This is a genomic window from Rhodococcus sp. IEGM 1406, from assembly GCF_030056745.1.
Lineage (GTDB): Bacteria > Actinomycetota > Actinomycetes > Mycobacteriales > Mycobacteriaceae > Rhodococcus_F > Rhodococcus_F erythropolis.
Genome location: NZ_JASHKO010000003.1, coordinates 401,445 through 516,787 on the forward strand (window position 1 = coordinate 401,445; position 115,343 = coordinate 516,787).

The 115,343-nt window shown below is 61.5% G+C and carries 108 protein-coding genes (2 of these 108 cut by a window edge); 51 read left to right on the forward strand and 57 right to left on the reverse strand.

The genetic code is table 11. The annotated features are described in order from the left end of the window. Positions 1–1,008, reverse strand: partial view of a threonine--tRNA ligase gene (gene thrS, locus QM596_RS17530; protein WP_060938435.1) — the 5' portion only. The gene continues 213 nt to the left of window position 1, outside the view; the window shows 1,008 of its 1,221 coding nt (coding positions 1–1,008); it begins with the start codon at positions 1,006–1,008; its stop codon lies off the left edge, out of view. Positions 1,009–1,338: 330 nt separating this feature from the next. On the opposite strand from thrS, the gene QM596_RS17535 reads away from it, so the two are divergent. Beyond that, positions 1,339–2,613, forward strand: coding sequence for a DUF445 domain-containing protein (locus QM596_RS17535; RefSeq protein WP_019746908.1), 1,275 nt, complete (start codon positions 1,339–1,341; stop codon positions 2,611–2,613). A gap of 14 nt (positions 2,614–2,627) precedes the next feature. Then, positions 2,628–3,452, forward strand: coding sequence for an Abi-alpha family protein (locus tag QM596_RS17540; protein WP_019746907.1), 825 nt, complete (start codon positions 2,628–2,630; stop codon positions 3,450–3,452). A 63-nt stretch (positions 3,453–3,515) separates the two neighbouring features. Here QM596_RS17540 and hsaB read toward each other — a convergent pair whose 3' ends face one another. From hsaB to hsaA, 4 genes are read right to left on the reverse strand one after another with little or no spacing between them, the layout of a single operon-like run. Beyond that, positions 3,516–4,100, reverse strand: coding sequence for a 3-hydroxy-9,10-secoandrosta-1,3,5(10)-triene-9,17-dione monooxygenase reductase subunit (gene hsaB / locus QM596_RS17545; protein ID WP_003945677.1), 585 nt, complete (start codon positions 4,098–4,100; stop codon positions 3,516–3,518). Beyond that, positions 4,097–4,999: an iron-dependent extradiol dioxygenase HsaC gene (gene hsaC, locus QM596_RS17550; RefSeq protein ID WP_003945585.1), complete on the reverse strand. Its 903-nt coding sequence runs from the start codon at positions 4,997–4,999 to the stop codon at positions 4,097–4,099. The genes hsaB and hsaC overlap by 4 nt, the downstream gene beginning before the upstream one ends. After that, positions 4,999–5,877, reverse strand: a complete 879-nt coding sequence (gene hsaD / locus QM596_RS17555; protein ID WP_019746906.1) for a 4,5:9,10-diseco-3-hydroxy-5,9,17-trioxoandrosta-1(10),2-diene-4-oate hydrolase — start codon at positions 5,875–5,877, stop codon at positions 4,999–5,001. The genes hsaC and hsaD overlap by 1 nt, the downstream gene beginning before the upstream one ends. A 10-nt stretch (positions 5,878–5,887) precedes the next feature. Then, on the reverse strand, positions 5,888–7,063 hold the full coding sequence (gene hsaA / locus QM596_RS17560) for a 3-hydroxy-9,10-secoandrosta-1,3,5(10)-triene-9,17-dione monooxygenase oxygenase subunit (RefSeq protein ID WP_031332838.1): 1,176 nt from the start codon (positions 7,061–7,063) through the stop codon (positions 5,888–5,890). Between the two features lie 195 nt (positions 7,064–7,258). On the opposite strand from hsaA, the gene QM596_RS17565 reads away from it, so the two are divergent. Together QM596_RS17565 and QM596_RS17570 are read left to right on the forward strand one after the other, a co-directional pair. After that, positions 7,259–8,419, forward strand: a complete 1,161-nt coding sequence (locus QM596_RS17565) for a 3-ketosteroid-9-alpha-monooxygenase, oxygenase component (RefSeq protein ID WP_003945847.1) — start codon at positions 7,259–7,261, stop codon at positions 8,417–8,419. Positions 8,420–8,421: 2 nt separating this feature from the next. Then, entirely contained in the window at positions 8,422–8,793 is a 372-nt protein-coding gene (locus QM596_RS17570) for a hypothetical protein (RefSeq protein ID WP_003945499.1), read from the forward strand. Between the two features lie 70 nt (positions 8,794–8,863). Here QM596_RS17570 and QM596_RS17575 read toward each other — a convergent pair whose 3' ends face one another. The 7 genes from QM596_RS17575 to QM596_RS17605 all read right to left on the reverse strand — a co-directional run bounded on the left by QM596_RS17575 (position 8,864) and on the right by QM596_RS17605 (position 14,127). Further along, positions 8,864–9,697 (reverse strand): hypothetical protein, encoded by an 834-nt coding sequence (locus QM596_RS17575; RefSeq protein WP_003945441.1) that lies wholly within the window; start codon positions 9,695–9,697, stop codon positions 8,864–8,866. 198 nt (positions 9,698–9,895) lie between these two features. Then, entirely contained in the window at positions 9,896–10,522 is a 627-nt protein-coding gene (locus QM596_RS17580; protein WP_162113961.1) for a TetR/AcrR family transcriptional regulator, read from the reverse strand. Between the two features lie 74 nt (positions 10,523–10,596). Beyond that, positions 10,597–11,853, reverse strand: a complete 1,257-nt coding sequence (locus QM596_RS17585; RefSeq protein WP_283309565.1) for an NAD(P)/FAD-dependent oxidoreductase — start codon at positions 11,851–11,853, stop codon at positions 10,597–10,599. Next, on the reverse strand, positions 11,853–12,044 hold the full coding sequence (locus QM596_RS17590; RefSeq protein WP_007734094.1) for a rubredoxin: 192 nt from the start codon (positions 12,042–12,044) through the stop codon (positions 11,853–11,855). Before QM596_RS17590 ends, QM596_RS17585 begins: the two co-directional genes overlap by 1 nt. A 30-nt stretch (positions 12,045–12,074) precedes the next feature. Next, positions 12,075–12,245, reverse strand: coding sequence for a rubredoxin (locus QM596_RS17595; protein ID WP_153213507.1), 171 nt, complete (start codon positions 12,243–12,245; stop codon positions 12,075–12,077). Next, positions 12,242–13,417, reverse strand: coding sequence for an alkane 1-monooxygenase (locus QM596_RS17600; protein ID WP_003945652.1), 1,176 nt, complete (start codon positions 13,415–13,417; stop codon positions 12,242–12,244). The genes QM596_RS17595 and QM596_RS17600 overlap by 4 nt, the downstream gene beginning before the upstream one ends. Before the next feature lie 587 nt (positions 13,418–14,004). After that, the gene (locus QM596_RS17605) at positions 14,005–14,127 is read right to left on the reverse strand and encodes a hypothetical protein (protein WP_283309566.1); all 123 of its coding nucleotides are present in this window, start codon (positions 14,125–14,127) and stop codon (positions 14,005–14,007) included. Positions 14,128–14,230: 103 nt separating this feature from the next. On the opposite strand from QM596_RS17605, the gene QM596_RS17610 reads away from it, so the two are divergent. Next, the gene (locus QM596_RS17610; RefSeq protein ID WP_283309653.1) at positions 14,231–15,838 is read left to right on the forward strand and encodes an FAD-dependent monooxygenase; all 1,608 of its coding nucleotides are present in this window, start codon (positions 14,231–14,233) and stop codon (positions 15,836–15,838) included. Here the strand turns inward: QM596_RS17610 and QM596_RS17615 are convergent. The 6 genes from QM596_RS17615 to QM596_RS17640 are packed head-to-tail and all read right to left on the reverse strand — an operon-like array spanning position 15,825 to position 21,404. After that, entirely contained in the window at positions 15,825–16,313 is a 489-nt protein-coding gene (locus QM596_RS17615; protein ID WP_283309567.1) for a VOC family protein, read from the reverse strand. The genes QM596_RS17610 and QM596_RS17615 overlap by 14 nt on opposite strands. Beyond that, positions 16,310–17,062: an SDR family NAD(P)-dependent oxidoreductase gene (locus tag QM596_RS17620; protein ID WP_283309568.1), complete on the reverse strand. Its 753-nt coding sequence runs from the start codon at positions 17,060–17,062 to the stop codon at positions 16,310–16,312. The genes QM596_RS17615 and QM596_RS17620 overlap by 4 nt, the downstream gene beginning before the upstream one ends. 3 nt (positions 17,063–17,065) lie before the next feature. Next, positions 17,066–18,109, reverse strand: coding sequence for a 4-hydroxy-2-oxovalerate aldolase (gene dmpG / locus QM596_RS17625; RefSeq protein ID WP_020906144.1), 1,044 nt, complete (start codon positions 18,107–18,109; stop codon positions 17,066–17,068). After that, on the reverse strand, positions 18,106–19,008 hold the full coding sequence (locus tag QM596_RS17630) for an acetaldehyde dehydrogenase (acetylating) (RefSeq protein WP_019746894.1): 903 nt from the start codon (positions 19,006–19,008) through the stop codon (positions 18,106–18,108). The genes dmpG and QM596_RS17630 overlap by 4 nt, the downstream gene beginning before the upstream one ends. Before the next feature lie 8 nt (positions 19,009–19,016). Then, a complete protein-coding gene (locus QM596_RS17635) occupies positions 19,017–19,802 on the reverse strand; it encodes a 2-keto-4-pentenoate hydratase (protein ID WP_283309569.1) in 786 nt (261 codons plus the stop codon). 3 nt (positions 19,803–19,805) lie between these two features. Beyond that, positions 19,806–21,404 (reverse strand): FAD-binding protein, encoded by a 1,599-nt coding sequence (locus QM596_RS17640; RefSeq protein WP_070385814.1) that lies wholly within the window; start codon positions 21,402–21,404, stop codon positions 19,806–19,808. A gap of 115 nt (positions 21,405–21,519) precedes the next feature. Between QM596_RS17640 and kstD the strand changes: the two genes are divergently transcribed. From kstD to QM596_RS17655, 3 genes are all read left to right on the forward strand, one after another. After that, positions 21,520–23,244 (forward strand): 3-oxosteroid 1-dehydrogenase, encoded by a 1,725-nt coding sequence (gene kstD, locus QM596_RS17645; protein ID WP_172932259.1) that lies wholly within the window; start codon positions 21,520–21,522, stop codon positions 23,242–23,244. Further along, positions 23,234–24,091 carry an enoyl-CoA hydratase ChsH3 gene (gene chsH3 / locus QM596_RS17650; RefSeq protein ID WP_003945880.1) on the forward strand — a complete coding sequence of 286 codons (858 nt, stop codon included), beginning with the start codon at positions 23,234–23,236 and terminating at the stop codon, positions 24,089–24,091. The genes kstD and chsH3 overlap by 11 nt, the downstream gene beginning before the upstream one ends. Positions 24,092–24,160: 69 nt before the next feature. Next, positions 24,161–25,924: a cholesterol oxidase substrate-binding domain-containing protein gene (locus tag QM596_RS17655; protein WP_283309570.1), complete on the forward strand. Its 1,764-nt coding sequence runs from the start codon at positions 24,161–24,163 to the stop codon at positions 25,922–25,924. 135 nt (positions 25,925–26,059) lie between these two features. Here QM596_RS17655 and QM596_RS17660 read toward each other — a convergent pair whose 3' ends face one another. Beyond that, positions 26,060–26,296 (reverse strand): hypothetical protein, encoded by a 237-nt coding sequence (locus QM596_RS17660; RefSeq protein WP_125461407.1) that lies wholly within the window; start codon positions 26,294–26,296, stop codon positions 26,060–26,062. Positions 26,297–26,780: 484 nt separating this feature from the next. Here QM596_RS17660 and QM596_RS17665 point away from each other — a divergent pair, with 484 nt between their 5' ends. The 3 genes from QM596_RS17665 (at position 26,781) to QM596_RS17675 (ending at position 29,398) form a co-directional block, all read left to right on the forward strand. Continuing rightward, positions 26,781–27,068 (forward strand): MerR family transcriptional regulator, encoded by a 288-nt coding sequence (locus tag QM596_RS17665; RefSeq protein WP_020906139.1) that lies wholly within the window; start codon positions 26,781–26,783, stop codon positions 27,066–27,068. A gap of 144 nt (positions 27,069–27,212) precedes the next feature. Beyond that, the gene (locus QM596_RS17670) at positions 27,213–28,400 is read left to right on the forward strand and encodes a serine hydrolase domain-containing protein (protein ID WP_283309571.1); all 1,188 of its coding nucleotides are present in this window, start codon (positions 27,213–27,215) and stop codon (positions 28,398–28,400) included. Between the two features lie 188 nt (positions 28,401–28,588). Then, on the forward strand, positions 28,589–29,398 hold the full coding sequence (locus QM596_RS17675; RefSeq protein WP_020968420.1) for a PE-PPE domain-containing protein: 810 nt from the start codon (positions 28,589–28,591) through the stop codon (positions 29,396–29,398). A gap of 230 nt (positions 29,399–29,628) precedes the next feature. Here the strand turns inward: QM596_RS17675 and QM596_RS17680 are convergent, their stop codons facing one another. The 5 genes from QM596_RS17680 to QM596_RS17705 all read right to left on the reverse strand — a co-directional run bounded on the left by QM596_RS17680 (position 29,629) and on the right by QM596_RS17705 (position 36,643). Then, the gene (locus tag QM596_RS17680; protein WP_080572269.1) at positions 29,629–31,263 is read right to left on the reverse strand and encodes an MFS transporter; all 1,635 of its coding nucleotides are present in this window, start codon (positions 31,261–31,263) and stop codon (positions 29,629–29,631) included. A gap of 117 nt (positions 31,264–31,380) precedes the next feature. Continuing rightward, the gene (locus tag QM596_RS17685) at positions 31,381–32,370 is read right to left on the reverse strand and encodes a linear amide C-N hydrolase (protein WP_021332382.1); all 990 of its coding nucleotides are present in this window, start codon (positions 32,368–32,370) and stop codon (positions 31,381–31,383) included. 159 nt (positions 32,371–32,529) lie between these two features. After that, complete coding sequence (locus QM596_RS17690) at positions 32,530–34,296, reverse strand: oleate hydratase (protein WP_283309572.1); 1,767 nt, start codon at positions 34,294–34,296, stop codon at positions 32,530–32,532. Positions 34,297–34,736: 440 nt separating this feature from the next. Continuing rightward, a complete protein-coding gene (locus QM596_RS17700) occupies positions 34,737–34,889 on the reverse strand; it encodes a DUF1049 domain-containing protein (RefSeq protein WP_225989417.1) in 153 nt (50 codons plus the stop codon). Positions 34,890–36,001: 1,112 nt separating this feature from the next. Next, complete coding sequence (locus QM596_RS17705) at positions 36,002–36,643, reverse strand: hypothetical protein (RefSeq protein ID WP_019746880.1); 642 nt, start codon at positions 36,641–36,643, stop codon at positions 36,002–36,004. Between the two features lie 170 nt (positions 36,644–36,813). Between QM596_RS17705 and QM596_RS17710 the strand changes: the two genes are divergently transcribed. The 5 genes from QM596_RS17710 to QM596_RS17730 all read left to right on the forward strand — a co-directional run bounded on the left by QM596_RS17710 (position 36,814) and on the right by QM596_RS17730 (position 43,534). Next, entirely contained in the window at positions 36,814–38,094 is a 1,281-nt protein-coding gene (locus tag QM596_RS17710; protein ID WP_019746879.1) for a metal-dependent hydrolase family protein, read from the forward strand. Positions 38,095–38,298: 204 nt separating this feature from the next. Further along, entirely contained in the window at positions 38,299–38,934 is a 636-nt protein-coding gene (locus QM596_RS17715) for a P-loop NTPase family protein (RefSeq protein WP_024488313.1), read from the forward strand. 3 nt (positions 38,935–38,937) lie between these two features. After that, a complete protein-coding gene (locus QM596_RS17720; protein ID WP_141487785.1) occupies positions 38,938–40,923 on the forward strand; it encodes a YhgE/Pip domain-containing protein in 1,986 nt (661 codons plus the stop codon). A gap of 90 nt (positions 40,924–41,013) precedes the next feature. Next, positions 41,014–42,393: a glutamate decarboxylase gene (gene gad / locus QM596_RS17725; RefSeq protein WP_019746876.1), complete on the forward strand. Its 1,380-nt coding sequence runs from the start codon at positions 41,014–41,016 to the stop codon at positions 42,391–42,393. Between the two features lie 292 nt (positions 42,394–42,685). Then, positions 42,686–43,534, forward strand: coding sequence for a sterol desaturase family protein (locus tag QM596_RS17730; protein ID WP_019746874.1), 849 nt, complete (start codon positions 42,686–42,688; stop codon positions 43,532–43,534). 18 nt (positions 43,535–43,552) lie between these two features. Here QM596_RS17730 and QM596_RS17735 read toward each other — a convergent pair whose 3' ends face one another. Both QM596_RS17735 and QM596_RS17740 read right to left on the reverse strand, forming a co-directional pair. Next, a complete protein-coding gene (locus QM596_RS17735; RefSeq protein WP_019746873.1) occupies positions 43,553–44,860 on the reverse strand; it encodes an FtsX-like permease family protein in 1,308 nt (435 codons plus the stop codon). After that, complete coding sequence (locus QM596_RS17740) at positions 44,857–45,702, reverse strand: ABC transporter ATP-binding protein (RefSeq protein WP_133727713.1); 846 nt, start codon at positions 45,700–45,702, stop codon at positions 44,857–44,859. The genes QM596_RS17735 and QM596_RS17740 overlap by 4 nt, the downstream gene beginning before the upstream one ends. On the opposite strand from QM596_RS17740, the gene QM596_RS17745 reads away from it, so the two are divergent. After that, complete coding sequence (locus QM596_RS17745; RefSeq protein WP_283309573.1) at positions 45,677–46,426, forward strand: helix-turn-helix domain-containing protein; 750 nt, start codon at positions 45,677–45,679, stop codon at positions 46,424–46,426. The two genes, QM596_RS17740 and QM596_RS17745, sit on opposite strands and share 26 nt — an antisense overlap. A gap of 9 nt (positions 46,427–46,435) precedes the next feature. On the opposite strand, the gene zapE is transcribed toward QM596_RS17745, so the two are convergent. Further along, a complete protein-coding gene (zapE, locus tag QM596_RS17750; RefSeq protein WP_283309574.1) occupies positions 46,436–47,383 on the reverse strand; it encodes a cell division protein ZapE in 948 nt (315 codons plus the stop codon). A 127-nt stretch (positions 47,384–47,510) separates the two neighbouring features. Here zapE and QM596_RS17755 point away from each other — a divergent pair, with 127 nt between their 5' ends. After that, positions 47,511–48,077 (forward strand): TetR/AcrR family transcriptional regulator, encoded by a 567-nt coding sequence (locus QM596_RS17755; protein ID WP_042950808.1) that lies wholly within the window; start codon positions 47,511–47,513, stop codon positions 48,075–48,077. A 10-nt stretch (positions 48,078–48,087) separates the two neighbouring features. On the opposite strand, the gene QM596_RS17760 is transcribed toward QM596_RS17755, so the two are convergent. After that, positions 48,088–49,248, reverse strand: a complete 1,161-nt coding sequence (locus QM596_RS17760; RefSeq protein WP_283309575.1) for a lipase family protein — start codon at positions 49,246–49,248, stop codon at positions 48,088–48,090. A gap of 207 nt (positions 49,249–49,455) precedes the next feature. On the opposite strand from QM596_RS17760, the gene QM596_RS17765 reads away from it, so the two are divergent. Beyond that, on the forward strand, positions 49,456–50,250 hold the full coding sequence (locus tag QM596_RS17765) for a putative protein N(5)-glutamine methyltransferase (protein WP_020906129.1): 795 nt from the start codon (positions 49,456–49,458) through the stop codon (positions 50,248–50,250). Here the strand turns inward: QM596_RS17765 and QM596_RS17770 are convergent. The 3 genes from QM596_RS17770 to QM596_RS17780 are packed head-to-tail and all read right to left on the reverse strand — an operon-like array spanning position 50,241 to position 52,654. Further along, positions 50,241–50,870, reverse strand: a complete 630-nt coding sequence (locus QM596_RS17770; RefSeq protein WP_019746866.1) for a TetR/AcrR family transcriptional regulator — start codon at positions 50,868–50,870, stop codon at positions 50,241–50,243. The two genes, QM596_RS17765 and QM596_RS17770, sit on opposite strands and share 10 nt — an antisense overlap. A 30-nt stretch (positions 50,871–50,900) precedes the next feature. Then, the gene (locus tag QM596_RS17775) at positions 50,901–51,701 is read right to left on the reverse strand and encodes an ABC transporter permease (RefSeq protein WP_003945537.1); all 801 of its coding nucleotides are present in this window, start codon (positions 51,699–51,701) and stop codon (positions 50,901–50,903) included. After that, positions 51,698–52,654, reverse strand: coding sequence for a daunorubicin resistance protein DrrA family ABC transporter ATP-binding protein (locus QM596_RS17780; RefSeq protein ID WP_003945489.1), 957 nt, complete (start codon positions 52,652–52,654; stop codon positions 51,698–51,700). Before QM596_RS17780 ends, QM596_RS17775 begins: the two co-directional genes overlap by 4 nt. A 440-nt stretch (positions 52,655–53,094) precedes the next feature. Here QM596_RS17780 and QM596_RS17785 point away from each other — a divergent pair, with 440 nt between their 5' ends. Beyond that, positions 53,095–54,657: a glycoside hydrolase family 71 protein gene (locus QM596_RS17785; RefSeq protein WP_021332377.1), complete on the forward strand. Its 1,563-nt coding sequence runs from the start codon at positions 53,095–53,097 to the stop codon at positions 54,655–54,657. A 33-nt stretch (positions 54,658–54,690) separates the two neighbouring features. On the opposite strand, the gene QM596_RS17790 is transcribed toward QM596_RS17785, so the two are convergent. The 6 genes from QM596_RS17790 to QM596_RS17815 all read right to left on the reverse strand — a co-directional run bounded on the left by QM596_RS17790 (position 54,691) and on the right by QM596_RS17815 (position 60,564). After that, positions 54,691–56,151 carry an MFS transporter gene (locus tag QM596_RS17790; RefSeq protein WP_070385802.1) on the reverse strand — a complete coding sequence of 487 codons (1,461 nt, stop codon included), beginning with the start codon at positions 56,149–56,151 and terminating at the stop codon, positions 54,691–54,693. Next, positions 56,148–56,996, reverse strand: coding sequence for a mycofactocin-coupled SDR family oxidoreductase (locus QM596_RS17795; RefSeq protein ID WP_019746862.1), 849 nt, complete (start codon positions 56,994–56,996; stop codon positions 56,148–56,150). Before QM596_RS17795 ends, QM596_RS17790 begins: the two co-directional genes overlap by 4 nt. Before the next feature lie 103 nt (positions 56,997–57,099). Next, complete coding sequence (gene acmB / locus QM596_RS17800; protein ID WP_372588530.1) at positions 57,100–58,293, reverse strand: methyl acetate hydrolase AcmB; 1,194 nt, start codon at positions 58,291–58,293, stop codon at positions 57,100–57,102. A gap of 126 nt (positions 58,294–58,419) precedes the next feature. Continuing rightward, complete coding sequence (locus QM596_RS17805) at positions 58,420–58,830, reverse strand: VOC family protein (protein ID WP_003945857.1); 411 nt, start codon at positions 58,828–58,830, stop codon at positions 58,420–58,422. Positions 58,831–58,965: 135 nt separating this feature from the next. Next, entirely contained in the window at positions 58,966–59,967 is a 1,002-nt protein-coding gene (locus QM596_RS17810) for an AraC family transcriptional regulator (protein WP_019746859.1), read from the reverse strand. Positions 59,968–60,021: 54 nt separating this feature from the next. Beyond that, positions 60,022–60,564, reverse strand: coding sequence for a GNAT family N-acetyltransferase (locus QM596_RS17815; protein WP_133727719.1), 543 nt, complete (start codon positions 60,562–60,564; stop codon positions 60,022–60,024). 85 nt (positions 60,565–60,649) lie between these two features. Between QM596_RS17815 and QM596_RS17820 the strand changes: the two genes are divergently transcribed. Continuing rightward, positions 60,650–61,954: an HNH endonuclease signature motif containing protein gene (locus QM596_RS17820; protein ID WP_283309576.1), complete on the forward strand. Its 1,305-nt coding sequence runs from the start codon at positions 60,650–60,652 to the stop codon at positions 61,952–61,954. A 107-nt stretch (positions 61,955–62,061) separates the two neighbouring features. Here QM596_RS17820 and QM596_RS17825 read toward each other — a convergent pair whose 3' ends face one another. The 6 genes from QM596_RS17825 to QM596_RS17850 form a co-directional block, all read right to left on the reverse strand. Next, complete coding sequence (locus tag QM596_RS17825) at positions 62,062–63,231, reverse strand: lipid-transfer protein (RefSeq protein WP_019746856.1); 1,170 nt, start codon at positions 63,229–63,231, stop codon at positions 62,062–62,064. Beyond that, the gene (locus QM596_RS17830; RefSeq protein WP_283309577.1) at positions 63,228–63,668 is read right to left on the reverse strand and encodes a MaoC family dehydratase; all 441 of its coding nucleotides are present in this window, start codon (positions 63,666–63,668) and stop codon (positions 63,228–63,230) included. The genes QM596_RS17825 and QM596_RS17830 overlap by 4 nt, the downstream gene beginning before the upstream one ends. A 2-nt stretch (positions 63,669–63,670) precedes the next feature. Continuing rightward, entirely contained in the window at positions 63,671–64,678 is a 1,008-nt protein-coding gene (locus QM596_RS17835) for a bifunctional MaoC family dehydratase N-terminal/OB-fold nucleic acid binding domain-containing protein (protein ID WP_021342830.1), read from the reverse strand. A 10-nt stretch (positions 64,679–64,688) separates the two neighbouring features. After that, on the reverse strand, positions 64,689–65,840 hold the full coding sequence (locus QM596_RS17840) for an acyl-CoA dehydrogenase family protein (RefSeq protein ID WP_020968402.1): 1,152 nt from the start codon (positions 65,838–65,840) through the stop codon (positions 64,689–64,691). Then, the gene (locus QM596_RS17845; RefSeq protein ID WP_283309578.1) at positions 65,825–66,865 is read right to left on the reverse strand and encodes an acyl-CoA dehydrogenase family protein; all 1,041 of its coding nucleotides are present in this window, start codon (positions 66,863–66,865) and stop codon (positions 65,825–65,827) included. Before QM596_RS17845 ends, QM596_RS17840 begins: the two co-directional genes overlap by 16 nt. 83 nt (positions 66,866–66,948) lie before the next feature. Next, positions 66,949–69,111, reverse strand: coding sequence for an acyl-CoA dehydrogenase family protein (locus QM596_RS17850; protein WP_283309579.1), 2,163 nt, complete (start codon positions 69,109–69,111; stop codon positions 66,949–66,951). 94 nt (positions 69,112–69,205) lie between these two features. Between QM596_RS17850 and kstR the strand changes: the two genes are divergently transcribed. Continuing rightward, positions 69,206–69,844, forward strand: a complete 639-nt coding sequence (kstR, locus tag QM596_RS17855; protein ID WP_003945752.1) for a cholesterol catabolism transcriptional regulator KstR — start codon at positions 69,206–69,208, stop codon at positions 69,842–69,844. A gap of 87 nt (positions 69,845–69,931) precedes the next feature. Next, positions 69,932–72,472 carry a trehalose-phosphatase gene (otsB, locus tag QM596_RS17860; RefSeq protein WP_060939422.1) on the forward strand — a complete coding sequence of 847 codons (2,541 nt, stop codon included), beginning with the start codon at positions 69,932–69,934 and terminating at the stop codon, positions 72,470–72,472. Between the two features lie 3 nt (positions 72,473–72,475). Here the strand turns inward: otsB and QM596_RS17865 are convergent, their stop codons facing one another. Beyond that, entirely contained in the window at positions 72,476–73,564 is a 1,089-nt protein-coding gene (locus QM596_RS17865; RefSeq protein WP_007733995.1) for a LacI family DNA-binding transcriptional regulator, read from the reverse strand. Between the two features lie 139 nt (positions 73,565–73,703). Between QM596_RS17865 and QM596_RS17870 the strand changes: the two genes are divergently transcribed. The 7 genes from QM596_RS17870 to QM596_RS17900 all read left to right on the forward strand — a co-directional run bounded on the left by QM596_RS17870 (position 73,704) and on the right by QM596_RS17900 (position 79,584). Continuing rightward, positions 73,704–74,654 (forward strand): metal ABC transporter solute-binding protein, Zn/Mn family, encoded by a 951-nt coding sequence (locus tag QM596_RS17870; protein WP_019746850.1) that lies wholly within the window; start codon positions 73,704–73,706, stop codon positions 74,652–74,654. A 102-nt stretch (positions 74,655–74,756) separates the two neighbouring features. After that, entirely contained in the window at positions 74,757–75,599 is an 843-nt protein-coding gene (locus QM596_RS17875; protein ID WP_020723636.1) for a metal ABC transporter ATP-binding protein, read from the forward strand. After that, entirely contained in the window at positions 75,596–76,477 is an 882-nt protein-coding gene (locus tag QM596_RS17880) for a metal ABC transporter permease (RefSeq protein ID WP_003945811.1), read from the forward strand. The genes QM596_RS17875 and QM596_RS17880 overlap by 4 nt, the downstream gene beginning before the upstream one ends. A 34-nt stretch (positions 76,478–76,511) precedes the next feature. After that, on the forward strand, positions 76,512–77,273 hold the full coding sequence (locus QM596_RS17885) for a LamB/YcsF family protein (RefSeq protein WP_020906114.1): 762 nt from the start codon (positions 76,512–76,514) through the stop codon (positions 77,271–77,273). Further along, complete coding sequence (locus tag QM596_RS17890) at positions 77,270–77,884, forward strand: 5-oxoprolinase subunit B family protein (RefSeq protein WP_283309580.1); 615 nt, start codon at positions 77,270–77,272, stop codon at positions 77,882–77,884. The genes QM596_RS17885 and QM596_RS17890 overlap by 4 nt, the downstream gene beginning before the upstream one ends. 57 nt (positions 77,885–77,941) lie before the next feature. Continuing rightward, positions 77,942–78,814, forward strand: a complete 873-nt coding sequence (locus QM596_RS17895) for a 5-oxoprolinase subunit C family protein (protein WP_069146949.1) — start codon at positions 77,942–77,944, stop codon at positions 78,812–78,814. 77 nt (positions 78,815–78,891) lie between these two features. Continuing rightward, positions 78,892–79,584 (forward strand): LpqN/LpqT family lipoprotein, encoded by a 693-nt coding sequence (locus QM596_RS17900; protein ID WP_020968394.1) that lies wholly within the window; start codon positions 78,892–78,894, stop codon positions 79,582–79,584. Positions 79,585–79,672: 88 nt separating this feature from the next. Here QM596_RS17900 and QM596_RS17905 read toward each other — a convergent pair whose 3' ends face one another. Then, the gene (locus QM596_RS17905) at positions 79,673–80,332 is read right to left on the reverse strand and encodes a hypothetical protein (RefSeq protein ID WP_283309581.1); all 660 of its coding nucleotides are present in this window, start codon (positions 80,330–80,332) and stop codon (positions 79,673–79,675) included. Between the two features lie 366 nt (positions 80,333–80,698). On the opposite strand from QM596_RS17905, the gene QM596_RS17910 reads away from it, so the two are divergent. Further along, positions 80,699–81,418 carry a hypothetical protein gene (locus tag QM596_RS17910; protein WP_283309582.1) on the forward strand — a complete coding sequence of 240 codons (720 nt, stop codon included), beginning with the start codon at positions 80,699–80,701 and terminating at the stop codon, positions 81,416–81,418. A 172-nt stretch (positions 81,419–81,590) separates the two neighbouring features. Next, positions 81,591–82,388 carry a helix-turn-helix domain-containing protein gene (locus QM596_RS17915; RefSeq protein ID WP_019746842.1) on the forward strand — a complete coding sequence of 266 codons (798 nt, stop codon included), beginning with the start codon at positions 81,591–81,593 and terminating at the stop codon, positions 82,386–82,388. A 4-nt stretch (positions 82,389–82,392) separates the two neighbouring features. Here QM596_RS17915 and QM596_RS17920 read toward each other — a convergent pair whose 3' ends face one another. Beyond that, entirely contained in the window at positions 82,393–83,382 is a 990-nt protein-coding gene (locus QM596_RS17920) for an iron-siderophore ABC transporter substrate-binding protein (RefSeq protein WP_029537512.1), read from the reverse strand. 199 nt (positions 83,383–83,581) lie between these two features. Here QM596_RS17920 and QM596_RS17925 point away from each other — a divergent pair, with 199 nt between their 5' ends. Then, positions 83,582–85,210 (forward strand): ABC transporter transmembrane domain-containing protein, encoded by a 1,629-nt coding sequence (locus QM596_RS17925; RefSeq protein WP_031330913.1) that lies wholly within the window; start codon positions 83,582–83,584, stop codon positions 85,208–85,210. Beyond that, entirely contained in the window at positions 85,207–86,988 is a 1,782-nt protein-coding gene (locus QM596_RS17930) for an ABC transporter ATP-binding protein (RefSeq protein ID WP_060939427.1), read from the forward strand. Before QM596_RS17925 ends, QM596_RS17930 begins: the two co-directional genes overlap by 4 nt. Before the next feature lie 34 nt (positions 86,989–87,022). On the opposite strand, the gene rlmB is transcribed toward QM596_RS17930, so the two are convergent. Genes rlmB through carD form a run of 5 tightly spaced genes read right to left on the reverse strand, consistent with a single transcriptional unit; the run spans position 87,023 to position 91,095 of the window. Further along, on the reverse strand, positions 87,023–88,000 hold the full coding sequence (gene rlmB / locus QM596_RS17935; RefSeq protein WP_020906105.1) for a 23S rRNA (guanosine(2251)-2'-O)-methyltransferase RlmB: 978 nt from the start codon (positions 87,998–88,000) through the stop codon (positions 87,023–87,025). A 2-nt stretch (positions 88,001–88,002) separates the two neighbouring features. After that, positions 88,003–89,397: a cysteine--tRNA ligase gene (cysS, locus tag QM596_RS17940; RefSeq protein WP_003945830.1), complete on the reverse strand. Its 1,395-nt coding sequence runs from the start codon at positions 89,395–89,397 to the stop codon at positions 88,003–88,005. An 11-nt stretch (positions 89,398–89,408) separates the two neighbouring features. Continuing rightward, positions 89,409–89,885 carry a 2-C-methyl-D-erythritol 2,4-cyclodiphosphate synthase gene (ispF, locus tag QM596_RS17945; RefSeq protein WP_020968387.1) on the reverse strand — a complete coding sequence of 159 codons (477 nt, stop codon included), beginning with the start codon at positions 89,883–89,885 and terminating at the stop codon, positions 89,409–89,411. Further along, positions 89,886–90,584 carry a 2-C-methyl-D-erythritol 4-phosphate cytidylyltransferase gene (ispD, locus tag QM596_RS17950; RefSeq protein WP_283309583.1) on the reverse strand — a complete coding sequence of 233 codons (699 nt, stop codon included), beginning with the start codon at positions 90,582–90,584 and terminating at the stop codon, positions 89,886–89,888. It lies immediately after the preceding gene. A 22-nt stretch (positions 90,585–90,606) separates the two neighbouring features. Continuing rightward, a complete protein-coding gene (gene carD / locus QM596_RS17955; protein WP_003945666.1) occupies positions 90,607–91,095 on the reverse strand; it encodes an RNA polymerase-binding transcription factor CarD in 489 nt (162 codons plus the stop codon). A 265-nt stretch (positions 91,096–91,360) separates the two neighbouring features. Between carD and QM596_RS17960 the strand changes: the two genes are divergently transcribed. Both QM596_RS17960 and radA read left to right on the forward strand, forming a co-directional pair. Beyond that, a complete protein-coding gene (locus QM596_RS17960; protein WP_021342814.1) occupies positions 91,361–91,996 on the forward strand; it encodes a copper chaperone PCu(A)C domain-containing protein in 636 nt (211 codons plus the stop codon). 98 nt (positions 91,997–92,094) lie between these two features. Beyond that, entirely contained in the window at positions 92,095–93,528 is a 1,434-nt protein-coding gene (gene radA / locus QM596_RS17965) for a DNA repair protein RadA (RefSeq protein WP_003945739.1), read from the forward strand. A 23-nt stretch (positions 93,529–93,551) separates the two neighbouring features. Here the strand turns inward: radA and QM596_RS17970 are convergent, their stop codons facing one another. Continuing rightward, the gene (locus QM596_RS17970; RefSeq protein ID WP_019746834.1) at positions 93,552–94,112 is read right to left on the reverse strand and encodes a PaaI family thioesterase; all 561 of its coding nucleotides are present in this window, start codon (positions 94,110–94,112) and stop codon (positions 93,552–93,554) included. A gap of 96 nt (positions 94,113–94,208) precedes the next feature. On the opposite strand from QM596_RS17970, the gene disA reads away from it, so the two are divergent. Next, complete coding sequence (disA, locus tag QM596_RS17975; protein ID WP_024487741.1) at positions 94,209–95,294, forward strand: DNA integrity scanning diadenylate cyclase DisA; 1,086 nt, start codon at positions 94,209–94,211, stop codon at positions 95,292–95,294. Positions 95,295–95,319: 25 nt separating this feature from the next. Here the strand turns inward: disA and QM596_RS17980 are convergent, their stop codons facing one another. Next, positions 95,320–96,063: a DUF4232 domain-containing protein gene (locus QM596_RS17980; protein WP_019746833.1), complete on the reverse strand. Its 744-nt coding sequence runs from the start codon at positions 96,061–96,063 to the stop codon at positions 95,320–95,322. Between the two features lie 97 nt (positions 96,064–96,160). Further along, positions 96,161–96,799, reverse strand: coding sequence for a carbonic anhydrase (locus QM596_RS17985; protein ID WP_019746832.1), 639 nt, complete (start codon positions 96,797–96,799; stop codon positions 96,161–96,163). Between the two features lie 228 nt (positions 96,800–97,027). On the opposite strand from QM596_RS17985, the gene QM596_RS17990 reads away from it, so the two are divergent. The 10 genes from QM596_RS17990 to QM596_RS18035 are packed head-to-tail and all read left to right on the forward strand — an operon-like array spanning position 97,028 to position 106,524. Beyond that, positions 97,028–97,867 (forward strand): MlaE family ABC transporter permease, encoded by an 840-nt coding sequence (locus QM596_RS17990; RefSeq protein WP_020968384.1) that lies wholly within the window; start codon positions 97,028–97,030, stop codon positions 97,865–97,867. Continuing rightward, positions 97,867–98,712, forward strand: coding sequence for an MlaE family ABC transporter permease (locus tag QM596_RS17995; RefSeq protein ID WP_019746829.1), 846 nt, complete (start codon positions 97,867–97,869; stop codon positions 98,710–98,712). Before QM596_RS17990 ends, QM596_RS17995 begins: the two co-directional genes overlap by 1 nt. Continuing rightward, the gene (locus QM596_RS18000; protein ID WP_283309584.1) at positions 98,709–99,893 is read left to right on the forward strand and encodes an MCE family protein; all 1,185 of its coding nucleotides are present in this window, start codon (positions 98,709–98,711) and stop codon (positions 99,891–99,893) included. Before QM596_RS17995 ends, QM596_RS18000 begins: the two co-directional genes overlap by 4 nt. Then, positions 99,890–100,897: an MCE family protein gene (locus QM596_RS18005; protein WP_283309585.1), complete on the forward strand. Its 1,008-nt coding sequence runs from the start codon at positions 99,890–99,892 to the stop codon at positions 100,895–100,897. The genes QM596_RS18000 and QM596_RS18005 overlap by 4 nt, the downstream gene beginning before the upstream one ends. Then, positions 100,897–101,889: an MCE family protein gene (locus tag QM596_RS18010; RefSeq protein WP_283309586.1), complete on the forward strand. Its 993-nt coding sequence runs from the start codon at positions 100,897–100,899 to the stop codon at positions 101,887–101,889. Before QM596_RS18005 ends, QM596_RS18010 begins: the two co-directional genes overlap by 1 nt. Beyond that, positions 101,886–102,965 (forward strand): MCE family protein, encoded by a 1,080-nt coding sequence (locus QM596_RS18015; RefSeq protein ID WP_283309587.1) that lies wholly within the window; start codon positions 101,886–101,888, stop codon positions 102,963–102,965. Before QM596_RS18010 ends, QM596_RS18015 begins: the two co-directional genes overlap by 4 nt. Next, complete coding sequence (locus QM596_RS18020; protein ID WP_283309588.1) at positions 102,965–104,038, forward strand: MCE family protein; 1,074 nt, start codon at positions 102,965–102,967, stop codon at positions 104,036–104,038. Before QM596_RS18015 ends, QM596_RS18020 begins: the two co-directional genes overlap by 1 nt. Further along, positions 104,035–105,273, forward strand: a complete 1,239-nt coding sequence (locus tag QM596_RS18025) for an MlaD family protein (protein WP_283309589.1) — start codon at positions 104,035–104,037, stop codon at positions 105,271–105,273. The genes QM596_RS18020 and QM596_RS18025 overlap by 4 nt, the downstream gene beginning before the upstream one ends. Then, entirely contained in the window at positions 105,270–105,824 is a 555-nt protein-coding gene (locus QM596_RS18030) for an Rv1363c family protein (RefSeq protein WP_142006430.1), read from the forward strand. Before QM596_RS18025 ends, QM596_RS18030 begins: the two co-directional genes overlap by 4 nt. A 58-nt stretch (positions 105,825–105,882) precedes the next feature. Continuing rightward, positions 105,883–106,524: a TetR/AcrR family transcriptional regulator gene (locus QM596_RS18035; protein ID WP_069146941.1), complete on the forward strand. Its 642-nt coding sequence runs from the start codon at positions 105,883–105,885 to the stop codon at positions 106,522–106,524. 3 nt (positions 106,525–106,527) lie between these two features. Here QM596_RS18035 and QM596_RS18040 read toward each other — a convergent pair whose 3' ends face one another. The 3 genes from QM596_RS18040 to QM596_RS18050 all read right to left on the reverse strand — a co-directional run bounded on the left by QM596_RS18040 (position 106,528) and on the right by QM596_RS18050 (position 110,650). Further along, positions 106,528–108,066, reverse strand: a complete 1,539-nt coding sequence (locus QM596_RS18040) for a long-chain-fatty-acid--CoA ligase (protein WP_195791532.1) — start codon at positions 108,064–108,066, stop codon at positions 106,528–106,530. A gap of 92 nt (positions 108,067–108,158) precedes the next feature. Continuing rightward, positions 108,159–108,938 carry an SDR family NAD(P)-dependent oxidoreductase gene (locus QM596_RS18045; RefSeq protein ID WP_047888203.1) on the reverse strand — a complete coding sequence of 260 codons (780 nt, stop codon included), beginning with the start codon at positions 108,936–108,938 and terminating at the stop codon, positions 108,159–108,161. Continuing rightward, the gene (locus QM596_RS18050; RefSeq protein ID WP_047888204.1) at positions 108,938–110,650 is read right to left on the reverse strand and encodes a thiamine pyrophosphate-binding protein; all 1,713 of its coding nucleotides are present in this window, start codon (positions 110,648–110,650) and stop codon (positions 108,938–108,940) included. Before QM596_RS18050 ends, QM596_RS18045 begins: the two co-directional genes overlap by 1 nt. 99 nt (positions 110,651–110,749) lie before the next feature. On the opposite strand from QM596_RS18050, the gene QM596_RS18055 reads away from it, so the two are divergent. The 4 genes from QM596_RS18055 to QM596_RS18070 form a co-directional block, all read left to right on the forward strand. Then, entirely contained in the window at positions 110,750–111,685 is a 936-nt protein-coding gene (locus tag QM596_RS18055) for a helix-turn-helix domain-containing protein (protein ID WP_283309590.1), read from the forward strand. A 113-nt stretch (positions 111,686–111,798) separates the two neighbouring features. Then, entirely contained in the window at positions 111,799–113,238 is a 1,440-nt protein-coding gene (locus QM596_RS18060) for an aldehyde dehydrogenase (RefSeq protein WP_283309591.1), read from the forward strand. A 121-nt stretch (positions 113,239–113,359) separates the two neighbouring features. Continuing rightward, positions 113,360–114,766, forward strand: a complete 1,407-nt coding sequence (locus QM596_RS18065; RefSeq protein ID WP_069146936.1) for a 4-hydroxyphenylacetate 3-hydroxylase N-terminal domain-containing protein — start codon at positions 113,360–113,362, stop codon at positions 114,764–114,766. Positions 114,767–114,798: 32 nt separating this feature from the next. Continuing rightward, positions 114,799–115,343: the 5' portion of an NAD(P)H-dependent flavin oxidoreductase gene (locus QM596_RS18070; protein ID WP_069146935.1), read on the forward strand. The gene runs 439 nt beyond the window's last position; the window shows 545 of its 984 coding nt (coding positions 1–545); it begins with the start codon at positions 114,799–114,801; its stop codon lies off the right edge, out of view.

Here is a 115,343-nt window from a genome sequence, read left to right on the forward strand (position 1 = left end):
GATCGCCACTCGAACATCGCGAGCCTCGAGATCGGCCCGCAAACGCTCGGCCTCAACCTGGTGCCGGTCGCCGACGGGCAGAATCGAGACTTGGTTGGGTGCCAGCCACGGCGGCATCCGCCCTTCGAACCTTTCGATCAAAAGCGCAGTCATGCGTTCCATCGACCCGAGCAAGCCCCGATGGATCATGACGGGGCGAGCCTTGGATCCGTCCTCAGCGGTGTACTCGAGGTCGAACCGCGCCGGTTGATTGAAGTCGAGTTGCACGGTCGAAAGTGTTTCCTCGCGGCCGTGCGCATCTCGCACCTGGACGTCGATCTTGGGACCGTAGAACGCTGCCTCCCCCTTCGCTTCCACGTACTCGATCGAGCGTGCATTCAGCGCCCCGCGAAGGTGATCCTCGGCGTCCGCCCACTGCTCGTCGGTGCCGAGGTACTGCCCCTCTCCCCCTCTGATCGAGAGTCGGTACCCCCGTTCGGCAATCCCCAGAGTCGAGTAGCAGCGCTCGATCGCGTCGAGCGCGACGATCACTTCCGCTTGCACTTGTTCACGACTACAGAAGACATGTGCGTCGTCGAGATTGATCTGTCGGACTCGACTCAATCCGCTGAGAACTCCGGAGAGTTCGCTACGGAACATCGAGCCGAGTTCACGAACACGGAAAGGTAGCTCGCGATAACTACGACCGCGAGCGGCGAATACCTGAGCGTGATGAGGACAGTTAGCCGGACGAAGGAGAAATGACTCTCCGCCTATCTTCATTTCGGGGAACATGTCTTCCGAGAACTTGGACCAATGACCAGATCTCTCGTACAACTCTTTCTTCGCCATAACCGGGGTATAGACACCCCGACAACCGGAGCGCGCTGCTTGTTCGGCGGCGAACTTTTCGAGTTCGTTCCTGATGACGGCGCCGTCCGGTAACCAGAGCGGAAGGCCGGCTCCGACTATGGGGGTGGTGGCGAAAAACTCCAGGTCGCGCCCGAGTTCGCGGTGGTCAACGCTCATGAGAGCTCTCCAAATCGTTCAAGGGGAGACGCACGCGGAGCGACGAAACAGGAAAGCCCCGGGGCGATAACTCCCGGGGCTGAAAGGGTTCGGTCAGCAGTTGCTAAACGATGCGCCGGAAGAGAACCGGCGTCGTCGTGTTGTGCGCAATACTGACCATGTACGTGAGGTTACATCAACTTCCTACCCACCTACAGCCCGAATTGTCGGGCCTCTATGCTGACGCAACTGGGAAGGCGCAGCAGTAGCCAACGAAACACCCACGAAGAGCGAAGTTTCGGCAATCATGTCCGAACGTGAGGTTCTCGGATATGAGGAGGATGTGCGACGGTGCCGGACCACTTGCTCGAACAGTTGATCACCATTCCTTTGTTCACCGGAATCATCGGGTACATCACCAATTGGTCGGGCGTCCTGATGCTGTTTGCGCCGATCAACTTCCACGGGATCAAAGTGCCCGGCCTCAAACTGCTCTTCCCGTTCCTCCCCCGACGCGTCCAGGTGATCCCCGCGATCACCAGCGACGGCAGATTCGGTTGGCAAGGCATCGTCCCCTCGCGGGCGGAGAAGATGGCGTCGATCGCCGTCGACAAATCCCTCGCGAAAGTCGGCAGCATCGCCGATTTCTATCGCGTCCTGGACCCGGACAGCATCGCCGAGCACTTGGTGAACATCTCCCGCAGTGAAGTGCGCGGCGTGGTCACCAGAATCATGACGGCCGAGAATCCTCAGCTGTGGCACAACCTTCCGACGTCGGTGAAGGAAGCCGTCTTCCGCAAGGTGGAGGACGATCTGCCGGCCAGCGTGCGCATGATCACCGACCGCATCGAAGAGGACATCGACGAGTTCATCGACGCGAAGCTGATGGTGATCCGCTACCTCTCCTCGCATCCCAAACTGCTCAACGACATCTTCCGCACGATGGGCAACAAAGAGCTCAGGTTCATGCAGAACTTCGGCTTCTACTTCGGGTTCCCGATGGGCTTCGTGCTCGTCGGAATCCTCCATCTGGTTCCGCAGTGGTGGGTGCTTCCCATCGGTGGCGTGATCATCGGGTACATCGTGAACTACCTCGGAATCACGATGATCTTCGAACCGATCACCCCCAGCCGTTGGGTGCCGTGGCGGCAGGGACTTTTCCTGAAACGTCGCACCGAGATCATCGCCGGGTACGCAAAAACCCTGGCCGATCACGTCGTGACGCTCGAGAACATCGGCACCGAACTCCTCGAAGGTCCCCGCTCGGACCGAACGCGGCGGATGCTCGATCAGGTACTGCGCGAATCCGTCGACGACGCCGCCGGCTGGGCAAAGTCGGTGGTCAAGATGACCGTCGGTTCGCAGAGCTACAAGCGTCTGCCCGGCCTGGCCACCACCGAAGTGCTCGATCTGTACCCAAGGGTCTTCGAGGACGCGGAGTTCGCCGAGAGCCAGTCGGAGAAGATTCGTGTCTTCGTCACCGAACGCATGAGCATCCTTTCACCGGAAGATTTCAGTGAACTACTACGCTCAGCCGTCAAACAGGACGAGTGGCTGTTGTTCGTACACGGGGCCGTGCTGGGCTCGTTTGCCGGTTTCCTGCACCTCGCAATATTCGGAGTATGAGTCGGAGTATGAGTATGAGTGAGCACGACCATCGCCTGATCGTCGAAGCGGAATCGTACGACTGGGCTGCGGACATCGCGCCGGTCGAATCAGTCGAAAAGCGTCTGATCCGCAGCCTTGTCGGGCTGACTGCCACGACGACGCTCACGTCGATCAAGCTGACGGGTTGGGCTTTCGGAACGGCGAAGGAGGCGACGCGGCAGATCGTTCAGGCTGCCGCCGAAGCCGCGGCAGAGGCCGCTGAATCGGCCAATGTTCAATCCGAACGTCGGGCCGAGAACTCCAACGGAGACGGCTCGCGGACCGAGAACCTACGGGCAGCAATGGCAACTCGAACCAATCGCAAACAGAGTGTCGAAGCCACTCTCGCGGCGCTGCGGGCACGCGGCGACAGGTTGCTGGACCGTTCCGCGGACGTGACCGATCGCGACGATCTGCACCCGGCCTACGACCGGATCCTCGACGAAATCGCGCCGGACGAAGCTCGAATTCTTCGGTTGCTGGCCACTTCAGGTGCGCAACCGAGCGTGGACGTACGTACGGCGCGGCCGTTCGGCGTCGGCTCGGAGATGATCGACGAGGGTCTGTCGATGATCGGAGAACTGGCGGGATGTCGCCATCTGGACCGCATCAGCGCGTACCTGAACAACCTGCATCGGCTCGGTTTGGTGGCGTTCTCACGCGAGCCCGTCGAGGCCGACCGGTACCAGGTGGTCGAGGTACAGCCGTCGGTGATCGAGGCGGTCAAGCGAGCCGGACGATCCAATAAGATAGTGCGTCGTAGCATCCTGCTGACGCCGTTCGGTGACGACTTCTGTCATACCTGTTTTTCTCTGTAGGGCCTCCGGCCCCGTGAGTGGTTAAGGAGCCCCTGGACTCCTTAACCACTCACGGGGTTGCCACTACAGCCAGGTATCTTCTGTCGTGGTCGTCAGGAACGCTTCCAGATCGTCACGCCAGGTAGCCGGAACAGTCTTGTCCGGCTCGATGCCCGTGTACTGCCCGCGATAGAAGAGCAGCGGGCGTTCGGTCTTGATCTCACTCATCGACGACACACGTCCGAAGACGACGTAGTGATCACCGCCGTCGTGGACTGTTTCCACTGTGCAGTCGATGTGGGCAAGCGACTTGTCGATGATCGGCGAGCCCAACGGTGATGGCGTCCAATCGATACCCGCGAACTTGTCCGGCTCACGTGACCCGAAACGAGCACACACCGCCTGCTGTTCCTCCGCCAACACGTTGACGGCGAACTTCCCGGTCCGCTCGATTGCCGCCCACGACCGAGAACCCTTGGTGGGGCAGAACAACACCAAAGGCGGGTCGAGTGACAGGGCGGCAAAAGACTGACACGCGAACCCGACCGGCTCACCGTCGTCGACTGTCGTGATGATGGTGATACCCGTGCAGAATTGCCCGAGAACCGTGCGGAACTGGCGTGGATCGATGGCCTGTTCCGCACTCACCGACGCGTCGGGCGAACTCACGGCTTCATTCCCACCGTGAAGTCGTGACCCCACAGGCTCACGGCCGTGCTTTCCCTCGCGATCCAGTTTTCGTCCTCGACCTCTAGCCCCTCACAACCGAATTCGATGTCGAACCCGCCCGGAGTCTTCATGTAGAACGAGAGCATCTCGTCGTTGACGTGGCGACCGAGAGTCGCCGACATCTTGACCTTCTTGCGCAGTGCCCGGTCGAGGCACAGTCCGACGTCGTCGGAGTTCTCCACCTCGAGCATCAGGTGCACGATGCCCGTCGGGTTGGGCAACGGCAGGAACGCCAAGCTGTGGTGACGCGGGTTGCAGCCGAGGAACCTCAGCCACGCCGGGTCGCCGTCCGCGGGCCGGCCGACCATCTGCGGAGGCAGACGCATCGAGTCGCGAAGCTTGAATCCGAGTACGTCGCGGTAGAACCGCAGCGAAGCATCGTCGTCGTCGGTGGTGAGCACGACGTGGCCGAGGCCCTGCTCGCCCGTCACGAACCTGTGCCCGTACGGGCTCACGATCCGGCGGTGTTCGAGAGCAGCTCCGTGGAACACCTCGAGGGAGTTGCCCGAGGTGTCCTCGAACGCGATCATCTCGACGACGCGACGGTCCTTGAGCTGCTCCGCCGTGCCTTCCTTGAACGGAACACCGGCTGCCGACAACCTGTCACGGATATCCTGCAGCTCAGCCGCATTCGCGGTTTCCCAACCCGAGACGAGCAGACGATCCGTGTCGTTCGGAACGATGACAAGACGCGCCGGGAAGTCGTCCATACGCAGATACAGCGATTCCGCGTCGACGCCCTTGCCCTCGATCATTCCGAGGATCTTGAGTCCGTATTCGCGCCACGCGGCCATATCGGTGGCCCCGATGCGCATGTACGCCAGAGATCGAATACCCATCATTTACCTCCGTCGAGCAGGAAGTCGGTTGCGAGCCGGTTGAATTCGTCGAACTTCTCGAGCTGCGCCCAGTGACCGCAACCGCCGAAGACGTGGAGTTGCGCGCGCGGGATCATCTTGAGCGCAACCAGTGCGCCGTCGAGGGGGTTGACCCGATCCTCACGGCCCCAGATCAGCAACACACGCTGTCGAAGCTTGTACGCCTCGCGCCAGAGCATGCCGAGCTCGAAGTCACCGCTGGAGAAGGACTTACCCATCGCCTTGGCCGCAGCCAGCGACTCGGGAGTGCTGGCGGCAGCAAAGCGTTCGTCGACGAGTTCCGGCGTGATCAGCTTCTGATCGAAGACCATGATCCGCAGGAACGCTTCGAGGTTCTCCCGTGTGGGCTGGTAGCTGAACTTCCCGAGGTTCTTGACGCCCTCGGTGGGGTCCGGCGCAAACAGGTTGACACTGAGACCGCCGGGGCCCATCAGAACGAGGCGACCCGCACGGTCCGGGTAGTCGAGCGCAAAGCGAACAGCAGCGCCACCACCGAGCGAATTACCCAGCAGGTCAACGCGACCGGTGATCTCGAGCGTATCCAGAAGATCATTGAGCGCCGACGCACTGTGCACGAAGTACTGCGGATGCTCCGTCGGCTTGTCGGACTGCCCGTAACCGGGCTGATCGACGGCGATGACGTGAAAGTTCTTCGCCAACACCGGAATGTTGCGGGCGAAGTTCGACCACGATGACGCGCCTGGGCCACCGCCGTGCAGCAGCACGATGGTCTTGTCGTTTCCGACGCCCGCCTCGTGGAAGTGCAGTTTCAGATCGGGGCGCACTTGCGCGAACCGCGAAGTGGACTCGTAGGTGAGAGCTTCTTCGGTGGTTGTCACTGAGCCTCCTCTAGACCATCGTGTCGGTGATCGGCAGACCGAATTCGCCGGTTCCGAACATGACGTATGCGCGTTCGGGATCGTTCGCGGCGTGGACGCGACCAGCGTGAGCGTCACGCCAGAAACGCTGAATCGGCGTGCCGTTCTGCAGCGCCGTGGCACCGGAGTTCTCGAAAAGCTTGTCGATCGAGGCGATCGCGCGGCCCGTGGCGCGCACCTGGTCGCGTCGAGCGCGCAGCCGCAGTTCCATCGGAACCTCTTCGCCTGCAAGGATCAACGCGTACTCGTCGGCGACGTTGCCGGAGAGCTGACGCCACGCGGCGTCGATGTCACTGGACGCCTCGGCGATGCGCACCTTGGCAAACGGATCGTCCTTCGACTTCTCGCCGGCGAACGCAGCGCGCACACGCTTGCCCTGGTGCTCGACGTGCGCTTCGTAGGCGCCGTAAGCCATTCCGACGATCGGTGCCGAGATCGTGGTGGGGTGAATGGTTCCCCACGGCATCTTGTAGACCGGCGCGGTGTTCTTCTCGAGGCCCGGGGCGGTCAATTCGCTCATCGCCCGGAAGCTCAGAACGCGATGCTTGGGAACAAAAACATCCTTGACCACAACGGTATTGGAGCCGGTTCCACGCAGGCCGACCACATTCCACACGTCGTCGATCTGGTAGTCCTCGCGAGGAATCAGGTAGCTCACGAAATCGACTGCGCGGCCGTCCTTGAACACCGGACCACCGAGAACGGCCCAGCTGGCATGGTCACAACCCGAGGACCACGCCCACGCACCGTTGACCTTGTATCCGCCCTCGACTACTTCACCCATACCCATCGGAGCGTAAGAGGACGAGATGCGCACGTCAGTGTCGTTGCCCCACACGTCTTCCTGTGCCTGCTGAGAGAAGAGGGCGAGGTGCCAGTTGTGTACCCCGATGATCGAGGAGACCCACCCTGTGGAACCACACGCGCTGGCGATCTTCTTGACCGCGGAGTAGAACAGCACCGGATCGGCTTCGTACCCGCCCCACTGCTTCGGCTGCAGCAAGCGGAAGAAGCCCGTTTCCTGGAGCCCCTTGATGGACTCGTCGGGGATACGACGCAGATCCTCGGTCTCCTGTGCGCGCTCGCGCAGTGCCGGCAGTAGTGCGTCGAGCCTCTGCATCACCTCGTGGCTGTCATGGTTACCCACTTCGACGCTCCCGTCTTCCTCGATCGGTTGGTTCACTTACACTTGAGACTAGAACACGTTCTCTTTTCTGTCGAGACGCTGACAAAGGTCCCGTTTGTGGCCGCAATGCTGTAACAAGTGCCCCCAAAATCTGGCGGAACCGGATCGAGTTCTATAACGTGTTCTACTAACAGCTAGAAGGGATGTGAGGTCACAATGGCGCAGATTCGCGAGATCGACGTCGGAACGGTGCAAACGCGTTTCGCCCGCGGTTGGCACTGCCTGGGTCTACTGAAGACCTTCAAGGACGGCAAACCGCACGCGATCGAGGCTTTCGGTACGAAGCTCGTGGTGTTCGCCGACAGCAAGGGCGACATCAAAGTTCTCGACGGATACTGCCGTCACATGGGTGGTGACCTCACACAAGGCGAGGTCAAGGGTGATTCCATCGCCTGCCCCTTCCACGACTGGCGCTGGGGCGGCAACGGAAAGTGCACCGGCATTCCTTATGCCCGCCGCGTGCCCCCGCTCGCACGTACCCGCGCGTGGACGACCCTCGAGCAGAACGGTCAGCTCTTCGTCTGGAACGACCCCGAGGGCAATCCGCCGCCCGAGGAGATCGTGATTCCTCGTATCGAGGGTGCGTACAGCGACGAATGGACCGACTGGACCTGGAACTCCATGGTCATCGAGGGGTCCAACTGCCGCGAGATCATCGACAACGTGGTCGACATGGCGCACTTCTACTACATCCACTACGCCTTCCCGACGTACTTCAAGAACGTCTTCGAAGGTGAGATCGCCACTCAGTACCTCAACACCACGGGCCGTCCCGACATCGGAATGGCCTCCCAGTACGGCGGCGACACGCTTCTTCGCTCCGAAGCTGCGTATTACGGACCGTCGTACATGGTCAATCCCCTGTGGAACAGCTACAGCGGATACGAGGTCGAGAGTGTTCTGATCAACTGCCACTACCCGATCAGCCCGGACTCGTTCGTGCTGCAGTGGGGCGTGACGGTGAAGAAGCCGACGGGTGTCTCCGACGAGATGGCCGACAAGTTGGCCGGCAAGTTCACCGAGGGCATCAGCGAGGGATTCCTGCAGGACGTCGCGATCTGGAAGAACAAGACCAAGATCGAGAATCCCCTTCTCTGCGAAGAAGACGGCCCCGTCTACCAGCTACGACGCTGGTACGAGCAGTTCTACGTGGACAAGGCCGACGTCACCGAGAAGATGACGCAGCGCTTCGAGTTCGAGGTGGACACCACCAAGGCAAACGAAGCCTGGCACGCCGAGGTCGAGGAAAACCTCGCACGCCAGAAGGCCGAGAAGGAAGCTGCAGCAGAAGCGGCAAAGAAGGAAGCAGAGGTCTAGTCGTGAGCGCCTCGATCGGAACCGACGCACGGTGGGCTCGTTGGGCCAAGGCACCGGACTTTGCCGGGCAAACGGAACGGCTCGAGGCGATCGCGGCCCAGACGATCGAGGACAAGCACGAATACCTCGACTCGGGTCTGCAGGAAGTCGACTGCAAGGCATGCGGCGCGTGCGTACTGGTTCGCAAGAACACGTACAAACACACCAGCGTTCAGTGGACTTCCGACCCGGCGCTGCGTTGCCACACCTTCAAAGAGGCAATTGCTTCCGGGCAGTCGTCGGCATTGAAAGACGGATGCCCGAAACTGCACGACAGCATCGCCGACGCGGTTAGGGACGGCACCATCACGGTGCGTGATCCCGAGGTCAGCTGACCTGATTGTGTAGAACGAGGGCCGACCCACGGGTCGGCCCTCGTTTTACGTTCCAGCGCCCGCGCGTCCGTCAGGCAGGCGGTCGCACCTTTCGTGCAGCCACCGCGTAGACGTCGCTCGACGTGGTGAGAGAGTTCTTTCCGCTGGCCGCCGGCACTCCCCCGCGCAGATTCACGGCCCAGTTGAGCGCACCCAGCGGTCCACACCCGCTGGCTCCCGGCGCCGCAAACACCGCATCCGAATGTGGGACTGCCGGGAACACTGCACCGGGGAACTCACCGATAGGTTCCGACGGAGGGTTTCCGGTTGTGGTCAGGTGAAGGTTGATCGGATTCGAAACCGAACCGATGTAGCAATCGTCACCGAGCAAGGGATTAGACAGTTTCAATCGAACAGGCATGGTGAGTTCCTGCTCGAGAACCTTCAGATCCGGGACTCCCACCGATTCCACCGTCGCGCTGATCTGAGTCAGTCCCAGCGGAGTATCGATCCCGAGAGCACCTCCGGGTACCGAAATCGGATTGGAATAGACCCCGTTGGACCCGTCCTGCTTGGCGACGAACGTCTCGATGAAACTGTTGTCCGGCTGGGTCGCGTATTTCACTCCGCCCGCAACCTTGAGGCTTCCGTCCGGGATCGGCACCGAAAGTGCGCCCAATTTCATGGTCCCTCCGCGAACTACGACGCTGGCGCACGTCGTCACCTCGAGATCCTCGATCGGGCACGTGCCCCAACCGTCGAAGGTCAACGGATCAACCGCTGCCGCACCGGAGGAACCGAGCGATCCGCTGCCGGAAGACCCTGACGATGATTCGTCGGCAATTGCCACACCTGCACCGGCCATGACAAATGTTGCAACTAGCGCGACTGTCGACATCACTCGAGATTTGTTGCGGCTCTTCATCTTCGAATTCCTCCACCGTTGACGGAAATTCACGAGAGCCACCCCCTGTGGATCGCACCTCGATCTACGCCCGGCACGCTACCGAGAAGTGAGACGCGGATTCACACATAACGACGATATTTCCCACCAAAGAACTACGGCGATCACGCTCGATCGAACTTCCGTCCTAGCCCGGAAACCGTATCGATCCCCGTCGCCTCAGTTCTTTTCGGCTGCACCCGAACCGATGACCTGATCGAGGAACGGCCCGAACATCTCCCCCAGGTTCTCGGCGATCTGATCGGGGGTACCGAAAGACAACGTCACGTGACTGATCGCCAGACGCACTATCGTGCTGCCGAACATCTCGGCATGGATGCGGTCGACGTTCGCCCAACTGGTCATGAAGATCTCGGCCAACCTCGCGCTCGCATGTTCGAGCAGCGGAGTCCCGTCGGTGGTGACCAAGCTCAGCAGGTCGTGCTGCGGGCGTGGACCGACAATGCTCACCACCATCGGATCCCGGGCACCGGCGTCGAAGAAGGCACGAAATGCAGCGGAAACCGCGCCGCGGGGATCCGAATGATGCAGCGTTACTTCGCGTTCCACCTCTTCGAGGAACTCGTCAACGAAACGGATGAGGTATCCGGACGCCAATCCCTGGCGGGACGTGAACTCCTTGTACAACGTCTGCCGGCTCATGCCCGCAGCTTCCGCGATATGCGCCATCGTGATGTCGTTCCACGATTTCTCGGTCAAGAGTTCGCGTGTGGCGTCGAGCGCTGACGCACGGAGGAGTTGACGAGCTGCCTCGTGGTACGGGACACGGGCACGAGCGGTGGACATATCGGGAAGATTTCCATCGCCCGTGCTCGGTGTCAAAACGGTGGACACGCAAGCCACAGAAGTCACGAGTGCACTCAGAGCACCGGTGAGGCGACAAGACCCGCCGCAAGTTCGGTCAGATCCCTATTTGTATCGGCGAGTACGTCGACGCTGATGTCCGGGGAGCGTTCGATAAGGGTTCGCACGGCACGAATGTCCTTCGGCCGGCCTACGCTCACAGCACCGACGATATTTCCGTCGCGCATGCAGATCGCAGTGAAGTCATAGGAGTCCAAGTCTCCTCGAACTATTACGGTGTCGTCCGCGCCTGGCCAACCAGCTACTTGAATGTTGCGGCCGAATTGGTTCGACCAACTCCAAGGGACGGATTCGAAGGGTTCTTCCTTCCCGACGATGGTCTTGGCAACTGCAACTGCGTGGTCCTGCGCGGTGTTCCAGTGCTCACCACGGTGCATGCCGCCGAGAAAACCGTTGGGCACGTTGGCCACATCGCCGATCGCGTACACATCAACGACGGAGGTCCGGAGGTATCGGTCTACCGAAATCCCGTTGTCCACCGCAATACCCGCAGCAGCAGCCACATCGGTATCGGGCAAGGATCCGATTGCGACGACGGCCAAGTCCGCTGTCCACTCGCGTCCGTCACGCGCACGTGCGGTGACGCCGTCGGCACCCGGCGTGAGCGTCTCGAGGTCGACTCCCGTCTGCAAGGCGACGCCCGCCGAGGCGTGCAGCGCGGCGATCTTCTCCGCTATCGACGGTGGAAGCAGCCTGGACAGGGGCAGCGGTTGCGCTTCGAGAACCTGCACACTGCAACCCAAGTCGCGTGCCGTTGACGCCACCTCCGATCCGATCAAGCCACCGCCGACCACCAGTAGCGAGGATCCTTCGATCAGCTGGGATTGCAAGCGTCGCATGTCTGCGATATCCCGAAGATAGTGAACGCGCTCAGAATCTTCCGCGGTCAACCGTCGGGACCGTCCACCCGTGGCAAGAATCAGAACGTCGTAGTCGATGCTGTCACCGTCGGCTAAAAGTACTGTGCGGGAATCTGTGTCGATACTCGTGACAGTTGCGCCGATCCGAAGATCGATACTCTGCTCGGTCCAGAAAGTCGACGGCCGCAACCGAGCCCGATCGATCGACGCTTTCCCGGACAGTAGCTCCTTCGACAGCGCCGGGCGGCGGTACGGCTCCTCAGGTTCGCTGCCGATCAGGATGATGCTGCCGCCGAACCCTTCCTTGCGCAAAGCCTGCGCCGCACCGGAACCGGCGATACCCGTGCCCACGATCACGACGGTCCGGGTGTCGGGCTCGCTGACCGCTGTCATCAGCGGTCCACCTCCACCATTTCGAAATCGACTTTGGCAGCACCACAATCGGGGCAGGACCAGTCTTCGGGAATCTCGTCCCAGCGAGTACCCGGCTCGATACCGTCGTCGGGCCAGCCGATCGCTTCGTCGTACTCGAACCCGCACTGGAGGCAGCGGAACAATTTGTATGCAGTGGCAGTCTCGGACATCGGTTTTCCTTTCGCCGGAAAGTATTTCGATCAGGATTGCGTGACGAGGGTGAAGTCGACCTTCTCGCGGACGCCGCAGTCGGGGCAGCACCAGTCGTCCGGAATGCTCGACCACGCAGTACCTGGCGGAAAGCCCTCTCGCGCAGCGCCTGTCGATTCGGTGTACGTGTAGTCGCAGATCGGGCAGATGTAGGCGTTCATGCGTTCACCCCGTAGGCCGCGAGGATCTTGGCCCGCTTCTTCGGCGCGATGTTGACCTGAGTGATGTCACCTCGGTAGTGCTCGAGAACGCGGTGGTCCATCACCTTGCGCCACAAGGGCGGAACTGTGGCGAGCATGATCATGCTGGCGTAGCCGCTCGGGAGCTGAGGTGCCTCTTCCATGCTGCGAAGCGCCTGGTAACGACGTGTCGGATTCGCATGATGATCGCTGTGCCGCTGCAGGTGGTAGAGAAAGACGTTGGTGCAGATGCGATCACTGTTCCAGCTGTGAGCCGGCGTGCATCGCTCGTACCGTCCGCTCGCGGTCTTCTGCCGCAGGAGTCCGTAGTGCTCGAGGTAATTGATCGCTTCGAGCAGCGAAAACCCGATGAACGCCTGGATCACGAGGTACGGCGCGATGCCGATCCCGAATACTGCAAGCGCGACACCGAACAGAACAACCGACATGAGCCAGGCGTTGAGCACGTCGTTCTTGATGCTCCAGTGCGTGGTGCCCAAACGCTCGAAGCGGGTCTTCTCGAGATGCCACGCCGACTTCAATCCCCCGCCGACGCTGCGCGGCCAGAAACCGTAGAGGGTCTCACCGAAGCGCGAGGTCGCCGGATCTTCCGGAGTCGACACTCGCACATGGTGGCCACGGTTGTGCTCGAGGTAGAAGTGACCGTAAGCACTCTGAGCGAGAACGATTTTGGACAACCAGCGCTCGACGCTCTCCTTCTTGTGCCCGAGTTCGTGGGCTGTGTTGATGCCGATTCCGGCCGTCACACCGATCGTCACTGCGAGTCCGATATTGGAGAGAACGCTCAAATCCCAACGCGCCCAGATGTAGCAGGACAGGAAGAAGGCCGTGTACTGCAGCGGCAGATAGGCGTAGGTGCACCACCGGTAGAAGCGGTCGTTCTCGAGTTCGTCGATCACCTCGTCGGGCGGATTCTTCCCGTCCTCACCCGCCAGGATGTCGATGACGGGAATGAGAGCAAACGCGATCAGTGGGCCGGTCCACCAGAAGACATTCCATCCGGTGGCGGTAACAAGCCCCACGGCGATGAAAGTTGCCGATGACGGAATCAGCGCCAACAGCCACAAGTAGCGTTTCCGGTCTCTCCAAGTTGCGAGCCGACCATCTGGCTCGGTGTACACCAACGCCGCCATCGAATTCTCCAGTTCTCGTTCGGATCAGTGAGTGCGTCCCGCGCGGTAATCCGCGACACGAACAACATCTATGTATAGAGAGTGGACAAATTGCAGTGCTTTGTCAACGATTTTGGAGATAAAAGTTTTACAAACATGCTGATTTGTACACTTTGGTAAACCCTCCGGTCGGGCTGATCGCAAATCTTCCGCCACCGCGCCACGCTCGGTACAAAAGTGAAGTGGGGACGTCAACGTGCGCAATATGCGCCAAACACCGAGGAACAGGCCCGCTCGTCAGCCCTCGAATATTCGAGGACGACTTCGTCGTTGTCTCCCATCGGCCCCCTCCACCACACGGACGTTCGGTTCCTGGATATGTGTTCGTCGAGACCCGTCGACACGTGTCCGGGTTGCCTTCACTATCCGAACCTGAAGCACTCGCCATCGCACACGCGGTCTGGTGCGTCTCACGTGCCCTCGACTCGGAATTGACTCCGGAATTCGTGTTCTCCGCGATCGCTGGGCTAAGCGTCCCCCACTTTCATCAGCACGTTTTCGTCAGGCCTTTCGGCGCTCCGAGTTCAGTGAGTTGGAACGACGTCGATTCATGGGACGACGCGCCACGCGTCGACGAGGTCGAGCTCACGCTTCTGTGCAGGAGAATCGCGCTCGGCTTCGAAGACGAGCAATAGCGCAAAACAGTCGGTGCGCGGACGGACAGTCGGCACGAGACGCAACCTCTCGATGTCCGATTTGCGCGAATTTCCCCAAAACAAAAGTTCGCGTACCCATACTGAAATGACCGACTGTCCCCGACGTGAGTGGGTCCTCATGGATACCGACGTATTGGTAGCGGGCGCCGGCCCGATCGGATTGACCACCGCAATCGAGCTGCGCAGACGCGGTATCTCCTGTCGAATAGTCGACCCCCTCGACGAACCGCGGCAATACGCGAAAGCCGTCGGGATTCAGCCACGCACTCTCGAACTCTTCGAGAACATGGGGGTGCTCCGCCAGGCACTCGACGCCTCGACATTGATGCGCGGTCAGATCATGTACACGAACGGCGTCGAGGTCGGCCGCGTCGACCTCACCCTCCCCGACGACGTTCCTTACTGGTTTCTCTGCCTGCCTCAGTACTCGACGGAGCGCATCCTCACCGAGCGCCTCACCGAGTTGGGAACAACCGTCGAACGCGGAGTCGGCCTCACTGCATTCGAACAGTCCGACGACGCCGTCACCTGCACCCTCAGCGACGGCAGTACCGTGACGGCTCAGTACCTGGTGGGTTCCGACGGCGCGCACAGCGTGGTCCGCAAAGGGCTGGGCCTGAGCTTCGAGGGCGGCGCATTTGCCGAGAGCTACATGCTCGGTGACGTCGAAGTCGACTGGTCGATCCCCAGCGGCTACTCCGTCCGCGCCAACCACACCAGCGACGACGGAACCACCGACGATCTACTCGTCTGCATCCCACTTCCCGGACACAAGCGGTACCGCATGTCGATGCTCGTTCCGGACGATTTGATGCCGGACGAATCGTCGAACAAAGCCGCTGTACAACACGGTTTTTCAACCGGCAAGACACCGGAACTCCATCACATCCAGGCCGTGCTCGACAGACTGTCCCCAGAGCCGACAACCGCCTCGATGCTGCGATGGTCCTCGGTCTTCCGCATCAGCCACCGCATCGTCGACGCTTACGGTCGCGGACGGGTTTTTGTCGCCGGCGACGCCGCGCACATCCATCCCCCGACTGGCGCGCAGGGCATGAACACCGGGATCCAGGACGCCCACAATCTTGCGTGGAAGATAGCGCTCGCCGTCAAAGGCGTTGCAACAGCAGATCTTCTCGAGACCTACGATGCCGAAAGACGGCCGGTCGGTGAAGAAGTCGTCGGGATGACCGTCCGAAATGCTCGAGAAGGAATCGGTTCGGGAGAGTCTTCCATCGACACGGCAATGCGGCGCCAGGCTCAATTGTTGATCGACTACTCGGAGAGTCCGCTGAACACCGGGCGTAATTCTTCGAGTCCACACGTTCAACCGGGCGAGCGTGCACCCGATGCACGCGGAATGCGCCGAGACGGTGTGCAGTATCCAATTCGGTTGTTCGACTTGCTGTCAGGAGTCGACCACACGTTACTGCTGACTTCGGACGGATCCGCGGAGAGCATCAACAGCTTGGAGAAGGTCGCCGACGCCGCAATTCGATCAGCGCACGGCTTGCTGGACGTCTACGCGATAGTGCCACCGGGAACCGTGACCGTCGACTCGCTGGTGCCGATCATCGAGGACAACGCCTCGCAACTGTGCGCCGCGTATGGGGTCGAAGGTACGGCGGCGCTGGTCATTCGCCCCGACGGCTACCTCGGATTCCGTGGTCACCCGGAGAACGTTTCCGATTACTTCACGAAAGTGTTTGCCGTCAATCAGGAATGAGCGAAGCGAACATCAACCGAATCTCGGGCGAGAGCTTCATCAACTCGACGTATCCACCCAACGGCCCGGCATCGAGGTAGGAGAACTCCATGCCGGCGCCCTCTACCCGACCTTGTTGCACCACCGACATTCCGCGACGCTCGGCCTCGAGCAACGTCGCCTCGTAATCGTCGGGAACCCAAGCCATGTGATGAACTCCGACGCCGTGAGTCTCCAGGAACTCCGTGTACAGGTTGCGTCCGGACACTGGTTGGATCAACTCGAGCTGTTGGCTGCCCGCATATCCGATCGACACGTGAACGACATAGTCCGCGGGCTCACCTCGATACGTTGTGGTCTCGGGACCAAAGGCGATGTCTGGCATACGTAGCCATCGCTCCACTCCCCACTGCCGAGTGAACTCCTGTTCGGCGGCCTCGATCTCCTCGATCACCCAGCAGATCTGGAAGATCGGTCCCGAGACCAACGGGGTCATGCCATTTTTCCGTTGTCCACCGAGTAGACGGCCCCGTGTATCGCCGAGGCGTCGTCGGAGGCGACGAAAGCCACCATCTTCGCAACGTCCTCGGCTTCCATCAAGCCACGCGGCGAGGCAACCTTCATGACGAGATCGAAGTCGACTCCGTCGGGGAAGGTGAATCCGGTGACTTGAGGAGTCATCATGCCGCCGGGGCAGATTGCGTTGACACGCAGAGATTTTCCGGTGAACTCCATCGCCATCGCTCGGGTCAGTCCGATGAGTCCGTGCTTGGCAGCGCAGTATCCAGCCGAGTACGCCTGCCCTTCCAGCCCCGCGATCGAGGAGACGTTGACGATGTTGCCGCCCCGTTCCAGCAAGTGCGGCAGTGCTGCTCGGGAAAGGAAGAACGGTCCGTTCAGATTGACCGCAAGGTCATGTGCCCATTCGGAATCCGCAATATCCGCCGTATGACGAAGCGAGTGCGATCCCGCCACGTTGACGAGGATGTCGATACCACCGAGCGCGTCGACACAGGCTTGCACGGCCGCATCACACTGAGCAGAATCCGAGACGTCCGTCGCTGCGTAACGACGCTCACCGTCCGTGCCGACCACCTCGACCATCGACTGCCGCAGCTTTTCCTTGTCACGGGCGATACCGAAAACCTGTGCGCCCCTGCGGTGGAGGAGCTCGGTGACGGCGCGCCCCAACCCTGAGGACGCGCCGGTCACCAAGGCCACTTTTCCGGCCAGTACGTCTGCCATGGCCTAGGAAGCCGCTGCTTCGCGCTGGAGTTCCAGCGCGATGTCGATCAACTGATCTTCCTGGCCGCCGACCAACTTGCGCTTGCCTGCGCGCACCAACAGCTCCGCGGACGACACTCCGTACCGCTCGGCCTGACGCTCGGCATGCTTGAGGAAGCTCGAGTACACGCCGGCGTAGCCCATCATCAGTGCTTGACGATCGAGCAGGCATTCCTGCGGCATTGCCGGGCGCACAACATCTTCGGCTGCATCGGCGATGGCGAAGAAGTCGATACCGGTCTTGACGCCGATCTTGTCGCAAACACCGACGAAGGCCTCGACCGGGGCGTTGCCGGCGCCGGCACCGAACCGACGGGTACTACCGTCGATCTGCTTGGCTCCCGCACGAACTGCCGCAATGGAATTGGCGACGCCCAGGCCCAGGTTCTCGTGGCCGTGGAAGCCGACCTGAGCGTCGTTGCCGAGTTCCTGAACCAGCGCCTCGACGCGATCGGATACCTGCTCGAGTACCAGCGCGCCGGCCGAGTCGACCACGTACACACACTGGCAACCCGCGTCGGCCATGATGCGAGCCTGCTTGGCCAGCTTCTCCGGCGGAATCGAGTGAGCCATCATGAGGAATCCGACTGTTTCGAGTCCACGCTCACGCGCGAGGCCGAAGTGCTGGATGGATACGTCTGCCTCGGTGCAGTGAGTTGCAATGCGGCAGATGGACGCACCGTTGTCCTGTGCGATGACGATGTCGTCCTTGATGCCCAACCCGGGCAGCATCAGGAAGGCGATCTTCGCGTTGGTCGCCGTCTCGACTGCAGCTTTGATCAGTTCCTGCTCGGGAGTCTTCGAGAAGCCGTAGTTGAAGGAGGACCCGCCGAGGCCGTCGCCGTGAGTGACCTCGATGACCGGCACTCCGGCTCCGTCGAGCGCACCGACGATGGCTCGTACTTCTTCGACGGTGAACTGATGACGCTTGTGGTGGGAGCCGTCGCGCAGTGACGTGTCGGTGACGCGGATGTCCCAGCTCGAATCGAAATGAATCATGTCGCTCATGCCTTCACACTCAGAAGCTTCTGGGCGATTTCCTCGCCCACCTTGGTGGCTGCTGCCGTCATGATGTCGAGGTTGCCCGCGTACGGCGGCAGGAAATCGCCTGCACCTTCGACCTCGACGAACGTGGTGACCGTTGCATAGCCACCGGAAACGACGCTCGGTTTGTCGAACTGCGGTTCGTTGAGCAACCGGTAGCCGGGCACGTACTGCTGGATGTCCTTGACGACACGGTGAATGGAGTCGGTGATCGCGGCCTGATCGGCGTCTTCGGGGATAGCGCAGAAGATGGTGTCGCGCATGATCATCGGCGGGTCCGCGGGGTTGAGGATGATGATCGCCTTGCCGCGCTGTGCGCCGCCGATGGTCTCGATACCGCGGCTGGTGGTCTTGGTGAACTCGTCGATGTTCGCGCGAGTTCCCGGACCGGCGGACAACGATGCAACGGAGGCGACGATCTCGGCGTACGCCACATCGACGACTCGCGATACCGCGTAGACGATCGGAATGGTTGCCTGCCCACCGCAGGTGATCATGTTGACGTTGGGTGCGTCCAGGTGCTCACGCAGGTTCGCCGGCGGAACCACAGCCGGGCCGACCGCGGCCGGAGTCAGGTCGATGGCACGGATACCGGCGGCCTCGTAGCGTGGTGCTGCCTCGCGGTGCACGTATGCCGACGTCGCCTCGAAGACCAGGTCCGGTTTCTCCGCCTGGTTCAGCAACCAGTCGACACCCTCGGCGGAGGTCTCGAGTCCCATCTTGCGGGCGCGCGCCAATCCTTCACTCTCGGGATCGATTCCGATCATCCATCGCGGTTCGAGCCACTCGGAACGCTGCAGTTTGTACAACAGATCGGTACTGATGTTTCCCGATCCGACGATCGCCACACTTGCCTTGGTCATGACTACTCCTACGTGAACTGAAGAGAGACGGAACCGAGGCCGCTGAACTCGGCTCGGAAGTTGTCGCCTGGATGAGCGTCGATCGCTCGCGTGCACGAACCCGGCAGAACGATGTCGCCGGCCTTGAGCCGAACTCCGAACGTGTCGACCTTCTGCGCCAACCATGCGACAGCGGTGACCGGGTTCCCGAGAACCGCATCGCTGCGCCCCTCCGCAATCCGCTCGCCGTTGCAGGTCAGAACCGCATCGATCGCCTTGATGTCGATGTCCGACAGGCGAACTCGTTCCTTGCCGAGAATGAACCCGGCGGATGAGGCGTTGTCCGCGATGGTGTCCGAGAGGCCGATCTTCCAGTCCTTGATCCGGCTGTCGATCAACTCGATGGACGGCGCATAGGCGACAGTGGCGTCGATGACGTCTTGTTCGGTGCACCCGGCGCCCGGCAGATCTGCTCCCAGAATGAAGGCGACCTCCACCTCGACGCGTGGGAAGCAGAAGCGCGACGTGTCGACCGGACGGTCCTCGAACTCTTCCATCTCGGCGAGCAGGTGACCGTAATCTGGCTCGTCGACGCCCATCATCTGCTGCATCGCCAGTGACGAGAGCCCGACCTTGTGCCCGACCACCTTTGCGCCACCGGCAACACGACGCCTGATGTTGATGAGCTGGATCTCGTAGGCGTCGACGACGTCGATGTCCGGATACGTGGCGATCAGCGGGCTGATCGGAGCGCGATCCCGTTCCGCCGAATCAAGATGGTCGGCAAGTTCGCCGCGGATCTGCGTCGAGAGCATCGTTCAGGCCTTTCCGACAGTGGAGAATGCGGCTGCATGCTGACCGGCTCGTCGTCCGGAGAACACGCAGTCGGCGAGCGACAAGCCGCTCACATACGAGTTGGAACAGATACCGACGGCGGTACGGCCGGCGGCATACAGGCCAGGGATACCCTCCCCGGCCTCGTTTTTCACCATGCCGGACGATTCGTCGACCACCAATCCACCGAGCGTGAGCATCGGGCACGGATTCATCATGTTGGGCTTGATCGAGACGTCGTACATCGTGAACGGCGCAGACAGTATCGGCCTGACGAAGTCCGACGGTTTGCCCATCGGATCAGGTTGTCCGGCAGCGGCAGCGGAGTTGTGCGCGTCGACGGTGGCTTGAAGGCCGGCGACGTCTATGCCCGCTCTACGGGCGACCTCGGCAATGGTGTTGCCACGCACTGCGGTACGCATCATGCCGGTGGTCTGTACCCGCTGGAACCACATCGACTGGTCACTGATCTGCGATTTCGCTTCGCGAACGAGTTCGGAATCTGCCAGCAGCCAACCGATTCCGTTGCTCTTCTCTGCCATCGCCTGACCGAGAGCGGCACCGTAACGTGACTCGTCGACGATTCGCGCACCGGATTCACCCACCAAAATGGAGCCGAGAAAAGCACTCGGCGGGACGATGAATCGCCAGGCGGAAACATTGCCGAGCTTGTCGGTGGCTCCCCCGGCTTCGATACCGAGGTTGATGCCTTTGCCGTCGTCCCCGGAGGTGCCGAGCGGGATACCGCCCTTGTAGGCGGGGGCATGGGTGCGCATCATCTCGCGATTGGACACGAAGCCGCCGGCGCTGAGGATCACGCCGCCGCGCGCCTGGATGCGAATCCGCTTGGCGTGCTTCTTCTCGATCTTCGCGATGAGTGCGTCGAGAATCGTGCGCAACTGCGGTGCGTAGACGCCGGGCTTGGAGGACAGGGACCCGAGCGTCGCGTGACGCCGACGAACTCCGGCAGGTGCGTCACGAAGAGTCAGTACTTCGACGCCGATCACCCGGCCGTCCTCGATGATCAGCCGGTCCGCTCTCGTCTGGCCGAGCAACTGGACGCCCTTGGCCTCCGCGGACTTCGCGAGCGGGCCGTAGAGCATCTTTCCCGACGTGCCACGCCCCTTGGCGCGATGGCCGCGAGGAGCAGGTTTTGCGATGTCACGGAACCCGCCGGCAGATTCGCTACCCGAGAAGTAGAGGTAGTGCTTGTTGCTCGGGTACGACGTCTTGTACGGACAGAGTGAGGCTTCGAACGGCACGCCGTGACTGCGCAGCCAGTCGATCGACGCCGGGCTCTCGTCGACGAACCGGCGCAGGGTCTGCGGCGTCACCGCGTCACCGACCTCGCGGTTCAGGTAGGCGAGCATGGCTTCGGGACTGTCCTCGACACCGGCTTCCTTTTGAATCACGGTGCCGCCGCCGGCGTAGTAGATTCCTCCGGAAATCGTGCTGGCCCCACCACCGAGTGCTCGGTCGATCGCCAAAACCGACGAACCGGCCGCTACCGCTTCGAGCGCCGCACTGGCGCCCGCCACACCGAACCCGACCACAAGGACGTCAACCGAAGTATCCCAGGTCACACCGCACCATCCTCAATCTCACTGCAACGTGTTTCGTTATCAATGACAACGTCCGGAAATACTTCCTGGCAGAAAGCATGGACTGACACCCCCATCATTCTATAACGTGTTCTACATGAGCAAGCAGGAATACGACATCGTCGTCGTCGGCAGTGGTGCCGCAGGTATGACAGCGGCCTTGACCGCAGCCCACCAGGGCTTGAGTGTGGTCATCGTGGAGAAAGCCGCCCACTACGGCGGATCGACCGCCCGTTCCGGTGGTGGGGTCTGGATCCCCAACAACGAGGCACTTCAGGCGGACGGTGTCACCGATACCCCGGAGGCCGCACGTTCCTACCTGCACAGCATCATCGGCGACGTCGTCGCTCCCGAACGCATCGACACCTATCTCGAGCGCGGTCCCGAGATGCTCTCGTTCGTGTTGAAGAACAGCCCTCTCGAACTGCAGTGGGTGCCCGGCTACTCCGACTACTACCCGGAAGCTCCCGGCGGACGCCTAGGTGGCCGCAGTGTCGAGCCCACCCCGTTCGACGGCAACAAGTTGGGCGCCGACCGCAAGAACCTCGAGCCCGACTACGTCAAGGCCCCCAAGAACTTCGTCATCACCCAGGCCGACTACAAGTGGCTCAACCTGCTGATGCGCAATCCTCGCGGACCCCTGCGCGCCATGAAGGTCGGCATGCGATTCCTCGCAGCCAAGGCCACAAAGAAGGATCTGCTGGTTCGCGGCCAGGCACTGGTCGCCGGTATTCGACTCGGACTTCAGTCCGCCGGAGTACCCATCCTGCTGAACACCCCGCTGACCTCCCTGTACACCGAAGACGGCGCAGTTCGCGGCGTCAACGTCCTAATCGACGGCGAGGAGCAGGTCATCCGCGCTCGCCACGGAGTTGTGTTGGGATCCGGCGGATTCGAGCACAACAAGGAAATGCGTGAGAAGTACCAGCGCGCACCCATCGGCACCGAATGGACCGTCGGCGCGAAGGCAAACACCGGCGACGGTATCCGCGCAGGCCAAGAAGTCGGCGCTGCAGTCGATTTCATGGACGACGCCTGGTGGGGCCCGTCCATTCCGCTGACCGGCGGACCGTGGTTCGCTCTCTCCGAGCGCACCCTCCCGGGCTGCATGATGGTCAACATGTCGGGCAAGCGCTTCGGCAACGAGGCTGCTCCGTACGTCGAGGCAACCCATGCGATGTACGGCGGTGAGTACGGTCAGGGCGAAGGCGCCGGCGAGAACATCCCGACGTGGATGATCCTCGATCAGCGCTACCGCAACCGCTACACGTTTGCCGGTATCACTCCCCGCTCCCCCTTCCCCGGCCGCTGGCTCAAGGCCGGCATCGTGGTCAAGGCGGGAACCATCGCCGAATTGGCCGAGAAGACAGGGCTTCCCGTCGCATCGCTGACCGAAACCGTCGACCGGTTCAACGGCTTCGCACGCAACGGCAAGGACGAGGACTTCGGACGCGGTGACAGTGGTTACGACGCGTACTACGGCGATCCCCGACTGAAGAACCCCAGCCTCGCCGAAATCAGCAAGGCTCCGTTCTACGCCATCAAGATGGTTCCGGGCGATCTCGGCACCAAGGGTGGTATCTGCACCGACGTCAACGGCCGAGCACTACGCGAAGACGGAAGCGTCATCGACGGCCTCTACGCCGCTGGCAACGCGAGCGCTCCGGTCATGGGCCACACCTACGCCGGACCAGGCGCGACCATCGGCCCCGCAATGACTTTCGGTTACCTGGCAGTACTCGACATCGTCGAGCGTGCGAAGAAGGCCGAGAGCACCGAGGCACCGGCAGCTGAAAAGACGGCGGTCGACCATGCCAATTGATCCGAAGATCGCACTCGGCGCCGAGCTTGCGCCACAAGAGTTCTCATGGACCCCGTCGGATGTGCAGCACTACCACCTGGCACTAGGGGCAGGTGCTCGTCCGCTCGATCCGAACGAGCTTCGATACCTCGACGACGAAAAGCCTCAGGTACTACCCACCTTTGCCACCGTCGCCGCCAACTTCCACGCCACCGAAGCGCCGAAGGTCTCGTTCCCCGGCGTCGAAATCGATCTGGCAAAGGTAGTCCACGGGAGCCAGGAAGTCACTGTCCATCAGCCGATCCCGGCAAGTGGAAGTGGCCGCACCACAACTCGAATCGCCGAGGTCTGGGACAAGGGCAAGGCCGCGGTGATCGTGCAGGAATCCGTCACGGTCGACGCCGAGGGCAACCCGCTGTGGACAGCTCGCTCGTCCATTTTCGCCCGCGGCGAGGGTGGTTTCGGGGGTGAACGTGGTCCGTCGGAGTCGATTACGCTTCCGGATCGCGAAGCAGATGAGACAGTGGTGACGCCTGTGCTTCCACAGCAGGCTTTGCTGTACCGGATGTGTGGTGATCGGAATCCGTTGCACTCGGATCCGCAATTCGCCTCCGCGGCAGGCTTTCCAGCGCCTATCCTGCATGGACTGTGTACTTACGGAATGGTCTGCAAGACCGCAGTGGATACCATGCTCGACGGCGACAGCAGTCGGGTAGCCGGATTTCGGGCCCGCTTTGCCGGGGTCGTATTTCCCGGCGAGAACTTGAGTATCCAGATCTGGAAAGACAATGGGCGACTCCTGATCTCAGCTTCCGTACTGGAGCGCGAAGCTCCTGCCCTGGCTGACGTAGTTCTCACTCTTGTCTGATACCAACCTGTCTGATACCCACCTGTTAGAACTCACCGTAGTTCTCGAACCCGATGGAGTAGCCCGAAGATGACGGCACAAGACGAAAAGTTCCGACTGTCCCGACGAGGTTTCATGGCCGCTGGAGCCGGCGCCGTGGCAGCGACCGCATTCGCCGGCTGGACGCCGGCCTATGCCGTCCCCGCCGGCTCCTCCGGCTCCGCGGGTGGTCCTGTCTCCACCCTCACGCCGCCGCCTGCCTTCCCCGAAGGCATCGCCCTCTACCAGCAGGCATATCAGAACTGGTCCAAAGAGATCATGCTCGACGCGATCTGGACCTGTTCACCCAAGACGCCCGAAGACGTAGTCCGCCTCGCGAACTGGGGTCATGCCAACGGCTACACCATTCGTCCCCGCGGTGCCATGCACGGCTGGACGCCGCTGACCATCGTCAACGGTGCGCCGGTCGACAAGGTCATCCTCGCCGACACCACGGTCCACCTCACCGGCGTCTCCGTCAACGCCGGTGGCAGCCCGGCCACCGTCACCGCAGGACCCGGCGCGACCCTCGACGCCATCACCACCGCACTGCAGGCACAGGGCCTCGGGTTCGCGAACCTGCCGGCGCCCGGTGTGTTGACCATCGCCGGCTGCCTCGCCGTCGACGCTCACGGTGCAGCGCTCCCCGCCGAAGGCGAAGCACACGTTCCCGGACAGACTTTCGGCTCGCTCTCCAACCTCGTCACGTCCCTGACCGCAGTGGTCTGGAACGGCAGTGAGTACGCGCTCGAGACGTACGCGCGTAGCGATGCAGCGATCAAGCCGCTGCTGACTCACCTCGGACGCACCTTCCTCACCTCCGTGACCTTGCAGGCCGCTCCCAACTACCGCATGCGCTGCGTCAGCCACACCGACATCGGTTGGCAGGAACTCTTCGGTGCCCGCGGAGCGTCCGGACGTACCTTCGAGAAGTTCGTCCGCGAAAACGGTCGCGCAGAAGCAATCTGGTACCCCTTCACCGAACGCCCGTGGATGAAGGTGTGGTCACTTGCCCCCACCAAGCCGCCGTTCTCGCGTGAGGTGACCGGGCCCTACAACTACATCTTCTCCGACAACCTCCCGGAGACGGTCACCGACATGATCGGGCAGATCAACGCCGGAAACCCGGGCATCGCACCGGCATTCGGGCAGATCATGTACGCCACCACCGTTGCCGGACTCGCCGCGACCTTCTCCAACGACCTGTGGGGATGGTCCAAGGACGTCCAGTTCTACATCCGGGCCACCACCCTTCGTCTGACCGAGGGCGGCGGAGCCGTCATCACCTCGCGCGCCAACATCGGCCAGGTCATCCACGACTTCACCCAGTGGTTCAACGGCCGCATGGAGTACTACCGCTCTATCGGACAGTTCCCCCTCAACGGCCCCGTCGAAATCCGTTGCTGCGGCCTCGATCAACCCTCGGACGTCGAGGTCGACTCGGCAGGCGCCCCCACCATCTCGGCCATGCGCCCGCGCCCAGACCATCCGGAATGGGACACCGCCATCTGGCTCAACGTCCTCGGCGTCCCCGGAACCCCCGGCATGTTCGCGTTCTACCGCGAAATGGAACAGTGGATGCGTAATCACTACAACAACAACGACGCCACCTTCCGCCCCGAATGGTCCAAAGGCTGGGCGTTCGGCCCCGACAAGCCGTACACCGACGCCCCGATCATCACCCAGGGCCTCCCCCAGACCTACCGCGACGGCGTCCCATCGAGCGACAACTGGGACACCGCCAACGCCGCATACAACGCGTTGGATCCGCACAAGGTCTTCAGCAACACCTTCCTGGACCAGTTGCTGCCCTGAGGTCCAAGCACCAGGCACGCACTCTGCCAACTCGACGGTCGTCGCCACTCCCCTACTTTCGGGAGTGCGGCGGCCGTCGTGCGTTGCAGTGAGCGGGATGAAGGAGTCCCCCCGCATCCCGACCAGGTAACTGACTCAATCGCGATCAGGATGGATCGCCTCGTGCATACTTTCCACGGCCCTGGCATGAGTTGAGAGCTCGGACCGAGCCGACCGAATCGTGGCGCTGTCGCTGCGCGCCCCCGGCTCGGACGACGACGAGTCCTCTCCGGGGTTCGACGCGCCACCAGCGGGATGCTCGGAGGAGCCGGTGCGCTCTTCCCTCTCCGCGCGGGCGCGCAACAACGACTCGGACTTCGGGGTATTTCGCATCGGAGCATTGTCCCAGATTCATCTCCCATGACTCACATGGAGCGCTCTCACCCCCGGTGACCAGGCCGTTCCTGAACATCGATACCTAGAAAGTTCGCGACAAAATATCTACAGCGGTCAGGGTAGACATTCTCACGAGGGTGTTGTATCTTTTTTCTCGTAGCAAGGAACGAGTCAAGAGATGCGGGAGAGATGAACTACCCGCAAGCAGTACCGCAGGGCAGGGACGTGCCGGGGCCGAATTCGTGTGTGAGTGTGTAGTCGGACCCGGCACCCCCCTTCAAAGCGGCTACCGGACGTTTTGTGCGAGTCCGGAAGTTCGAAAGAATGCAGTTATGTAAGTAAGTTCAACCCCATCCGGCCCCCGGCGCACCTCGCGCCGGGGGCCCCGTCCGTTCAGCGAAAGAAGCGAGCCATTCCGGCAGATACACCACCGGGGGACCCCTCCGGCAGATTCGACGACGAGAACTATCCTGCGTACAGCATGGGACATGCGGCCGAGATCCTCGGTGTCAGGCAAGCTTTCCTTCGTAGCCTCGATGCCGCGAAACTGCTTACCCCACAACGCTCTGAGGGCGGACATCGCCGCTACTCCCGGTACCAGCTGCGCATCGCGGCCCGCGCGCACGAACTCGTAGCCAACGGCACGGCGCTCGACGCGGCTTGCCGCATCATCATCCTCGAAGACCAACTCACCGAGGCTCGTCGCATCAACGCCGAGCTCCAGCAAGCACAGGACCGACGAGCGGAATCGGACGCAACGCCGGACTGAGGACTGACGTGATCAGGCACTGGGAGTAGCAGTCACCCCTAACCGTCAATCTGTTCCCTCCCCCTTCGAACTGCGCTAAATTCAGTCAATTGGGACATTGCTAGGCGTCGGTTGCTCGATTTCCACATCGAAGGGATCGCAGGCATGAATTCCTCCCACCACCGCACTCGGGTGCGGCTAGCTGCTCTGTCGATCGCCTTGACCGTTGCCATTGCAACCGCTGCGTGCAGTTCCGACGAGGACTCGGCAACAAACACGAGCAGCGCATCTCCCAGCACCGCGAGCAGTCAGGAATCCACCGAGATCGCGGACCTCGTCCGCCGTCAGGTGGCCGACTTGGGCCTCAGTGCCGCCGTGTTCGGAGTGTGGCGGGGCGACGACGAGATTGCTCTCGGTGCCGTCGGAGAGTCCCCTATCGGAGTTCCGGCGACAACCGACATGCAGTTGCGCGTCGGTCAGCCGATGGAACCGATGCTCTCGACAGTTCTGCTGCAACTCGACGAAGAGGGAACGCTTCCCCTCGATCAACCGATCGCGAAGTGGGAACCGAACTTTCCACGCGCAGAGACCATCACTCCACGAATGCTGGCCAACAGCACGTCGGGCATCTCCGACTACGTGACCGATCCACAGTTCCTCAAACTCTTCACGGACAACCCGATGAAAGGCTGGACTTCTGAGGAGATCCTGAATCTTGCCAATTCCCGCCCACCGCTGTTCGAACCCGGCACCGGTTGGGCGTACGCGCACAGCGACCTGACGCTGCTCGGCGACGTCATGGAGAAAGCGACTGGAAAACCGCTGGGCGACCTACTTCGGCAGCGCGTCTTCGATCCACTCGGGATGGATCACAGCAGCGTTGTGCTCACGTCGCAGATGGACGAGCCGATCCTGCACGGCTACACCAATGAACGCGGAGTATTCGAAGACTCCACTTTCTGGAATCCGACGGCTTTCCTGCACAGCGGAAACATGAACGCGCCTGTCGCCGACGTCGGAAAGTGGGTGCGCGCACTCGGAACGGGAGAGTTGCTCTCCGACAAAGCTTTCGAGCAGCAGATGGCGCCGACGACTGCGGGCTTGGGAAGTATGACGGCGGACAAGTTCTTTTCCTTCGGGACCGGGCACCTCGACGGTTGGCTGGTGATGAACCCGTCGTACGGCGGCTACAACGGGCTCGCGCTCTATTACCCCGACTCGAAGACGACGATCGTCGTCTACGCCACGCTCGGGCCGACAACCAACGCGGACCTCAACAACGCCGTGCCGATGGGCAAGGCCATCGGAACCCTCCTCGAACCGGATCACCCACCGCAGGTCCCGACGCCGTGACGCGCCACACACGCTGGTAGCAAACAGCGTCGGTCGGCAACTTCCTGTTTACGCACGGATTACCTCCAGGACTTATCGCCCCATCACCATTCTCTTCAGTACCGAACGAAACGCGTCGGACCGCGGGTTGTCTCGCCAGTGAACGAGAACGTAGATAGATGGGGACAGGCCCGATGAGGAAATACGCGATGTCAGTGGCATGCACGGTTGCAGTCACAGCGGGGGTGACTCTTGTGATGTCGGTGCCTGCCGGAGCGGACCCGAATGACAGTGGGTCGTGCCCTGCCGGTGCGGTATTCGCGGTCGGCGGAACGTGGGATCCGACGGGACAAACGACGCAACCCGTCACCGACCGCTACGTGGCCCAGGGTTACGCCTCCAAGCCGGTGACCTACCCCGCCAGCTTCTGGCCGCTCGGCGATCAGACGTACGACCAGAGCGTTGCCGCCGGCGCCCAGACGCTTCGCACTGAAGTCAACGCTTTCCACGCTCAGTGCCCGGGCAGCGAGATCGTCGTCACCGGATACTCACAGGGAGCGCGTATTGCCGGCGACGTTCTCGGTGACATCGCACGCGACGGATCCATTCCGCAGTCGCAAGTCGAAGGCGTCCTCTACGCCGACCCTCGCAACTCGGCCGGGGGCATCGAAACCGTAGTACCCAATGTCGTTCCGGGAGCGACGATGTCCGGAGCACGCGGCGGATTCGGAGACATCGCAGTGCAGGAAGTCTGCATCGAGGGTGACGGCATCTGCAACATGCCCAAGCCGCGTGATGCGCCCGAGGTGTTCGTGGATTCGGTCTTCGGCTACTTCACGAAGCACAACACCTATACGCCGATGATGTCCGAGCCCGCTCCGCCTGCTCCCCCGGCACTGCCGCAGACGCCGTCGGTGCCACTGCAACCCGCCGACGTTGCCACTGCGATCGTGACGCGGGTCGTCGAGAACATCACTCCGTATCTGAGCGCTGCACTCGCGACCGTACTAACGAAGTAGCCGGACGGCTGGCTAGGGCACCATCGCTTCATCTCCACCACCTCCGCAGGAACCACCCGGCTGGAACGCCCTCTACACGCCGACGATGCAGACGTCGAGAAGTTGAGTGCATCCTGCCGCAGGTCGGGATGCACTACTCCGCGTTACGTCTATTGCTCTACAAAACTATTCAAGATCGTGACGCGCAGTCGCTCTCCACCGGCATGGCGCCGCAGGCGGCCGAAGTCGCATCAGTCCGCTTCCTGGCGGCGAGTCGGCAGGTGGCGGAACGTCACGATCGGGAGGAGCGCCGCTAACCCGAGCACAGAGAGGCTCGCCCGCAGCGCAATCAGCCTGGATTCGACGTTGATCTCCACCGCCTGATCGAGTTGCGCCGAGGTCAGTTCCAGCCCAGTGAGACTGGCGCGGAGGTCATCGTTGGCGACGAAACTGACCGAACTGGCCGTTACCTCGATACTGCCGCTGGACAGTAGATCTGGGCTGTTCGTGATACGGACCGAGGCAGACTGCGCGAGCACGGACATCAGGACCGCCCCGGCAACGGCGGTGCCGGTGCACAGGCCGAGAAAGTTCGCCATTCCTCGAGCGCTGCCGATCTCACCCGCGATAGCAGGAGGGTTGGTCTCCATGAGAAGCGCACTGCCCGCACTCAATCCGACTCCGATGCCGAGACCCAAGCACACTTCGCTGATCAATGTCCATGCACCGGACCATTGGTTCGAGATGGTCAGTGCCAACAGAATCGCCGACGCGGCGGCCAGTACATGCGCCCCTGTCAGGAGCCATCGGCACGCAAGCAGTCGCATCAGTGCAGGTGTTGCAGCCGCGGAGACGAGTGCGGCCAAAGAGATAGGTATCAGTATCATTGCCGTGCCCAGAGGGCTCTTGCCCAATACCATCTGGGTGTACAGCGGTAGCAGGTAGCTCACACCGGCCATCAACAGGTTTATCGCAACCAACCCACTCAAACACGCTCGGTTGAGACCAGACTCGAACACCGAAGGTTCGAGTAGCGGTGTTCTTTCTCCCCGGAGCAACAAGTGCTGGCGGGCGGCGAACGTGTGCAGGACGAGGCCGCCGATCACCAGCAATGCGAGCACAGGCGAGAGTCCGAGCACACTCACCGGTGCGGACTCGGCGGCGAGAACGAGCCCCCATGATCCGATCTGATTGATGGCGGCGACCAACAACAGCACCCCGACGGCAGACAGCGCGATACTCGTCTTGTCGACGGACCCACGGAATGGAATCCGGATAAGGGCCACACGTGATGCGATGACGATTGTTCCTGCCGTGATGGCGAGCAAGAGCGCGAAGGGCGCCCTCCATCCCCAGGCTTGGACGAGCAGACCACCAACCAACAAAGCAAACGCGGCACCGATACCGGTCGTACCCGCCAGGACCGATACCGCAACGGTTCGTTGTGGACCGGAATACGCCTGCCCCAGAATCGCCAACGCGTTGGGCACGAGAAGCGCGCCCCCGAGTCCAGCGATCGCCTCGCCGGCAATCAGCATTGAAATATTCTGTGCCAGAAAGCAACACAGCATACCGAACGCATAGATGCCCAGCCCGAGCAGCTGAGCATTCTTGGCACCGAGCACGCCGCTGATCTTGCCGCCAGTGATCGTGAAGGCTGCGACGAATACCCCGTAAGCGACGATCGCCAATTGCACGTTCGAGATGGTGGTGTCCAGGCCGTCGACGATGCCGCTGATCGCCATCGGCAGCGCCGTCACGTTGAACACAGATACCAACCCTGTGAAACACACTAGTACCAGCGGTAGCCAACTCACCCTCGGGTGGGCGTCACTCGTAAGCGCTTTTGTAACGGGAGAGGAAGGCAACGGGTCCGCGGTATCCATGATGCGCCCCTAGGAGGATCGGAGTTGTCTCGACGGTGGCATATCGGTCACGAGCAGCGACGCCGAGGGCGGCCACCTGACTGGGTGGCCCCCCTCCCTGCGAACTGCTGGCTTCGATCAGGTCGGCAGGGTCAGGAATTTCATCGCGGCTGTCTTCTCGAATCGGCGAGAGACGTTGCCGGCAAGCCCTCCTTCGAGGGATGTATCGCCCATCAGATCGAGTTTGCCCGCAGGCGCACCTTCATTGAAGTTCAACTTGTCCAGATCCACCCAGACGACATTAGGTCGCGTGGTCGAGTCGAAGACGTACCGCTTGTTGGTCAAGTCTGCCACCGTCTGCCAGATCGTCTGCGATGCATAGGGTTTGTCCGGGTCGGGGATGCGGAAAGGTTGCGCCGCATTGCGGATCACACTGAACATTCCCGCGACAGCCTCGACTTCACTCTTAGGTTGAGGCAGTCGGCCTACGTAGTATGCGGCGCGGGCGAACCGGTCGGCTGCGAGTGTGGTGCCGGGCAGAGGATTGGCGCCCCCGAAGCCGTCGACCTCTTTGAGAAGTTCGATCTGCTTGTCGTAGGCCGGGGAATTGGTCATCACTAGGTGTTCGCGGCTGTGCCAGACGGTGGCCTTGCCATCCAGGTATTCGATGATCGCCGAATCACCGGTCGCATCGTCCAACGCGAGATGAACTGCAGGCACTTCGCCGGTCGCCGGATCGCCCAGTGGGACAACCTGAACGTCGACGTCGCTGATCCACGCGGCGGCATCGGCAACGGTGGAGAAGTTGTCCAGGAAGTACTGCAGCCAGACCGCCATGCTCAGAGCCGGTCTCGACGTATCGTGAGTACCGTAATCCGATTCCGCTAGCCACAGAACATGACCTGCTAATCCCGCTTCGTTCATACCGTCGACCGACATCATGTCGAAAGCGCCGGCCACGACACTGCCGTACTCGGCAGTCCAACTCAGAGAACCGCCTACGCCGTCGTCGCGTTTGATCCCACGCGGAAGCGACCACAGGTTCGTACCGGTGTCCCGATGGTAATCCATATTTCGTCCGACAAGAACAGATCCGGCCGCATCAGGCCACATCACCCTGGTACACATTGATTTTGCCTTCCGTAGTTCTTCGAGAACTTCATAATTGCCCGATGTTCAGCCCCGAGGTCCAGACCGAGATTCAGCTACGAGACGCCCCTTCGACCACAGCCGAACGGGCATTTTCTCTCAGAAGCCCTCATTGACAAAGACATTCAGAAACCAGCGTCATTCTCGGGGGAGAATGTGGTATTGGTGCAGCAGCTGTCCGATCTCGTTCTCGTCGAGCTTCTTGTCCAGTCTGCGGCGAAGTAGCTTCGGCAACGGCACGCTCTCCTCCTTCTTGTCATTGAGGAAGTAGGTTGCTTGGAGAAGTTTGCGGATGTCGTAGGTGGAGCCGAAAACTTCCGGCACTCCGCGTTCGATCCCGAGCAGGCTGTACGCGGCCTCCATCCCGGTGCGGACCGAGTACTCCGTCGTGAAGATGCAGTCGCGTGTTGTTTCCGCGAACTGGCCGAGGAAGGCGAAGTTGACGGCACCATCCGGTACAACCGCAGGCCGGTCACCGGCCTGACGGGGCATGAAAAAGGAAGTGACATAGGGCATCATCACTGGAACGGTCTTCGCCGCATTGGCCGCGAGTTCCGGGATGTCCTCGACTGGAACGCCCATGTGATAGAGCCACTCTTGGGTGATTTCCTCGCCGGTGCATTCCTGCATCGGCTTGTCGACGTAGTCACCGGGGACGTCGACGAATAGTGAGTAGACCCAGACGACGATCTGATCCTTGGGTTGTTGTTTGAAGTGCGGTTGCCGGTTTACGGTCCAGCTCATCAACCACTTCGAATCTCGTGCTGTCACGATGCCGCCGGTGACTACTCGTCCACTGAATGGGTCACGCTTGCATATCTTTTCGATGTATTCTGGGATTCGGGCATCCAACGTGGTCACTGTCGCTGATTCCCACTTGGTTTCTGCGACGTGCCCACCGAAGACGTCTGGTCGTCCGAATGCGGGGTCTTTTGTTGCTATACGACGCCACAAATCCCACGCTGGAGCGGGGCCCTCGTCGAGTTTCGCCGGCGTGTGATGGTCTCCGTTGTTCGAGTTCTCGGTGAGCGAGCCGATGGTAGTCAACACCAGGTCGCCGTCATCGAGGTCGACCCCACCCAAAACACCCTCGGATTTCCAGTGAATGCGTTTGGCCCGCTTGACTTCACCCGCGATATCGAAGTCAATGTCGGTGACTTCGGTATCGAACCGAAAATTCACTCCCTGATCGAGCAGCCACGTGTACAGCGGCAGCACGAGAGACTCGTACTGGTTGTATTTGGTGAACTTGAGGGTACTCAGGTCCGGCAGTCCTTTGATGTGATGGATGAATCGATGCAGGTACAGCTTGATTTCGAGAGCACTGTGCCATTCCTCGAACGCGAACATTGTGCGCCAGTACAGCCAGAAATTGCTTGCGAGGAATTCCTTGCCGAACACCTCGTTGATGCGCTTGTTCTCGAGTTCGCTACGCGGAGTGAGAAAGACCTTCATGATGTCCTTCTGCGCCTTCGAGTTCAGATTGAACTTGAAGTCTGTGTGCGCGTCCTCACCCTGACGTTCGGTGACGCGCTGCAGCGAATAGTTCGGGTCGTCTTTGTTGAGCCAGTAGAATTCGTCGAGCACGCTGGCGTCTTCGACCTCGATCGAGGGGACAGAGCGGAACAGGTCCCAGAGACATTCGAAGTGATCTTCCATCTCGCGGCCACCGCGAATGACGAAGCCCTTCTCCGGTTCCTTGATTCCGTCGAGTGCACCGCCGGGCAATTTCAACCGCTCCAGGACGGTGATGTTGTTTCCTGCCATCTGGCCGTCGCGGATCATGAATGCCGCACCGGCAAGCGATGCAAGCCCCGAACCGACGAACCATGCAGTCTTGCCGTCCACCCCGTCAGGCTTGCGTGGCCGCGCGAACGCTTCGTAGTTTCCACTGCTGTAATACATTGTTCCCCATCTCATTTAGAGGTTTGGCGACAGGACCCTTCACGGAATGGATGCCGAGTTTTCTCTTGGTGATGTAGTTTTCCTTCGGCCACGCCGAAAGTATTTGCATTACAGCGACACCGGGAGCCAAGATGTTGTAGGGAATACAGCGGCCGCCTCGACGACAGGAGAACGTCGCGACAGCGACAGCGAGATCTGCTGTAAACTAGAATCTTTCGGATACGACGGCGACCGAGCTGTCAGCCGCTCGGAGACGTCGCGTTTGGACGTCTCCGATGACTCGAAATCCCGTCTACATGCGGCGAATGGCGTCTCGCTGATGCCGTACGCCGTGACGTCGAACCCCTTGAAGGCCGTCTGGAACGCGATCGGTGATCCCCGAACGCATGTACCGAGGACTTTGGTTTTCCGGATTGCGATCATTATTTCGTCCTCGAGGTTCAGTCGGCAGTTTTCGCACGGCGGTTGGTCAGCAAGCCGGCGATCCATCCGAGGACGAGTATCACGACGAGGGTGAGCCAGAGTGGGGACTGCACTGAGACCCAAAACAGTTGGATCGTGGTCGCGGCCCGGTTCTGGAGGATAAAGGTCACCGCCTGCACCACCAACAGCAAAGGCGAGGGTGTTACGTGATGCGAGTACTGATCGGGCGGATGCCTGCCGGGTTTCCGAACTCATGGGAGGTACCCCATTCTATGTCGAGTGATATCGATCGAATGCTTTTTCGAAGGAGATACCGGACTCTCCCGTACCGATCCAGTTCTGTTCACGTCTGGCGGCGAGGATCTGAGATTTTGTGTCTCGGCGTGCCGAGGTTTCCTACCCGAGATCCCGGTAATGGCTGAAATCTGGAGCGGAACCAACTGGGATTACGTGGCTAATCGAAACATAACACGAGTGGCGCCGAAATGTCGGCTTTAGATTGCGTAAGCAATTCGCCTTCACACACTGTCTCTCTGGCATTTCGCTTGAACCTGAGGCTTTCTATTCAGTCCAGATGCGTTACTGTGCGTGCGGAACCTGCCTAGAGTAGACACCGGCATCTGCCTCGTCACCGGATATGGACTCGACGTTCTCATCGCCTGAGCCATACGGAAGGTCGGGAGATCCGTGCGCTGGTCAGCGATGGAAAGCGGATCGACTCGTAGTTGCCGGCGGCTACCGCGCTCATCGTTGCCCTGCTCCTGACTCTCGGATCGTGGTGTCAATGAGGTGCAGTTCGCGCGCTGTTGAAGCGGCGTACGACCGGTGAAATCGACTCCCGGCGAACGCTTGCCCGAAATAGATTCCTGACGCATCGACAGCATGTTCGAAACACGGACTCCCCAGAGCGGCGAATGACCGCTTGTCACCTCGTCAAATACGATAAAGCAAGTGAAAATAGCAATTTAGTATCCGATCGTTGACCCTTTCATCAGAGGATAATCTCGCCGGGAAACTATCATCGAACGGTTCGGCTCTTGTCCTGAAATACGGGTCTGCTTCCCTCTCGAAAACGAACTGTTCACGACGGCTACGCGCGCTTCACAGAAGGATGGAAGCAAAACATCGATCCCAGAGTGAACACATCCCATACCGTTGCCGAACTTTTACGAAACCATCCCGCAATAGTTTGAGAACTTGATCGAGTGGGCGTAGCAGCGCAGGTCGGCGATCTCCCCCACCTCAGCGAATTCCTCGATATTGCGGGCGCGACGTGGCGCGTTCAGACTGCTTCGGCCATAGAAGTAGCCGGACGGCTGCTCCTTCCGAGGAATACTGCGGATGCCAGCAGGAAGAATATTGCGCCGACAAAGGTTCCGATATTGGCCATGTTCGGGTCCAACGTGTTCCCGTCTCGCAAGACGAACGATCCGATCGCGGAGACTCCGAATGCGATGGATCCCAAGGTATTCAGCCACACGCTTTGCCATTCCTTCGATTGCGGTGCCCAGTAAGCGCCTTCCCTCAGCAGGATGAGGACAGCCAGTCCGCTCGAGACGAGGAAGGCTATCGAGCCCTCCGCGTTCGGATTCCAGACCAAGTGCATCTCGCCTCGTAGCGTAAGCGCGTGCAGCGCAGCCCCGGTGCTGACGTTGAACAAGATCGTCCCGAGTAACTGCACGGCAGCAGACAGCCAGACGGCCCGGATCGCGGGACGCCCCGAGTCGGTTGTGGTTGCTGGCCCGGCCAGCACCAACTGAACGAAAGCCGCGCAGGTAAAGAACCAGGAGCCCGCGAAGAAGAAGCTGTTGGCGAGTGCGGCACCGAAGAAGACCGACAGGAAGGGTGCCGACCCGAGCGCGAAGAGTGCGGATCCGATCACGAATCCCCACGACTGCATTCGAATGGTCGGGTGAATCAGCATGCGCTGCAGTGTACTTGGACTCGATATGAAAAGTCCTCCATTCGGGACCTTGGTCATCAGGCACTGATTTCGATCCGCCCGCCGCGGGTACGCGGAAACAAATTAAAACCATCTGCTTGTTTTTTGCTTTACCGAAGCATGACTCCACTTTGGGTGCTAATGTCCGATTTATGACAGCCACTCCTCCAGCTGGAAATCGTTTGCTGTTTCGCAATGTCCGTGTTTTCGACGGCACCTCCTCGACCCTTGTTGCCGGGGACGTTCTGATCGACGGCACCACGATCGCCGCGGTGTCGGAGTCGCCTGTCGGGGATGATCCGAGCCGCGAGACCACTGTCGTGGACGGTGGTAATCGAGTACTCATGCCCGGCATGAGCGATGCCCACGTTCACCTGGTCGGTAACGCGAATTCATACGTCGACATGGTGACCGGCAGTGAAGCGCACATCGCACTCAACGGCCTCGCTGAAGCAAAGAACATGCTGCACCGCGGGTTCACCACGGTCCGGGACATGGCGGGTGACACAAGCAGCATCAAGTCCGTGATCGATCGAGGCCTGTTCGAGGGGCCGCGCATCTACCCTTCCCAGGCTGCCATCTCCCAAACCAGCGGACACGGCGACTTCGGGTTTGTCTACGAATGCCCGACCGCGTTGGGAGGCAAGCAGTCTCGCGCCGAAGAAATTGGTTTCATGCGCGTCGCAGATGGCCCTGACCGGGTACTGGCAGCTGTTCGCGAACAGCTGAAGAAGGGCGCATCTCAGATCAAGATGATGGTCGGCGGCGGCGCTGCGTCGATGTACGACCCGCTCTACACGGTCCAGTTCACCGATCCCGAGCTTCGTGCAGCAGTGCACGCGGCCACCGACTACGGCACCTACGTCGCCACCCACGTTTACAACGTCACCGGCATTCGCCGCGCCATCGAAGCTGGCGTGAAATCCATCGAGCACGGTCATCTCGCTGACGAGGCGACGATCGCTCTGATGGCTGAGAAGGACATCTGGCTTTCGATGCAGCCCTTCGCGCTGGGCGATCACCACTATCCGGATCCGGGCCGCGCAGAAAAGGATCGCGAAATCTGCACCGGCACTGACGATGTGTACAGCTGGGCACGCAAGCACGGTGTCAAAACAGCGTGGGGTACGGATCTTTTGCTCGAGCCGCAGCTTGCGCCGCGGCAGAGTGAAATGGCGGCGCGACTCGGTGATCACTACAGCAATGCCGAAGCACTTCGGATGCTCACGTCGGGAAATGCCGAACTCTTCCGTCTTGCCGGCGAACGCGATCCGTACCGGCAAGCACCACTCGGAGTGATCGCCAAGGATGCGTGGGCAGATGTTCTTCTCGTCGACGGCAATCCACTGGAGGATCTGAGCCTGCTCGCCGATCCGGCCAAACATCTCTCCGTCATTGTCAAAAATGGTCAGGTCGTCAAAAACATACTGTGACAACGTCTTCATCGCGTTGATCCGTCTGACGTGCAGCCAATTCAAGCTGAACACCTGAGCGGGTCGATGTGTCCTCGTGCTCCACCGAGTCGGGAGTCCAAGTTGGTTGAAACACGTTTCGAGCGTTGGGAATTACCTGAGGACCGAGTCGAAGGGTCGTTGGTGTCCGCCCGCGGTATCGAGCTCCACGGGCCGTGGGGGCATGTGTTCGGTCCACTCGACATCGACATCGAGGCTGGCGGTGTGACCGTCCTGGCCGCGCAATCGGGTGCCGCGCGCACAGCCCTGCTGATGGCACTATGCGGACGGATGCGATTGTCGTCCGGGTCATTGACTGTGCTGGGCTACGAGAAACCCTCGAGAATTCTGGCTGTCTCGGCGATCGCATGTCTGAACGAACTCGACGAAGTTCGCCCATCGGTGACGGTGCGGGACATGGTGACCGAACAGTTGCGATGGAATTCACCGTGGTACAAGTTCGTGCCCCGGGTGAGCGAAGATCAAGTAGCAGATATGTGTGCGTACACATTTGGCGGCGTAGACCTCCCCCCGCTCAATGCCTTCGTCGACGATCTCCCGGAGATCCAACAACTGTTGCTGCGGATCGCCGTCGCGAACACCAAAAGACCACCGCTACTGGTGGTGGGTCGAGTCGACAAGATCGCCGACGACGACGAGCGGACAATGTTGTTACGCCGACTGGTCGCATTGGGAGAGCACCAGTCGGTGATCACCGCCGATGTCAACGACCTTCCGCCGGACAGCGGCGTCCATGCCGTGGTGAACATGCACGGCCTGCTGGGCGCCGGTGACATCGGCGTCATGACCGAAGGACGGTGAGCGATGCTCGCAGGTATATCTCTGGGCAGTGATATCAAACGCTACTCCCGCGGCACCCTGCCACGAATCGCGATCGTCACCATCATCTTGTTGCCGTTGCTCTACGGCGCCATGTACTTGTGGGCTTTCTGGAACCCGTTCGGCGAGGTGAACAAGATCCCCGCAGCGATTGTCAATAACGACTCGGGGCGAACATCGACAGGCCAACAAGTCGATGCCGGCGATCAGGTCGTCAAGTCGCTCATCGCCTCCGGGCAACTTGATTTGGCGGAGGTCTCGGATCAAGAAGCCCAAGCCGGACTCTCGAGCGGCAAGTACTATTTCACCATCACCTTGCCGGAGAACTTCAGCGACGCTGTCGAGTCACCCAACGGTGACAACCCCGAGAAGGCCGATCTCACCTTCACCTTCAACGACGCCAATAATTATCTAGCCACCATCATCGGGCAGGACGCGTCCGAACAGGTCATCAATCAGGTCAACTCGACCATCGGCGCCCAAGGCGTCGGCCAAGTCCTGACGGGCCTACAGACCGCCGGTTCGGGCCTGGGCCAGGCTGCCGACGGAGCGAAGACCCTCGCGGCCGGGATCGACACCGCCAAAGGTGGGGCCGATCAACTGAGCTCCGGTGCAGGCGAACTCGCCACCAACATGGTCACCGCACGCGATGGTTCCGCGCAGCTCGCAGCCGGCGCCGGGCAACTCGCCACAGCCATCGACGGCGTCGCCGACCCACTGCTCAACGCCCTCGACTCCACTGCCGTCTCCGACGTCGGTGCGCAAGCTGCGCAACTGCGGCAATCCCTCACCACCCTCGGGGATCGCCTCCCCAAGCCGCCACAGGTTACCGTCTCCCCGGCAATCCAGCGGGTGCTCGACCTTCTCGGACCCAGCACCGATCCGCTCGCACAACAGGCCGTTGCAGCTCTCACACCTCTCGTGGCAGCACAACCCCAAAGTGACACTGCCGCACTACAAGCGGAGATAGCGCGCCTCAGCGGTGATGCGCGCGCGCTCGAATACCAGTTGACGGATCCATCCAGTCCCCTGCAATCCGGACTCGCGCTGCTGCAAAACGGCGGGCTCGCCTCCGACGTCCGGCAACTACGCGACGGCGCCGACCAGCTCAGTTCCGGAGCCACGACTTTGAACTCCGGACTGATCCAGTTGACCGACGGCAGCACCCAGCTCGCGAGCGGAGCCGATCAGTTAGCTTCGGGGATGGTCGAGCTGCAATCAGGCTCAGGCGAACTGGCAGACGCACTCGCACAGGGCGCTGGGCAAGTACCCAGCTGGACCGACGCGCAACGCAACGCTACCGCGGACACCCTGTCCACCCCAGTCGCACTCAAGCAGGACTACACCAACGAGGCACCCACATTCGGTACCGGATTCGCGCCGTTCTTCCTCTCCTTGGCCCTGTTCGTCGGCTGCATCATCACCTGGATGCTGCTGACCCCGCTACAATCCCGCGCAACTGTCAGTAACCTCGGCCTCTATCGCACAGTTCTGGCTTCCTACTGGCCGGCACTGCTCATCGGCATCCTCCAAGTGATCACGATGTACGCCGTGGTCCACATCGGGGTCGGCCTGGACGTCAAACACGTTCCCGGAACTATCCTGTTCCTGATGCTGGTCTCGGCGACGTATTTGGCGATGATCCAGATGTTCAATGCTCTCTTCGGCGTCGCAGTCGGCCGAGTGGTGACATTGGCCTTCCTGATGCTGCAACTGGTCTCCGCCGGCGGCATCTACCCAGTGCCCACGACAGCGACGCCCTTCCAATACATTCATCCGTTCGACCCGATGACATACACCGTCAATGGCCTCCGGCAACTCATCACCGCCGAACACGTCGACTCTCGACTCTGGACAGCAATCGCCGTCCTGACCGGCATTCTGCTCGTCTCGATGACTATCAGCGCACTCTCCGTGCGCCGCAACCGGCGTTACACCATGGAACGCCTGTACCCGTCCATCGAGGTGTAAAGCACTGCACAGCAACATCTTCACAGTCGACCACATTTGAATCACCGTCCAAGTCGTACCCCGCACGCTCGCATACTGGAGGAGAAAAAAATGTCAGACAGCTTCGCAGCTCCCACCGAAACCCTCGCACCGGCGTACACAGGACGGCTCGGCACCGATCCGATTCCAGCTCTGAAAATGCCCAAGGCCGAGTCGGATCCCGAAGCGGCGTACCGATTCATCCACGACGAACTGATGCTCGACGGCAGTTCCCGACTGAACCTGGCAACCTTCGTCACCACTTGGATGGATCCTCAGGCAGACAAGCTGATGGCCGAGACATTCGACAAGAACATGATCGACAAAGACGAGTATCCCGCGACAGCGGAGATCGAAACTCGTTGCGTCAACATGGTTGCCGACCTCTTCCACGCAGAAGGGCTGACCTCCGACCCTGCGTCCGCAACGGGGGTCTCAACGGTAGGGTCCTCCGAAGCTGTGATGCTCGGCGGCCTCGCACTCAAATGGCGCTGGCGCCAGCGCCGCGAACAAGAAGGTAAAGACACCACGAAGCCCAATCTCATCCTCGGCAGCAACGTCCAGGTCGTCTGGGAAAAGTTCTGCCGCTACTTCGACGTCGAACCAAAATACCTCCCCATGGAAAGGGGCCGCTACGTCATCACTCCCGAACAGGTCCGTGACGCCGTCGACGAGAACACCATCGGCGTGGTCGCCATCCTGGGCACTACATTCACCGGCGAGCTCGAACCCGTCGCCGAGATCGCCGAAGCCCTCGACGAGATCGCCTCAAACGGTGGTCCCGACGTCCCCCTCCACGTCGACGCTGCCAGTGGAGGTTTCGTCGTCCCGTTCCTGCACCCCGAGCTGATGTGGGACTTCAAGGTTCCGCGTGTGGTCTCGATCAACGTCAGTGGCCACAAGTACGGCATGACATATCCTGGCATCGGTTTCGTCGTCTGGCGCTCGAAAGAACACCTACCGGAAGACTTGGTGTTCCGGGTCAACTATCTCGGCGGCGACATGCCGACCTTCACCCTCAACTTCTCTCGATCTGGCAACCAGGTCGTCGGGCAGTACTACAACTTCATCCGCCTCGGCGTCGCCGGATACACCCAGATCATGGAATCGCTGCGCGACACCGCGCTTATGCTTTCCGCCGCAATCTCCAAGATCGACAACATGGCGATCATCACCGACGGCACCGCTATACCGGTCTTGTCCTTCGAAGTCGTCGACGACCCAGGCTTCACTGTCTTCGACATCTCCCACGAACTCCGGGCACGCGGATTCCAAGTGCCCGCGTACACCATGCCCGCCGACGCCGAAGATGTCGCCGTCCTGCGGATCGTGCTACGAGAAGGTTTCAGCCAAGATCTCGCGTACAAACTCGCCACCGCCCTCAACGAAGTCGTCGAGCAACTTCGTAAGAGCAACGCCGATCGACCCCAAAGGACTGCTTTCGCCCACTAACTGCTGTTGAGGGGCAGCCTCAGAACCGCTTCCCCTCAACAAGCTTCTAATTCTGGACGACCAGCTGCACCAACGAACACTTTGCAACAGGCAAAGATCGACTCCGCCTGCTAGCCCGGTCAGTGCACGCCGTTCGTACGGATCGACCGGAACCACGGTGCGTGTGCGCTCACCGCGAATAACGCACTGCGGCAGATGTGCATGTCAAACGTACGTCTGGCAGTTTCGACTGACTGAAAGTCGACCGATTCGTACAAGTCGAGAGCAACCGCTATCAAGCACCATCGATCACATGCTCACCTTCATCGTCAGATACGGGTACGTCCCGTTCATGCTCTTGGGAATCAACGGAGCCGCAATCGCGCTGGCGGCATCCGGCGCGCCGAAATGGTCACTGGTGGCATTGATTCTCTTCGCAGTGGCCTGCTCTTTCGCGGCCGAACGGGCGCTTCCCTACGAATCTTCGTGGAATGCCCCGGGACCGGACAGGTTTCGCGACGCTGTCCATGCGTTTGTCAACGAATCCCTCATCTTGGTCAGCGTCGCGGTAATCCCGTTGATGGCCGCGGTGATTCCGTTCGACGGGCTGTGGCCGAGCGGTCTTCCGTTTGTCCTTCAGGTCGTCTTCGCAGTGTTGGTCGCCGATTTCGGCATCACCGTGGTGCATTTGATCAGCCACAAGGTTGGATGGTTGTGGCGTTTCCACGCGGTTCATCACAGCCTCGAACGGTTCTACGGTATGAACGGACTGATGAAGCACCCCGTGCATCAGACTTTCGAAACCGCCGGTGGCGTCCTGCCACTGATCCTCCTCGGGATGCCCGTCCCGGTTGCCTCGGCGCTCGCGGTTTGTGTCGCTGTCCAACTCCTGCTTCAGCATTCGAATGCCGATTACCGCATCGGCCCCCTGCGTCCGATACTCGCCCTCAACGCCGGCCACCGATTCCATCACCTGAAGTGGGCGGGAATCGGTGACGTCAATTTCGGTTTGTTCACTCTGATCTGGGATCACCTTTTCCGCACTTATTCTTTCGATCCGGAAAAGCGCTTCAGCAGTGACGATCTCGGAATGGCGGCCAAACCCGACTACCCGGACGACTACCTCGGCCAGTTGGCCGAACCGTTCCGGAAACAGAACTGACGGACGATCGGTGGAGATTCAGCCCGCGAGTACCCGTCGCATGACGGGCTTGGCTGCAAACGCACTGGCCAACACCAACGCGATCCCCACAGCCAGGGTGACGCCCAACTGAACCAGCGCCATCGGAGTGGTCAATACGGCTGCCCCTGCCAGCGGGAAGAGGAACAGCAGTGCAGCGCCGGCGCCGGCCAGTGCCATCACCACGACGGGAGTGCGAACGTGCCTCATGCGGGCGCTGTCCATCACCTCGACAGGTGTGCCGGCCAAAGTCAGACTCCGATACAGCTCACGGTTGTCGAGGATCCCGGATACCTGGGTGAGCGCAGACGAGATGGCCGCCAACGTGAATGTTGCTCCGAGAGTGAACAACACCCCGGTTCTCATGTCCGCGAACAGGAACTCCTGCCCTGGCTGCAAATCCTGCCCCTCCCCGTTGCCTATCGCGGCGAGGAGAGATGTGCCTGCGGCAACGAAGCTGGCCATCGTCACACCGCTGACCGTGCGCCACACAGCCTTCGGATTGTCCAAGACCCGACGCGCCGCAATCAGCGAAGCACCGTCTTTGGCGCATTTGAGCATGATCCGTCCAAGCAGCGAAATGACGAACGGACCGACCAACGCAACAACGCCGAAGCAGAGACCAAGGCCCACCAGGATTGCCGCGATGCTTGCCGCGGAGCCCCCGAATGCACTCCATCCCACAAGAACCCCCACCCCAGCCACAGCGAAGATCATCTTCGGTGCGGCGCTGGGATTGCCCGCCGTGACGCCCAACGGGCTCACGAACACCTGGCGCATCCCGAGCATCGACGTCAAAGCAGCCAGGATGGTCATTCCGAATACGATGCCCACCAGCGGAAGTGCGCCTACCCAAAGCTCACTCCACTCGAATGTCCGACCTTGAAATCTCAAGAGAGCTACGAGCGGCAACGCGAGGAGGTATCCCACCACACCGATCAACGCACCGGCCAAGCCCTGGATACCCGATTCCGCAGCGCACAGCGCAACGATCTGGCGAGGGGTGGATCCGATGAGTCGCAGCGAGGCAAGTCGTTCGTCGCGACGGCGCGCGCCCAAGCGGGCCGCCGCCAGACCGAGAGTGATGGCTGGAACGATCATCAACACCGAAGCAACCCCTGCGAGTGCTAGGTACGCCTCGGCTTCGGGTTCGCTCGATCTGCCCGCGAATGCACCGTAGCCGCCGAGCACCGTCAGCAACAACGTCGTCGAGGCGGCAAATGCGGACACTGGGAGCGCGAAGGTACTCAAGGCCTTTCGCCCTTCACCGCGCACCGTCATCAATGCAACGCGCGCTGTGGCCTTCATGCCGCCACCTGTGTCCCGACGAGCGAACCGGCCTGCATCATCATCGTGCGATCACACCACCGCGCGACTTCGGCATCGTGAGTGACGACGACCAACGCAGAACCGATCTGTTGAGCCGAATCACGCAACACCCTCATCACTTCCCAACTCGTCTGCGCGTCGAGGGCACCGGTCGGCTCGTCCGCGAAGAGAACGGCGGGTTTGGTCACCAACGCTCGCGCAATCGCGACACGTTGCGACTGCCCACCCGACATCTGACCCGGGCGACGATCCTGCAGCCCATCCAGCCCCAAGGGCGCGAAGAAGCCGTGCGCCGTCCGCTTGGCTTCTGCGATGGGCAACCCGTTGAGTACGAGAGGCAGCGCGACATTCTCGATCGCCGGAAGCTCCGGCAACAGTTGGCCCGATTGAAAAACGAACCCGTAGGATTCTCGTCGGAGCCGGCTGCGGTCGTTCTCACCGAGGTTCTCGATATGCCTGCCGCTAAGTAAGATTGCTCCCGAGTCGGGCTTGACGATTCCTGACATGCAATGCAGCAGTGTCGACTTCCCCGATCCTGAAGGACCCATGATGGCCGTGGCAGTGCCGGCGCGCACTTCCAGCGATACACCTCGGAGCACCGGAACGTCGCCGTACGACTTGCCCAGCGCGTGGACCGACAGGACTGCGGGTGCTTGTGCGTTGTTCATGATTCCACCTTCTCGTGAACCCTTCGCGAACACATCGGCCCAGCGCACGATCTTCGGACTGAGCTCGGTCCTACCGGAGGATGACCGGACCCCGAGCTCTGTCAGGGTCGTCACTATGATTTCCGACATGACCTGGTCCGGCGCCGTCCACATGCAGCCCGGAATTCTCATGTTCACCGGCGCAGTGGGATCCGCGCACATGCATTCGCACGCCGCTGTTCAGATCATGATCATCGACGACGGGGACGTCACGGTCACGGACGGGGACGGCCACAGTGCAGTCGTGCGGTCCGTGGTCATTCCATCCGGGGCGGTCCACGCGTTGTCCGCCTCCGAGGGTGCGCGGGGACGGGCGATCTACATTGACTCCACCACCGGGATGGGTCTGCGCATCAGGCCACCGGAGCCGGGCCGCGGTGGTGTGGCCGACTGGTCGGACCGTGGGCAGACCGCAGTAGCGATGACGGACCGCGGCGCTGATTCGGATCTGGAATACGCAGCGAGGCTGATCGATTCACTATCCGAACGCGAAAAGGCGTCGAACTTAGGCGCTCTTCACCCGGCCCTCGAGCATGCCCTGACGCTACTTCCCGAGAGAATCTCGGGGCAGGTCACACTGACGGACATCGCCGCCCTGGTCTCCATCTCGCCCGGACGGCTGGGAAGAATCTTCAACGATCAACTGCAGATGAGCTTTTCGACCTACATCCGCTGGTTACGGTTACGACGTGCCATGGAAGTGATGAGCAGTGGCGCAACCCTGACAACCAGTGCACACGAGGCCGGTTTCACCGACAGCGCCCATCTCAACCGTATCTGCCACAGCATGTTCGGGCTCACGCCCAGCGCCGCGACCGGCGGCCTCACCTGGAATTGACGCTGCCCCTCAGCTGACGCTGTCCATCTCCGTCCTCGCGAGCAACGACAGACGACTGTAGAGGCGCGCCAATCCGGGAACGTCCCGAAGACTGCCCGCAACGTCCTCCACACCGGCAGCGGCATACACCGTCAGTCGCGCATCGACGTCGTAGAGAACATCGACGACATTTCCGAAACGGCGAAGGGCAAATTCCGAAGCTTCGGCGAGCACTGGTACTCCGAAGATCACCCAGTCGTCGAAGCGGGAGGCAAGCTCGAGATAGTCGGCAGCCGAGGTCGAACCAGCGCACAGCACCTCGAAGTCGAACCAGACAACACCGTCTCGAATCGCCGAGCACTCCAATGTGCGTGTGCCTATCGTCAATTCGACACTTTCGCCCGAAGGCCACGTAATTCCCGAGCCGACGAGGAATGCCCCTGTCGCAAAACGGTAGTCCCCGGCACCTGGCTGACCCGCCGTCCGATAGTCGACGGAGCCACCCAATTCGATCACCTCGAGAGTCCGCTCGATCACCTCGATCGACGGAACGAACTGCTCGTGAAGAAGCGGATTCGGAAGAAGATCGGTCGGCGGGACATTGGACGTGACAACAACAGTCACACCTTTCGCGACGATTGTGTCGAGAACCCTTGCCATGAACATGGCGTCGGCGACGTCGTCGATGTGGAACTCGTCGAAACAGAGCACGCGGATTCCGTCGACGACGTGGTCCAGCGCCGCGCCCATCGACCCGAGTTCGTGCGCCCGAGAGTGCAGATCTGCAAAGAACCGATGAAAGTGAATGCGCTGCTTGCCGACTCGGATGCTCTCGTAGAACTCGTCCATGAGCATCGTCTTACCGCGGCCGACGCTACCCCAGAGGTAGATCCCTCCGCCGACCTCACCGCCCGAGATTCGGGCCCGCAGTGCATCGAGGGCTTCATGTGCCGCCAACTGCTCTTCGTCCAGTAACATGAGGCTCCTCTACATCTGTAGAGTCGAGGCTAGTGACCGAAGGCAAATCGAGTCAATGTGACCCTCACGACGCACCATCTGCAGCATGCAACTCCGGCAGCATGCAACATCGACAGCAAGGAACGACATGAAGCCCGATCGCAGAGCCCTCATTGCGGCATCCGCCGTCACGATCATCGCCGAGCAGGGCCCGCGTGCACTCACCCATCGGGCGATTGATCAGTCCCTGGAACTTCCTGCCGGTTCGACGTCGTACTATTTCCGCACTCGCGAGGCACTTCTCGAAGCAACCGCATCGCACATCGTGCACCGGTCACGTTCGACTTTCGGCGAACTCCGCGAGAGGCCCAGCGATCCTGCTGCCCTGACGGCCGAGTATCTCGACGATCTTCTCTCGCACCGCAGACACGAATTGATCGCGCGCTATGCACTACTCGTGGAATCTCCCCGAGATTCGGCATTGCACCAACTCCTCGAAGGCAGTCTGTTTTCGCTGGAGAAGGCAAGACCCGTCTTCGAAACCGCTGGTGTTGGCGACCCTGATGTCTCTGCCGCAAATTTCCTGAGCCTGCTGGAGGGCTTGATCTTCGACTATTGCCTGGGATCACGTAGCCGGGACCCTCACTCCAGCGAAACCGTTCGGCAACTTCGGATCCCGATCGACATCTACCTTCGCGGAGTGGGGGTCATCTGAAAGACCTTGGTCAGCAGAGGCTTCCGGTACAGGGTTGTCGACCAGAGAACAGCGCCGCGACAAAGGGAGTGCTGTCTGGAACCGAAGCCGGGACGGTTCCCAGATGATCAGTGGGATAGGTATGGAATGCAAACTCCACACCGTTGGCAGCGAGGTCAGCCGCGAACTTCAGTGTCAGCGGTGCCGGAACATCGACGTCCGACAACCCCTGACCAATGAAGAACGGGCGGTCGTATCCTGCGGTCGGCACAGTGAGCAGTTCACGCGCAGCCTCCATGAATACTGGATTGTCCAGCGACTTCGTCAGCACCTGCCCGAGTGTGACGGTTCCGTACTTCGTGCGCGCCTCGGTGTAGCACATGTTGTTCTCGACGTCGTCGAGGATGGTCTTGCCGAGCGAGGTCAGATACGAGTCGATGTCGATGTCCGGCCGCGAAGCACGCAGTCCGTCAAGAACGTTCGCGATGTAGACCGTCGTACCCTTGAGCGGAAGCGCCGGGAAAGCCGGACCACCGAGCGGTAGAAGATTTTCGATGTTCGAGGGGACACCAGTGGCGACAGCGCCGCGGTAGTCCAACTCCGGCGCGTAATCAGTGGCAAGCGAAGCGGTGAACATAGTCGCCTGCCCACCCTGCGACTGTCCCATCGCAACCCATTCGCTCGACAGGTCGTCGTCGACCGCACGAGCGGCACGCACCATGTCCACAACGCTGTGTGCAGCGGAACGACCGTCGAGATACGGGTGAACACCAGGTGTTCCGAGCCCCACGTAGTCGGTCGTCACCACCGCGTATCCCTGCTCCAGCCAGTGACCCAGATGTGTCGCAGTCCGTTCGAGTGGAACACTGCTGCTCGGCGCACACTGATCCGCGACACCCACCGTTCCGTGCGCATAGGAGATGACCGGCCAACCACCCTCGGGCGGAGATCCCTCTGGGCGATACACCACACCGGTACTCGTCATCGGCGCATCCTTCGGGCCCGTCGACCAGTACGTCACCTTTGTTGCGCTCACGGCACCCGGGATCACCCGATCGGGACCGAGTAACTCCCGACTCACGACAGCACCCGGAGCATCATTCGGTTCCGCTCCAGCCGGCGCCGCAACTGTCAACGCCACCAATGCACTCGCACTCAGCCCGACGAGCGTCCTACCCAGTCGCTTACTCACGTACTTCTCCTACGATTGCGGTGACGGTGCATCTGTGGTGATCGGCCCCACATCAGCCGATCGAGTTCAGACCATAGAACAGCCTTACCAATTGGTCAACCTAGATTCCCACTCCGCATCTACCGTCGTGACACGCCTGCTCGGGTAGGGTGGCGGTGTTCGATACGTGCAGGTCCCAGCGAGATCAGGAGGCCGAAAGGCTCTCTCATGTCAGCACCTGATCTCCCGACCTTCCCTGCTTCGCAGCAGAAGTCGGTGGCTGCGATTCTCCGAGCAGCAGGTTGCGTATTCGCCGAAGACGAGGCTCGCCTACTTCTTCACACCGCACGCTCTCTCGATGAACTCGACGCGATGGTCGACCGACGAGTTGCCGGCGAACCACTCGAACCTGTCCTCGGATGGGTCGAGTTCTGCGGCTTGCGCATTCACATCGACTCTGGAGTCTTCGTCCCACGCCGGCGCACCGAGTTCCTCGCCCGGCAGGCCTGCTCACTCGTCGTCTCGGGAAGCGTCGTCGTCGACATGTGTTGTGGCTCAGGAGCTGTCGGTACCGTCCTGCAGTCGACGCTCGATGCCGTCGATTTGTACGCGGTAGATGTGGAACCAGCCGCGGTGCGGTGCGCTCGCCGAAACATCACACCGCCCGAGCGCGTACTCGAAGGCGATCTGTTCGAACCACTGCCGACGGAATTACTCGGTCGCGTTGATGTCGTCGTTGCCAACGCACCTTACGTCCCCACCGATTCGATCAGGCTGATGCCGCCCGAAGCCCGTCTTCACGAACCGCTGGTCTCGTTGGACGGCGGCACCGACGGACTGGACCTGCAGCGACGCATCATCGCGGACGCTGCGCCGTGGCTACGACCGGGTGGCTGTCTTCTCGTCGAGACGAGTACGGAGCAGGTCGAAATGACTGTTGAAACATTCACTCGGGGAGGGTTTCTCACTCGGGTGGCAACCTACAGTGAGACCGCGTCGACCGTGGTGATCGGTCAGTGTTGAAGGCGATCGGATCCTGGCGTGGACCACTCCCGAGCGCGGGCGGCAAAGCCGTCGACAAAAAGCCCGAACGCACGATCGACGCGGGCCCGGTCCCCAGTGGCCAGAAGATCCATCGACAGACCCCGCATTTGCGAGAGCAACAGAGTAGCGACAGAGGCAACATCGTCCTCGGGGCAACCCGCTTGTCGTAGACCGGCTTCCAGTGCCTCGATCCAATCGCCTACAAAACGGTCCAGGAACCGTCCGTAGCGTTCGCGGTCGCCGAGCGCGAGGGCGTAAATCTCGACCATCACTCGGAACCGCGGCAGGACCTCCGGCGTCGTACGTTCGGTCCACCACGCGGTCAGCACTGTCGCCGGATCGACCCCCGGTTTCATCGGAACCGCAATCGGAATGGACTCACCACGCATGTTCTCGATGACCTCGGAGAGCAGGTTCTCCTTGCTCTCGAAATGGTTGAGCAACGACGCATGCGACACACCTACGGCCTTGGCGAGCTGCCTCACCGTCAGTTCCCCGACACCGTTGTCGATGACGTAGCGGGTCAGCGCGTCGAGCAACTCCTCACGTCGCCCGGCGTATCTCAGGCTGCGTTTGTCGATGCGTTCGGGCTCCGGCACATACCCACCCTACCGGCCGGAATCACCAGGTCAGCGGCTGACTGCCTTCTGATACCGACGAATAGCGAACGGCACGAAGACGATCAGCAAACCGAAAGTCCACAACAGCGACGCGATGACCGGATTCTGCAGTGGCCACGCATCCGGAACCGTCATCGCAGGATTGGTATTGCCGAACAGTTCACGCACCGCCTGAGTCACCGCCGACACCGGATTCCATTCGGCGATCACTTTGAGCGGGCCGGGAAGATTGGTGGTCTCGACAAAAGTGTTCGCGATGAACGACAGCGGAAAGATGACGATGAAACTCGCGTTGTTGAACACCTCCGGCGTGCGGATCCAAAGCCCGACAACAGCCATGACCCATGACAATGCGTACGCGAAGAACAGAAGCAGCGCATAACCGGCCACCGCCTCGAGGAAGCTGGAATGGATGCGCCACCCCACCAGAAGACCGGTCAACGACATGACCACCAAGCTGATGACGTTGATCAACACGTCACTCGATGTTCGGCCGGTCAGCACGGCAGACGGAGCCATGGGCAGCGATCGAAATCTGTCGATGATTCCTTTCTGAATGTCTTCGACCATCCCCAAACCAGTCCAGGTAGCACCGAATATGACCGTCTGCGTGAAGATTCCGGCGATCAGGAACTCTCGATACGACGTGCCCGGGACGGAGATCGCGCTGCCGAACACGTATGCGAACAAGAGCACGAACATGATCGGCGACAAAGTGGTGAACACCAGCAGATCCGGAACGCGCTTGATCTTGATCAAGTTTCGCCTGGCGATGGTCAAACCGTCTTCGAGCGCCATCTGCACGGTCATTTCTGATCCTCCAGTTCAGCCTGGTGCCCGGTCAGTGTGAGAAAGACATCGTCGAGAGTGGGCCGGCGCAGACCGACGTCGAACACCCGAATGCCTCGTGCCGACAGGAGATTCAGCGCTGCGACCAACGCATCGGTACCGTCGTCGACAGGAACGGTGACGCGACGGACATTCTCTTGAACCTGAATGTCCCCCACGGCAAGCGAGCGCAATTCTTCTCGGACGATGTCGAGATGTTCGACCTCGTGCACACTCAGTTCGATGCGCTCACCCCCGACCCGCGCCTTCAGCTGATCTGCAGTACCGCGCGCGATGACCGAGCCGCGGTCGATGACGGCGATCTGGTCGGCCAACCTCTCGGCTTCCTCCATGTATTGCGTCGTGAGCAACAGTGTTGTCCCCTGCGCCACCAGCCCTTCGATGACATCCCAGAGACCGAGTCGCGCACGAGGATCGAGGCCGGTGGTCGGCTCGTCCAGAAACAACACCTGCGGCCGAGCAACCAATGCGCCGGCCAGATCGAGACGGCGGCGCATTCCGCCGGAATAGCCCTTGACCGGCCGATCGCCAGCCTCGACGAGATCGAACTGCTCGAGCAATTCACGCGCTCGTGCCTTACTGCTTCGGGCGCCGAGGTGATACAGCCTCCCGACCATGTCCAAGTTCTCGTAGCCCGTCAGGTACTCGTCGACCGCGGCATACTGACCCGAAGCACCGATCTTGGACCGCAACGCCCGCGCATCCTCGACCACGTCCAGCCCGGCAACCTTGGCGCGTCCACCGTCCGGAATGAGCAGCGTCGTGAATATCCTTACCGCAGTGGTTTTTCCGGCGCCGTTGGGGCCCAACAGGGCCATCACCGAACCCTCGCGCACTTCCAGGTCGATGCCGTCCAATGCCGTGACGTCGCCGTACTTCTTGACCAGCCCCTCGGCCACAATCGCTTCGGTCATGAGCCCTCCCGCATCGGTAATCCGTCGGTAGTCCGTTCCCCAGTGTGACCCAGGAGGCCGACACATTCCAGGAAATTTCGTCAGTTGCCCGGCTGCAATCACCTCCCTGGTTTCGCCGGTGCCTTTCGGCCACGAGGTACGGAACAGACCACACGTCCCAGTCCTGTCCAATACAGCCGATAAATTTCACCGACCTTTCGACGGATATATACCGGAAAGAAAAACCCGAAATTCTTGAACAAAGACCGCTTTCAGGTATTCATGATGAACGCGGCAGCGTTACACTCGTACAGCAAGTGACACTCGGGCCGGTGACAGTTGACTTATGGTGTCGAATCTCGAATTACAAATCAGACAGAGGCCGAAAAGAATTGAATCACCGATTCAGTGCACGCGGGGAAGACTCACACTTCGGGGGATCGAGAAAGGCTGACTGTGCCATGAGTATCAGAACTCGATACATCCGAACTCCGTGGATCCGAAAAACGGCGAAATATTCCTTCGAGACCATCTGCTTCACCCTGGCCGTGATTGTCGCGGCCGCACTGATCGCCGCGTACAACACACAACCGCGCTCCGCGCCGACGTACACGCCGGCCTCGTTCTCGGCGAATCCTGAATCTGCAGCGCTGCCCTTCGACATTCCACCCAAGTCAGCACTGAACGGAAAGTTGGTTTTCGCTCACTACTTCCCGCCCTATCCGGTTTCGATCGACAATGCGAATCCGTCTGGCGATTACTATGCGACACAATATCTTACGGTCAACGGCGAGAACAACAAACACGTTCGCTACGGAGGATTCCTCCGCGATCGGCCGACACCGCGGCAACCCATCGCCGATACGCAGTGGCGCCAACGCGACCTCGAAAACGAAGTTCGTTCGGCAATCGCCGCGGGCATCGACGGATTCTCCGTCGACATCATCGCCAAGGCAACCGACACCAGTTGGTGGGGTTCCACCGTGCCCACCGCCCTGATCAAAGCGGCCGCAGCAGTCGATCCGAATTTCAAGATCATGCTCATGCCTGATATGAACGGCGCGTTCAAAAACATGACCGCAGCTCAAATGGCAGCAGAGATGAAACCGTATTCGACCATGGCATCATCGTTCAAATTGAACGACGGACGGCTCGTGATATCTCCATTCCTTGCCGAAAACAAGACAGCGGGCTGGTGGTCGGAGTTCATCACTCTTATGAAGAATTCTTACGGCATAAATGTGGCATTTGTTCCGGTTTTCCTCGACGCTGCAGCCAACCGGAATTCTTTTGCATCGATCAGCTACGGGATGTCGAATTGGGGTAATCGAAATCCGGCAGGAAATCCGCTCTCGGGATCGAACCCGAACTCTCCGATGGGACTTGCCGCTGCCGCTCACTCCTTGGGAAAGATATGGATGCAACCAGTCGCCTTCCAAGATGTTCGTCCAAGTCAGTCGATCTACGACGAGGCACAGAATTCACAGAATCTGCAGAACATGTGGCAGATTGCGATTGCGTCCAACAGCGAATGGGTACAGCTCGTCACCTGGAACGACTACAGCGAGGGAACGTCGTTCGCGCCCAGCGTCGGCCATGGGCGTGCGTTGCTCGACATGAGTTCCTACGGGTTGTACAGCTTCCGCACCGGCGCCTCACCCGCGATTGTTCGCGACACCGCGTATCTCATCTACCGCAATCAGTCGGTCTCCGCGGTCCCCGTCAATCGCTCTGCTGCCCCTATGACACTGCGCCAATGGTCGTCCCCCGCTCGCGATACCGTCGAAGTCCTTTCCTTCTTGACGGCGCCGGCGGTCGTCAAAGTGACGGTGGGAACCACGACAACCACCTGCAATGCCCCGGCCGGGATGAGCAGCTGCATAGCACCGTTGAAAGTAGGTTCCATCAAGGCTTCTGTCGTTCGCGGCACTACCGAGGTGTCCCGGGTGAGTTCGCACGCTGCGGTAACGGCCACCCCGTACAACCAGAATCTCGAGTACCTGGTTGATTCCAGTCGAAGATAACGGTGACGACGAAGATCGGGTGAGTCCGTCGACTCACCCGATCTTCGTTGCGCCATCGGTTTCGGCTGCAATTGGTAACTCGGGCAGCGATACCGCCCCCGTCCGCTCCACCTTCACTGCCAACGTCACAGCGGCGGCCAGTGCTGATACGCCCGCACCGATCCAGTACAAAACCGCGAACGAATGCAGGGTCGGTACAGCGCTCGCACCGATCACCACCGTTGAACTGGCCAATACCGCTGCCGCAACGGCGCTTCCGGTGGAGGTACCGACCGAACGGAGCAGGCTGTTGAATCCGTTGGCCGAGGCAGTCTGATGGATCGGCGCAGATTCGGTGATCAGAGTCGGCATGGCTGCCAGGGAAAATGCCACACCGGCCGATACCACGGCAGCGCCGATCACGATATTGACCAACGTCGGCGCCAACAGCACACGCAGGACATATCCGATTGCAATGACGATCGCACCCGACGCCAACGTAGCCTTCGCTCCCCATCGCCTCGTCACTTTGGACGACACCGGCGCCAATCCGATCATCAGGACTCCGCCCGGCATCATCGCCAGTCCGGCTTCGGCAGCCGAGAGTCCGAGACCGTCCGCCGACGCCAGGGGCAACTGAAGTTCCTGCGTTGCCGCCAACGCGCTGATGAACATGGCAAAACCGAGTAATACTGCGCAGACGTTCGAAACCAGAATCGGAGCGCGAAGGGAAGTCCGCAGATCGACCAGCGGTGCCGGCGTGTGCAGTTCCCACGGAATCCATCCACAGAGCAAGACCACGCCGGACGCGACCAGAACAAGAACCTCGGGGCTTGCCCAGCCCCATTCGGTTCCTTTCGAAACGGCCAGCAGCAGTGCAGTCATAGCGAGTGTGAGGACCGTGGCCCCCAGAAAGTCGAAGCGTCCGCGACTCTTCACCGCCGATTCCGGCACCACCAGAGGCAAGACGACTATCAGTACTACCCCGAATCCACCAGTGACCCAGAAAAGCGCGGGTAGTCCCCAGTGCGCCGAGATCACCCCAGCCATCGGCATACCGAACATGCCACCGATCCCCAACGTCGCACTCATGAGAGCTACTGCACCACTGAGCTTTTCCGGAGGAAGGACATCTCGCATGATGCTGATTCCGACGGGCAGAAGTGCCGTCGCGAACCCCTGCAACGAGCGCCCGAGGATCAGTAACCAGAAACTCTGGCTGAGCGCAGCAACCATGCAGCCGACGATCATCACGGCAAGACAGACGAGCATCATCGCGCGCTTGCCGAACATGTCGGCGAGTCTGCCGATGAGAGGGGTCGCGACGGCACCGGTCAGCAACGTCGAGGTCACCAGCCAGGAAGCGGTGGACGACGATACTCCCGATGCCGTCGCGAACGCAGGCAGGACCGGCACCACCAAGGTCTGTTGCAGCGCGACCACCACACCGCTCAGACTCAGGACGCCGACGACCCACCCGGTCCGCGCTTTCGCGCGAACAGTCTTGTCCGTCAAGCGTTCGAGCGAGCGGCTACTCCGGCGTCGACAGGAACCACGATGCCACTCATGTGGGCACTCGCGTCTGCGGCGAGGAACAGGACTACTCGCGTGATCTCGAAGGGATCCAGCCAACCGACCGGCTGCGCATGCAGAGTCGCGTACACGGGTTCGACGTCGTCTGCCGTCGGCGATTCGAGGTCAGGCCGCATCATTGCGTACATCATGTCGTTGTGAATCATCGGCGTCGAGATATTCCCCGGCGCAATAGCATTCACGGTCACACCCGAGTTGGCCAGTTCGAGCGACACACTCTTCGTCAAACCGATGACGCCCCATTTGGAGGCGCCGTACGCCGCCATCTGGGTGCCACCGGATCGACCCATCATCGAGGAAATCGTGATGATGCGACCGTAACCACGTTCCGCCATTCCACCTGACACGGCCGCAACGGTGTTGAACACACCGGTCAGGTTCGACGAGATGACTTCGTTCCACTGTGCCGACGTCATCGACGTGATCGGAGCGGGCACGGACACACCGGCATTCGCGACGGCGATGTCGACACGGCCGAACTCGGCTTCAGCGCGGGCAACGAGCGCGTCCATTGCTTCGCGATCAGCAGTGTCTGCCTTGACGGCAATGCACCGACGACCGGTGGCTTCCACCAAACGAACGGTTTCCTTCAGATCCTCCTCGTTTGCGAGGGGGTAGGCGACGACATCACTGTTCTCGCACCGGTCGCAGATCACGATGTCCGCGCCACGCTCCGCGAATGCGACAGCGTGGGCGCGCCCCTGACCGCGTGCGGCGCCGGTGATCAGTGCAACTTTTCCTTCGAAGCTGCCTTCGAGGCTGTTCATGCCGTCTCCTAGTTCGTCGTATGCAAGCGTGCGCTGTACTGCATGCGTACTCCGAACCCGCCCGAAAGAAACAGTCGATCCCGGACAGCGGGAATCCAGCCGATCACTGGTAAACGGCGGTCTCGAATTCCAGGTATCCGTTGATGGATCCAGCGTCCGCGAACGGCAGAATCTGCGTTGCCCAGAACCCGCCGACGCCGGTCTGCCGGTCGATCCAGTAATAGAGGTTGGCAAGACCCGCCCAAGCCAGCGATCCAGCCGGCCTACCGGTGGGTGCCACCTCTTCATTTGTCATGAAGGAGTATGCCCATCCCTTGGGTACACCGGGGAAGAATTCCGCATCGTTGGACAGCGTCGGGAGAACTCCGGGCAACAACCCCACGTGCTGGCCTTCGAGCCCGTTCTGAACGGCTGCAGCTACCGTCTCCGGCGACAACACGCGACCGGATGTGCCCGCGCCGTCGTTGAGCCACATACGAATGAACTTCATGTAGTCGCCGACAGTGCCGTGCAAACCGTGACCACCCATGTGCACCTCGGGTTCGGCCGGAAGCTCGAATCCGATGAGCGGAGTGAGGCTTCCGTCGCTCTCACGCTGATGGATCGGCGCAAGTCGATCCTTCATCGACGGGCTCATCGTGAATGCCGTATCGGCCATCTCGAGAGGTTCGAAGATGCGCTGACGCATGACATCGCCGAGTCGCTGACCTCGAATCGACTCGACGACCTGTCCGGCCCAGTCGATGTTGGTGCCGTACTCCCATTTCTCACCCGGGTCGAAGAGCAGCGGTGTCGTGAGCGCCGCTTTGCTACACGTGATCACGCTGGGCTGCCCATGTTCCTGTGAGAGCCGGTTGTACGACTCGTTGAAGAAGTCGTAGCCGAACCCTGCAGTGTGAAGGAGCAGCATGCGAGTGGTGATGTCACGCTTGGGTTCTCGAAGAACGGGGTTTCCGCCGGCCTCGAAACCGTCCAGGACCTTCAGCTCACCGATGTCGGGAACATAGGTCGCTGCTGGTGCATCGAGATCGAGCAACCCCTCCTCCACGCATTGCAGGACAGCGGTACCGGTGATCGCCTTGGTGGTGGAGAAGAGCGCAAAGGTTGTATCGAGGGTCATCGGAACGCCGGAACCGAGAGTCCGCTCGCCCGCAGCACCCTCGTAGATGTTGCCTTCTCGATCCGTAATCATCGCGACCACACCCGGGACGCGATCAGCCCCCTGAGTTGCTCGCGCCAGCACGTCGTCGAGGCGCTGCTTCGAAAGGGGCTTCCGCGCAATATCTTCGATCGTCACTGCATTTCTCCATCCGACTTGCAACTTGTCTTGTCGAACAGAATGTAACGGCGATCACACACCCGGCTCTGCCTCGAAACGGCAGGAAAACTGTCTCGTTTCGGCAGAACCGGGCAGAGTCTGGAGTCAGCTCTGGGGCGCTCCGATATTCACCAGCCAGGAAATGCCGAATTTGTCTGTACAGGCGCCGAATTCGTCGCCCCACATCTGCTTCTCGAGCGGAACGCTGACGGTACCCGTTCCCGACAGTTGCTCCCAGTACCCGCGCAGCACATCGCCGTCGTCGCCGCTGAGGCTGACCGTGATGTTGTCGCCGGGGTTGTACGGCATGCCGGGCGGAGTGTCGGCACCCATCAGGGTGTATCCCTGATCGGTCTCGAGCATTCCGTGCATGATCTTGTCCCCGCCTTCGCCGGGATTGCCGAATTCACCGAACGTGCTCAGCGCCAGCGTGCCACCGAAAATGCCCTTGTAGAACTCCAACGCTTCACGCGCGTTACCGTTGAAACTGATGTACGGATTGAGTCGAGTTGCCATGACGTACTCCTAGCTCGGGGGGATTGCTGTCACGTTCGATTTCAATCCTTGCAGAACGCTCCGACACGAAACAACGGATCATCGCAGTTCATCGAGTGCGTAAACCGATCGTCATGACCGTTCAAACAACTGCCCTCAGAGTGGGTTCCGAGTCTCGGAAGGCAACTCTCCGAACCGTTTCCGGTAGGCGGCCGCAAACATGCCCAGATTGACGTAGCCCCAGGCGTTTGCGATTTCGGAGACGGTTCTCCCATCGGAACGCAACAATTCGCTGCGTACCCCCTCCAGTCGACGCGCGCGCAATCGTTGCCCCGGCGTGGTGTCTCGGTACCGTCGAAATCCCGCAGTGAGCGCCCGGACACTGACGCCCACCGCAGCCGCGATCTCGGACGCCGTCGGCACCGAGCGCGCGAAGGTATCGATGTACTCCTCCGCCGATCGCACGTATGCCGGTTCGGCGGAGGCGACGTCGGCGCCGAGTTGCAACCCGGCCTGCGTCGCCCACTCGTCGAGAAGCTGAGCCGTGATGAGTTCTTGAACCCTGGCGCCCAGCCTTTCACTCGACATCGCGTCAGGCGACTCTGCAATCGCGCGAACGACGTAGTCCATCAATGCGAGCCAACTCGAGCCACGCCCGCCGATGGTGCACTTGTGCCGCCACAGACGATCGTCGGGAACCGCCCCGTACCACTGCTGGGCGTGGTCGGCGACAAGCTGATGCGGCACAGTGAGATTCAGCTGCAGATGATCCTCGTCGAATTCGACGAAATAGTCGGTCCGACTACAGTCGGCGACAAAAGTCTCCCCCACGGCAGTATTTGCCGCAGCTCCCCGGCCAAGGGCATGTCGGCCGTTGCCTCTGATCGTCGTCAGAACCAGAATGTTTCCGGCCTCAGGAGAACATTCACCGACAGAGACCGGAATGCCGTAGCAGAATCGGGTGACGTCGATCTTGCCCACCGCTGCCGAGTACATGTCCGAAGCCGGCTTCAACCGACTTCCTATCGGCGTGACCGTATACGGCATGTAGATGTTGTCGGACCATTCCTTGATGCGGTCCCAGTCCCGAGAAAAGGCCTGGTGATGCTGCATGGTGGGCCGGCCGGCCGCGTCGATGAGCAAGGCATCCTCGAACATGGTTCGAGTATCGCACCAGGGCCCGGGAAGGTCACGAAAGTGAGCCGACGCGGTCTATGGCTGTACGGCGGCAGATCGTGTTGCAGCAAAAAGCAGCGAATCCACCGCGGTCCCCCGGATCACCATGTGTGCCCTCATCAGCCCCTCCTCCACCATTCCGATTTTGGTGAGCACCGACGCCGACGCCGAGTTCTCCGGACGACACGTTGCCTGCACGCGCTGTGCTCCAAGGCGAGCGAAGGCGAGTCCCAGGACCGCGCTCCCTGCCTCGGATGCGTAACCTCGTCCTTGGGACTTCGGGTTCACGACAAAACCGAGTTCCGCCCGCCGGTGCGCGGCGGATACTTCCCACACAGCTACGGAACCGATGACCGTTCCATCAGCCTTCGACGTGATGGCCAGGGTGAACGTGCGACGTTCGACGAGCTCAGCTTCGAGTGCCGCGTCAGCCAGGAATGCCCTGGTCACCGCGGGGGTGTTCGGCCCCCAATCAACATATCTACAGACGGCAGGGTCGGACGCGTACTGATGGACGGCATCTTCATCCGCGGCAGTGAAATCTCGAAGAACAAGGCGTTCCGTAGTCAACGTGAACATCCAGCGATCCTAGAGCGAGCCCAAAAGCACCTGTTGACTCGAACGCGTGTTCGAGTATGATTTGGGGAGGGGATCGGGGGATTCAATGAGTGTTCTTCTGTCGGACGTGGTGTCGGGTTCTGCGGTGGGGTTGCGCGGACGTCTGTGGCAGTTGTCTGCTTCTGAGTTGCGTGCTGCTGCTATTGAGGCGAGTGCGGAGATTCTTCGTCTCGAGGCTGTTCGGGTGGCGGTGGTGGACGAGTTGTCGATGCGCCGGGATGATCAGGTGATTGCCAGCCGCGGGGTGGGTTGCTGGTTGGCGGCAAACACGATGCTGCAAATCCGGGACGGGAAGAAGATCGCCGCCCTCGGTGCAGCGCTACGCCCGTTTCCGGCAGTGGCGGCCCGATTCGATGACGGGGACTGCTCGTTCGATCATGCCGTGTTGATCGTGGCGTTCTGCGAATCACCACCAAAGGACATGCCTGACGAAGCGCTACCGAAGTGCATCGATTTGTTGTTGGCTGCCGCTTCCGGAGTGGAGGCGACGACCACGAAGGTGCGGAGTGTTATCGCGACCTTGGAGCGCATTTTCGAATCGGATGAGATTCCGCCCGCCGAAGATGTGGATCGGAACGAGTTGCGGATCGCGTCGACGTTGAATGGTCGGGTGGTGGTGCGCGGAGATTTCGATGCCCTCACCGGGGAAATGTTGTTGTCGGCGTTGTCGAATCTGACGATGCCCACCCCGGCACCCGATGGAACCCCGGACGCCCGGTCGGCAGCGAAGCGGACCGCGGACGGGTTCACCGAACTGATCCGCCGGTATCTGGACTGCGCGAAGACCGGTAACGATGGTGGCCAGCGTCCGCACGTGAACGTGCACATCAACGCCCGCGACCTCGCTGAGCATCGGGACTGCGCAGCCGCACCCGCTACTTCTGGTAGTGGAGTGGCTGTGTCGGATCTTGATGTCGGGCACATGCCCTGGCTGGGGCCACTGTCCGTCTCGCAGACCAGACTCCTCGGCTGCGATTGTTTCCTCTCCACCGTACTGCTCGACGACCGCGGGGCGCCGCTCGATGCGAAACCCGGAAAGCGATTAGTGTCCGCCGAACAGCGAGTGGCGCTGATCGCCCGAGACAAAGGCTGCGCCTTCCCCGGCTGCACATGTGTGCCCGCGTGGACCGATGCACACCACATCCGGCACTGGGCCAACGGCGGCCCGACCGTGATGAACAACCTTGTCCTACTGTGCCGTTCACATCACCGGCTGATGCACCGGAAATCGGGTTTCGTCGGAAAATGGGAAATCCGGATCGGTGTCGACAACAAACCCTGGTTCATCCCGCCGACCTCGATCGACGCCGGCCAGCACCCACGGCCCGCGAACACCACCTTCAAAACCTGAGGTAGTACTCCTCAGGCACAACAGAACACGGCCCAGCACCGCATCGAAGGAGACCTCGATGCGGTGCCAACAGGCCATGACGCTTGATGAAGCTGTGCTCACAACGATCAGCGAGTCAGCACAAGCCCTGATGTCGGAACGCCCGTTCCTGCAGTCACCAGTACATTCTCGACGGAGTCGACCTGGTTGACCGAAGTACCGCGGATCTGCCGAACTCCCTCGGCAATACCGTTCATCCCGTGGATGTATGCCTCGCCGAGCTGTCCACCATGGGTGTTGATCGGAAGCTTGCCTCCGAGTTCGATTGCGCCACCGGCGATGAAGTCCTTGGCCTCTCCCCTACCGCAGAAACCGAGTTCCTCGAGCTGCATCAGAACATAGGGCGTGAAGTGGTCGTAGAAGATCGCCGTCTGCATGTCTGACGGGCGCAGCCCACTTTGTGACCAGAGTTGATCGCCGACAAGGCCCATCTCCGGTAGGCCGGTCAAACCGTCGCGGTAATAGCTGGTCATGATGTATTGATCTGCCCCGCTGCCCTGTGCGGCGGCAGCGATAACGGCAGGGGTGTTCTTCAGATCTTTGGCTCGTTCTGGCGAGGTGACGACGATGGCGATGCCGCCGTCGGATTCCTGGCAGCAATCGAGGAGATGCAAAGGTTCAGCGATGAATCGCGAGTTCTGATGGTCCTCGAGGGTGATCGGTTTTCCGTAGAAGAACGCCTTCGGATTGGTGGCTGCATGCTTACGGTCCGCGACGGCGATTCGACCGAAGTCCTCGCTGGACGCTCCGTATACGTGCATGTATCGCTGCGCGACCATCGCGACAAACGATGCGGGAGTACCCAATCCGTGAGGATAGGAAAAGGCGTTGTCCGTTCCCGACGAATTGACCTGAGCAACAAGGCCGGAGTTCACCTGCCCGAAACGCGCACCGGATCGCTCGTTGAACGCGCGGTAAGCGACGACGACGTCTGCGACGCCAGTGGCGACCGCCATGGCCGCCTGCTGAATCGTCGCCGCAGCGGCACCGCCACCGTAGTGAATACGACTGAAGAACTTGAGGTTCGGGATACCCACCGAACGAGCCACTGCCACTTCGGTGTTGGTGTCCATGGTGAACGAGGTAAGACCGTCGACGTCGGCGGGTGTCAGACCGGCGTCGTCCAACGCGGCTTGAACAGCCTCGGCGGCCAGTCGCAATTCGCTGCGACCGGAGTCCTTCGAGAAATCCGTGGCTCCGATTCCGACGATCGCAGCCTTGCCGGACAATGCGCTCATTCAATGTCTCCGTTTTCAATGTCTCCATTCGAGCCCGACGCCGGAAATGCCAGTGTGACCTGCGCAGTGATGTGATCTCCCAGACTGTTCTTGCCGACCACCGCGAGCGAAACGAGATCCTCGTCGTAGGAGGTCACCGTGCCGGAGAGCGTCAAAGTGTCGTATGCGTACCAGGGGACCCCGAGGCGGAGCTTGATCGAGGTAAGTACTGCCCGCGGTCCTGCCCAGTCGGTCACGAATCGCTGCACCAGGCCGGTGTCCGTGAGGATGTTGACAAAAATGTCTTTCGAGCCGCGTCTCTGTGCGAGATCGCGGTCGTGGTGAACATCTTGAAAGTCGCGGGTAGCTAGTGCTGCCGAGACCACAAACGTGGGGTCGCCGTAAATCGAGAGCTGCGGAAGAACTTCTCCCACAGTGATATCCGTCGTCAAAGTCATCGTCACTCCTTCCCCGCAGAAACCGCAGGAACCGCCGAAACCGCAGAAGCCCCAACCGGCTGCCAGGCGTACAAAGTCCAGGGAGTTCCCCCGGTCTCGTCGTCTCCGGGGAAGTCGAGGTAGATCGCCTCCACCTCCATTCCGATCGACACACTCGAGGGATCGACGCCGCGCAATTCGCCGAGCATCCGCACACCCTCAGGCAGTTCGACCAGGGCAACGACGAACGGCAACGACCGACCAGGAACCTTGGGCGCGTGGTGAACGACGAAACTGAAGACCGTTCCCCGCCCTGACGCGACCACGTAGTCGGTCTGCTCCGACTTGTCCTTCCAGATCGCGGGCACGGGTGGGTGCTGCACCGAACCATCCGCACGCAGTTGAATACGCAACTCGTGTGCGGCGACACCGTCCCAGAAGAACTGTGTGTCTAGAGACGCCGTCGGGCGCAGCATCCGAGATGCGTCCAGGTCCGCAGGCACGTCAGTGGAGGGACGCTCACTTACCGGCGGCGCGAACTTCAAGATCCGGAACATCATCTCCGAGACCAGTTCTTCGCCGACCCGCCAGAAGCTACGGGTAGTGAAGAACCACCCTTCACCAAGACCTGTCTTCTTCGGTCCCACTACGTCTTCCAACACCGAGGAGATGGTGACTTCTTCACCCGGCTTCAAATAGCGGTGGTAGATCTGATCGCAGTTGGTCGCGACGACGGACGTGAATCCGGCCTCGTCGAGAATGTCCGTCATCCGGCCCAACGGATCGTCGGCTTCTCGAATTGCCCCCAGACCGCGCATCGTCCATACCTGCGCCATCGCCGGCGGCGCGACTATTCCGTCGTGTCCGGCGGCGCGGGCGGCCGATTCGTCGACGTAGATCGGGTTCTCGTCACCGATCGCCTCGACCCAGTTGCGGATCATCGGCAAGTTCACGGGGTCCCGGCCGGCGCGAGGAGCGCTTGGCCCGTCCTCTCGAACCCGCTCGGCAGCAGTGAGAATGGGATCTGACACGATTTGTTTCCTATCTCGGAACGCGGGGAAGCTTCAGGCCGGCGGTGGCGATCAATTCGCGCATCACCTCGTTGACTCCACCGCCGAAGGTGATCACCAGGTTGCGCTTGATCTGCATGTCCAGCCACTCCATGAGATCAGCCGTTTCGGGATCGATCGGATTTCCGTACCGTCCGACGATCTCTTCCGCGAGTCGACCGACTCGCTGGATGCGTTCGGTCGCAAATACTTTGGTTGCCGAAGCGTCGGCAATGTCCACCGACTCCGAATCACTCGATGCCACTTGCCAGTTGAGCAGTTCGTTGAGGCGATACGTCGCGTGAATCTCGCCGAGCGCGCGTCGTACGTCAACGTGATCAAGCAGGTTTTCACGCTTGGCCCAATCGAAGACGTGGTCGTAAATCCCTGCGACGCGACCTGCCGGCCCGAGCATGACGCGTTCGTGGTTGAGCTGCGTCGTGATCAGGCGCCAACCCTGATTCTCTTCACCCACAAGCATGTTCGCCGGAACGCGAACGTCCTCGTAGTAGGTGGCATTGACGTGATGCGCACCGTCGCAAGTGATGATTGGTGTCCAGGTGTAGCCGGGATCTTTGGTGTCCATGATCAGGATGGAGATGCCGCGGTGCCGCGAATCGGCAGACCCGGTTCGCACGGCGAGCCACACGTAATCGGCGTCATGCCCGCCGGTGGTGAAAATCTTCTGACCGTTGACGACGTACTCGTCACCGTTTCGTGTCGCCGAAGTACGCAGGGCTGCAAGGTCGGTGCCGGCTTCCGGTTCGGTGTAGCCGATCGCGAAGTGCACTTCACCGGCGAGGATCGCGGGCAGGAATTTCTGCTTCTGCTCCTCGCTGCCGTACTTCTGCAGAGTCGGACCGACGGTCTGCAACGTCACCGAAGGCAGTGGGACATCCGCCCGCACAGCCTCGTTGACAAAAATCTGCTGCTCGACTTCACCGAACCCACGTCCGCCGTACTCCACCGGCCAGCCGACGCCGAGCCAACCGTCCTTGCCCATACGACGGATGACCTCACGATAGGTAGGGCCATGCCGCTCCACACGCATGATCTTGGCCTCCTCGGGCGAGATCAGCGTCGAGAAGTAGCGTCGAAGTTCAGCTTGCAATGCGCGCTGACTGTCGGTCAGATCGATGAACACCGGGCCCCCACGAGGTCGAGTCGCTGCGAAGCGCCGCCGAGCAGGCGCGCCAAGTCTTTTGCAGTCGAGTAGTAACGATGAAGCGGATACGTGACGTCGACGCCCAGACCGCCGTGCAGGTGGTGAAGCACCTGCATTGTGGCGGGTACTTCCTGGGCGATCCAGTACGCCATGACGTCGAGGTCCGACTGGGCATCCAGGCCCTCCGACACGCGCCAGGACGCCGACAACGCCGCGACGTGAAGAGTCCGCGAGGTGACATAGGCGTCGGCGATCTGCTGTGAGACCGCCTGGAACGTGGCGAGCGGCTTGCCGAATTGCTCGCGTGAGCCGACATGTGCCGCAGTGAGATCGACGGCACCGGACACCAAACCGTCTGCAACGGCTCCGATACTCGCCGTAGCGATCCGGTACAGCGTCTGGACGGCTTCCTCGCCGGCACCGAGAAGTTCACCGACTGCCTCGTCCATGGTGACTGCGAACTCCGGACTGCCGGACGCACTGGGTGTCGGCGTCAATGCGACGCCGGCGGCGGTCGGATCGACAAGAACGACTCCGGCGTCGGTGGGCACAAGAATTCTGTGTGCACTCGCCGCGAAAGGCACGGCAAGCACCGTCCCGCTGACGCGATACCAGTCGCCCGACTGATGGGCGGTGGTCGACGGCTGCGCCGGGAACTGCTGACCCGGCTCACCGAGCGCCGCGGTGAACACCCGTCCGGCAATGACTCCGGTGAGCAATTCGTCCTGCTGAGCGTCGGTCCCCAGAGCGACTATGGGGAGTACGCCGAAGCCGAGGGTTGCGAGAGCCGGAATGGGAGCGGCGGCTCGGCCGACCTCGACGAGAAGAGAGCCGACGTCGGTGACCGAGAGCCCCTCGCCGCCCAGACGCTCGGGCAGTGCCAACGTGAGCAGGTCGGCTTCGGCGAATGCCGCCCAGAGCGCGTCCGGCTCCAGTTCGCGGGCAAGGAGCGCGGTAGCCACCTCGGCTACCGCTTCCTGGGTTTCATCGGGAGTGAAGTCCACGCTGGCAATCCTGTCTCTGATGTAGAACGTGTTCTAGTTGTATCACCAACGTGGACATTTCTAAAGGCCTCTACTCACGCCGTCTAATCACGGGGCAGGCCCAGAATTCTCTCCGCGGCGACGGTCAACAGAATCTGCGTGGTTCCGCCGGCAATCGACAGGCATCGCGTGTTGAGGAACTCACGCGAGAGCGGACCCTCCACCCATCCGGCTGGGCCACCCAATTCCATGGCGAACTCTGCGACATTCTGACGCTGGCGCACGCCCACCAGCTTGCGGACGCTCGACGCCGGGCCCGGATCCTGACCATCCAATTGCCGCAGTGTCGTGCGCAATTCCAGCAACGAGCCCACCATGGCGGTTCCGATCAGCCCACCGAGCTTGTCTGCAACCACAGGATCGGGATCGCCCGCCAGCTCGAGCAATTCCTCCATCGCACCGCCGAGCGAAGAGCCCCCGCTCATCGCGACTCGCTCGTTGGCGAGGGTCGTTCGGGCCAGTTTCCAGCCTCCGCCGAGCTGGCCGACGACGCAGTCGTCCGGCACGAAGACGTCGTCGAGGAAGACTTCGTTGAACAGAGCATCGCCGGTGATCTCACGCAGCGGCGAGATCCGAATCCCGGCCGTCTTCATGTCGAGAAGGAAGTACGTGATGCCCTTGTGCTTGGGAACCTCGCGATCGGTTCTGGCGAGGCAGATGGCCCAGTCAGCTTCACGCGCAAGCGAAGTCCAGACTTTCTGGCCGTTCAGCTTCCAACCGCCGTCGACCTTCTCCGCGGTCGTACGCAGCGCGGCAAGATCCGAACCTGCGCCAGGTTCACTGAAGAGCTGACACCAGGTGATCTCACCCTTGAGCGTCGGTGTCGCAAATCTTTCGATCTGCTCCGCACTGCCGTGCTCGAGGATGGTGGGAACTGCCCACCACCCGATCACGAGATCGGGCCGGCCGATACCGACGGCCGCCAACTCTTCCTCGATCAAAATCTGTTGCGCGGCCTTGGCGCCCCGGCCGTACGGCTTCGGCCAGTGCGGCGCAAGGTAGCCCGATTCGGCCAAAGCGTTGCGCTGTTCGGATTCGGGCAGCGCCACCAATTGCGCTACCTCTTCGCGAATGTCGGACCGGTCGGATTCCAGCTCACTCAAGTCGATCTGAAGGTGACGCCGTGCACCGCCGATCGTCAATTCAGCGACCCGTGCGCGCCAGCGGGACGATCCGCCCAGAATCTGCCGGAGCGACAGTGCTCGGCGAAGGTAGAAGTGCGCCTCGTGCTCCCAGGTGAATCCGATGCCGCCGAGCACTTGAATGCAGTCTTTCGCCGTGTCGACAGCGGCGTCCAGAGACACCGCGGCCGCCACCGCCGCCGCGATCGGAAGTTCGTCGCCCGACTCGGCAGCGACCGCACCGTCCCAGGCGACAGCTCCGGCGTTTTCCACTCGGCACAGCATTTCGGCACAGATATGTTTGATCGCCTGGAACGAACCGATGGGCTTTCCGAATTGTTCGCGAATCTTCGCGTACTCCACCGCAGTACGCAGACTCCACGCCGCAATTCCGGCAGCTTCGGCAGCCCCAAGTACCGCCGCTAGATCGGAAACCGATCCTGGCGCAATGTCATCGAGGATTCGGTCGGCGTCGACCGTCACTCGGTCGAAGGAGACTCGCGCCAGTGGTCGCGACTTGTCGATCGTGTCGACCGCTTCGTAGGTCACACCTTCGCTGTCTCCGTCGACGAGAGCCCAGACGACACGCGAGCCTTCACCTTCGGACACCACGCATGCCGACACGAGGACCGATACGCCCGAGTCTCCACCCCAGGCGTAACCTCCTTCGCCATGAAGCTCGATGCCGCCGGACGCATTCGCCGTTGCCGCAACTGGACTTTCGTCCAATACGACGGCACACGGCAACGCGCCGTCGGCGAACATTTCGGACCAGCGTTTGGCAGCGGGCGACGAACTACGCCCAACCACCAGAGCTGCGAGCGCAGTCGTGAGAACAGGACCCGGCACGAGTTCGATTGCCGCCTGCTCGAGCATTGCTGCGAGATCGACGATTTCGGCTCCGGCTCCGCCTACCGATTCAGGAACGGCGACGGAAAATATCCCGAGAGACGCGAACTCGGACCATTTCTCCCGCCACGAAACTGCTGGTCCACGGCGTACCATGTCCATCGGCGTGGCCGAGCGAGCCCAGGCCTCTATCGATTCCTGGACCGCCCGCTGTTCATCGGTCGTGGCGATTGTCACAACTGGTTCCCGCCTCTCGATAAGTGACACAATTGTTTAGAACGTGTTCTAATATGACACCTGGCCAAGAGTCAAGGCGCGAAGGAATTTGTCGATGACCACAACATCCCGATCCCGCTCCAACGCGGTTGCTTCTGCAACGCTCGGGGACGACGATCTCAGCTCCAACGCGCAACGTGAACGCCGCAAGCGGATTCTCGACGCAACCCTCGCCCTGGCGTCCAAGGGTGGCTACGAGGCTGTTCAGATGCGCGCCGTGGCCGAGCGCGCCGACGTCGCAGTCGGAACGCTCTATCGCTACTTCCCGTCCAAGGTTCACCTGTTGGTGTCCGCTCTGGCACGCGAATTCGAGAAGATCGATTCCAAGGGCAAGATCCCACCTGGAACCAGCCCGCTCGAGCGGATGCAGCTGATCCTCAGCCTCATCACCCGCGCGATGCAGCGCGATCCGCTCCTCACCGAAGCCATGACTCGCGCGTTCATGTTCGCCGACGCCTCCGCAGCGGCAGAGGTCGATCAGGTGGGCCAGTTGATGGACCGCCTCTTCGCACGAGCGATGACCGAAGAGGAGCCGACCGAAGAGCAGTTGGCAATCGCGCGCGTGATCTCCGATGTGTGGCTGTCCAATTTGGTGGCCTGGCTCACGCGACGTTCTTCGGCTACCGATGTCGCCAATCGACTGGAATTGACGGTTGAACTGCTGCTCGGTGACGGAACTCGGAAACCCGAATAGACATCCTTTGTCGCATCTGTCATTTTTGCACTGATCTGGCAGAAACGTATCGAGCCAGGAGTCGCTGCATCACCTAGATTTGAAGAGGTGAGCGCACAAGATCTGTCCATCGAACTCCGCCGAGCGCTGTCGGGCGTGGCACGCACGCCGCGTCTGCTCGTAGCCTCCGACTACGACGGGACGATGGCACCCATCGTCGCCAACCCGGACAAGGCGTATCCCCGCGCGGAAACGGTGCGTGCGCTCCGCTCCCTCGCCAGCCTGGCGTCGACGACTGCTGCCGTGATCTCGGGCCGCGCCCTCAAGGATCTGGCGGCGCTGTCCCGGCTTCCCGCCGAAGTGCAATTGGTCGGCAGCCACGGCTCCGAGTTCGACATCGGATTCGTTCACGCGATCGACGCCGACGCCAGGAAACTGCTCGACGAGATCGTCACCGAGTTAGGCCGAATTGCCGCCGATACCCCCGGCGCAACTGTGGAGAAGAAGCCCGCCAGCGTCGCCTTGCACGTACGCAACACGAGCGCCGACGACGCCGAGAAGGCGCTCATCGCCGTTCGCACCGAATCGGCCCTCTGGCCGGGTGTTCAGGTCACCGAGGGTAAGTCGGTGGTCGAGTTGGCGGTCATCGCCACCGACAAGGGCCACGCACTCGACTTGATCCGCCATCAGGACGGCGCTACCGCTGCCGTCTTCATCGGGGACGACGTGACCGACGAAAAGGCGTTCAGCAGGCTGCAGGGGCCGGACATCGGAATCAAGGTCGGCAGCGGGGACACCGTCGCCGACCATCGCGTCGACAGCACCGAGGATGTCGCTGCTGCTCTGGCGTTCCTGCTCGACGAGCGCCGTACGTGGCTTTCCGGTGCCGACGCTCCGCCCATCGAGCGACTCTCGATGCTCGCCAGTCCGCGGACCGTCGCTTTGGTGACCCCGGATGCGACGCTGACCTGGTTGTGTCACCCGGAACCGGATTCCGCGGCGGTCTTCGCGCACCTTCTCGGCGGAACCGGGGCCGGCCACTTCTCGGTCGGGCCTCGCCGCACAGCGTTGCCACTGAGCCAGAAGTACATCGACAGCACGATGACCGTTCAGACCCGCTGGGCGAGCCTGTCCGTCACCGACTACCTCCCGCACGACGTCCCGCAGGGACGAACCGACCTGACCCGCATCATTTCCGGTCAGGCCGACGCGATCGTCTCGTTTGCACCCCGTCCCGAGTTCGGCCAGGGTCAGGTCACGCTCGAGGTCGTCGACGAGGGCATTCGGGTCCTCGGCACCAACGAGCCGTACGTGCTCCGCTCCCCTGGTGTGCTGTGGAACATCGCCACCGACGGAAACCAGCAGACTGCCCACGCCATCGTCGAGCCGTCCAAGGGTGACGTCGTACTCGAATTGCGCTGTGGAACAGAAGAACTCGGCCCTTCCGAAGTTCCGGAACTCGAGCGTCGAGCGACCTCGGAGGCATACTGGTCCGATTGGGCCAAGACGCTCGAACTGCCGAAGCTGAAGCCGGACTTGATGAAACGCTCGGCGCTGACCTTGCGCGGGCTGGTTCATGCCGATTCCGGTTCCATCATGGCCGCCGCCACAACATCCCTGCCGGAAGAGATCGGCGGAGTCCGCAACTGGGACTACCGCTACTGCTGGTTACGCGACGCCGCCCTCACCGCAACAGCTCTCGTGAGCGTCGGATCCACCGATGAAGCCGAGAACTACCTCGACTGGGTCCACCGCGTGCTCGAAACGCTGCCGGGACCCGAGCGCCTGCACCCCCTCTACACGCTCTACGGGACTTCGCTACCGCCAGAGGCCGTCATCGATTCACTTCCCGGATACGCCGGCTCCAGGCCGGTCCGCGTCGGAAACGCCGCGAATCAGCAGGTTCAACTGGACGTGTTCGGCCCGATCGTCGAGCTGATCGTCGAACTGGCGAATGCACGCGAAAAGGCCGGTGCCCCCGATCCTTTGAGTGACCGCGACTGGGAACTGGTGTGCGCCATGGTCGAAGCAGTGCAGCGGCGCTGGTTCGAACCGGACCACGGAATCTGGGAAATTCGCGACAACCCGCGCCACCACGTCTATTCCAAGGTGATGGGTTGGGTCACCGTCGACCGCGCCGTCGATCTTGCTACCCGCTTTTCTCGCGAGGCTCTGCCCGAGTGGGCGGAACTGCGTGACCAGATCGCCGACGAAGTGCGACACAAAGGCTGGAAGGACGACGTCCAGTCGTACACCGCGGCCTACGACGGTACCGATCTCGACGCCGCTACTCTGCACATCGGACTGTCGGGACTGATCGATCCGACGGATCCACGCTTTGCTGCAACCGTCGTAGCCACCGAAGCTGAACTACGCAGCGGCTCAACGGTATACCGATACCATCACGACGACGGTTTGCCCGGCATCGAAGGTGGGTTCCACCTCTGCGCCGCCTGGCTCGTCGAGGCCTACCTACTGATCGGACAACGCCTGCAAGCAGAGGCACTGTTCGATCAGTTGGTCGCGGCAGCGGGTCCCACCGGACTACTCGCGGAGGAGTACGACCCCATCGCGGAACGCTCGCTGGGCAACCATCCCCAGGCGTACAGCCATCTGGGATTGTTGCGGTGCGCGCAACTCCTGGCGTGAGCGCTACCCCTTGATCCGACCTGATGTTCGCCCTGCCAGTAGTTCGGTGTCGAGCATCTCGACTATCGGAACGCCGGATCCAGACGGCGACATCAGGAGCGCACCGGCGCGCCGGCCCTTCTCTTCCTGGGGCTGGCGCACCGTTGTCAGTGATTCGCGCAGCGCCTCGTCGACGCCGTCGAATCCGGTGATCGACAGTTGGCCAGGTACATCGATGCCCTGCCAGCGCGCCCAGTCCAAGGCGCCGAGAGCCAGCACGTCGGTGGTACAGACCAGTGCGGTGATCTCAGGGTTGGTCGCGAGAGCTTCCGCCGCCGCCGAGTGCCCGGACTGCGATGTGTGGACGTACCGCTCGATCACCGTGAGTGAGAGTGGGTCCATGTCGGACGCCACCATCGCGTCGCGCACTCCTTCGATCCGCTCACGCTGGACGTGGAAGTGCGGGGACTTGAGTCGTTCCTGGCTGACAACGCCGTCCATCCGGTCGCGCCCCAGCCTCATGCAGAGCACGCCGATGTCACGGTGGCCGAGCCCGATGAGGTAATCGGCGACCTTGCGCATGGCAGCGCGGTCGTCGATGCCCACGAGGGATGCACCGGGAATCTCGCGCGGCTGGTCGCACACCACGATCGGAATGTGACGCTCGAGCACGGCAGCGAGATACGGATCGTCGTCGGCCACGGAGTAGACGACGAAGCCGTCGACGCCCGCCTGCTGGACCACGGCTGCAGCATCCACCTCGTCGCGGCCGGGCCCGGCCGGGATGAGCAGCAAGCCCTGGCCGGCGTCCTCACACGATTCCGAGAGACCGGCAAGGAAGCTCATGGCGGCCGGGTCGCGGAACGAATAACTGAGTGCTTCGGTGAGCAGAAGACCGACGGCACCGGCTTTGCGAGTTCGCAAGGAGCGGGCGACCGGATCGGGTCCGGGATATCCGCGTCGCTTGGCCGCTTGGAGCACTCGATCCCGCAGCTCGACGGAGAGCTGATCGGGTCGGTTGTACGCGTTCGAGACTGTAGTTCTCGACACATTGAGCTCGGCGGCAAGCGACGCCAAAGTGGCTTGACGGCGTGGCTGACGGGACCGGGGCATAAACGGACGTTAGCCGTAGTGCCCGCAGACGGCGCGTTGGGGCTGAACCGAAGGTGAACTACCAGCGACTATGCGCTAATGTGTAACGGTAACGGTTTCCAATAGCATTTAGCCCAGCCTTTGTTCAGGAGAAAAGCACGTGCGTTCGTCGTCGAAATTCCGCACCGCCACCGCCCTCGCGGCCGTCTCGGTCGCCGCAGCATTCGCGCTCACCGCGTGCAGCTCCAGCTCGTCGAAAGACGAAGGCATCACCGTCGTCGCATCGACGAACGTGTGGGGCGACGTCGCGCAGGCCGTCGCCGGCGACAAGCTGACCGTGACGTCGATCATCAACGAGCCATCCGCGGACCCGCACTCGTTCGAGGCGACTCCCGCCGATGCCGCCAAGATCACCGACGCATCGCTTGTCGTCTACAACGGCGGCGGCTACGACCAGTTCATCACCGACGTCCTCGACGCGGGCAAGGGTGAGCAGAAGACGGTCAACGCCTACAACCTGCTCGACGGCGGCATCCACGCCGGCGAAACCGCGGGCGAATCGCATGACGGTCACACCCACGGCGCAGTCAACGAACACGTCTGGTTCGATATTCCGACCGTCGACGCCGTCGCACATTCGGTTGCCGATCAGCTGAGCGCTCTCGATCCGGACAACGCGGCGACCTACGAGGACAACGCGAAGGCATACAGCCAGAAGCTCGCCGGCGTCACAGCGATCACCGATTCCATCGCCGCTGCCCACGCAGGCGCACCGGTGGCGCAGACCGAGCCGATCGCGCACTACCTCCTGGTCGCAGCTGAACTGAAGGACGCAACTCCCGAAGAGTTCACCAGTGCCATCGAAGACGGCAACGATCCTTCACCGGCCGCAATCGCCGCAACGCGCCAGCTCCTCTCGGAGAAGCAGGCCCGCGCACTGGTCTACAACATCCAGACGCAGGACAAAGTGACCCAGGACATGCGCACCACAGCCGAAACCGCCGGAGTGCCCGTCGTCGAGGTTACGGAGACTCTCCCCGAGGGCCTGGACTACATTCAGTGGCAGACGCAGACTGCGGAGTCGCTCGCAAACGCCCTCTCTGCCCAGTAATTATTTGCCCCACCATTTCCGAGAAGAACCGATCGGCTTGTGACAGAAACTTCCGCGAATACTCCTGTGCCCCCTGGTAACACCGTGCCTTCTGGTAACACCGTGCCCGCTGTGACGCTGAAGGACGCTCGATTGTCCTTCGGTGCCCGCACATTGTGGGACGGGCTCGATCTCGAGGTACAGCCAGGTGAGTTCATCGCCGTACTCGGGCCGAACGGGTCGGGCAAGACCTCGCTCCTGAAGATTCTGCTGGGCCAACTACAACTCAGCGGTGGTAGTGCACAGATCGTCGGTACGCCGGCACGGGCCGGGAACTCACACGTCGGGTACATCCCGCAGCAGAAATCCATCGACGACGGCCTCCCGCTCCGCGGCCGCGACCTGGTAGGCCTCGGCGTCGACGGTCACCAGTGGGGTACGGGCCTACTGCGCCGGGGGCGTCGCCGCAAGATCGTCGACGACGCCATCGCACAGGTCAGCGCCCAGTCGTTTGCCGACGCTCCCATCGGTTCCATGTCCGGCGGTGAGCAGCAGCGACTGCGGATCGCACAGGCTTTGGTCGGCGACCCGCGGATCCTGCTGTGCGACGAGCCGCTGCTCAGCCTCGACCTCGCCAACCAGCACCTGGTCTCGACGCTGATCGACAAGCGTCGGCGCAGCCATGACACCGCAGTGCTGTTCGTGACGCACGAGATCAATCCGATCCTGCCGTTGGTCGATCGAGTGCTCTATCTGGTGGACGGCAAATTCCGGATCGGGACGCCGGCCGAAGTGATGACGTCCGAGGTTCTCTCGGATCTGTACAACACCGACGTCGAAGTGTTGCAGGTTCGTGGCCGCCTCGTCGTGATCGGCACCGGAGACGCCATCGACGCGCTCGGCAGCGCAGGCGGACTACGCCCGGGAGAAGGCGTTCACCATTCTGATGAGGATCACCACCAGTGAGTAACAAGTTCACCGACGCGATGTCGCGGATGTTCGACGTGTCCGCCACCGTCGACCTACTGCAGTACGACTTCGTCCAACAGGCGTTGATTGCCGGTGCCATCCTCGGATTGTTGGCAGGCATCATCGGGCCGCTGATCGTGAGTCGTCAGATGTCGTTCTCGGTGCACGGAACGAGCGAGCTGTCACTGACGGGTGCATCCGCCGCACTTCTCGTCGGTGTGGGCGTCGGCTTCGGCGCCATCGTCGGATCCGTGGTCGCAGCTGTGCTGTTCGGGCTGCTCGGAGCCAAAGCGCGGGACCGAGATTCGGTGATCGGCGTGATCATGGCTTTCGGTCTCGGCCTGTCGGTGTTGTTCCTCTGGGCGTACGACGGTCGCACGGGAACCAGCTTCTCACTGTTGGTCGGACAGATCGTGGCGCCGGGGAACAGTGGTCTCGAACTTCTGCTGCTGTGCGCGGTCATCGTGATCGGCACACTCGGATTCATCTACCGCCCTTTGCTGTTCGCAAGCACCGACCCCGAAGTTGCTGCAGCTCGCGGTGTTCCGGTTCGGGCACTGTCGATCGTGTTCGCAGTGTTGGTCGGCATCACCGCAGCACTCGGCGTACAGATCGTCGGTGCGCTGCTGGTGATGTCGCTGCTGATCACCCCCGCAGCGGCCGCCGCGTACGTCACGGCAAGCCCACTCAAGGCCACGATCCTCTCCGTCGTGTTCGCCGAACTGGCAGCCGTCGGCGGCATCCTTCTGTCGCTGGCACCCGGCGTTCCCGTCTCGAGTTTCGTCACCTCGGTCTCGTTCGTGATCTACCTGATATGCCGACTCTTCGGATCCGCACGCCGCAAGAATGCGGGACGGATTCCGGCGCACGCCTGAACACCGAGAGCCCATACCTACCTAGAATCGAGGTATGGGCTACAGCGTTGATCTGAACAGCGACCTCGGCGAGGGCTTCGGAGCCTGGACCCTGGGCGACGACGACGCCATGCTCGAACTTGTCACCAGCGCGAACATCGCCTGCGGATTCCATGCCGGTGACCCGACAACGCTGTTGGCGACTTGCGAATCCGCAGCCACCCGCGGCGTGCGGATCGGCGCGCAGGTGGGTTACCGAGACCTCGCCGGTTTCGGCCGACGCTTCATCGACATGTCCCCGAAAGACCTCACCGCCGACGTCATTTATCAAATAGGGGCACTCGACGGTTTGGCTCGTGTCGCCGGATCGCGGGTCACGTACGTCAAACCCCACGGCGCGCTTTACAACGCAATAGTCCATCACCGACGGCAGGCGCGGGCTGTGGTCGCCGCCGTCGTTGCCTACGACAGTTCGCTACCTGTTCTCGGACTACCTGGTTCGGTGTTTCTGGAAGAGGCGCGCGAAGCCGGCCTCGACGTGGTCGCCGAGGCTTTTGCCGATCGCGCGTACACGGCAGAAGGCACTTTGGTCCCCCGCACCGAGTCGGGCGCCGTTCTGAACGACCCGGCGCTTGTTGCAGAACGGGTTCGGCGAATGGTCGTCGACGGCGAGTTGGATGCGGTCGACGGGAGCACCCTCAAAATCACCGCGGAGTCGGTGTGCGTACACGGTGACAGTCCGGCAGCCGTCGACATGGCCGCAGCGATCCGCGATCTCCTCGAATCCTCCGACGTCGAGATCACACCGTTCACATGATCACGATCCTGCCAGCCGGTGAATCCGCAGTCCTCGTCGAATACGACGAACTGCCGAGCGTGCTGGGCAACTTCAGGGCTCTCGACGCCAGTCGGATCCCCGGAGTGATCGATCTGATTCCCGCGGCGCGAACCATCCTGATCGAGTACGACAACACGATTACCGGACACAAACTCGTGGAGAAATGGGTGCGTGGGGCCGTACCCATCGAACTCACAGCAGATGAGAGCGGGCCTGCTGTCGCGATTCCGGTCCGCTACGACGGCGACGATCTCGTCGAAGTGGGCAAGCTGACCGGACTCGGGGTCGACGGTGTCATCGAGGCTCACACGTCTGCGTCGTGGACCGTCGCATTCATCGGTTTCGCCCCCGGCTTCGCGTATCTGACCAGAAACGAGAGAAAGCTCGAAGTTCCACGTCGATCGGACCCGCGCAGGCAGGTCCCGGCCGGTGCAGTCGGGTTGGCCGGACCGTTCTCGGGCGTCTACCCGCGTAGCTCCCCGGGCGGCTGGCAGTTGATCGGAACGACGGAACTGTCGGTGTGGGATGCCGAGCGCCGCCCGCCGGCGCTGCTTCTACCCGGCACCACAGTCACCTTTGTCCGTGCATGATTTAGGTGCAAGGATAATTTTGGTGTCTTCACCGCGTTGTTGCGGGACAATGGATTCATGGCCTGGCTCGAGGTAGTGCGTACCGGCCCGCTCGCCACAGTTCAGGACCGCGGGCGGAGAGGCTACGGCGCTCTCGGGGTCGGCAGATCCGGCGCCGTCGACATGATCTCGCACGACAGCGCGAACAGACTCGTAGGCAACACTTTTCGAGCAGCAACCATCGAAGTCACCACTGGGGGTTTTGCGATGCGGGCCGTCGGTTCGATGACGGTGGCAGTGACAGGCGCGCGGGTGCCGCTGGTCGTCGACGGACGGCCGGCACCTGACTACGCGAGCATCCACCTGGGCGGTGGCAGCATTATCGAATTGGGTTACAGCACAACCGGGTTGAGAACGTATATCTCTGCACGCGGTGGCGTCGACGTCCCACAGGTACTCGGCAGCAGATCCACCGACACACTCTCCGGGCTCGGGCCGCCGCCGCTCGCCGCCGGCGATCTACTCCTCCTCGGGGCAGAGGAAGGGACGTGGCCCACCGAAGAGTTGATTCCACCGCCCGCACCTGCACTCGGCGCGGTTCCGATCGAGATCACGCTCGGCCCCCGAAATTCCTGGTTCACCGCCGCATCCGTTCACGCGCTCCTTCACACCACGTGGAAAGTCACCGAACACACCAACCGAGTCGGGGTCCGGTTACAGGGCCAAGGGCCTTTACATCGCTCACGCACCGAGGAATTGCCGAGCGAAGGCGTCGTGATGGGATCCATCCAAGTGCCGCCAGGCGGCCAGCCCGTCGTGTTTCTGGCAGACCATCCCGTGACCGGCGGATACCCGGTCATCGCCGTCGTTTCCGACGCAGGGATTGCATCGCTGGCACAGCTGCGGCCCGGCAGCACCATTACCTTGAAGGCCACTACCAGGCCGTCCTAGCGCTGATAGTCTCAGCCGCGCCAGCAATGCTGCCGGCGGCGCTCGGCCGTCGCCAGAACCTGAAGGACTTTCACACTATGAGCCCTAAGAGCAGCACACTTGCTCTCGGAATAGCGTCAATGATCACTGCTGCACTCGTCCTGTCCGGATGCAGCAGTTCGGAAAGCGGCGACGCTGTCTCCAGTGATACCAGCACCAGTGAGACCACTGCTTCCGAAAGTTCTGCATCCTCGTCGTCTGCCGCTGCCGCGACGCCGACCTTGAGGGACGGAACACCGTTCATCGGTGAGCGGACGACGATCGAAACCGGCGACGACCCCGAAGCGCCGAGCATCAGCGTCAGCCTCCCGCCGAGCTGGACTCACGGCGAGAACATCCCTGCCGGCGTTACGGATGCGTTGTCCAGCAACAGCCAGGAACCCAGCGGTTTCATGCCGAACACCACTGTGACGGTCGAAAACCAAGGCACCGCAACAAAAGACGAGGTTCTTGCCGCTGCGCGTGAAACGATCGCCACCCTCGACGGATGGACCGAGGTGAAGTACACCGAGATCGACGTCGACGGACAGCAGGGGTTCCGCCTCTCCGGAACCTGGACCGCCCCAAACCTGGACGTTCCGCTCTACGCCGTCATGACAGTCGTCGCTTACCAAGCCGACGACAACTCGCCGGTCTACCTGGTCAGCTTTGCGAATCAGTTCACCGACACGACGAACATGCAGACCTCCAACCAGGTGGAGGAAATCAACACCTCGATCGAATTCGGCTGAGCACCTCATGATTTGAGCGCTTGATCACCGACCAACCGCGGCGGGCCGAGACTACGACAGTCTCGGCCCGCCGTTTCACAATTCTCGGCTAACTCGAGCCGAACAGTCCGCTGAGGGAACCGAGGCCACCACTCAACGAGCCGAGCGATCCGGTTCCGCCACCGGTTCCGGGGCCAGTGGGATCAACCGGATCAACGGGATCAACGGGATCAACGGGATCAACCGGGTCAACGGGATCGACCACATCCGCGGCGCGGACAGTGATGGACGGGCCCAAGTTGGCGAAATTCGCACTCGACTGGAATCCGTTGCCCATCACCGTGGCACCTACCGCCAATCCACTTCCGTACACGGTTCCCGGCGCACACGAAGCAGTGACCGTGTAGCTGGTCTTCATGGTCACCGGTTTGCTGCCGTTGTTGATCCAGCCGGCACTGGTCACCTCGAGCGTCGTGGCTGTCAGTTCCGGCGTTTCAGTGGTTTCGGTCATCGTCCCGCCAACGTGAAACTTCGTGACCTTCGCCGAGCCCGGGACAAAGGTCAAGCATGCGGCATGCGTCTCGGTGAACCTGCTGATATATCCGTCGATTCCGCTCTTCTTCGACACTGTCGTGTAGGTGATCGTGTCACCGATCTTCGGGGACGCATTATCCACGGTGCGAGTAAATGTGTAGGCACCAGAAGTTGCCGTCTCGGCAGTCGCGACTCCCGCACCCAGCGCGCTTGCGCCCACAGCAAGAGCAATCACCCCCAAACCAGCTCCAACGGTGGACAGACTACGATTCCTGGATCCAAACTTTGCCACGAACAATCTCCACTCTGTGTGGTTCCAGGACAACCGAATTCATTGATTACTGGAACTCGTTGCAATCCGACTCTCGAAGTACGATACAGTCGACCTGGACATTCGCCCAGCTTTTCGCCGGATTGGTCGCCAATCAGTTAACAACAGGCAATCAAGGTCGAAAAAGTCCTCTCAATTCGGACTTTTCCGTAAATTCTGCCGAACTGACACATAGGCAAGCGTCCGATAGGTTTCAATGGTTACCACGGCGCAACCTTTGAAGAGTCATCCCCATCGCCGTCAGCGTGAACCCCTCGAACGGAGAATTTCATGTCACGTTTCTCAATGCGCAAGACACTCACCGGAATCGCAATCGCTGCACTTGCAACCAGCGGGCTCGTAATGACCGCAGGCACCGCGAGCGCCGATGCCACCCACCCGTCCTCGGCAACGGTCAACTCCTCCAACGTCCGGATCACCAAGAGCATCGTCGGCGACGGCGAAGTTGCACCCGGCGGCAAAGTCACCGTGCGCACGGTCATCTCCACGACCGGCCACCCCGAGCGTTACGTCGACCAGTTCGTCGATCGCTACCCCGCCACGTTCAAATACATCCAGGGCACGGCGACGGTCAACGCTTGGCATTTGATCGGCGGTCAGAAGACCGAATCCGTCACGCCTTCGGTTGACACTGCCGCCCGAACCGTGAATGTGCCCAGCACCGGTTGGCTGATCTCGCCCACAGGCAGCAAGACCGTGACGATCGAGGCGCAGTACCTCGTCGCCGACGATGCACCGATCGGTTCGTACCAGGAAATATCGAGCTCGATCGGCATCTCGACGTTCAACACCGAGCAGAACATCAGCGGCGTCTACGCCAAGATCCGCGCCAAGAACCCCGGTGAGGCTGCCGCATCGGGCTCGGCAGATCTGGGCTTCGGCTCTTCTGACGGCGAGGGCGGAACCGGTTCGGCCGGCTCCTCCGTCCTCGACAACCCGGCCGGCTTCATCTCCGACATCATCAGCGGTGTCCTGGCCAACGGCAGCTGATTCACCTGCTCCACCTGTAAACACTCCGTCGGGGAATGTGATCGAGGGTGGCATCGAGTCTTCGGACTCGGTGCCACCCTCGGTCTTTTGTCGCGACCGCTCTCCCTCGTGCCCTGGATCAAAGAACCAAATAGGAAAGCATTACCTAAGTCATTCGCGGTATGATCCACCGATGAGTTCCACAGGATTTCCGTACTGGGCTGTGCCGGCAGGCCGGTACGTTCCGCTCCCCTTCGCCATGACGACGTCCACCATCGGGCGCGATCAGAAGCGCGCGTGGCGTGAGATCCGCCATCCCGAGCACGAACTCCTGTGGGGCGCTTCCGGCGAGATGAGCGCGTACATCGACGACGTTCGTTGGCAGATCCCACCGACGGTCGGCATGTGGATTCCGGCTGGAACTCCACGGCGCATCACGCTCGGCGCATCCACCGAGGCTCGCTTCACCTATTTCCGGCCCGAGTCGTTCCCCCACCCGTGGACAAAACCCGCGATCATCGGCATCGACGACGTGGTCAAGACGATGCTCATCCATCTGCACCAGCGAAACATGCCTACCGAGGCTCGCTTGCGGGCGGAATCCGTAGTCTTCGACACGCTCGCGCCCATCGAGGCGGCTGATGTCGCAGTGCCGATGCCCGCCGATCCCCGGGCCCTCGCCGTTGCACGCCGCTTGATCGCCGACCCCGCCGATCAACGCGGGCTTGCCGATTGGGCCTATGTGGTCGGTGGAAGCCCCCGTACCCTGAGCCGCGTGTTCTCTCAGGGAACGGGGATGTCCTTCACCGAGTGGAGGATTCAAGTTCGCGTCCGCGCCGCGATGTCCTATCTCGCTGCGGGCGTTCCTGTTTCGACGGTTAGCCGTCGCGTCGGATACGAAACCCCCAGCGCCTTCACCAGCGTGTTCCGCAAGGTCACCGGGCGAACACCGAAGAACTATTACTCGGACGCGTGCGAATTGTCAGCCTAGCTGGTCAGAAGCCGTTCATCTTCGAGACCAGTTCGGCGAAGGCATATTTGACGCTCAGCGACGTGGGCGAAGCCAGTGCCATGACTCGGGCCAGACCGAGCTGCTGAATCAGCCTGCCGTCCTTGACTGCAGGCAGGTCGGCAAACAACTTGTCCCCCATCAATCCGGGGAGCCCCTGACCACTCGCGTCGTTGAGCACGATCACGTCCGCGTCCAGTTCGTTGTACTGTTCGCGCGATGCAGTCACCGACCCCTGGGTGTCCCCGCACAGCTCTGCGCTTCCGGCCGACTGCTTCAGTCCGAGCTGGGACATCAGGATGACTCTGCCGTCGTCGGCGCAGTAATTGGTGAGGCCGTCGATGTTTCCCGAGAGGAAGGTCAAGGTTTTCCCGTTCAGATTCGGGGACCCAGCAGCCAGGTCGGCTATGGAATCGTCAGTTTCCTCGATCAGCTCAGCCGCCCGCTTCGGTTGTCCGAGTACTGAACCGATGGTCGACATCTGCTCCTGCCACGTAGTCGCCCATGCGGTCTCCTTGAACGGAATCGTGGGTGCGATCTGAGAAAGACGTGCATAGTCGTCTTCGGTGATTCCCGAGACCACCGCGATGATCACGTCCGGCTCCAACGCCAGGATCTGCTCGAAAGGCACACCGGAAGTGCTGTCGAGCAACGTGGGTTCGACGTCGCCCAACAATTCTTCGTCCCACGGCAGGATTCCGTTCTCCAAGCCTGCCCCACTGAACGACTCCATGGCGACGGGCGTCTTGCCCAGTGCCAGGACCGAATCCTGGCTGTTCCAGCCGATGGTCACGATCCGCTGAGGTTCGGTCTCGATGGTGGTCGAGCCGTACGCGTGATCTACGGTGACCGGCAGCGCACCGGTCTCGGCCAACTGCGTCGTGTCCTCCGACGCTGTTGACTCGGTGCTGCTCTGGCAGCCTGCGAGCAGGGCAATCGCGGCCAACGCAGCCACTATTCGGGTAGTGCTTTTCATCTTCTGTCAGCTCTCTTCGCAAACGTACTTGTTTCGACCAGGCAGGTATATCGAGACCTGATCCCGGTAATGGGGTGTCGATACTCCATCTGTCCGCTGCCGCGTAGCCCTTGGCATCTGCGAGCACTTTCCGCACTCGCTCCGGCTCTACCGTAGAACTGCACAACGAGTGTTCAGATCTGGGCGAGGAGTTTCACGAGTGTCAGCGCTGCCCGAAACTCGTTCCGGTCCGATGGAGATGATCAGAGTCGGATCGTTCTCCTCCGGACGCGGCCCGCGACTGGTTGCAGCCGTCACCGGCCAGGCGTCGTATCAGGTAGCTCAAGCCCTCATTCCGGTGCTGATCGGTACCGTCGTCGACCGTGCAATCGGAAAGTCCGACAGCACAGCACTTCTCGTATGGCTTGCTGTGTTGTGTGCTCTGTTCGTGGGACTTGCTCTGTCGTGGCGCATCGCGGTTCGCCTGAACACGCAGGTCTTCGTCTACGGCGAACACGACCTACGATTGAACGCTGCCAGACGGGTCCTCGATGCCAGAGGCATGCAAGCTCAGCGCTCGACGGGTGAAGTTCTCACCATCTCCACCTCGGACGCCTCACACGTCTCGGGCTTCTCCTGGGTTGTCGCCGAACAGGGCTCAGCTTTTGCGGGGCTCGCCGCGGCAGTGATTTCGCTTGCCTTCGTCTCGTGGCCGCTCGCACTGATCGTCGTACTCATCACTGCTGCGCAGCTCGTATTCATTCACAAGATCAGCGGTCCACTGGACGAGCGTGTGTATGCAGAGCAGAAGAAGGCAGCCGAGGCAGGCATGCTTGCAACTGATTTCACGCTTGGGTTACGAGTACTGAAGGGTTTCGGGGCCGAGCCCACTGCCCTGTCGCGATACGTCAAGGCGAGCCGGGCGTCGATGAAAGCAGCGATCCGGACGGTCAGAGCAATGTCCAGTCTGACCGCGCTCAATTCCGGGGTCTCCGCGTTGGTGCTGGCGTCGGTCGCACTTGGAGCCGCGTGGATGGCGCATCAAGGCACGATCACCGTGGGCAACTTCGTCACCGTTGTCGGCTTGAGCAGGGTCATTGCCGGTCCGATGGAAACTCTGGGGTTCTTCGGTGCAGAACTCGCTGCCAAGCGAGGCTCCGCACGCAGGCTGTCCGAACTCCTGGCCGAGCCGCACCTGATCGAATCGCCGCCCTCCACCGCCCCGATCAGCGCTGTCAGAAGTGAAGACGCCCTGCTGATTTCGACGGACAACGGAACCGTCGTCTCAGCTCGCCGCGGCGAGGTGGTGGGCGTGCGCGCGGACGATTCCGCTCACCGACTGGCACGCCAACTCGCCTTTCAGACTCCGCTGGACCCTGACTGCTACTTCGTATTCGGCACCGATGCAACCGAACTCGGTCCGGACGGAGTTCGCGATCAGGTGTTCGTGTCCGCTCATGAAGGAACCGTGTTCACCGGCACCGTCTTCGACAATCTGGCTGCACCGAACGTCGACTCGTCGGCAATGACGTCATCTGCGCTCGACGACGTGTTGACGCATCTGCCCGACGGCCACCTCTCCGAGGTAGGTGAGCAAGGAAAGAAACTCTCCGGAGGTCAGCGCCAACGCCTTCTCCTCGCCCGCGCTTTGCATCAACCCCAGCCGATCCTGGTCCTCCACGAACCCACCACTTCCGTGGACTCTGTCACCGAACATCGAATTGCACACTCACTGAGAAACTTTCCCGACAAGGCCATTGTGGTGATCACCTCGAGTCCGACCTTGCTCCATTCGTGTGACCGTGTCGTCACGATCGACCACGCCGCTCGGGACGGAGACTCACTGTGACCGACACCCTTCCGGATGCATCTGCTGTTCCGGCTACATCTGCCTTGCCGATCGCGTCGACCACACAGACGGTCCGCGCATTGATCGCACTGCTTCGGCCACGGGGGCGAGCGCTCGCACTCACGACCGTCGTACTTCTCTCCGCTACGGCCTGCGGCCTGTCCACCCCGGCGCTGCTCGGGCTCATGGTCGATGCAGTCACGGAGGGCAAACCGTTTGTCTCACTTCTGCGTATCACCGCATTCATGCTCGGCGCAGCGGCAGCAGGAGTTGCGCTGACTTGGTGGAGCACACAGCTTCTCGCGAATGTCGCGCAGAACGTGCTGGCCGATCTTCGTGAGGACGTGTTCGCCGCCACGCTCGCGCAGCCGTCGTCACTGGTCGAGGATGCCGGAACCGGTGATCTGATTTCCCGGGTCTCGGGTGACGTCGAAGCGGTAAACACCGTCATCGCGCGGGTGCTACCCGCAACGGTGTCCGCCCTGTTCATGATTTCACTGACGCTTGTCGGTGTGGGAGTGATCGATTGGCGATTCACCGTGGCGATCGTTGCCGTTGCGCCGATTCACTATTTCGCTCTTCGTCATTTCCTCCGACGCTCCGGACCCGTCTACCGACGCTCTCGCGCTGCGCAGGCCAGGCGGGGACAGCAGCTCATCGAAACCCTGGGTGGTGCAGGTACTGTCACTGCCCTGCGTCGAACCGACGAGCACATCGGCCGAATCGCCGAGACCTCCGAGCATGCCATCAGCTTCGACATGCAGGCAGTTCGACTGCGCACCAACTTCTTCGCTCAACTCAACGGCGCCGAACTGCTCGGACTGGCCGCGGTCCTGAGCGTCGGCTACTGGCTCGTGACCACGGGGTCGGTGTCCATCGGGGCCGCTACCGCCGCTGCGCTCTACTTCCACAGTCTGTTCAGCCCCATCGCGGTATTTCTCTCGAACATCGACGAATTGCAGGATGCGGGTGCCAGCCTGGCTCGCCTGATCGGTGTCACCGCGATGCCCGGGCGTCCCGCGAGCATTCCTGCCTCGGCGCGGTCCGCACCCATCGGAGTCGACGTGGAGCGGGTTTCTTACTCGTACGACAACTCCACCCCGGTGATCGATTCGATCTCGATCTCGATCGCACCGGGGGAACGAATCGCCGTCGTCGGCAGCAGTGGTGCCGGAAAGACCACACTCGCCAAACTGATTGCCGGCATCATTCCCGTCGGGGACGGGCGAATCACCGTCGACGGCACACCGATTGACGACCTGAGTGATGCCGAACTTCGGCACAAAGTCGTCCTGGTCAGCCAGGAAGTTCACGTGTTCGTCGGGACGATCGCCGACGATCTCCGGTTGTGCGCACCAGATTCGGACGATGCGAAGATCGCCGAAGCCGTCGAAACGATGAAAGCTCAATGGATCCATGAGCTTCCGGACGGGCTCGAGACCAGGGTCGGGGCCGGCGGGTACCAGTTGACGGCGGCACAGGCACAGCACATAGCCCTCGTCCGACTGGCTCTGCTCGATCCGCCCGTCGTCATTCTCGACGAGGCGACTGCCGAAGCCGGAACCACTGCAGCAGGTCTACTCGATCAGGCAGCCGAGCTCGCAGTCACCGGCAGGACTGCCGTGGTGATCGCACACCGCCTGAGCCAAGCAGTCCGCGCCGATCGCATACTCGTCATGAGCGGTGGCCGCGTGGTCGAGAGCGGGACACATGACGAACTGATCGGCGCGGACGGTTCCTACGCTGCACTGTGGGAAGCCTGGTCGGTACGGAGCTAGAACCCCGCCAGGCTCACCTGAAAGCCGTTACAACTCAGCTGCTACGACGCCTGCGGGCGATGTCCGCCAGGACGACTCCGGCGGCAACCGAGGCGTTGAGCGACTCGACCGGACCGGCCATCGGAATCGACAGGATCGCGTCGCAGTTCTCGCGGACGAGGCGCGAAAGGCCCTTGCCCTCGGAACCGACCACGATCACCACAGGACCGCTGCCGTCGAAATCGTCGAGAGTGGTGTCACCTTCGGCGTCGAGACCGACGACCTGAACACCCTTCGACGCCCAGTCCTTGAGCGTGCGAGTGAGGTTGGTTGCCCGAGCAATCGGCAGACGAGCGGCAGCACCGGCGCTGGTACGCCAAGCGACAGCACTCACGCTCGCGCTACGACGCTCCGGAATCACGACGCCGTGTCCACCGAAAGCTGCGACCGAGCGCACAACGGCACCCAGGTTGCGGGGATCGGTGATGTTGTCCAGCGCGACGAGCAGAGGGGGCTCGGCGTGCTTACGTGCCTCGGACAGAAGATCGTCCGGGTGCGCGTAGCGGTACGGCGGAACCTGCAGAGCGATGCCCTGGTGAAGACCGTTGGCGCTGAGGCGATCCAGATCCGAGCGCGGCACCTCGAGGATGGAGATACCGGCGTCGGCAGCCCGCTGAACGGATTCCTTCAACCGGTCGTCGCTCTCGGTACCGACAGCCACCCACAGCGCCGTCGCCGGAACACCCGCGCGCAGGCACTCCACCACCGGGTTGCGACCGAGCACGGTCTCGGGACCGTCGAGAACCTTGCGGCCCGGACCCGGACGGCCACCGCGGCCCTGGTTCTGCTTCTCGTCGGCCCGGGCGGCGCGCGCTGCACGCTTTGCCGCTGGGTGCTTGGTGCGTGCCTCGGCGGGAGGCGTAGCACCGCGGCCGGCGAGACCACGCTTGTGCTGGCCACCGGAACCGGCAACCTGGCCCTTCTTGGTGCCGCCCTTACGGACTGCGCCGCGCCTGCTCGAGTTTCCAGCCATTGTTACTGCCCTGCCTTAAGGGACCATTCGGGTCCGTCGGGAGTATCGGTTACTTCGATACCCGCCTTGATGAGGCGATCGCGGACCTCGTCCGCCACCGCCCAGTTCTTTTCCGTACGTGCCTGCTGCCGACGATCGAGATCGGCCCGCACCAACACGTCCAAAGCTTCCATTGCCGTCTCGGTGTCGCCACCGGACTGCGTCCAATGCTCGTCGAGTGGGTCGACGCCCAGGATCGCGAGCATGGCCCGCACCTGACCGGCAGCCACCCGAGCCGCGTCGAGATCACCGGCAGCGAGCGCGGAATTACCCTCGCTCGCCTTGCCGTGAATCTCGGCCAACGCGATCGGCACCGACAAGTCGTTGTCGAGAGCCGCCGCGAAACCTTCGGTCCACGTACCGAGTTCGACGCCACCCGCACGCTTGTGTGTGCGCAGGACGAACGACTCGAGCCCCTGGTAGGACTTCGCGCTTTCGTCCAACGCCTCGTCCGAGTACTCGAGATTGGAACGGTAGTGCGCACTACCGAGGTAGTACCGAAGTTCTTGCGGACGAACCTTCTTGAGCACGTTCGGCACAGAGAGAACGTTGCCCAACGACTTGGACATCTTCTCGCCACTCATCGTGACCCAGCCGTTGTGCAACCAGTACTGAGCGAAATCGTCGCCGGCGCACTTGGCCTGCGCAATTTCGTTCTCGTGGTGTGGGAAGACGAGATCGCGTCCACCACAATGGATGTCGAATGCGGCCCCGAGGTAGAACTCCGCCATGGCCGAGCACTCGAGGTGCCAGCCCGGACGGCCAGGTCCCCACGGTGTCGGCCACGAGGGCTCACCGGGCTTGACGGCCTTCCAGAGGGTGAAGTCGCGAGGATCGCGCTTGCCCTCGGCCGCACTCTCGCCCTGATGAACGTCGTCGAGTTTGTGGCCGGACAGTGCGCCGTACTCGGGGTAGCTCTGCACGTCGAAGTAGACGTCGCCGCCCGCCGCGTACGCGTGGCCGTTCTCGATCAGGCGTTCCATCATCTCGACCATCTGCGTCACGTGACCGGTGGCCCGCGGCTCGATGGACGGCGGCAGCACACCCAGTTGGTCGTAGGCCCACGTGAACGACCGCTCGAACGTCGCCGCCCACTCCCACCAAGGTCGACCGGCGCCGGCGGCCTTGTTGAGAATCTTGTCGTCGATGTCCGTCACGTTGCGCACGAAGGCAACGTCGTTGCCGTGCGCCAACAGCCAGCGTCGCAGCACGTCGAAAGCGACGCCGCTACGAACGTGTCCGATGTGAGGATCGCCCTGAACTGTCGCCCCACACAGGTACACCGATGCATGTCCGGGGGCCAACGGAACAAAATCCCGAAGGGCCCGCGTACCGGTGTCGTATAGGCGCAGGGTCACGACCAGCGATCTTACCTGTCGTGTTCGGTTGTCATGACCAACGCGGTGGCCATGGCGGCGATCCCCTCGCCGCGACCGGTCAAGCCGAGCCCGTCCGTGGTGGTCGCGGACACCGAAACAGGCGCGCCGAGAATGTCCGAGAGCACCTTCTGCGCCTCGTCGCGTCGCGGCCCGATCTTCGGTCGGTTGCCGATGACCTGCACCGCGGCGTTGCCGACGGTGAACTGGTTCTCTTCGAGCAGTCGACGAACCTCGGCAAGCATTCGAGCGCCGCTCACGCCGTCCCATTCGGGCCTGCCGGTGCCGAAAACCGAACCGAGGTCGCCAAGACCTGCGGCGGAGAGCAACGCGTCACAGAGCGCGTGGACGGCGACGTCGCCGTCCGAATGCCCCGAGCACCCGTCTGCTTCCTCGAACAGCAACCCGGCCATCCAGCAAGGTCGGCCGACCTCGATGGGATGAACATCCGTGCCGAGACCGACGCGCATCTATTTTCCGTCCTGTGAGTCCGCGCTCAACTCTGTCTCCGAGATCAGGAGCGCCCGTGCAAGGACGAGGTCGAGCGGAGTGGTGATCTTGAAGGCGAGAGCGTCGCCGGGAGTCGTCTGCACCGAAACACCGAGACGCTCCACCAGAGCGGCGTCGTCGGTCGCGGCGACATCACCGGCGTCGTACGCACTGCGCAGGACGTCGGTGGAGAAGCCTTGAGGAGTTTGAACCGCACGCAACTCCGAACGCAGAGGCGTTCCGGTGACTGCGCCGAGTACGTCGACCGACTTGATCGTGTCGGTAACCGGGAGTACCGGGATGACAGCGGAGCTGCCGGCTCGGAGAGCGTCGACGACGCGCGCGATCAATTCCGGTGGTGTCAATGCCCGCGCGGCGTCGTGCACGAGTACAAAATCTGCGTCGCCGGCAGCACTGAGACCGGCTCGAACCGAATCGGTTCTTTCGGCACCACCACCGACGACGTCGACGTCCGATGCACGACCGAGGTCGGCCACGACGGATTCGACCAGTTCAGGCGGCACAATGACAACAACGCGGTCGATCGCTCCGGATTTCCGGAGTCCATCGACCGCGCGTGCAAGCATCGTGCACCCACCGAGTTCGACAAATGCCTTGGGCAATTTCTCGCCCAATCGCACTCCCCGACCTGCGGCAGGTACCAGGGCTACTACTGCCACTGTCAGCTTTGTTGTGTTGCAGTCAGGACGCGGCCGCGAGGACCTCGTCGAGAATGGTCTCTGCCTTCTCGGTGTCAGTGCCCTCGGCGAGCGCGAGCTCTCCGACGAGAATCTGACGAGCCTTGGCGAGCATGCGCTTCTCACCAGCGGAAAGCCCGCGGTCCTGCTCACGACGCCACAGGTCACGAACAACTTCCGCAACCTTGTTCACGTCACCTGAGGCAAGCTTCTCGAGATTTGCCTTGTATCGACGAGACCAGTTGGTGGGCTCCTCGGTGTGCGGTGCTCGCAGAACCTGGAAAACCTTGTCGAGGCCTTCTTGGCCGACCACGTCACGAACTCCGACGTACTCTGCGTTGTCTGCAGGAACCCGTACTGTGAGATCGCCTTGAGCGACCTTCAGAACCAGGTACTCCTTCTGCTCACCCTTGATGGTGCGGGTTTCGATAGCTTCGATCAGCGCCGCACCGTGATGGGGGTATACGACGGTGTCTCCGACCTTGAAAATCATGTGTCCCGTGCCCCTTTCGATTCCACTAGTTTAACACGTGAAAGAACCGACCACTCATCAACTGTGCAGGTCAGGGGCATCCTTGCTCGAGCGTAGGGGTTGACAGGGCTTGTTGTACGTGCATTCAACTGGTCTGGAGCACCCCTGCATAACCGACTGAAAGCCCACGCAGACAACCGTTGTGGCGACCCGACGGCCAGCCCGCGGGACCTTATCTACTACTCTGCCTAGTGGAGTGCGAACCTGACGCCGTGGAGGACAAATCGTGACTGCTATCCGTAAGCCGACTCGTCGAGTCGCTACCGCCATTGCACTGGCTGCAGGCGCAGCCATCGCGCTGTCCGCTTGCGGTTCCGGACAGGTGAGCCAGACCGCCGTCCAGCAGGCCGCCGTGAACGGCAACAGCGCCAACCTCGGTGAGATCGCACTGCGCAACGTGCACATCGCCTACCCCTCGTCCGAGGAATACAGCATCGAGCCGGGCGGCAACGCCGTGCTCGCGTTCACCGTCGTGAACGACAGCGCCGAGACCACGGACAAGCTCGTCAGCATCACCACCGATTACGCAGCACGCGTCATCGCAGGTGAAGAGGTAGGCGGCTTGACGATCAAGCCGCAGACGTCGCTGCAGGCCGGCCAGCTGCCCGCAGGCGAAGGTGCCGCGACCGAGGCAGAGACCCAGATCAAGAACAACGAAGAGAACGACGACGCACCCGCTGCGCTCACTCTCGTCGTTCTGCAGGACATCAAGGCAGGCGTTCGCCCCGGCTTGACCGTCCCGATCACCTTCAAGTTCGAGAAGGCCGGCTCGGTCACCGTCGACGTGCCGGTCGACGCAGGCCCGCAGCTCGAGCGCAACGAGTCGGACAAGTCGCCCGACGTCGCAGAAGCCGGGCACTGAGCGCCGAATCACCAAGGCGCACACTGCGCTTCGCAGAACAACTTCAGAATCACACTAGAGGCGGGGTCCATGTCGGACCCCGCCTCTAGTCTGTCCCGGTGGCCAAAGTGAAATCGAACTACCGCTGCTCCGAATGCCAGTCGGTAGTGCCCAAGTGGGTCGGTAGATGTCCGGACTGCGATTCGTGGGGCTCGATGACCGAGGTCGCGGTAGTGGCACCCGTCGCCAGTCGCGCCGGCGCCTCACTCGCCAAAGCGGGATCGAGCGCCGTACTCCCTACGACGCCGGCCACGCCGTTGACACAGATCGACAGCACCTCGACGCAGGCCAAGCCCACCGGGATCGGCGAGTTGGACCGCGTCCTCGGCGGTGGCGTCGTACCTGGTTCGGTGGTGCTGCTCGCGGGCGAGCCCGGAGTCGGAAAATCGACGCTACTTCTCGAGGTCGTCTACCGCTGGGCGATGCGCAGCGCGGATGATCGAGCGTTGTACGTCACGGGCGAAGAGTCCGCCGGTCAGGTCCGACTTCGGGCAGATCGCACCAACTCTGTCCACGAACGGATGTATCTGGCGGCCGAATCCGATCTCGCGACCATCCTCGGCCACATCGAGCAGGTCAAGCCGACCCTGGTCATCGTCGACTCGGTGCAGACCATGCTTGCTGCCGACGTCGACGGAGTCGTCGGCGGCGTGACTCAGGTCAAGGCTGTCACCAGCGCCTTGACCTCCCTGGCGAAGGCCAGTGGAATCCCGGTGCTTCTGATCGGCCACGTCACCAAGGACGGCGCCGTCGCCGGACCGCGCTCGCTCGAGCATCTCGTGGACGTGGTTCTGCACTTCGAAGGTGACAAGCACTCCACGCTGCGCATGGTCCGCGGCGTCAAGAACAGATTCGGTGCGGCCGACGAGGTGGGATGCTTCGAGCTGAGCGAGCAGGGCATCAACGAGATCAGCGATCCGTCCGGCCTGTTCCTGCATCACCGCGAAGAAGCCGTGGAAGGCACTGCCGTCACCGTGATGATGGACGGTAAGCGACCGCTACTCGGTGAAGTTCAGGCCCTCGTCGCCGCCACGCCTCTACCGACACCTCGTCGAGCCGTCAGTGGGCTCGACACCGCCCGTGTGGCCATGGTTCTGGCCGTGTTGGAGCGCCGCGTCGGGGTGTCGATCTCGAAGGCCGACGTCTACGCGGCGACCGTCGGCGGTATGCGGATGACCGAGCCGGGTGCCGATCTGGCTCTTGCCATAGCGGTCGCTTCCGCTGTGAAAGCCAAACCTGTCCCCAAGGGGCTCGTCATCCTCGGCGAGGTCGGACTCGCCGGAGAGGTTCGACGAGTTGCCGGTGTGAACCGACGGCTGATCGAAGCTGCCAGATTGGGATTCACCAGCGCCATCGTGCCGGTCGATTCCGGCCCGAACATTCCCGGCATGCGCGTCAACGAAGTAGCGAACCTGGCCGAGGCACTCGCCTATGCCGGATTGATGGGCGGCAAACAAGCCCCGTCTCGCCCAAAGCTCACTCCGGTGAAGTGACCGGCCTGCGGCCGACTACCGCGTCAGACCGACGAGGTGCCGAACGGGGAAGTCGGTTCGCCGTCCACGAACTCCTTGGTCTTGGCGAAGTGTTCCGACGTGATGGTCAGGAACAGTCCGCGGGACGTCCCCACCACCGTGTCCGGATCCGCTGTCGGACCTTCGACGATCACCGCTTCCGCGCTGGTGTAGACCTTGCGGCGCACAACGCCGTCGATGCGAGCCCGAAATTCGAGCACCGATCCCAACGGGATGGGCCGGGCGAAGTCGATCTCGAGGTGCCCGGTCACCACCGGCGAGCCGAGAGCCATGCATGCCATGCCTTGCGCCTCGTCGAAAGCCGTCGACAAAATACCGCCGTGAATGACCCCCGGACCGCCCTGATACTTCTTGGCGACCTCCAGACGGCCCGTCACTTCCAACCCGTCACCAGCCCTGAAACTCATCGCCATTCCCGCAGGCTGGTCGTCGCCGCAGCCGAAGCATTTCGACCAGTGCTGAGGCAACTTCTCGCCGGCGGCCGGAAAGAATTCGACCGGCTCCGGGACAGTCAGGTCATCAGGCAGGGTCCAGGTACTACTCATGGATAGGTAATCTAAACGGGGATCAGTCCGGCGCAGGCATCGGACCCGACCGAAGTGACATCGACCTCAGCAGGGAGTTTCTCAATGATCAGTGCGATGGCGGACACACAGTCGTCGTCGGCATTGCGAGAGACCATCGCCAGGTTGGCGCCGGGTACCGCTTTGCGAGACGGGCTCGAACGAATTCTGCGCGGCCGTACCGGCGCGCTGATCGTCCTCGGATACGACGAGGAGATGGAAGCGCTGTGTGACGGCGGATTCAACCTCGACGTGGAGTTCGCACCGACCCGATTGCGCGAGCTCTCGAAGATGGACGGCGCGGTAGTCCTCTCGACGGACGGCACACGCATCGTGCGCGCCAATGTCCAACTGGTTCCCGATCACAAGATTCCCACCGTCGAATCCGGCACCAGGCACCGTGCCGCCGAGCGCACGGCAATTCAAACCGGCTATCCCGTGGTCTCGGTCAGTCAGTCGATGTCGATCGTCAGTGTGTACGTCGGTGGTATCCGGCACGTCATCGACGGCTCGGCCACCATACTTTCGCGCGCCAACCAGGCCGTCGCGACGCTCGAACGATACAAAGCGCGACTCGACGAAGTGACACGGCAACTGTCGGTGGTCGAGATCGAGGATTTCGTGACTCTGCGCGACGCGTTGACCGTCGTACAGCGACTCGAAATGGTTCGCCGTGTGTCGATCGAAATCGAGCAGGATGTCCTCGAGCTCGGCACCGACGGTCGCCAGCTGGCATTGCAGCTCGAAGAACTGGTCGGCGACAACGACATTGCACGTCAACTGATCGTTCGGGATTACCTTGCCGGCCCCGAACCCATCGGCACCGCGGCGATGGACAACGTCCTCGTCGCACTCGATCGCGTCACCGACGCCGACCTACTCGATCTCACGACTCTTGCGCGTGTTCTCGGTTATCCGGGCACGATCGAAGCCCTCGACACTCCGATGACTCCTCGCGGATATCGCGTACTGATGCGTGTACCTCGATTGCAGTTCCATCAGATCCACCGGTTGGTCGGATCATTCGGCACTCTCCAGTCGCTGCTGGCCGCTACGGCTGCCGATCTGCAGTCGGTCGAGGGCATCGGCGGGCTGTGGGCCCGTCACATACGTGAGGGACTTTCCCGGCTCGCGGAGACGTCGATCACCGGATCGTTCAACTAGCGGGCCTGTTCGGGCTTGCCCGCTCTCACGCGATGTTGAACGGCTCCGGGGAGCTTCGCAGTGCGCCGAGCTGACCGACAACCGTGTACGCGCCTGCGCCCACCGGATTGCGCTCGGGGTTCTGCGCGGTCGCGCACTCGGGGGTCGACGTCGTGGCCGACCAGGCGACCTTGAACGCAGCTTGCTCGCCGGGAGCGAGATTGCGCACGTCAGCGGCGGGCTGCGGGTAGCAGTCGACGTTGGACCACAAACGGGTCTTGCCGTCGATGCTGTAGACGAGCACCTGCTGAAGGCCGCCCGCCAGATCTCGATCACAGGGTGCCGAACCGATGTTGGTGATGACGATCGTGAAGGACGGCTCTTCACCAGGAGCGAAGGTCGCCTTGTCTGCGGTCGCCTTGACTGCCAGCGACGAGTCCGCGCACTGACCAGCCGGGACCGGAGCGCCGGTGGTCGACGAGGACGATGCCGACGTCGACGATCCCGAAGCCTGCGTGCCCGAGCCACCTGATCCACCCGCAGCACCGCCACCCGAACCACCGTTACCGTCCGGCGCGTTGGAGCCGGAAGGGTTGGGGGTGAAGGAGACGTCCGTCGTCAGCGAGGAACTCGCAGCGGCCGAATTGGCCTCAGGAGTATCGCTTCCACCGCCGAAGAGGGCGGACGCCGCCCAGATGATCAACGCCAGTGCAATGACGGCGGCACCAATGGCCAGCGCCCGGCGACGCCAGTAGATCTCGGGGGGCAGTGGTCCATTCGGTTCCAACACGGACTCAACGGTAGTTGGCGCAGGGTCCACTAACCGTCAGCTGAGGCGGCGTGTCGGTACCCATTGTCTGCTACCGGGTATCACTGCCCCGAAAGATCTAACCCTCGACGGTCTCGACGCTCTCGCCGATGTCGCCGACCGCGCCCTGAACTCGCATGTGACCGTCGGACAATGTGTACGTGACGCCGACGATCGCGCACGCACCGTTGTCCACCTTGTCTGCGATGATCCGCGACCTCTGCATGATCAACGAGCCGGTCTCCACTACGTGTCGACCTTCGAGTTCGTCGACGGTGGACAAGCCTTCGTTGCGACCCATCAGGATGGACGGAGCAACGCGCTCGACCACGCTGCGAATGAAGCCGTCGGGAACCGCACCCTTGTCCAGGGCGTCGAGCGTTGCCTTCACCGCACCGCAACCGTCGTGACCGAGGACGACGATGAGCGGCACGTTGAGCACGTGAACGGCGTACTCGATCGAACCGAGCACCGAATCGTCGAGCACGTGACCTGCCGTACGCACGACGAACATGTCGCCGAGGCCCTGATCGAAGATGATCTCGGCGGCTACGCGCGAATCACCGCAACCGAACAGCACCGCGGTGGGGTGCTGCCCATCGACGAGCTTCGCGCGATCGGCGATTCCCTGGCTGGGGTGAATGGACGCGTCGTTGACAAATCGCTCGTTGCCTTCGCGAAGGGACTTCCAAGCGGAAATGGGGCTTGATCGTGGCATTCACTCATTGTGCACCCGTCGCATTTCGGACTCTCGCCGGGAAGGTTGCGTAGACGCAAACGGAAGCTCCGCGTCCACATTCACGCCTTGTGATGGCGTGCCCGAATTGGAACTTACTTCAGAGTCAGTTTCCTGATACCGTCTCGGGACGTGACCTGGAGCACTTCGACCGTCCGAGTGTGATCGAAGAAACCCGACCAGAACGATTCGGACGGAAAGGGGGATGGCGTGAGCACTGAAGTTGGAACAACCGGGGACGCAACGCCTGCCTCCCCCGCCAAGACGAACATGTTCTCGAACCTGCTGTCCGAGATCGGACTGCTGTTCACCTTCACCGTTCGCGTATGCGTCGCCGCTTTCACAACTCTGCGACACAAGCGCCTCGCCTGGCGTGAAGCGCTCGACCAGATGTGGTTTCTCGCCCACGTCACCTCGGTCGCTTCGGCACTGGTGATGATTCCCCTCGGCGTGGGCGTAGCTCTCCAGATCGGTTCGCTCGCAGACCAAATCGGCGCGGGTTCATACAGCGGTGCAGTCGTCGCGTTCCTCATCATCGGACAGGCCGGACCGCTGGTCTGCGCCCTGATCATCGCCGGCGTCGGCGGTTCCGCAATCTGCGCAGATTTGGGAGCGCGCACGATCCGCGAAGAGATCGATGCGCTCGAAGTACTGGGCCTGCCGGTGTTGGAACGCCTGGTCGTGCCGCGGATGATCGCAATTGCCGTCGTCTGCCTCCTGCTGAATTCGATAGTTCTCGTGATCGGTTTGGGCGCAAGCCTCTTCGTTCACGTCCTGATACTCGACGGCAACGCACAGAGCTTCCTGCGCAATCTCGTTCAATTCAGTCAACCGAGCGACTTCGTCGTCTCCGGTATCAAAGCCGTTGCCTTTGCTCTCATCTCGGGAATCGTGGCCTGCTACAAGGGCCTGACCGTCAAGCGCGGAGCTCAAGGCGTCGGCGACGCAGTCAACGAGACCGTCGTGCTCTCGTTTGTCCTCGTGTTCGTCGCCAACCTCGCAATTACCCAGTTCTACCCGCTGTTCGTCTCGGTGAAGGGTGCCTACTGATGCACCTGCCCATCGCAATTCGTGCCAAGCGGGCCAGTTCGCGCACCGTCGACGGTCTGAGTCGACTCGGCGATCAGTTCACGTTCCACGCGCGCGTCATCATCTCGATTCCGGCAACCCTCAAGCGATATTGGCGTGAAGTCGCCCGTCTCGTCGCCCAGGTGGCATTCGGTTCGGGCACCCTGCTCGCCGGCGGCGGCAGCGTCGTCGTGATCTTCGCGATCTCGTTCTTCGCAGGTTCCCAGATCGGACTCGAGGGCTACCGCGGACTCAACCTCGTCGGCCTCGCACCGCTGTCCGGCGTGATGTCCGCCATCGCGAATACTCGTGAGGTCGCACCACTCGTTGCCGCAATCACCTTGGCTGCCAAGGTCGGAACTGGATTCACCGCGCAGCTCGGAGCCATGCGGATCTCCGAGGAAATCGACGCACTCGAAGTCATGGCGATTCCCTCGCTGCGATACCTGGTCACCACCCGAATGATCGCGGCGCTCATCGCGGTGGTCCCGCTGTACCTGGTCGGCCTCTTTGCTTCGTACATGGCAACGGCGCTTGCGGTGATCCGGGTCAAAGGCCAGTCGGAGGGAACATACGGCTACTACTTCAGTCTTTTCCTCTCTCCCAACGACATCTGGTTGTCCTTGATAAAAGTCATGGTGTTCGCGGTCGTCGTGACCCTCGTGCACTGCTACTACGGTTATACCGCGACGGGTGGACCTGAAGGCGTCGGGCGAGCAGCCGGGCGAGCGCTGCGCACCAGCATCGTCTTCCTGGCCTTCACCGACGTCGCCATGACCATCGCGCTCTGGGGACTCAAACCTCAGGTGCCCGGGTTGACCGGATGATCGTCACGGGCACCAGTCGAATTGCACTGGCACTGCGTGGTTTACTTGCGATTGTCCTGCTGATCGTCGCCTACGTCTTCTTGTTCAGCAGGGGCACGGACACGTTCAGTTCCACACCGCAGGTCAGTGCTGTCGTCCCTGCCAGCGCCGGTGCGCTGCGAGTCGGATCCTCGGTTCAGTACCGCGGCGTCGTCGTCGGTTCGGTCGCCGATATCGAGCCTGGCACCACCGCTTCCACCATCTCACTCGCAATCGACGAGGGTGCATTCGAGGACATACCGTCGACAAGTCAGGTGCGGCTGATGCCTCGCAACATCTTCGGCGACTTCTTCGTGGACTTGATTCAACCTGACGGTCTCTCGCGCGGTCCTGCTCTCGCGCCGGGTACCGAGTTGGTATCAGATCAGTCCGAAGTCGCGGTCCAGCTCTACCAATCGATCTCACGGATCTACTCGCTCGTTTCTTCCCTCGACCCCGCCGACATCAACGCGGCGCTCACGGCAGTCTCGGATGCGATGAGCGGCAAGGGAAACCAGATCGGTGAGTCTCTCGATTCAGTCCACCAAGCGTTGGTCGGTGCGCAGCCTGTCATCGACGGACTCGGTGACGACCTCGACGACATAGCCACGCTCGCCGACAGTCTCTCGACGAGTGCGCCCGACATGCTCGCCGCATTCGAGAACTCCATCACCACATCCAAGACCGTCGTCGAGAAATCCGACGGATTGGCGGGGCTTCTGCGAGCAGGCACCAGCACGGGAGTTGCTGCCACGAGTCTGATCGGCGACAATCGCGACCGCCTGATCACCTTGGTCGACGACGCCGATTCCCTCACCGGTGCAATCACTTCGCGGCCGGACCACATCACCACCTTCTACAACGGCCTGCGCAATCTCACGATCAAACTCCCGCCCGCATTGGCGCACGGCCCGTGGCTCAGCACTGACCTGCGCCTGTCTGTCACAGATCTGTATCCGTACGGAAAGACCGACTGCCCACAATACGACGGGACCCGCGGCCCCAACTGTCCTGCCGCCGCGACCGCGTTCGGCGGAACCGTCGGCCCGGTCGGCAGCCCTGCCGAACAATCCCTGATCTCAGCTATCACCCAGGGCGGTACAGCTTTGGACACTCTCGTGGCGGGGCCGGTCTTTCGCGGCACGACGGTGGTGGGCGGATGAGCGTGAAGAAATCTCTGATCAGGTTCGGACTGTTTGCCGCGCTGTCGATTCTCGCCACCGTGGTTGTGGTGAGCACTCTGATCAACCCAGTCTCCGGGTCTAGTTCGCAGTACCGGGCCGTCTTCGTCAATGCCTCCGGCCTGGTCACCGGCAGCGATGTTCAGATCGCCGGGGTGCGAGTAGGGCGCGTCGACAGCGTCGAGTTGGTGAACAACCAAGCCGTCGTCGGCTTCGAACTCGAATCTACACAACGTATTCCGACCGACGGTCGGGCTGTGGTGAGGTATGCAGATCTGCTGGGGGCACGGACGATCTCGATCGAACCCGGACAGGGCGAACTCGTAGCCGGCAACTACCTCTCCCCCGGAGCCACAATTCCCGTGGAACAGACTCAGCCGGCGATCGACCTCACCGACATCCTCGGCGGTTTCCGTCCCCTGTTCGACGCACTTGACCCCGCAGAAGTCAACAAGCTTGCCGCACAAGTCGTCCGGGTATTCCAAGGACAAGGTTCCACCATCGAAAGCCTGCTGGAGCGCACAGTTGCCGTCACCGAGAACTTGACGTCCCGAGACGCGATCTTGGACCAACTACTGACCAACCTCGACCGGGTACTCACCGTCACGACGACGAATCGACCCAACTTCGTCGAGATGATCAACACGCTCGACACGCTGGTAGGCGGTTTGGCACAGGATCGCCAACAGATCTCGGCCGCAGTTGATTCCGCAGGTGCCCTGACTTCTTCCCTTCAGGACTTGGTGACGCGCGTGGAACCGGACTTGGCTGGCGCGCTGACTTCGATCGATCAGTCGGCCAGCGTCGTCGTCGACAATCGTGAGTCGCTGGCGACCGGTATCACCGCTTTCGATCAACTGTTCACCCAATTGGGAATCGCAATGAGCTACGGCAGTTGGGCGAACATCTACATCTGTAATTTCCGGCTCAGCGCGCTGGACCAATCGGTGACTCTCGGCGGCCCCGAGCGTTCGGCGGTGTGCTGATGAACTGGCTCACCGTCAAGAACCCGGTCCGCAACGGAATGATCTGCATTCTCGTCGGAGTCTGTGTCGTTCTGGCCGCACTCGTTGTCCCTCAATTGATCTTGAAGGTCAAGACCAACGAGTACAACGCCGTGTTTGCCAACGCCACCGGATTGACGCAGGACGATCCGGTCAACGTCGCGGGAGTCCCGAGCGGGGTGGTCACCTCGTTGGCGGTCAGCGGCAACTCTGTTGAAGTCACCTTCCGACTCGACGACGGCGTCACTCTCGGCGAAAACTCGCGCGCGGACATCAAGATCTCGACTCTGCTCGGCCGACGCTCGCTCGACATCACTCCGAACGGATCGCGCTCGTTACCCCGAGGTTCGACCATTCCCATCGAGAACACGAGTGTTCCGTTCACCCTCGACGATCTCGGACGAGGAGCACAATCCACTTCGGAAAACCTTGATCTGCAACAACTGCGAAACATGCTGACCGTGGTGTCCGACAACTCACCGGACGATCCCGAGCTCATTCGCCGCTCGCTCGAGGGAATCGACGCACTCTCCGGAGTAGTCAACGACAACGACGTTGCGCTCCGTTCCCTTCTCACCGGAGCGCAGCAGACGACCGCAACACTGATCGAGCAGAAGGACACTCTGGAAACCCTTCTGGGAAATGCGGACCTGGTGATGGCCACGATCGCCGACCGGCGAGATGTGCTGAATGCGCTTGTACAAGACCTCAATCAGTTGAGCACCACACTTGCCCAGTTCCTGGGTGACAACCAGGCATTGGTCGACTCGGTCATGGGAGACATCCACGAGGTGACGGGAGTTCTTTCCGAGAACGAACAATCACTGACCACGTTGCTCGACAACTTCGCCCCCAGCGTTCGGTACGTCACCAATGCGACCGGTAACGGCAACTGGCTCGACCTCAACTCGCCCTCCACCCTCATCCCGGACAACTGGTTGTGCGTCGTCGGGCTCGTTCAGGGGTGTCGATGACCACGACCGTCAAGAAGCTCGCCGTGCTGGCAGCGATAATGATCTGCGCGATCGGTGCGGTCCTGTTCGTCACGCGTGACGAACACCAACTCACTCTCACTGCCGAATTCACCTCGACCGACGCCATCTTCACCGGCAACACGGTGACTATTCTGGGAGTTCCCAGCGGGAGGGTCGAGAGCGTCACGCCGGAAGGGTCCCGGGTACGAGTGGCGATGAGCCTGCCATCCGGAACACGCATACCGGCCGACGCGCAGGCCTGGGTCCTGTCTCCTTCGGTCATCAGTGACCGCACGATCGAACTCGGCCCCGGCTACGAGGACGGTGAGTTCCTCGTGGACGGCGCAGTGATCCCTCTCGAACGAACTCACTCCCCTCTCACATGGGACCAGCTCACCGCATCGGTGAACGAACTGACGGTGGCGCTCGGCCCTGGCGCGGACGGCGGTGGGATCGGTGACCTCATCGGAGAAGGCGCCCACGCGTTGGACGGCAACGGGCAAGCATTCAACGATGCCGTTCGGTCCATCTCACAGGCTAGTTCGGTACTGGCGGGTGCAAGTCCCGACATCTCCGAACTCGTGAAGAACCTGAACACCCTCGTGCAGTTGATCGCGGACAACCAGACCAAGGTCGACGCGCTGTCGAATTCGGTGACAGTCACCGCCCGCGCGTTCAGTACCCAGCGAGAAGACATCAGCGGGGCGCTCGATTCCCTGACCACGTTGCTCGGACAGGTCTCAGCGCTACTCGCCGAACACGGCGAGGCGGTCACCGCCGATCTGGGTGCGCTCGCACAGTTGGCCGGTGCAGTCGCGACCAAACAGGACCAACTGCGCGAGATCATCGAAACGGCACCAACGGGATTCGAGAACGTCGCCAACCTCGTCACCGAAGAAGGCCGAGCCAGAGCGCGATTGAACGTCGCCACCGATCTCTCACAGTTCGACACGACGCGAGAACTGTGCGAGAAGATGCCGATTCCGCTGTGCACCGGGCCTGGGATCGTCAATCCCATCGAATTTCCTTCGGCAGGCAGCTCCGACCTGGCACGCATCCTCGGTGGGGGCAACTGATGGCGTCGAACAAGTCCGTGGTGAGCGTTGTCGTGGCACTTGTCATCGCGGCGCCGTTGACCGGCTGCAGTCTCAACTTCCAGCACCTCCCCCTCGGGCGCAGTCTGCCAGGAGAGTCGTACCCGCTGAACATGGAATTCGTCGATGCGTCATTACTCCCCGTCGGCGGCGAGGTGCGGATCGGCCAGGCAGTGGTCGGCAGAGTCACGTCGATGAGCGCGGAAACATTTGCAGCCGTAGTACATACAGAAATTGAACCGGACATCGAACTACCCGTCGGCACTCGCGCTCGGATCGAGCTGTCCACCCCGATCGGCGACGCATTTGTCAACCTCGAAGTTCCGGTCGATCCAACGGGCCCCAGGCTCGATCCAGGTTCCACCATCGCGCGATCGGAGACCGTGCGCGGACCCGATGTCGCACAACTGCTCGGCGCCGTCGGAACTCTGTTGAACGGCAGTGGGTTGGCGCAGGTCAAGAACATCGTCAGTGAGGCTGATCAGATTCTCGACGGCAGGGAGGAGACGATCCGCGATCTGCTTGCGCGCCTTGACACTTTTCTCGGAACACTTGACGACCGAAAGGAATCGATCAATTCGGCACTGAATTCCCTGAACCGGCTCAGCGCTCTGATCGGTGACGAGAGCGCCACCATCGACGAAGGCTTGCGAACACTCACACCCGCATTGGGCGTGATCGCCGACCAACGACAACCGCTCCTCGATCTTCTCGACGAAACCGATCGGCTCAGTACCGCAACCAATTCCGTGCTCGACCAGTCGGCCGACCAGATTTCCGAGATCACCGGACGACTGTCACCCATCCTCGACCAGTTCTCGGCGATGGGCCCGACTCTGAGTGAGACCATGTCCAACCTGGACAACGCGAGAGTGCTCCTCGAGCGCGCCAGCCCAGGTGATTACGTGAGCATCGACCTCGACGTCGATGTCGAGGGAACCGTGACCGGGGTGCTCAACGAGATAATTCCGGGCGCCGCACCGCCACTGCCACCTCTGCCCGCCTCCGATCGGGAACTGCCGATCACGACACCCCTGCAAGGAGGAACGCGATGAAGAACCGAACCGTCTATTTCGAGATCGTCGCCTTTCTCCTCATCGCAGTGGTCAGCACGACGTATGTGCTCCGACAAGTAGGTGCCGGAGATCCCTTCACCGGAACGTTCTCGGTCACCGTCGAATTGGAGAACGCGGCCGGAATCGCTCCGGGTTCGGAAGTGGCCTATCGCGGAGTCACCGTCGGCGACGTCGAGTCGGTGGAGGTGGACTCTGCCCAGGACCTCGTCGTGATGACGTTGAGCATCGCCGCCGACCAACAGATCCCCAGCGATTCGCATGTGGCCATCAGCCAGGACACCGCCGTTCCGGTGTTGAAAGTTCAGTTGTCCTCGCAGACCGACGGCGGCCCGTATCTGGTTGAAGGTTCGGTTGTTCCGACTGAGCGCACTTCGATCCCGGTCGCGTTGGGAACCGTGATTGCGAATTTCAACGCTGCTGCCGATACCGTCGATCCGGCAGACCTGCGAACCCTCTCGCACGAACTCGGTGAGGGATTGAACGGATTGGGTCCGGATCTGCAGGCGCTCGTCGACAACTTCGACGTCCTCGCGCGCACTGTCCAAGCCGATCAACCGCGTGTCAACACACTCGTCGAGAACTCGCGCTCACTGTTCACTGCGAACGAGGAAAATATTGACGCTCTTCCCGAAGTTGCACTCACACTTCGCCAATTGACAGATCAGGCCCGAAACTCCGATCCGCAACTGCGCACACTCCTCGATCGAAGCCCGAGTGTTCTCGACAATCAGATACTGCCTCTCATCGAACAGAGTCGTGAGCCGTTCAGTCTGCTGTTGGCCAATTCTCTCGTCTCCACTCAGATCGTCACTGCACGGATGCCTGCCGTCGATGCCTTGTTGGTGGTGGTGCCCAAAGGATTCGAGAAGTTCGGAAGTATCGTCAAAGACGGACGCGCACAGCTTGATCTGATCACAGCACTCGGCCCGGTCTGTATCTACGACACGCCCCGACGATCGGTACAGGACACCTCACCGACCACGCTCGACAAGAACCAACACTGCGCGGACCAGTCGGGCCGGATCCAGAATCGCGGTTCGCAGAACGTCCCCACCGGAGCTGGAACGATCGACGGGGTTGCCGAATACGATCCTGCCCTCGGCACCGTTGCGACCGGTGACGGAACGTCGATTCGTCTGGGCCTCAACGGTGGTCAGAACACCGTTCTCGGTGACAACTCGTTTGCCGCACTACTAGTACAAGGAACGCAATGACCGAGACACCCCAGTCCGAGACACCCCAACCCCAGACCCCCGAGAGTCCGACACCCACAATCGCCGAAAAGCCCAAGCGGCTTCGCAAGCAGACCTTGTTGATCGTTGCCGGCGTCCTGGTCGTGGTCGCGGCGCTCGGATGGGGCGCATTCGCGACCTGGCAGAAATCGGCCGACGAAGACGCGCGTACCAGCGCACTGGACAGCGGACGGCAATTCGCCACTGATCTTGCGACGTACAACTTCCAGAACCTCGATCAGAATCTTTCCGTGGTGCGTGACAACTCTGTCGGCGAGTTCGCCGGTCAGTACGCCCAGGTGGCAGCCAACCTGCAGAACATGATCGTGCAGTATCAGGCGACCTCGTCCGCTCAGATCATTTCAGCCGGACTGGCGAGCAGTGATCGCGACAACGCCGAGGTGCTCGTGTTCCTCGATCAGACGATCACCAATACCAACTCCCCCGATCCGAGGATCGACCGTAACCGCATGCAACTTTCTCTGGTCCGCGAGGACGGCGAGTGGAAACTGAGCAACGTGCAGTTGTTGTGACTTCGTCGCGGCGTAGTATCTCCCCGAGCATTATCGAGCGATAGCTAGGGGACCACGTATGGCCACGAAAGATTCGGCGAAGGACGCCACAGCCAGTTGGCGACGGATCGAGCCGCTCGAGCTGACTCCTATCCTGGAAGCCGCCCTCGAAGGATTCTACGACAACGGGTTCCACGGTACTTCGATACGCGAGATCGCACGCCGCGTCGGCGTGACGATCCCCGCCCTCTACTACCACCACCAGAGCAAAGAGGGGATCCTCCTTGCTCTGCTGGAGATTTCGACCAGTGACGTCCTCGCTCGTGCCCACAGCGCGTACTCCGACGGCGGAGACGACCCTCGACAACAGCTCACCAACGTCGTCGAAGCGATCGTGCTTCGTATGACGACCCGCTCTCGGTTGGCAGCCCTCGAGGGGGAAGTGCGCTACCTCAGTCCCGAACACCGACAGCGATATCGTGTCGTACGCAAGGGCGTCGAAGAATTGGTGCTCGGTATAGTCACCGAGGGTTCGGAACGAGGTCTCTTCTCAGTAGCAGACGTGCCCGAGACCACCCGCGCACTTCTCGCGATGTGCCAGTCGATTCCGCGCTGGTATCACGCCGAGGGAGAACTCACCCCGGAAGAGGTAGCTCAGAAGTACGCCGTGATCGCACTGAATACGGTTGGATGCAAACCCGGCCGCAAGCGTGCACGTTGATTCTCATACTGTCCTGTATCGCGCCCGAAGTTCGCGCTTGAGGATCTTGCCAGTAGCACCCAACGGAAGTTCCGTGACTATCTCGATGGACTTGGGGCACTTGTAGCCGGCAAGTCGGCTTCGAACGAAACCTGAAATCGAGTCGGTATCGAGTTGATGCCCTGCAGCAGCAACTACGACGGCTTTGACCGCCTCGCCCCACAGTGGGTCCTCCACTCCGATGACGGCAACTTGGGATACTCCCGGATAGTCGGCGATGACCGATTCGACTTCGATGGGATAGACGTTCTCTCCACCCGTGATGATCATGTCCTTCATCCGATCGGTGATGTAGACGTAGCCCTCGCTGTCGACCCGTCCCACGTCGCCGGTATGGAACCACCCGTCGGTATCTATCGCAGCGGCAGTCTCTTCCGGCCGTCGGTAGTAACCTTCGGTCGTTTGCGGAGACCTGACATAGATCTCGCCGGCCTCGCCGACCGCAACTTCCTCGCCTTCCGGTGACATCACCTTCAAGTCCACCCAGGGGTAGGGTTTTCCGACCGAGCGCAGCAGTCCGACCTTCTCGCCGTCCACCGCATGGTCACAAGAATCAAGTTGTGTTACTGCTCCATGCGTTTCGGTCAGCCCGTAGACCTGGAACAGGGGCTTGCGGAACGTCTCGAGAGCTCGCTTCAAGACCCATGGTGTGATCGGGGAGGAACCGTAAGCGATGGATCGGAGAGTTGCGAGATTGCGCTCTCGCGCGCCTGGTACGTCGACCAGCATCCCGATGACGGAAGGCACGAGAAAGGTATTGGTGATACTCATCCCTTCCAGTACTTCCAACAGACCGGCAGGTGTGAATTCTGGGAGAACGACGTTATGGGCGCCATTCGCAAGCCCCACGAGCGCCCAACCCAATCCACCGATGTGGAACAGTGGCATCGCACACAAGCTGACCGAGGATTCGTCGAATCCCCATGGCCCGCCGGTTCGCGTGCATGCCTCCAGGTTCCTGTTGGACGTGAGAACGCCTTTGGGTTTTGCCGTCGTTCCGGATGTATACAGTTGCAGTACAACGTCGTCCAGGCTCCCGCTCCATCCCGGATCGACCGAACTTGCGCCTGCCGATCGCGCTTCGTAGTCGAACTCCTCGGAACCGTCGATCCTCACGACACGCAGCTTCGTCCCTCCCGATGCCTGCACCGCCGAGACCACACCCTCGAATTCACTGTGGAAGAACAACACACGAGCGTCCGCGTCGGCGAGCACCTCGGCAACCTCGGCGCCGGACAACCTCCAATTGATCGGGATTGCCACTGCCCCGATCTTCGCTGCCGCAAGTACGATCTCGACGACTTGAGTCGAGCCTCTGTCCACCACGGCCACCCTGGTTCCAGATCTACAACCCAGGTCGAGAAGAACGTTGGCCAGCCGACTGGTGCGGAGGTCGAGCTCGGCAAACGTCATCGACCCGTCTCGACCTGTCAACGCGAGGGCGTCTGGTCGTGCAGCAGCGTGGCGTCGAGACTCATCGGCAAGGCGATATTGCGAGCACATCGTGAAAAGCCCTTTCTGGATTGGACGTAACTTCCGGCCCGGGCGCGTGGACGACACCCGGGCGCTATCAGAACCGACGAACTCTCGACGAGCTATTGCATCGCCCCGATGTGTTTCATCACGTCCGGGTACCGACGTAAGTGGGCACCCCCGTTGACATCGAGAACCTCGCCCGTGATCCACGAAGAAGCATCGGAAGCGAGGAAGAACACCGCTTCGGCAACGTCGCGTGGCAACCCATTACGTCCGAGCGGAGTGTTCTCGGTGAAGTCCGCCTGAATAGCCGGCACACCGGTGAGACCCTCGACAAGTGGCGTTTCGACAAGACCTGGCGAAACCGCGTTGACGCGTATCCCCCGGTCTCCGAGTTCGAGTGCCGCAACCTCGGTGAGCATGGCGAGGCCAGCTTTGGCGGAGCAGTATCCTGCAAAACCTGCAGCCGCCTGCCGTGCGTTCAATGAGGTGATCGAGACGATCGATCCACCGGCAGTCATGGCACGCGCCGCGTGCTTGATCACGAAGAAACCTCCGGTGAGACAGATGTCAACGGTGCGCCGCCAAGTCTGCGCCTCCAAATCCGTTATGTAGCCCGGCAGATTCACCCCGGCACAATTGACCGCGATATCCAACCGACCATGCTGCGCCTCGGCCCCCTCGAATATCCCCTTGACCGATTCTTCGTCGACGACGTCGACCCGGACTGCTTCAGCTCGCCCACCGAGTTCTACGGCGCGTTTCCGCCCGCCTTCGATGTCGATGTCGCCTATCACGACGCTCACACCTTCGGCAGCCAGCAATTGCGCTGTTGCCCAACCGATACCGGATGCTCCGCCGATCACGACGGCTACTGCACCTTCCATTCGCCCCGGCATCAGCGAGGAATGTTCTCGTAGTACGGGACAACGATTTCGTCCGTACTCGTGACGTCACCGAGCATCATCGTCGTGATGGGGTGGACTACGTGCGGGTCCACCTCGACGTTGATACATGCGGGAACCCCCGCGTCGAACGCGCGTTTCATAGCGTCGGCGATGGAGGCGACATCCTTAACACGCTCTCCGTATCCACCGAAGGCCTCGGCAACCTTCTCGTATGCGCTGTCTGCGAGTTCGGATACGACAATTCCTTCGTCCCCGTACACCGCTTCCTGGCCGTGGATCGACATCCCCCACACTGCATTGTTGAATATCACTGTCACAACAGGTATTCCATGACGGGCCATCGTGTCGAATTCCTGGATGTGGAATCCTGCCGCGCCGTCACCGGTAATGAGCACGACGGGTGATTCCGGTCGTGCTCGATGTGCGCCGATTGCGAAACCGGGCCCCACACCCAGACATCCGAGGTAGCCGAGCCTCAAAACACCACCAACCTCTTCGGCGGTAGTGAAGAACTCGCCCCACGACGGGGCCTCGGCACCGTCCATCACGAAAGTAGTACCGGGCGGGCAGGCTTCGACGATCGCGCGCGCTGCAAAGTACGGATGCGCCTTACCGCTTTCCGTCGCTTCGTCCTCGAAACCATGCCGGTGCGCATGTTTCGCACTGGTGGCGGCATCGACCCAGGCACTCCAATCGGGCCATTGACGTTGATCAGCAGCAGTTTTCAAAGCGATGAGCGCTTCTCGACAGTCGGCAAGTATCGGAACGTCCACGTCCTGCATACGCCCGATTTCGGACGCGTCGACGTCGATCTGCACCAACCGCGCACCGGGGAACAAGCTGGTGCGTCCGCCGGTGAACATCCCGGCTCGGGCACCGACAACGAACACCACGTCGGGGGTCGGATACCCAAGGGCAGGCAACGAGCCGATCGCCAACAGTCCGCCGCCGGCCAGTCGATGGCTTGCGGGTACCGCTCCATCGGACTTCCCGGGGTAGAACACCGGCACGTCCACCGTTTCCGCGAACGCCACCAGCGCCGCGCTCGCATGGGAGAAAGTGACGCCACCTCCGATCACAATGGCGGGGTTCGTCGCTTCACCGAGCAGATCGAGAGCGGCCTCGACCGCTGCAGCAGTCGGACCCGACCTCGCACTCACGGTGTAGTTCACCGGAAATCTCACGGTGTCTTCGTCGGCTTCACCGAACATCACGTCGATCGGCACTTCGAGCAGCACCGGCCCCGGAATTCCGGTCGTCGCCTTACGAATTGCCAGGGCAACTATCTCGGGGACGCGTGCCGGATCGGTGATGCGGTATGCCCACTTGGTCACCGGAACAGCTGCGGCAATCTGATCGAAACCACCCTGAAGCGGATTCGTCTCGGTCTCACGCATCGGCGGAGCACCGACGACGAAGATAGTCGGCGTGCGATCGAGGAGTGCATTGGTCAGCGCGGTGTAGACATTGGTGAAGCCCGGGCCGGAGGTGACCACACAAACGCCGTAATTGCCCGTCACTCGCGCGTACGCATCCGCAGCGTGTCCCGCAGTGGCTTCATGTCGGGTGTCGGTGAGCCGGATGCCGTGACGTCGACAGGCTACGAGGAAAGCATCCAAGTGCCCTCCGTGCAGGGTGAAGACCTCGGTTGTGCCCGCTTCAGCTAGTGCCCTGGCAAGTAATTCGCCACCGTTGACAATCATGTATTTCCTTCCGGAGTTTGCCGCTTGATTAACGATCGCTAAGTCATTTCACTGTATCGTGGGTCACAGTGCGACGCCAGAGTGGCATTATGCGAACACATGGCACGAAATTCCCCTCAAACCGATCGAATCGTCATGCTGACCGAACTGCTGGCATCCGACCCCACGGCGGGGCGGAGCCTCGCCGACATCGCACGACACCTCGGCGTCGCAAAGGCGACCTGCTACCCCATGGTCGTCGCTCTCGCCGAGGCCGGCTGGCTCGTCCGTCACCCGATCCGCAAGACCTACCAACTCGGCCCGGCGCTAGTCCCCATCGGCCAAGCCGCTTCCCGCGCAATCGATGTCGTCGATCTTTCACGCACCGTCATGCAAGAACTGGCCGACACATCCGAACTGGCCTGTCTCGGATTCATCCGATCCGGCGCCGACCTCGTTGTCGCCGAGGCAATTCAACCGATCTCCAAGCGCAGCGGAACTCTCGGCTTGCGCATCGGCGACAATGTGCTGATGGCACCTCCACTGGGCGCAGGCCTTGCCGCATGGTTCGACGAGAACGACCTTCACGAATGGTTTCTCCTCGGCAAGGAGGCATTGGAAACGGAGGCAGCACTTCTACGGTCGGAGTACGAGCCAATCCTCACGGCCATTCGAGAGCGCGGGTTCGCCGTGGAATGCCTTTGCCAACAGGAACGTTCAATTTCCGACGCCGTCGCCGAGATGCGCGGCCCGGGAGTCGGCGGCCAGAGGGCAGCACTCGCACTGAGAGAAGCGCGACGTCTTCTGTCCGCGGATGTCGCGGTCGGAACACTCGACCTCGACGCCAATTATCAATTGCTGTCCGTCAATGCCGTCGCCTTCGCCCAGGACTCGACACCGGCGCTGATCCTCTGCTTGGTCGATGCCCCGTCACCACTGACCGGGGAGCGGATCGCCGCACTGGGCAAGCTTGTGCGTGAAGCCGCCGATCAGGTCACCACTCTCATGCACGGCCGGACACCTCGACCATTGACATCCACAGGCGGAGCAACATAGCTTGTGAGTCAAATGACTTATATAACGATCGCTAAGTCAATGAGTGTGGCGGTTTGCCTACGTCCACGTGAGCGCCCCGATCCCCGCACACCCACCCACCGCAAGGAGCCTGCATGATTCTCACTCACTCCGCCCTTTACATAGACGGAACCTGGCAATCACCGACGACTTCGGACGCCATCTCGATGCACTCGGCCAGCACAGAAGAGAAGATCGGCAGCGTGCCGGGCAGCGCACCAAACGACGTCGATTCTGCCGTCGCGGCGGCGGGCCGGGCCTTCCGGACGTGGTCGCGACTCGAGCCTGCCGACCGAGCCGACGCCTTGGATCAATTTGCCGCAGCCTTGGGGCGTCGCGCCGACCTCACAGCCCGATTGGTCAGCCAGCAGAACGGAATGCCCGTATCGATCTCCACTGTCGCTGAAGGACAGGGACCTTCAGGGCTTTTGAGCTATTACGCCGCGCTTGCCCGCACGACCGAGCTCGAAGAACCCCGTCACGCGCTGGCCGGAACGGGAACCACCATCGTTCGGAAAGAACCGATCGGTGTTGTTGCCGCGATTGCACCGTGGAACTTCCCATCTCTTCTCGCAATGATGAAAATCGCCCCCGCGCTCGCATCGGGATGCACTGTCGTACTGAAGCCGTCACCCGAGACCTTGCTCGACGCGTTCGTCCTGGCGGAGGCCGCAATGGAGGCCGGTCTTCCTGCCGGTGTTCTCAACATCATCACCGGCGGACCCGAAATCGGCAAATACCTCGTCGCTCATCCGGGTGTACACAAGGTCGCGTTCACTGGCTCTACACCGGCAGGCCGACACATCGGAGCAACCTGCGGACAACTTCTGCGTCCGGTATCGCTCGAACTCGGCGGCAAGTCCGCCGCAGTCATTCTCGACGATGCGGACCTCGACGCGACGATGGCAGGTTTGGCGACGGCATCGTTGATCAACACCGGACAAACCTGCTACGCCTCGACAAGAATTCTCGCGCCCGTCGGACGCTACGAGGAAGTGCTCGATGCCGTCACCGCAATGGTCGAGTCGCTGCCGGTGGGCGACCCGTTGGATCCCACCACCTTCATCGGCCCTCTCGTGAGCGCCGGGCAGCGCGAACGTGTCGAGTCCTTCATCGCCGCAGGCACTGCGGAAGGCGCACGGATCACGACCGGCGGATCACGACCGCGCACACTCGAACGCGGATGGTTCCTGGAGCCAACCGTTTTCGGTAACGTCTCCGCAAACCACACGATTGCAACCGAAGAGATCTTCGGCCCCGTACTCTCTGTCATTCCATACACCGACGAGGCACAGGCCATCGCAATCGCCAACGATTCCGAGTACGGCCTCGGTGGAACCGTGTGGACTGCCGACTTCGACCGCGGGATGGAAATAGCCCGCTCAGTCGATACCGGTTCGTTCGGGATCAACGGCTACACACTCGATTTCGGAGCACCGTTCGGAGGCACCAAGGCGAGCGGCATCGGTCGCGAGCTTGGACCGGAAGGCCTGGCCGCATACTTCCAGACCAAAGCGATCTTCACCACGGCCTGATTCGTCACCTGCGCCATGAGTGGCCGGAAATCGTCGAGCACATGATGATTGCACACTTACTTAACGATCGTTAAGCTAGGTTCAATGCAGTAACCGCTACAGAAGATCAAGGAAGTATCCAGTGGCCGTGCGATCCAGTGACCAGTACCGAAAAGGGCTCAGCGACGATCGCCGAGTCTTCTACCGAGGCAAGAAGATTTCCGATGTCTACGCCGAACCCGAACTGACTCTCGCAGTGGATCATTCGGCACTGTGCTACGACATCGCCGACGATCGACCCGACCTCGCGGTCACCGATGTCGACGGTGACCCAGTCAGCGCGTTCTACGTGGCGCCGACATCTGCGGACGATCTGATTCGTCGCGGCGCCCTGATCGAGGAAGTATCGCGGCGCGGCGGCGGAACCATCGTCCTCAAAGAGGTGGGCAGCGATGCGCTGTTCGCCCTTCTTCGTGCAACCAGCGGTGAAGGTCTCGAGAATGCGCGCGCTTTCTACAAGCGGGTCTGCGACGGCGATCTCGCACTCGCCGTCGCGCAAACCGACGTCAAGGGTGACCGGTCACTTGGACCGCGCCAACAGGCAGACCCAGACCTCTACCTGCACATCGTCGACGAGGACGCCGACTCCATCACCGTGCGCGGCGCGAAGTGCCACACTTCGTTCTCGGCGAACGCCGACGAGTTGATCGTGCTGCCCACCCGCGCGATGGGCCCCGAAGACGCCGATTACGCAGTGTCCTTCGCCATCCCGATCGACACACCGGGTCTCGAGCTGTACGTCTCTCCCTACGCAGCCGGAGAACGCAACTCCTTCGAATTTCCGATCTCCACGAAACACAAACTCCTCGAATCGCTCACCGTCTTCAACGATGTCCGAGTACCGAAGAATCGAGTCTTCCTCAACCGTCAACCCGAACTTGCCGGACCACTCGCGTTGGCGTTTGTCGATTACCACCGGTTCACCGCCATCAACTACAAGTTGCCCCTACTCGACATCATGGTCGGAGCAGCTTCACTGATCGCCGAGGCCAACGGCATCAGCAAGGCAGGCCATGTGAAGGGCAAGATCACCGAACTGATCACCTGGAGCGAGACCGTGCGCGGACTGGCTCAACTCGCCGCCGTTCGATCAAAGCCAGGAGCACACGGTGTCAGGCAACCAGATCCGCTTGCCGTCAACATGGCCAAATACCACTTCGCACATGGATTCCACAACGCGGTCGCCATCCTCACCGATCTCTCAGGTGGCCTCCTCGCCACCGGCCCCGGCGGTGAAGACTGGGACAATCCCGAAATTCGTGTAGTTCTCGAAAAATACTACGCTGCAGCAGTTCCTGCCGAAAAGCGTCTCCGTCTGCTGAACTTCATTGCGGATCTGACCGCCCGCGACTACGGCGGATATCAGTCAGTCCTGGCCACGCACGCAGAAGGATCACTCGAGGCCGAGAAACTGCAGATCTCACGCTCCTTCGATCCGATGAGGGCACGCGAATACGTCAGTGACCTCGCCGGAATATCCCACCTCTGACCATTCGTCCCGAGAGAACAACAAGGATTTTCATGATCTCGACAGCATTCACGGAAACGTTCGGCGTTCGCCACCCCATCGTCCAAGGTGGAATGCAGTGGGTCGGCAGAGCAGAACTCGTCGCAGCCGTTGCCAATGCCGGCGCATTGGGATTCATCACTGCACTCACGCAGCCGACGCCGGCCGACCTGGCGAACGAAATCGCCCGATGCCGCGACCTGACCGACCAACCGTTCGGCGTCAACCTCACAATTCTGCCGTCGATCACGCCACCGCCGTACGACGAGTACCGCCAGGTGATCGTCGACTCAGGCGTGAAGATCGTCGAGACCGCGGGTTCCAATCCCGGTCCTCACCTGCCGATCTTCCATGACGCCGGAATCAAAGTGCTCCACAAGTGCACAACAGTCCGGCATGCGGTCAAGGCACAGGATCTCGGTGTCGACGGAATCAGTATCGACGGATTCGAGTGCGCCGGCCATCCAGGGGAAGACGATGTCGCAGGCTTGGTCTTGATTCCAGCGGCCGCAGACAAGATTTCGATACCCATGATCGCTTCCGGCGGCTTCGCTGATGC

Excerpts from the sequence above, each read along its gene's own strand:
- QM596_RS17660 (WP_125461407.1), bottom strand. The coding sequence starts at position 26,296 with ATGCGAAATACCCCGAAGTCCGAGTCGTTGTTGCGCGCCCGCGCGGAG.
- QM596_RS18010 (WP_283309586.1), top strand. The coding sequence starts at position 100,897 with ATGAACTGGCTCACCGTCAAGAACCCGGTCCGCAACGGAATGATCTGC.
- QM596_RS17665 (WP_020906139.1), top strand. The coding sequence starts at position 26,781 with ATGGGACATGCGGCCGAGATCCTCGGTGTCAGGCAAGCTTTCCTTCGT.
- QM596_RS18045 (WP_047888203.1), bottom strand. The coding sequence starts at position 108,938 with ATGCCGGGGCGAATGGAAGGTGCAGTAGCCGTCGTGATCGGCGGAGCA.
- rlmB (WP_020906105.1), bottom strand. The coding sequence starts at position 88,000 with ATGGCTGGAAACTCGAGCAGGCGCGGCGCAGTCCGTAAGGGCGGCACC.
- QM596_RS17675 (WP_020968420.1), top strand. The coding sequence starts at position 28,589 with ATGTCAGTGGCATGCACGGTTGCAGTCACAGCGGGGGTGACTCTTGTG.
- QM596_RS17830 (WP_283309577.1), bottom strand. The coding sequence starts at position 63,668 with ATGACTTTGACGACGGATATCACTGTGGGAGAAGTTCTTCCGCAGCTC.
- QM596_RS17780 (WP_003945489.1), bottom strand. The coding sequence starts at position 52,654 with ATGACCGAAGCGATTGTGGCCGAGGGGCTGGTCAAGAAGTACGGCGAC.
- QM596_RS17585 (WP_283309565.1), bottom strand. The coding sequence starts at position 11,853 with ATGACAGCGGTCAGCGAGCCCGACACCCGGACCGTCGTGATCGTGGGC.
- QM596_RS17575 (WP_003945441.1), bottom strand. The coding sequence starts at position 9,697 with ATGAAGAGCCGCAACAAATCTCGAGTGATGTCGACAGTCGCGCTAGTT.
- QM596_RS17755 (WP_042950808.1), top strand. The coding sequence starts at position 47,511 with ATGAAGCCCGATCGCAGAGCCCTCATTGCGGCATCCGCCGTCACGATC.
- QM596_RS17740 (WP_133727713.1), bottom strand. The coding sequence starts at position 45,702 with ATGTGGACGGCGCCGGACCAGGTCATGTCGGAAATCATAGTGACGACC.
- QM596_RS17690 (WP_283309572.1), bottom strand. The coding sequence starts at position 34,296 with ATGTATTACAGCAGTGGAAACTACGAAGCGTTCGCGCGGCCACGCAAG.
- QM596_RS17895 (WP_069146949.1), top strand. The coding sequence starts at position 77,942 with ATGGCCTGGCTCGAGGTAGTGCGTACCGGCCCGCTCGCCACAGTTCAG.
- QM596_RS17805 (WP_003945857.1), bottom strand. The coding sequence starts at position 58,830 with ATGGCAACTCGACTCAATCCGTACATCAGTTTCAACGGTAACGCGCGT.
- QM596_RS18060 (WP_283309591.1), top strand. The coding sequence starts at position 111,799 with ATGATTCTCACTCACTCCGCCCTTTACATAGACGGAACCTGGCAATCA.
- QM596_RS17710 (WP_019746879.1), top strand. The coding sequence starts at position 36,814 with ATGACAGCCACTCCTCCAGCTGGAAATCGTTTGCTGTTTCGCAATGTC.
- QM596_RS18015 (WP_283309587.1), top strand. The coding sequence starts at position 101,886 with ATGACCACGACCGTCAAGAAGCTCGCCGTGCTGGCAGCGATAATGATC.
- QM596_RS18005 (WP_283309585.1), top strand. The coding sequence starts at position 99,890 with ATGAGCGTGAAGAAATCTCTGATCAGGTTCGGACTGTTTGCCGCGCTG.
- QM596_RS17630 (WP_019746894.1), bottom strand. The coding sequence starts at position 19,008 with ATGACCAAGGCAAGTGTGGCGATCGTCGGATCGGGAAACATCAGTACC.
- QM596_RS17765 (WP_020906129.1), top strand. The coding sequence starts at position 49,456 with ATGTCAGCACCTGATCTCCCGACCTTCCCTGCTTCGCAGCAGAAGTCG.
- QM596_RS17580 (WP_162113961.1), bottom strand. The coding sequence starts at position 10,522 with ATGTCCACCGCTCGTGCCCGTGTCCCGTACCACGAGGCAGCTCGTCAA.
- QM596_RS17810 (WP_019746859.1), bottom strand. The coding sequence starts at position 59,967 with ATGTTCGAGGATGCCTTGCTCATCGACGCGGCCGGCCGGCCCACCATG.
- QM596_RS17540 (WP_019746907.1), top strand. The coding sequence starts at position 2,628 with ATGAGTGAGCACGACCATCGCCTGATCGTCGAAGCGGAATCGTACGAC.
- QM596_RS17655 (WP_283309570.1), top strand. The coding sequence starts at position 24,161 with ATGACGGCACAAGACGAAAAGTTCCGACTGTCCCGACGAGGTTTCATG.
- carD (WP_003945666.1), bottom strand. The coding sequence starts at position 91,095 with ATGATTTTCAAGGTCGGAGACACCGTCGTATACCCCCATCACGGTGCG.
- QM596_RS17970 (WP_019746834.1), bottom strand. The coding sequence starts at position 94,112 with ATGAGTAGTACCTGGACCCTGCCTGATGACCTGACTGTCCCGGAGCCG.
- zapE (WP_283309574.1), bottom strand. The coding sequence starts at position 47,383 with ATGTTACTGGACGAAGAGCAGTTGGCGGCACATGAAGCCCTCGATGCA.
- QM596_RS17705 (WP_019746880.1), bottom strand. The coding sequence starts at position 36,643 with ATGCTGATTCACCCGACCATTCGAATGCAGTCGTGGGGATTCGTGATC.
- QM596_RS17825 (WP_019746856.1), bottom strand. The coding sequence starts at position 63,231 with ATGAGCGCATTGTCCGGCAAGGCTGCGATCGTCGGAATCGGAGCCACG.
- QM596_RS17995 (WP_019746829.1), top strand. The coding sequence starts at position 97,867 with ATGCACCTGCCCATCGCAATTCGTGCCAAGCGGGCCAGTTCGCGCACC.
- chsH3 (WP_003945880.1), top strand. The coding sequence starts at position 23,234 with ATGCCAATTGATCCGAAGATCGCACTCGGCGCCGAGCTTGCGCCACAA.
- QM596_RS17610 (WP_283309653.1), top strand. The coding sequence starts at position 14,231 with ATGGATACCGACGTATTGGTAGCGGGCGCCGGCCCGATCGGATTGACC.
- QM596_RS17885 (WP_020906114.1), top strand. The coding sequence starts at position 76,512 with ATGGGCTACAGCGTTGATCTGAACAGCGACCTCGGCGAGGGCTTCGGA.
- disA (WP_024487741.1), top strand. The coding sequence starts at position 94,209 with ATGGCGGACACACAGTCGTCGTCGGCATTGCGAGAGACCATCGCCAGG.
- QM596_RS17985 (WP_019746832.1), bottom strand. The coding sequence starts at position 96,799 with ATGCCACGATCAAGCCCCATTTCCGCTTGGAAGTCCCTTCGCGAAGGC.
- QM596_RS17745 (WP_283309573.1), top strand. The coding sequence starts at position 45,677 with ATGACCTGGTCCGGCGCCGTCCACATGCAGCCCGGAATTCTCATGTTC.
- QM596_RS17865 (WP_007733995.1), bottom strand. The coding sequence starts at position 73,564 with ATGCCCCGGTCCCGTCAGCCACGCCGTCAAGCCACTTTGGCGTCGCTT.
- QM596_RS17815 (WP_133727719.1), bottom strand. The coding sequence starts at position 60,564 with ATGTTCACGTTGACTACGGAACGCCTTGTTCTTCGAGATTTCACTGCC.
- QM596_RS17775 (WP_003945537.1), bottom strand. The coding sequence starts at position 51,701 with ATGACCGTGCAGATGGCGCTCGAAGACGGTTTGACCATCGCCAGGCGA.
- ispF (WP_020968387.1), bottom strand. The coding sequence starts at position 89,885 with ATGCGCGTCGGTCTCGGCACGGATGTTCATCCCATCGAGGTCGGCCGA.
- kstD (WP_172932259.1), top strand. The coding sequence starts at position 21,520 with ATGAGCAAGCAGGAATACGACATCGTCGTCGTCGGCAGTGGTGCCGCA.
- QM596_RS18030 (WP_142006430.1), top strand. The coding sequence starts at position 105,270 with ATGACCGAGACACCCCAGTCCGAGACACCCCAACCCCAGACCCCCGAG.
- QM596_RS18035 (WP_069146941.1), top strand. The coding sequence starts at position 105,883 with ATGGCCACGAAAGATTCGGCGAAGGACGCCACAGCCAGTTGGCGACGG.
- QM596_RS18020 (WP_283309588.1), top strand. The coding sequence starts at position 102,965 with ATGGCGTCGAACAAGTCCGTGGTGAGCGTTGTCGTGGCACTTGTCATC.
- QM596_RS17565 (WP_003945847.1), top strand. The coding sequence starts at position 7,259 with ATGGCGCAGATTCGCGAGATCGACGTCGGAACGGTGCAAACGCGTTTC.
- QM596_RS18000 (WP_283309584.1), top strand. The coding sequence starts at position 98,709 with ATGATCGTCACGGGCACCAGTCGAATTGCACTGGCACTGCGTGGTTTA.
- QM596_RS17735 (WP_019746873.1), bottom strand. The coding sequence starts at position 44,860 with ATGAAGGCCACAGCGCGCGTTGCATTGATGACGGTGCGCGGTGAAGGG.
- QM596_RS18040 (WP_195791532.1), bottom strand. The coding sequence starts at position 108,066 with ATGTGCTCGCAATATCGCCTTGCCGATGAGTCTCGACGCCACGCTGCT.
- QM596_RS17820 (WP_283309576.1), top strand. The coding sequence starts at position 60,650 with ATGAGTGTTCTTCTGTCGGACGTGGTGTCGGGTTCTGCGGTGGGGTTG.
- QM596_RS17890 (WP_283309580.1), top strand. The coding sequence starts at position 77,270 with ATGATCACGATCCTGCCAGCCGGTGAATCCGCAGTCCTCGTCGAATAC.
- QM596_RS17910 (WP_283309582.1), top strand. The coding sequence starts at position 80,699 with ATGTCACGTTTCTCAATGCGCAAGACACTCACCGGAATCGCAATCGCT.
- QM596_RS17915 (WP_019746842.1), top strand. The coding sequence starts at position 81,591 with ATGAGTTCCACAGGATTTCCGTACTGGGCTGTGCCGGCAGGCCGGTAC.
- QM596_RS17685 (WP_021332382.1), bottom strand. The coding sequence starts at position 32,370 with ATGTGTACCAGGGTGATGTGGCCTGATGCGGCCGGATCTGTTCTTGTC.
- QM596_RS18055 (WP_283309590.1), top strand. The coding sequence starts at position 110,750 with ATGGCACGAAATTCCCCTCAAACCGATCGAATCGTCATGCTGACCGAA.
- QM596_RS18025 (WP_283309589.1), top strand. The coding sequence starts at position 104,035 with ATGAAGAACCGAACCGTCTATTTCGAGATCGTCGCCTTTCTCCTCATC.
- kstR (WP_003945752.1), top strand. The coding sequence starts at position 69,206 with ATGACCACAACATCCCGATCCCGCTCCAACGCGGTTGCTTCTGCAACG.
- QM596_RS17900 (WP_020968394.1), top strand. The coding sequence starts at position 78,892 with ATGAGCCCTAAGAGCAGCACACTTGCTCTCGGAATAGCGTCAATGATC.
- hsaC (WP_003945585.1), bottom strand. The coding sequence starts at position 4,999 with ATGGGTATTCGATCTCTGGCGTACATGCGCATCGGGGCCACCGATATG.
- QM596_RS17720 (WP_141487785.1), top strand. The coding sequence starts at position 38,938 with ATGCTCGCAGGTATATCTCTGGGCAGTGATATCAAACGCTACTCCCGC.
- QM596_RS17680 (WP_080572269.1), bottom strand. The coding sequence starts at position 31,263 with ATGGATACCGCGGACCCGTTGCCTTCCTCTCCCGTTACAAAAGCGCTT.
- QM596_RS17785 (WP_021332377.1), top strand. The coding sequence starts at position 53,095 with ATGAGTATCAGAACTCGATACATCCGAACTCCGTGGATCCGAAAAACG.
- QM596_RS17795 (WP_019746862.1), bottom strand. The coding sequence starts at position 56,996 with ATGAACAGCCTCGAAGGCAGCTTCGAAGGAAAAGTTGCACTGATCACC.
- QM596_RS17670 (WP_283309571.1), top strand. The coding sequence starts at position 27,213 with ATGAATTCCTCCCACCACCGCACTCGGGTGCGGCTAGCTGCTCTGTCG.
- dmpG (WP_020906144.1), bottom strand. The coding sequence starts at position 18,109 with ATGAGCGACATGATTCATTTCGATTCGAGCTGGGACATCCGCGTCACC.
- QM596_RS17620 (WP_283309568.1), bottom strand. The coding sequence starts at position 17,062 with ATGGCAGACGTACTGGCCGGAAAAGTGGCCTTGGTGACCGGCGCGTCC.
- QM596_RS17590 (WP_007734094.1), bottom strand. The coding sequence starts at position 12,044 with ATGTCCGAGACTGCCACTGCATACAAATTGTTCCGCTGCCTCCAGTGC.
- QM596_RS17615 (WP_283309567.1), bottom strand. The coding sequence starts at position 16,313 with ATGACCCCGTTGGTCTCGGGACCGATCTTCCAGATCTGCTGGGTGATC.
- QM596_RS17600 (WP_003945652.1), bottom strand. The coding sequence starts at position 13,417 with ATGGCGGCGTTGGTGTACACCGAGCCAGATGGTCGGCTCGCAACTTGG.
- QM596_RS17595 (WP_153213507.1), bottom strand. The coding sequence starts at position 12,245 with ATGAACGCCTACATCTGCCCGATCTGCGACTACACGTACACCGAATCG.
- QM596_RS17730 (WP_019746874.1), top strand. The coding sequence starts at position 42,686 with ATGCTCACCTTCATCGTCAGATACGGGTACGTCCCGTTCATGCTCTTG.
- gad (WP_019746876.1), top strand. The coding sequence starts at position 41,014 with ATGTCAGACAGCTTCGCAGCTCCCACCGAAACCCTCGCACCGGCGTAC.
- QM596_RS17920 (WP_029537512.1), bottom strand. The coding sequence starts at position 83,382 with ATGAAAAGCACTACCCGAATAGTGGCTGCGTTGGCCGCGATTGCCCTG.
- QM596_RS18050 (WP_047888204.1), bottom strand. The coding sequence starts at position 110,650 with ATGATTGTCAACGGTGGCGAATTACTTGCCAGGGCACTAGCTGAAGCG.
- QM596_RS17635 (WP_283309569.1), bottom strand. The coding sequence starts at position 19,802 with ATGCTCTCGACGCAGATCCGCGGCGAACTTGCCGACCATCTTGATTCG.